The 114,639-nt window shown below is 63.0% G+C and carries 96 protein-coding genes; 41 read left to right on the top strand and 55 right to left on the bottom strand.

Annotation, left to right across the window (positions count from 1 at the left end; genetic code table 11):
• Window positions 1-92 precede the first annotated feature (92 nt).
• Genes C7I85_RS19330 through C7I85_RS19320 form a run of 3 tightly spaced genes read left to right on the top strand, consistent with a single transcriptional unit; the run spans window position 93 to window position 2,856 of the window.
• Entirely contained in the window at window positions 93-1,388 is a 1,296-nt protein-coding gene (locus C7I85_RS19330; protein ID WP_106725649.1) for a class I SAM-dependent methyltransferase, read from the top strand.
• A 2-nt stretch (window positions 1,389-1,390) separates the two neighbouring features.
• Window positions 1,391-2,206, top strand: coding sequence for a sugar phosphate nucleotidyltransferase (locus tag C7I85_RS19325; protein WP_106725648.1), 816 nt, complete (start codon window positions 1,391-1,393; stop codon window positions 2,204-2,206).
• A complete protein-coding gene (locus C7I85_RS19320) occupies window positions 2,203-2,856 on the top strand; it encodes a PIG-L deacetylase family protein (RefSeq protein WP_106725647.1) in 654 nt (217 codons plus the stop codon). The genes C7I85_RS19325 and C7I85_RS19320 overlap by 4 nt, the downstream gene beginning before the upstream one ends.
• A 32-nt stretch (window positions 2,857-2,888) precedes the next feature.
• Here the strand turns inward: C7I85_RS19320 and C7I85_RS19315 are convergent, their stop codons facing one another.
• Genes C7I85_RS19315 through C7I85_RS19305 form a run of 3 tightly spaced genes read right to left on the bottom strand, consistent with a single transcriptional unit; the run spans window position 2,889 to window position 7,018 of the window.
• Window positions 2,889-4,178 (bottom strand): polysaccharide pyruvyl transferase family protein, encoded by a 1,290-nt coding sequence (locus C7I85_RS19315; RefSeq protein ID WP_245445011.1) that lies wholly within the window; start codon window positions 4,176-4,178, stop codon window positions 2,889-2,891.
• A complete protein-coding gene (locus tag C7I85_RS19310; RefSeq protein WP_106725739.1) occupies window positions 4,175-5,566 on the bottom strand; it encodes a DUF4038 domain-containing protein in 1,392 nt (463 codons plus the stop codon). Before C7I85_RS19310 ends, C7I85_RS19315 begins: the two co-directional genes overlap by 4 nt.
• Before the next feature lie 15 nt (window positions 5,567-5,581).
• Entirely contained in the window at window positions 5,582-7,018 is a 1,437-nt protein-coding gene (locus tag C7I85_RS19305) for a DUF4214 domain-containing protein (protein WP_106725738.1), read from the bottom strand.
• A gap of 214 nt (window positions 7,019-7,232) precedes the next feature.
• On the opposite strand from C7I85_RS19305, the gene C7I85_RS19300 reads away from it, so the two are divergent.
• Window positions 7,233-8,705, top strand: coding sequence for an oligosaccharide flippase family protein (locus tag C7I85_RS19300; RefSeq protein WP_106725645.1), 1,473 nt, complete (start codon window positions 7,233-7,235; stop codon window positions 8,703-8,705).
• 13 nt (window positions 8,706-8,718) lie between these two features.
• Here C7I85_RS19300 and C7I85_RS19295 read toward each other — a convergent pair whose 3' ends face one another.
• Genes C7I85_RS19295 through C7I85_RS19285 form a run of 3 tightly spaced genes read right to left on the bottom strand, consistent with a single transcriptional unit; the run spans window position 8,719 to window position 12,024 of the window.
• Window positions 8,719-9,804 carry a glycosyltransferase gene (locus C7I85_RS19295; RefSeq protein ID WP_106725644.1) on the bottom strand — a complete coding sequence of 362 codons (1,086 nt, stop codon included), beginning with the start codon at window positions 9,802-9,804 and terminating at the stop codon, window positions 8,719-8,721.
• Between the two features lie 21 nt (window positions 9,805-9,825).
• Window positions 9,826-10,803 (bottom strand): glycosyltransferase family 2 protein, encoded by a 978-nt coding sequence (locus C7I85_RS19290; RefSeq protein ID WP_106725643.1) that lies wholly within the window; start codon window positions 10,801-10,803, stop codon window positions 9,826-9,828.
• 42 nt (window positions 10,804-10,845) lie between these two features.
• A complete protein-coding gene (locus tag C7I85_RS19285) occupies window positions 10,846-12,024 on the bottom strand; it encodes a glycosyltransferase family 4 protein (RefSeq protein WP_106725642.1) in 1,179 nt (392 codons plus the stop codon).
• Window positions 12,025-12,314: 290 nt separating this feature from the next.
• Between C7I85_RS19285 and C7I85_RS19280 the strand changes: the two genes are divergently transcribed.
• On the top strand, window positions 12,315-13,460 hold the full coding sequence (locus C7I85_RS19280) for a glycosyltransferase family 4 protein (RefSeq protein WP_106725641.1): 1,146 nt from the start codon (window positions 12,315-12,317) through the stop codon (window positions 13,458-13,460).
• Here C7I85_RS19280 and C7I85_RS19275 read toward each other — a convergent pair.
• Window positions 13,442-14,671, bottom strand: a complete 1,230-nt coding sequence (locus C7I85_RS19275) for a glycosyltransferase (protein ID WP_106725640.1) — start codon at window positions 14,669-14,671, stop codon at window positions 13,442-13,444. The two genes, C7I85_RS19280 and C7I85_RS19275, sit on opposite strands and share 19 nt — an antisense overlap.
• A gap of 262 nt (window positions 14,672-14,933) precedes the next feature.
• Between C7I85_RS19275 and C7I85_RS19270 the strand changes: the two genes are divergently transcribed.
• From C7I85_RS19270 to C7I85_RS19260, 3 genes are all read left to right on the top strand, one after another.
• A complete protein-coding gene (locus tag C7I85_RS19270) occupies window positions 14,934-15,806 on the top strand; it encodes a glycosyltransferase family 2 protein (protein ID WP_106725639.1) in 873 nt (290 codons plus the stop codon).
• Between the two features lie 9 nt (window positions 15,807-15,815).
• The gene (locus C7I85_RS19265) at window positions 15,816-17,204 is read left to right on the top strand and encodes a polysaccharide biosynthesis/export family protein (RefSeq protein ID WP_245445010.1); all 1,389 of its coding nucleotides are present in this window, start codon (window positions 15,816-15,818) and stop codon (window positions 17,202-17,204) included.
• A 253-nt stretch (window positions 17,205-17,457) separates the two neighbouring features.
• Window positions 17,458-17,688: a hypothetical protein gene (locus tag C7I85_RS19260; protein WP_146148899.1), complete on the top strand. Its 231-nt coding sequence runs from the start codon at window positions 17,458-17,460 to the stop codon at window positions 17,686-17,688.
• Between the two features lie 5 nt (window positions 17,689-17,693).
• Here C7I85_RS19260 and C7I85_RS19255 read toward each other — a convergent pair whose 3' ends face one another.
• From C7I85_RS19255 to C7I85_RS19240, 4 genes are all read right to left on the bottom strand, one after another.
• The gene (locus C7I85_RS19255) at window positions 17,694-18,521 is read right to left on the bottom strand and encodes a sugar transferase (RefSeq protein WP_245445009.1); all 828 of its coding nucleotides are present in this window, start codon (window positions 18,519-18,521) and stop codon (window positions 17,694-17,696) included.
• A 260-nt stretch (window positions 18,522-18,781) separates the two neighbouring features.
• Entirely contained in the window at window positions 18,782-20,563 is a 1,782-nt protein-coding gene (locus C7I85_RS19250; RefSeq protein WP_106725736.1) for a polysaccharide biosynthesis tyrosine autokinase, read from the bottom strand.
• Window positions 20,564-20,856: 293 nt separating this feature from the next.
• Window positions 20,857-22,296 (bottom strand): hypothetical protein, encoded by a 1,440-nt coding sequence (locus tag C7I85_RS19245; protein ID WP_106725636.1) that lies wholly within the window; start codon window positions 22,294-22,296, stop codon window positions 20,857-20,859.
• Between the two features lie 342 nt (window positions 22,297-22,638).
• The gene (locus C7I85_RS19240) at window positions 22,639-23,427 is read right to left on the bottom strand and encodes a LuxR C-terminal-related transcriptional regulator (RefSeq protein ID WP_428832880.1); all 789 of its coding nucleotides are present in this window, start codon (window positions 23,425-23,427) and stop codon (window positions 22,639-22,641) included.
• Between the two features lie 1,024 nt (window positions 23,428-24,451).
• Between C7I85_RS19240 and C7I85_RS19235 the strand changes: the two genes are divergently transcribed.
• A complete protein-coding gene (locus tag C7I85_RS19235; protein ID WP_210203061.1) occupies window positions 24,452-25,138 on the top strand; it encodes a Crp/Fnr family transcriptional regulator in 687 nt (228 codons plus the stop codon).
• Between the two features lie 62 nt (window positions 25,139-25,200).
• On the opposite strand, the gene C7I85_RS19230 is transcribed toward C7I85_RS19235, so the two are convergent.
• Genes C7I85_RS19230 through C7I85_RS19205 form a run of 6 tightly spaced genes read right to left on the bottom strand, consistent with a single transcriptional unit; the run spans window position 25,201 to window position 32,338 of the window.
• Entirely contained in the window at window positions 25,201-26,823 is a 1,623-nt protein-coding gene (locus tag C7I85_RS19230) for an AMP-binding protein (protein ID WP_106725635.1), read from the bottom strand.
• Window positions 26,824-26,827: 4 nt separating this feature from the next.
• On the bottom strand, window positions 26,828-27,985 hold the full coding sequence (locus tag C7I85_RS19225; protein WP_106725634.1) for an acyl-CoA dehydrogenase family protein: 1,158 nt from the start codon (window positions 27,983-27,985) through the stop codon (window positions 26,828-26,830).
• Window position 27,986: 1 nt separating this feature from the next.
• Window positions 27,987-28,799, bottom strand: a complete 813-nt coding sequence (locus tag C7I85_RS19220; RefSeq protein WP_106725633.1) for an enoyl-CoA hydratase family protein — start codon at window positions 28,797-28,799, stop codon at window positions 27,987-27,989.
• Complete coding sequence (locus C7I85_RS19215; RefSeq protein WP_106725632.1) at window positions 28,792-29,280, bottom strand: MarR family winged helix-turn-helix transcriptional regulator; 489 nt, start codon at window positions 29,278-29,280, stop codon at window positions 28,792-28,794. The genes C7I85_RS19220 and C7I85_RS19215 overlap by 8 nt, the downstream gene beginning before the upstream one ends.
• Window positions 29,277-30,041 carry an SDR family NAD(P)-dependent oxidoreductase gene (locus C7I85_RS19210; RefSeq protein WP_106725631.1) on the bottom strand — a complete coding sequence of 255 codons (765 nt, stop codon included), beginning with the start codon at window positions 30,039-30,041 and terminating at the stop codon, window positions 29,277-29,279. The genes C7I85_RS19215 and C7I85_RS19210 overlap by 4 nt, the downstream gene beginning before the upstream one ends.
• On the bottom strand, window positions 30,038-32,338 hold the full coding sequence (locus tag C7I85_RS19205; protein WP_106725630.1) for a bifunctional salicylyl-CoA 5-hydroxylase/oxidoreductase: 2,301 nt from the start codon (window positions 32,336-32,338) through the stop codon (window positions 30,038-30,040). Before C7I85_RS19205 ends, C7I85_RS19210 begins: the two co-directional genes overlap by 4 nt.
• A gap of 205 nt (window positions 32,339-32,543) precedes the next feature.
• Between C7I85_RS19205 and C7I85_RS19200 the strand changes: the two genes are divergently transcribed.
• Entirely contained in the window at window positions 32,544-33,374 is an 831-nt protein-coding gene (locus C7I85_RS19200) for an alpha/beta hydrolase (RefSeq protein WP_106725629.1), read from the top strand.
• A 132-nt stretch (window positions 33,375-33,506) separates the two neighbouring features.
• Window positions 33,507-33,743, top strand: coding sequence for an Lrp/AsnC ligand binding domain-containing protein (locus C7I85_RS19195; RefSeq protein ID WP_106725628.1), 237 nt, complete (start codon window positions 33,507-33,509; stop codon window positions 33,741-33,743).
• Between the two features lie 57 nt (window positions 33,744-33,800).
• On the opposite strand, the gene C7I85_RS19190 is transcribed toward C7I85_RS19195, so the two are convergent.
• The 4 genes from C7I85_RS19190 to C7I85_RS19175 form a co-directional block, all read right to left on the bottom strand.
• A complete protein-coding gene (locus C7I85_RS19190; RefSeq protein ID WP_106725627.1) occupies window positions 33,801-34,565 on the bottom strand; it encodes a heme ABC transporter permease in 765 nt (254 codons plus the stop codon).
• A gap of 72 nt (window positions 34,566-34,637) precedes the next feature.
• Window positions 34,638-36,413 carry a glucan ABC transporter ATP-binding protein/ permease gene (locus C7I85_RS19185; protein WP_106725733.1) on the bottom strand — a complete coding sequence of 592 codons (1,776 nt, stop codon included), beginning with the start codon at window positions 36,411-36,413 and terminating at the stop codon, window positions 34,638-34,640.
• A gap of 245 nt (window positions 36,414-36,658) precedes the next feature.
• Window positions 36,659-45,214, bottom strand: a complete 8,556-nt coding sequence (locus C7I85_RS19180) for a GH36-type glycosyl hydrolase domain-containing protein (protein WP_106725626.1) — start codon at window positions 45,212-45,214, stop codon at window positions 36,659-36,661.
• 408 nt (window positions 45,215-45,622) lie between these two features.
• Window positions 45,623-45,967, bottom strand: coding sequence for a RidA family protein (locus C7I85_RS19175; protein WP_106725625.1), 345 nt, complete (start codon window positions 45,965-45,967; stop codon window positions 45,623-45,625).
• A 214-nt stretch (window positions 45,968-46,181) separates the two neighbouring features.
• Between C7I85_RS19175 and aztA the strand changes: the two genes are divergently transcribed.
• The 6 genes from aztA to C7I85_RS19145 all read left to right on the top strand — a co-directional run bounded on the left by aztA (window position 46,182) and on the right by C7I85_RS19145 (window position 53,145).
• Window positions 46,182-47,039: a zinc ABC transporter ATP-binding protein AztA gene (gene aztA / locus C7I85_RS19170; protein WP_106725732.1), complete on the top strand. Its 858-nt coding sequence runs from the start codon at window positions 46,182-46,184 to the stop codon at window positions 47,037-47,039.
• 9 nt (window positions 47,040-47,048) lie between these two features.
• Window positions 47,049-47,915, top strand: a complete 867-nt coding sequence (gene aztB / locus C7I85_RS19165; RefSeq protein ID WP_106725624.1) for a zinc ABC transporter permease AztB — start codon at window positions 47,049-47,051, stop codon at window positions 47,913-47,915.
• A gap of 22 nt (window positions 47,916-47,937) precedes the next feature.
• Window positions 47,938-48,876, top strand: a complete 939-nt coding sequence (gene aztC / locus C7I85_RS19160; RefSeq protein ID WP_106725623.1) for a zinc ABC transporter substrate-binding protein AztC — start codon at window positions 47,938-47,940, stop codon at window positions 48,874-48,876.
• Window positions 48,877-49,168: 292 nt separating this feature from the next.
• Entirely contained in the window at window positions 49,169-50,371 is a 1,203-nt protein-coding gene (gene zigA / locus C7I85_RS19155; protein WP_106725731.1) for a zinc metallochaperone GTPase ZigA, read from the top strand.
• A gap of 158 nt (window positions 50,372-50,529) precedes the next feature.
• Window positions 50,530-52,602, top strand: coding sequence for a 3-hydroxyacyl-CoA dehydrogenase NAD-binding domain-containing protein (locus C7I85_RS19150; protein ID WP_106725622.1), 2,073 nt, complete (start codon window positions 50,530-50,532; stop codon window positions 52,600-52,602).
• Between the two features lie 201 nt (window positions 52,603-52,803).
• Complete coding sequence (locus tag C7I85_RS19145) at window positions 52,804-53,145, top strand: TIGR01244 family sulfur transferase (protein ID WP_106725621.1); 342 nt, start codon at window positions 52,804-52,806, stop codon at window positions 53,143-53,145.
• A 28-nt stretch (window positions 53,146-53,173) separates the two neighbouring features.
• Here the strand turns inward: C7I85_RS19145 and C7I85_RS19140 are convergent, their stop codons facing one another.
• Complete coding sequence (locus tag C7I85_RS19140) at window positions 53,174-53,641, bottom strand: Lrp/AsnC family transcriptional regulator (RefSeq protein WP_106725620.1); 468 nt, start codon at window positions 53,639-53,641, stop codon at window positions 53,174-53,176.
• A gap of 135 nt (window positions 53,642-53,776) precedes the next feature.
• Here C7I85_RS19140 and hppD point away from each other — a divergent pair, with 135 nt between their 5' ends.
• Window positions 53,777-54,889, top strand: coding sequence for a 4-hydroxyphenylpyruvate dioxygenase (hppD, locus tag C7I85_RS19135; protein WP_106725619.1), 1,113 nt, complete (start codon window positions 53,777-53,779; stop codon window positions 54,887-54,889).
• 50 nt (window positions 54,890-54,939) lie between these two features.
• Here hppD and C7I85_RS19130 read toward each other — a convergent pair whose 3' ends face one another.
• Genes C7I85_RS19130 through hmgA form a run of 3 tightly spaced genes read right to left on the bottom strand, consistent with a single transcriptional unit; the run spans window position 54,940 to window position 57,904 of the window.
• The gene (locus tag C7I85_RS19130; RefSeq protein WP_106725618.1) at window positions 54,940-55,476 is read right to left on the bottom strand and encodes a DinB family protein; all 537 of its coding nucleotides are present in this window, start codon (window positions 55,474-55,476) and stop codon (window positions 54,940-54,942) included.
• 45 nt (window positions 55,477-55,521) lie between these two features.
• A complete protein-coding gene (locus C7I85_RS19125; protein ID WP_106725617.1) occupies window positions 55,522-56,538 on the bottom strand; it encodes a fumarylacetoacetate hydrolase family protein in 1,017 nt (338 codons plus the stop codon).
• A 52-nt stretch (window positions 56,539-56,590) separates the two neighbouring features.
• On the bottom strand, window positions 56,591-57,904 hold the full coding sequence (hmgA, locus tag C7I85_RS19120) for a homogentisate 1,2-dioxygenase (protein ID WP_106725616.1): 1,314 nt from the start codon (window positions 57,902-57,904) through the stop codon (window positions 56,591-56,593).
• Between the two features lie 162 nt (window positions 57,905-58,066).
• Between hmgA and C7I85_RS19115 the strand changes: the two genes are divergently transcribed.
• Complete coding sequence (locus C7I85_RS19115; RefSeq protein WP_106725615.1) at window positions 58,067-58,525, top strand: MarR family winged helix-turn-helix transcriptional regulator; 459 nt, start codon at window positions 58,067-58,069, stop codon at window positions 58,523-58,525.
• A 24-nt stretch (window positions 58,526-58,549) separates the two neighbouring features.
• On the opposite strand, the gene tdh is transcribed toward C7I85_RS19115, so the two are convergent.
• On the bottom strand, window positions 58,550-59,584 hold the full coding sequence (tdh, locus tag C7I85_RS19110; protein WP_106725614.1) for an L-threonine 3-dehydrogenase: 1,035 nt from the start codon (window positions 59,582-59,584) through the stop codon (window positions 58,550-58,552).
• A 72-nt stretch (window positions 59,585-59,656) separates the two neighbouring features.
• Window positions 59,657-60,844: a glycine C-acetyltransferase gene (locus C7I85_RS19105; RefSeq protein WP_106725730.1), complete on the bottom strand. Its 1,188-nt coding sequence runs from the start codon at window positions 60,842-60,844 to the stop codon at window positions 59,657-59,659.
• 173 nt (window positions 60,845-61,017) lie between these two features.
• Between C7I85_RS19105 and C7I85_RS19100 the strand changes: the two genes are divergently transcribed.
• A complete protein-coding gene (locus tag C7I85_RS19100; RefSeq protein ID WP_106725613.1) occupies window positions 61,018-62,001 on the top strand; it encodes an isopenicillin N synthase family dioxygenase in 984 nt (327 codons plus the stop codon).
• 138 nt (window positions 62,002-62,139) lie between these two features.
• Window positions 62,140-63,246 (top strand): mandelate racemase/muconate lactonizing enzyme family protein, encoded by a 1,107-nt coding sequence (locus tag C7I85_RS19095; RefSeq protein WP_106725612.1) that lies wholly within the window; start codon window positions 62,140-62,142, stop codon window positions 63,244-63,246.
• A gap of 67 nt (window positions 63,247-63,313) precedes the next feature.
• Here the strand turns inward: C7I85_RS19095 and C7I85_RS19090 are convergent, their stop codons facing one another.
• Complete coding sequence (locus C7I85_RS19090; protein WP_106725611.1) at window positions 63,314-64,525, bottom strand: acyl-CoA dehydrogenase; 1,212 nt, start codon at window positions 64,523-64,525, stop codon at window positions 63,314-63,316.
• Window positions 64,526-64,808: 283 nt separating this feature from the next.
• On the opposite strand from C7I85_RS19090, the gene C7I85_RS19085 reads away from it, so the two are divergent.
• Window positions 64,809-66,857: a putative bifunctional diguanylate cyclase/phosphodiesterase gene (locus tag C7I85_RS19085; RefSeq protein WP_245445007.1), complete on the top strand. Its 2,049-nt coding sequence runs from the start codon at window positions 64,809-64,811 to the stop codon at window positions 66,855-66,857.
• Here the strand turns inward: C7I85_RS19085 and C7I85_RS19080 are convergent.
• Window positions 66,852-67,715, bottom strand: coding sequence for a DMT family transporter (locus C7I85_RS19080; protein WP_106725609.1), 864 nt, complete (start codon window positions 67,713-67,715; stop codon window positions 66,852-66,854). The genes C7I85_RS19085 and C7I85_RS19080 overlap by 6 nt on opposite strands.
• Window positions 67,716-67,818: 103 nt before the next feature.
• Here C7I85_RS19080 and C7I85_RS19075 point away from each other — a divergent pair, with 103 nt between their 5' ends.
• The gene (locus tag C7I85_RS19075; RefSeq protein WP_106725608.1) at window positions 67,819-69,219 is read left to right on the top strand and encodes a PLP-dependent aminotransferase family protein; all 1,401 of its coding nucleotides are present in this window, start codon (window positions 67,819-67,821) and stop codon (window positions 69,217-69,219) included.
• Window positions 69,220-69,222: 3 nt separating this feature from the next.
• Here C7I85_RS19075 and C7I85_RS19070 read toward each other — a convergent pair whose 3' ends face one another.
• Both C7I85_RS19070 and C7I85_RS19065 read right to left on the bottom strand, forming a co-directional pair.
• Window positions 69,223-69,708 carry a GNAT family N-acetyltransferase gene (locus C7I85_RS19070; protein ID WP_106725607.1) on the bottom strand — a complete coding sequence of 162 codons (486 nt, stop codon included), beginning with the start codon at window positions 69,706-69,708 and terminating at the stop codon, window positions 69,223-69,225.
• Window positions 69,708-70,142, bottom strand: a complete 435-nt coding sequence (locus C7I85_RS19065; protein WP_106725606.1) for a MarR family winged helix-turn-helix transcriptional regulator — start codon at window positions 70,140-70,142, stop codon at window positions 69,708-69,710. The genes C7I85_RS19070 and C7I85_RS19065 overlap by 1 nt, the downstream gene beginning before the upstream one ends.
• Before the next feature lie 84 nt (window positions 70,143-70,226).
• On the opposite strand from C7I85_RS19065, the gene C7I85_RS19060 reads away from it, so the two are divergent.
• From C7I85_RS19060 to C7I85_RS19045, 4 genes are all read left to right on the top strand, one after another.
• Window positions 70,227-70,634 carry a hypothetical protein gene (locus C7I85_RS19060; RefSeq protein WP_106725605.1) on the top strand — a complete coding sequence of 136 codons (408 nt, stop codon included), beginning with the start codon at window positions 70,227-70,229 and terminating at the stop codon, window positions 70,632-70,634.
• Window positions 70,635-70,708: 74 nt separating this feature from the next.
• Complete coding sequence (gene mutL / locus C7I85_RS19055; protein ID WP_106725604.1) at window positions 70,709-72,565, top strand: DNA mismatch repair endonuclease MutL; 1,857 nt, start codon at window positions 70,709-70,711, stop codon at window positions 72,563-72,565.
• A 52-nt stretch (window positions 72,566-72,617) separates the two neighbouring features.
• Window positions 72,618-73,730, top strand: a complete 1,113-nt coding sequence (locus tag C7I85_RS19050) for a glycosyltransferase family 4 protein (RefSeq protein ID WP_106725603.1) — start codon at window positions 72,618-72,620, stop codon at window positions 73,728-73,730.
• A gap of 55 nt (window positions 73,731-73,785) precedes the next feature.
• Window positions 73,786-74,028: a DUF2093 domain-containing protein gene (locus C7I85_RS19045; RefSeq protein WP_106725602.1), complete on the top strand. Its 243-nt coding sequence runs from the start codon at window positions 73,786-73,788 to the stop codon at window positions 74,026-74,028.
• A gap of 15 nt (window positions 74,029-74,043) precedes the next feature.
• Here C7I85_RS19045 and lpxK read toward each other — a convergent pair whose 3' ends face one another.
• The 6 genes from lpxK to C7I85_RS19015 all read right to left on the bottom strand — a co-directional run bounded on the left by lpxK (window position 74,044) and on the right by C7I85_RS19015 (window position 79,645).
• On the bottom strand, window positions 74,044-75,063 hold the full coding sequence (lpxK, locus tag C7I85_RS19040) for a tetraacyldisaccharide 4'-kinase (protein WP_106725601.1): 1,020 nt from the start codon (window positions 75,061-75,063) through the stop codon (window positions 74,044-74,046).
• Between the two features lie 2 nt (window positions 75,064-75,065).
• Window positions 75,066-76,376 (bottom strand): lipid IV(A) 3-deoxy-D-manno-octulosonic acid transferase, encoded by a 1,311-nt coding sequence (waaA, locus tag C7I85_RS19035; protein ID WP_106725600.1) that lies wholly within the window; start codon window positions 76,374-76,376, stop codon window positions 75,066-75,068.
• Entirely contained in the window at window positions 76,373-77,164 is a 792-nt protein-coding gene (locus C7I85_RS19030; protein WP_106725599.1) for a lysophospholipid acyltransferase family protein, read from the bottom strand. Before C7I85_RS19030 ends, waaA begins: the two co-directional genes overlap by 4 nt.
• Window positions 77,164-77,418, bottom strand: coding sequence for a DUF4170 domain-containing protein (locus C7I85_RS19025; protein WP_106725598.1), 255 nt, complete (start codon window positions 77,416-77,418; stop codon window positions 77,164-77,166). The genes C7I85_RS19030 and C7I85_RS19025 overlap by 1 nt, the downstream gene beginning before the upstream one ends.
• 78 nt (window positions 77,419-77,496) lie before the next feature.
• Entirely contained in the window at window positions 77,497-78,279 is a 783-nt protein-coding gene (locus C7I85_RS19020) for a 3'(2'),5'-bisphosphate nucleotidase CysQ (RefSeq protein ID WP_106725597.1), read from the bottom strand.
• 10 nt (window positions 78,280-78,289) lie between these two features.
• Window positions 78,290-79,645 carry a TldD/PmbA family protein gene (locus C7I85_RS19015; RefSeq protein ID WP_106725596.1) on the bottom strand — a complete coding sequence of 452 codons (1,356 nt, stop codon included), beginning with the start codon at window positions 79,643-79,645 and terminating at the stop codon, window positions 78,290-78,292.
• A 196-nt stretch (window positions 79,646-79,841) separates the two neighbouring features.
• On the opposite strand from C7I85_RS19015, the gene C7I85_RS19010 reads away from it, so the two are divergent.
• The 3 genes from C7I85_RS19010 to C7I85_RS19000 all read left to right on the top strand — a co-directional run bounded on the left by C7I85_RS19010 (window position 79,842) and on the right by C7I85_RS19000 (window position 82,224).
• A complete protein-coding gene (locus C7I85_RS19010) occupies window positions 79,842-80,258 on the top strand; it encodes a VOC family protein (RefSeq protein WP_106725595.1) in 417 nt (138 codons plus the stop codon).
• 34 nt (window positions 80,259-80,292) lie between these two features.
• The gene (locus C7I85_RS19005) at window positions 80,293-81,723 is read left to right on the top strand and encodes an MATE family efflux transporter (RefSeq protein ID WP_245445006.1); all 1,431 of its coding nucleotides are present in this window, start codon (window positions 80,293-80,295) and stop codon (window positions 81,721-81,723) included.
• A 108-nt stretch (window positions 81,724-81,831) separates the two neighbouring features.
• The gene (locus C7I85_RS19000; protein ID WP_106725594.1) at window positions 81,832-82,224 is read left to right on the top strand and encodes a GFA family protein; all 393 of its coding nucleotides are present in this window, start codon (window positions 81,832-81,834) and stop codon (window positions 82,222-82,224) included.
• Between the two features lie 20 nt (window positions 82,225-82,244).
• On the opposite strand, the gene C7I85_RS18995 is transcribed toward C7I85_RS19000, so the two are convergent.
• From C7I85_RS18995 to C7I85_RS18975, 5 genes are all read right to left on the bottom strand, one after another.
• The gene (locus tag C7I85_RS18995; RefSeq protein ID WP_106725593.1) at window positions 82,245-83,090 is read right to left on the bottom strand and encodes a patatin-like phospholipase family protein; all 846 of its coding nucleotides are present in this window, start codon (window positions 83,088-83,090) and stop codon (window positions 82,245-82,247) included.
• Window positions 83,087-84,445: a M16 family metallopeptidase gene (locus C7I85_RS18990; protein ID WP_106725592.1), complete on the bottom strand. Its 1,359-nt coding sequence runs from the start codon at window positions 84,443-84,445 to the stop codon at window positions 83,087-83,089. The genes C7I85_RS18995 and C7I85_RS18990 overlap by 4 nt, the downstream gene beginning before the upstream one ends.
• A 14-nt stretch (window positions 84,446-84,459) precedes the next feature.
• On the bottom strand, window positions 84,460-85,947 hold the full coding sequence (locus tag C7I85_RS18985) for a M16 family metallopeptidase (protein WP_106725591.1): 1,488 nt from the start codon (window positions 85,945-85,947) through the stop codon (window positions 84,460-84,462).
• Window positions 85,948-86,171: 224 nt separating this feature from the next.
• Complete coding sequence (rsmD, locus tag C7I85_RS18980) at window positions 86,172-86,726, bottom strand: 16S rRNA (guanine(966)-N(2))-methyltransferase RsmD (RefSeq protein WP_106725590.1); 555 nt, start codon at window positions 86,724-86,726, stop codon at window positions 86,172-86,174.
• Entirely contained in the window at window positions 86,707-88,908 is a 2,202-nt protein-coding gene (locus tag C7I85_RS18975) for a pseudouridine synthase (RefSeq protein WP_106725589.1), read from the bottom strand. Before C7I85_RS18975 ends, rsmD begins: the two co-directional genes overlap by 20 nt.
• A 66-nt stretch (window positions 88,909-88,974) precedes the next feature.
• Here C7I85_RS18975 and C7I85_RS18970 point away from each other — a divergent pair, with 66 nt between their 5' ends.
• Window positions 88,975-89,427 carry a nucleoside deaminase gene (locus tag C7I85_RS18970; protein ID WP_106725588.1) on the top strand — a complete coding sequence of 151 codons (453 nt, stop codon included), beginning with the start codon at window positions 88,975-88,977 and terminating at the stop codon, window positions 89,425-89,427.
• Window positions 89,428-89,460: 33 nt separating this feature from the next.
• Here the strand turns inward: C7I85_RS18970 and C7I85_RS18965 are convergent, their stop codons facing one another.
• From C7I85_RS18965 to C7I85_RS18955, 3 genes are all read right to left on the bottom strand, one after another.
• Entirely contained in the window at window positions 89,461-90,129 is a 669-nt protein-coding gene (locus C7I85_RS18965; RefSeq protein WP_106725587.1) for a hypothetical protein, read from the bottom strand.
• Between the two features lie 184 nt (window positions 90,130-90,313).
• The gene (ileS, locus tag C7I85_RS18960; RefSeq protein WP_106725728.1) at window positions 90,314-93,235 is read right to left on the bottom strand and encodes an isoleucine--tRNA ligase; all 2,922 of its coding nucleotides are present in this window, start codon (window positions 93,233-93,235) and stop codon (window positions 90,314-90,316) included.
• 234 nt (window positions 93,236-93,469) lie between these two features.
• Window positions 93,470-94,255: a MipA/OmpV family protein gene (locus C7I85_RS18955; RefSeq protein WP_245445005.1), complete on the bottom strand. Its 786-nt coding sequence runs from the start codon at window positions 94,253-94,255 to the stop codon at window positions 93,470-93,472.
• A 227-nt stretch (window positions 94,256-94,482) separates the two neighbouring features.
• Here C7I85_RS18955 and C7I85_RS18950 point away from each other — a divergent pair, with 227 nt between their 5' ends.
• The gene (locus C7I85_RS18950) at window positions 94,483-95,076 is read left to right on the top strand and encodes an HdeD family acid-resistance protein (RefSeq protein WP_106725585.1); all 594 of its coding nucleotides are present in this window, start codon (window positions 94,483-94,485) and stop codon (window positions 95,074-95,076) included.
• Here the strand turns inward: C7I85_RS18950 and C7I85_RS18945 are convergent.
• Together C7I85_RS18945 and C7I85_RS18940 are read right to left on the bottom strand one after the other, a co-directional pair.
• Window positions 95,053-96,036, bottom strand: a complete 984-nt coding sequence (locus C7I85_RS18945; protein ID WP_106725584.1) for a bifunctional riboflavin kinase/FAD synthetase — start codon at window positions 96,034-96,036, stop codon at window positions 95,053-95,055. The genes C7I85_RS18950 and C7I85_RS18945 overlap by 24 nt on opposite strands.
• Window positions 96,037-96,044: 8 nt before the next feature.
• Window positions 96,045-96,905: a TIGR01459 family HAD-type hydrolase gene (locus C7I85_RS18940; protein WP_106725583.1), complete on the bottom strand. Its 861-nt coding sequence runs from the start codon at window positions 96,903-96,905 to the stop codon at window positions 96,045-96,047.
• 318 nt (window positions 96,906-97,223) lie between these two features.
• On the opposite strand from C7I85_RS18940, the gene C7I85_RS18930 reads away from it, so the two are divergent.
• Window positions 97,224-97,856, top strand: coding sequence for a LysE family translocator (locus C7I85_RS18930; RefSeq protein ID WP_106725727.1), 633 nt, complete (start codon window positions 97,224-97,226; stop codon window positions 97,854-97,856).
• 106 nt (window positions 97,857-97,962) lie between these two features.
• Here C7I85_RS18930 and C7I85_RS18925 read toward each other — a convergent pair whose 3' ends face one another.
• From C7I85_RS18925 to C7I85_RS18905, 5 genes are all read right to left on the bottom strand, one after another.
• Window positions 97,963-99,498 carry a DHA2 family efflux MFS transporter permease subunit gene (locus tag C7I85_RS18925; RefSeq protein ID WP_106725581.1) on the bottom strand — a complete coding sequence of 512 codons (1,536 nt, stop codon included), beginning with the start codon at window positions 99,496-99,498 and terminating at the stop codon, window positions 97,963-97,965.
• A 61-nt stretch (window positions 99,499-99,559) separates the two neighbouring features.
• Window positions 99,560-100,726 (bottom strand): HlyD family secretion protein, encoded by a 1,167-nt coding sequence (locus tag C7I85_RS18920; RefSeq protein ID WP_106725580.1) that lies wholly within the window; start codon window positions 100,724-100,726, stop codon window positions 99,560-99,562.
• Window positions 100,723-101,199, bottom strand: coding sequence for a MarR family winged helix-turn-helix transcriptional regulator (locus C7I85_RS18915; protein WP_181257231.1), 477 nt, complete (start codon window positions 101,197-101,199; stop codon window positions 100,723-100,725). The genes C7I85_RS18920 and C7I85_RS18915 overlap by 4 nt, the downstream gene beginning before the upstream one ends.
• A gap of 236 nt (window positions 101,200-101,435) precedes the next feature.
• Window positions 101,436-102,029, bottom strand: a complete 594-nt coding sequence (locus C7I85_RS18910; protein ID WP_106725578.1) for a YdeI/OmpD-associated family protein — start codon at window positions 102,027-102,029, stop codon at window positions 101,436-101,438.
• Between the two features lie 75 nt (window positions 102,030-102,104).
• The gene (locus C7I85_RS18905; RefSeq protein ID WP_106725577.1) at window positions 102,105-102,413 is read right to left on the bottom strand and encodes a hypothetical protein; all 309 of its coding nucleotides are present in this window, start codon (window positions 102,411-102,413) and stop codon (window positions 102,105-102,107) included.
• Window positions 102,414-102,711: 298 nt separating this feature from the next.
• Between C7I85_RS18905 and groES the strand changes: the two genes are divergently transcribed.
• The 3 genes from groES (at window position 102,712) to C7I85_RS18890 (ending at window position 105,465) form a co-directional block, all read left to right on the top strand.
• The gene (gene groES / locus C7I85_RS18900; protein WP_106725576.1) at window positions 102,712-103,008 is read left to right on the top strand and encodes a co-chaperone GroES; all 297 of its coding nucleotides are present in this window, start codon (window positions 102,712-102,714) and stop codon (window positions 103,006-103,008) included.
• A gap of 61 nt (window positions 103,009-103,069) precedes the next feature.
• On the top strand, window positions 103,070-104,713 hold the full coding sequence (gene groL, locus C7I85_RS18895; RefSeq protein WP_106725575.1) for a chaperonin GroEL: 1,644 nt from the start codon (window positions 103,070-103,072) through the stop codon (window positions 104,711-104,713).
• 158 nt (window positions 104,714-104,871) lie between these two features.
• Window positions 104,872-105,465: a hypothetical protein gene (locus tag C7I85_RS18890; protein WP_245445004.1), complete on the top strand. Its 594-nt coding sequence runs from the start codon at window positions 104,872-104,874 to the stop codon at window positions 105,463-105,465.
• 11 nt (window positions 105,466-105,476) lie between these two features.
• Here the strand turns inward: C7I85_RS18890 and C7I85_RS18885 are convergent, their stop codons facing one another.
• A complete protein-coding gene (locus tag C7I85_RS18885; protein WP_106725573.1) occupies window positions 105,477-106,070 on the bottom strand; it encodes a TetR/AcrR family transcriptional regulator in 594 nt (197 codons plus the stop codon).
• Window positions 106,071-106,175: 105 nt separating this feature from the next.
• Here C7I85_RS18885 and C7I85_RS18880 point away from each other — a divergent pair, with 105 nt between their 5' ends.
• From C7I85_RS18880 to C7I85_RS18870, 3 genes are all read left to right on the top strand, one after another.
• Window positions 106,176-106,943 (top strand): NIPSNAP family protein, encoded by a 768-nt coding sequence (locus C7I85_RS18880; protein ID WP_106725572.1) that lies wholly within the window; start codon window positions 106,176-106,178, stop codon window positions 106,941-106,943.
• Between the two features lie 117 nt (window positions 106,944-107,060).
• On the top strand, window positions 107,061-108,458 hold the full coding sequence (gene fumC, locus C7I85_RS18875; protein WP_106725571.1) for a class II fumarate hydratase: 1,398 nt from the start codon (window positions 107,061-107,063) through the stop codon (window positions 108,456-108,458).
• A 200-nt stretch (window positions 108,459-108,658) separates the two neighbouring features.
• Window positions 108,659-109,042 (top strand): DoxX family protein, encoded by a 384-nt coding sequence (locus tag C7I85_RS18870; RefSeq protein WP_106725570.1) that lies wholly within the window; start codon window positions 108,659-108,661, stop codon window positions 109,040-109,042.
• Between the two features lie 73 nt (window positions 109,043-109,115).
• Here C7I85_RS18870 and ppx read toward each other — a convergent pair whose 3' ends face one another.
• Window positions 109,116-110,654: an exopolyphosphatase gene (gene ppx / locus C7I85_RS18865; protein WP_106725569.1), complete on the bottom strand. Its 1,539-nt coding sequence runs from the start codon at window positions 110,652-110,654 to the stop codon at window positions 109,116-109,118.
• Window positions 110,654-112,861: an RNA degradosome polyphosphate kinase gene (locus tag C7I85_RS18860; protein ID WP_106725568.1), complete on the bottom strand. Its 2,208-nt coding sequence runs from the start codon at window positions 112,859-112,861 to the stop codon at window positions 110,654-110,656. Before C7I85_RS18860 ends, ppx begins: the two co-directional genes overlap by 1 nt.
• A 155-nt stretch (window positions 112,862-113,016) precedes the next feature.
• Here C7I85_RS18860 and C7I85_RS18855 point away from each other — a divergent pair, with 155 nt between their 5' ends.
• Together C7I85_RS18855 and C7I85_RS18850 are read left to right on the top strand one after the other, a co-directional pair.
• Window positions 113,017-113,262: a zinc-finger domain-containing protein gene (locus C7I85_RS18855; RefSeq protein WP_106725567.1), complete on the top strand. Its 246-nt coding sequence runs from the start codon at window positions 113,017-113,019 to the stop codon at window positions 113,260-113,262.
• A 16-nt stretch (window positions 113,263-113,278) separates the two neighbouring features.
• On the top strand, window positions 113,279-114,493 hold the full coding sequence (locus C7I85_RS18850) for an FAD-dependent monooxygenase (protein WP_106725566.1): 1,215 nt from the start codon (window positions 113,279-113,281) through the stop codon (window positions 114,491-114,493).
• Window positions 114,494-114,639: the final 146 nt, after the last annotated feature.

Genomic DNA, 114,639 nt, shown 5'->3' with positions numbered 1-114,639 from the left:
AACGGGCAGGACAACATTGCTCGCGACGTAGTCCGCGTGCCGGCAAGGCGATGCGGGCGTCGTGTCGGAGCGCCGTTGGGGGTTGAAGAGAGATGAATTTCCAGACGAAGGAAATTGCGAAAGGCTCTACGGCTGCGGAAGGGCTTCCGGTAGCAACGTGCCGGCTTTGCGGCTCACGTCTTCGCCACACATTCGTGGACCTCGGCATGTCGCCTCCTTGCGAGAGCTTCTTGCGGGCGGAAGAAGTCGACCAGATGGAGGCATACTTTCCGCTGAAGGTTCTGGTCTGCGACAGATGCTTCCTCGTGCAGTTGAAGGAATATGTGAGCCCTGAGGCGATATTTACCGAATACGCCTATTTCTCCTCGTTCTCGACCAGCTGGGTCGCCCACGCCAAGCGATACTGTGAATCCATTACCGATCGGCTCGGGCTTGGCGCGAAAAGTCTCGCCGTCGAGCTTGCCAGCAATGACGGCTATCTGCTGCAGCACTTCCTGCCCATGGGCGTTCCGGTGCTCGGCATCGAGCCGGCCGCCAACGTGGCGCGCGCAGCGATCGAAAAAGGCGTTCCTACGCGCGTCGATTTCTTTGGGACGCAGCTTGCATGGACACTGCTCGCGGAAGGTATTGGCGCTGATCTGATCATCGGAAACAATGTGCTGGCGCAGGTGCCGGACCTCAACGACTTCGTCGCCGGCATGAAGATCCTGCTCAAGCGGGGCGGCACGGTCACGCTCGAGTTTCCTCATGTCGAGAGACTGATCGCCGAAAATCAGTTCGACACGATCTATCACGAGCATTTTTCCTACTTCTCGGCGGTGACGATAGACATCATGGCCCGCCGCCATGGCCTCAAGTTCATCGACGTCGAGGAACTGCCCACCCATGGCGGCTCCTTGCGCGTCTATCTTGCGCATGAAGATGACGAACGGCCGGTTTCGTTCAATGTCATCGACCTCCTCGCCCGCGAGCGGGCCCATGGACTGGCCGACATTGCAACCTACACTTCGTTCGGCGACAAGGCGCAGGCGGCCAAGCGCGACCTGCTGGCCTTCCTGATTGCGGCCAAGCGCGAGGGCAAGCGCATCTGCGGCTACGGCGCGCCGGGCAAGGGCAACACGCTGCTCAACTACTGTGCCATCGGCACCGATTTCCTCGATTTCACCGTCGATCGAAATCCCTACAAGCACGGCCGGTTCACGCCTGGAATGCACATCCCGATACTTCCGGTTCCGGCGATCGACGAGGCCAAGCCCGACTACATCCTGATCCTGCCTTGGAACCTCAAGGACGAGATCATCCGGCAGATGTCCCACGTGGCGGCCTGGGGCGCGAAGTTCGTCGTGCCCATCCCCTTCGCCATGATTATCGATCCTGCGGAGCTTTGAAGATGAAAGTCGTCCTGTTCTGTGGTGGGCGCGGCACCCGTATCCGCGATTATTCCGAAAGCGTCCCGAAGCCGATGATCCCGCTCGGCCAACAGCCCATCCTGCGCCATGTCATGCAGTGGTACAGCGACTACGGCCACGACGACTTCGTGCTCTGCCTTGGCTACAAGGCCAATGTCATCAAGGATTTCTTCCTCAATTCGCGCCCGCAGACCTTCGCCGACTGCGTGGTTTCCGACGGAGGCAGGGACGTCCGGCTTCTCGATGCAGCGGTGAAGGACTGGCGGGTGACGCTTCTCGACACCGGCATCTGGCGCAATATCGGCGAACGCCTGTGGGCGGCCCGTCACCAGGTCATGGGCGAAAAAATGTTCCTGGCCAACTATTCCGACGGCCTGACGGATGTCGACCTCACCGACATGATCGCCAAGTTCGAGGGTAGCGGCATGTATGGCTGTTTCCTGGCCGTGCGCGCGCCCCTCACCTATCATCTCGCGGACATCGGCGAGGATGGCCGCGTGCGCGCGTTCCGGACCACGGATACGTCGGAGATATGGATCAACGGCGGCTACTTCATCTTCCGGCCGGAGATATTCGACTACATGCGGGAAGGCGAGGAACTGGTGCTCGAGCCGTTCAGCCGCCTGATCGCCGACAACAAGCTGATGGCCTACAAGCATGACGGCTTCTGGCGGTCCATGGATACGCTGCGCGACTGGCAGTCGCTCGAGGACATGGTCGAGCATGGCGACATGCCCTGGAACGCTGCGATGCGGGCCGAGCGCGCACGACGCAACGTCGTCACGGCCGCTTCATGAGAAGCCTTGGCCTCGCGCGCAGCGGCGAACAGCTGTCGGTCCTGTGCCTTGGCGCGCACTCTGATGATATCGAGATCGGCGCCGGCGGCACCATCATCAACCTCATCGCAAACGGCGTACGCCTCGATGTTCACTGGTGTGTCCTGAGCGCCGCCGGACAGCGCGCCACTGAGGCGCAGGCATCGGCCGAAGCATTTTTGCGCGGCGCCGAGTATTATCAGATAGACCTCGGCGATTTCGAGGACAGCTACTTTCCCGACCAGAGCCGGGCGATCAAGAAGTGGCTGATCGAAATCAGGAGCCGAGTTCGGCCCGACCTTGTGTTGACCCATGCGCGCAACGACGCGCATCAGGATCACCGCGAGATCAACCAACTGACCTGGAACCTGTTTCGCGACCATCTGGTGCTGGAATATGAGATCCCCAAATGGGATGGCGACCTCGGCCGGCCCAATGTGTACGTGCCGCTGACGGCAAAGGTCATGGACCGCAAGATCTCCCTGCTGCACGAGCACTTCGGCACGCAGCGCTCGAAGGACTGGTTCGATCGCGCAACCTTCGAGGGGCTGGCGCGCCTGCGCGGCATGGAGTGCCGGGCGCCGGAGTTTTACGCGGAAGCCTTCTTCATGCGAAAGGCGCGTCTGATCTGATTGGCGGGGTTCGACCCCCGTGGAGGGCCCGCCTAGAGATACTGCGAGAGAAGGAATTCTTCCTGACGGCTGAGCTGCCGATCGTAATCGGCAACTCGCTGTCGGACATTCTGCGCGAGGGTATCGCGGTTCTCGACTAGCGCGTTGAAGTGCTCGACCAGCGTCTGCACGCTAAAGTGTTCGACGTGCTGGCAGTAGTCGCCCAGGCCCATCTCTGCCATGAGCACGTCGTTCTTCCTCGCATAGCCGAGCGAAATCGTCGGCTTGCCCATCTTCAGCGCGCAGACGATGTTGTGGAAGCGGGTCGCAACGACGATGTCCGTTTGCGACATCTGTTCCATCAGGTCATTGAGCGAGTAAGACGGCTCGGCAATGATGTTTTCGGCGGCCTGCGGCCGGGCAGCTCGGACACCAGCGAGCAGCGCATCCAACGCTGTGCTGTCACCCAACTCGCCAGTGAGCAGACGAACGCCATAGCCGCCATCAAGCAGATAGATCACGAACTCCGACAGCTTATCGATGTAACGGCTGAATATCTGCTCGGCGCCTTCGGCGTAGCCATACCACCCCCGGTAGCTCATCACGCCAACGCCAACAGTCAGGCGGCCGGGGTTGGGAGTGGAGGCAGGAGACGAAACAGCCGGCACCGGCAGTTTGAAAACAATGTCAGGGTAGACTTGGTCGTTGGTCGTGTCGAAGCCGACGCTCTCCATGAAATTCCTGGACATCTCGTCTCTGTAGGACCGGTAGTGCGCAAGGCCGGCCGCTCCTAGCATCAGCCAGCGATTGAGACGATGCCTGATAGGCCCTGCCCCGATGCAGACGAAAGCTATCTTCGTGCCGACAAGACGGGCGGCGAGGCACCAAGTTAGGATTTTAAGTGGCATGGCCTGCGGCCGCTCGCCGAAATCGTCGAGAATGCCGGTTCCCGGGATGATCATCAGGTCGGCCTTGCGGATGTGGCGCCACGCGCAACCGAAGTCGCCCAGCTTGCTCAGGATTCGCCGGAGCTTGCTCCGGCTTGGAGGACCAAGCGGGCGGATCGGAACGGCGTCGATATTCAGCGATCTGGAAACGACCTCGGGCTGGTCGCACACGCAGAACAGCCGGGCATCCGGGCGCGTGCGTCTCAAGAACCCGAGCATGGTCTCCAGCGACCCGTCATTGCCGAGGTTTCCTGCACCAAAAAGCCCGAACAGCGCAATGCGACCGGGGGCTGTTCTTGCCTGTCGCGCGGCAACTTCAGAGCGAGGGCTTGAAGCGGGGTCCGACAGAACCTCGTCACGCGCCAACGTTGGCGCAAGATTGTTGTTCGTGCTCACTGGCTTTGCTCCTCCTCCGCGGTCAGTTCGAGGATCCAGTCGGAGCCGCCCTCGGTTCGTCTCGGTGGCCTGAAAGTCTGCGGTCCAGCAACAAAGGGCGAGCCCTCCGCTGCAGACATCTTTCCGTTTGTCGGGTCGCGCCAGCGTGCCGCGATATGTTGGCCGGCGAGTTGGCCAAGATCGAGCGTCACGTCCTCGCTGGTCGGCAGATAGACAACGGCGAACGAACCATCCTTGGCGCGCGCGGCGGAGACATGCGCCTCCTCTCCGCCTTGCCCGGCAATCAGCAGTTTACCGTCGACATCAGGTTCGAGAAGCCACCACTTCACCGACGATATGAAGGCTCCCAGCTGCGACATGCTCTGGCTGCCCGGGCCATCCAGCGCTTCCTTCCAGGTCACGGGCGTCTGGTAAAGACCGGGGCCGTCGAAATGCCAGATCGGATTGTTGCCGAATACATGACCGGAGGCTCCGGACAACACCGCCTGATAGGCCTGCATGCGCACGCGTTGTTGGTAGGTATCGTGCTCGTTCTCGTAAGCACTCTCGATCAGGAAGAATGGCAGGTTGCCGCCGCGCAGATACTGATCCGTCGCGGCCTTCCACACCGGATCGTAGGTGTAGACGTTATTGACCTTCAGCCAGGGCTCGCCACGCCAATAATCCAGCGCGGCAGTTTCGGGCGCATTGTGAGCGGTATGCAGCGCGCCGGGATCGGTTTCGCTGATGCCCTGGGCAACGGCGCGTACCAGATCCTTCTCCGGCGGATTGTAGTCTCCCCCCTCGACCCACAATATGTTGTCGAGGCCGGCATATCGCTTTCCCACGAAACGGCCATAGGCCAGCAGCTTCTGTTTCCCGCTCCGCACCATCTCCTGGTACCAGCCCTCGTTACCTCCGTCGTGGCCGGTATAGGACGGTGCCAAAAGCACGAGGAATCCAAGCTCGCAGGCACGGCGCAGTACCCAGTCGGCATGGGCGAAATAGGCTTCGTTTGGCGTCGCGAAATCACCGTCGATCTTGAAAGGCTTGTCGCGATAAATGTTGGCGGGAGCCCTATCGGCAAAGCGATGCTCGAGCAGATTGACGAGTAAAGTATTGAAGCCAAGCGACTTGCGGTTTTGGAGATAGATCTCCGCATCTTCCCTGGTGAGCTGCGTAACCAGCGACCAGCCCGCGTCGCCATTGATGAAGAACGGGCGGCCGGCCGCATCGAGCAGGTAGCGCTTGTCCGGCTGGACCTGAAGCGGAAAAGCGGCCTGGCTGTGATCCGAAGCCGTCCCGCAAGCGCCTGCTGAGAATGCTCCGATCAATAGAATGCAGGCCGTGAGCAATATGCCCCTGGCGCGCGAAAGGCGGCGGAGGATTTGCGCCAACCCGGCAAACATCATGCCCATCCTCGATCAGCCGGGCGGAACGGAGTCCGCGGCTTGCATGTCCAAGATCGCCGCATATTTTCCTGCGAATTCCGAGGAGCTGACGATGCCGCCCGCCACATTGGCACGCGTCATCGACCCGTCTCGCAGTTGACGTGCGTAGCTGTCCAGGCCCTGGCCATCCGCCGGGCGGTCGAGCAGCCAGCGGAACAGGAAATCGACATAGTCGCGATCGGTCATCGCGAAATCGGATGAAGCCAGGCTGAACTCCTTGGAGCGAAGCATCGTGATGAGCAGCCCGTCGAATGTATGCTCTCCGCGCTCGATCTCGCTTGCGCGCCGCGCGATCTCTTCCCTCGAGCCCTGACGCCCGAGTACCAGGCAGTAGGCAAAACCAGCCTGCCGGTTGGCAAGCGACTCTTCGGTGCTCGTCGCACTGAGATCACAGTCTCGATGAGGGAAAGCTGGTAGCAGCTTGCCGCGTATCAGATTCCTCACGGCAAAATAGGCGGGCTTTGGTTCCCCCGGCGCCCAGCCCTTGGCCTTGCTGCCGGTCAAGCGAACGAGCCCCATATAGGCCTCGAAATCCGGGACCCAATATGTCTCGTCCATGAGCTCGTAGATATGGGCTGCCTCTACATTGTACTTGGCCTGAAACTCGCGCAGTTGCTTCATGGCCTCGGTCAGACCCTCGACCTGCCCCTCTTCTCCGTGCTGGCTTCCATAGGGGTTGTTGAATTCGGTGACCCAGATCGGGTGGCCGTAGCGGGCGATTTCCTTGAAAGCCCATTCGGGGTTCTGGCCATACATGTGCCAGACGGAGATGTCCCACTCGATGCCGTCCTGCTGCATCCGCTCGAATGCCCCGGTGTGGCCCCAGCCGGCAGTGCCCATTGCCCTGCGCGCTGCCGGATCGGCTTGCTTCATGCCTACCGACAGCCCCTTGAGTACGGCGCTGGCCTTTTTCCACCGCGGGCCGAAGTAATCCAGCGGACTATCGCCGCCTGCAGGTCCCCATTCGCATGAATATTGTGTGCCATCATCTCGCGTCTCGCAGGGCTGGATGATCGCGTAGTTCTCCAGCTCGTTGCCGAGTTCCCAGACGCCGATTTGTCCCTTGAAACGGCTCCCCAGCATGAAGGCCAGCTTTCGAGCCTTCTCGTACAGCGCGTCGACGTCTTCCTTGTCCAGATCCAGGCCGGGCGTGATGACGGGAAGAATCTCGACGCCGCGCTTCTTTCCTTCCCGCACCAGGGCCGCCAGAACGTCGATGGAGCTCGGGCCGGAGATGTTGACCCTATAGGACTTCATTCCAAGGTCCTTCACATAGTCGAGCTGGCGCTCGATGCTGACCCCGGGATAGGCGTTGAACGGATGGCCATTCACCCCCCACAACAGCTCGGCTGAGGCGGTGGTGGACAGTGCCAGAAGGGCACCTATTGCCAGTGTCAATTGCCTGAACATCAAGAAACGCATTCCTCTTTTTGCCAGGACAGAAAGTCTAGCCGCCGGTGCTTGGGCCGCAATGCACCCTTATTGGGGACGGTGGGGGACGATTACACCTTATGGCGGTAGCCACCCACCTTATAGCCGGCATGACGCGCAGCAGCTTTCCGAAAACAATCCACGACCGGCCAGAACGCATTTTTCGACCTGGCTGCGCATGGGATCATGGTGGATGTCGGGCATCAGACGCGTACTCTTGCTCAGCACGAGCGATCGCTACGTCGCGCTTATCTGCAATTTCCTCACGGTCGCGGTGGTTTCGCGCATCCTGACGCCTGCGGAAATCGGCATCTCGGTGGTAGGGATGGCGATCGTCGGCTTTGCATCGTCGGCTCGCGAATTCGCCAGCACCTCTTACCTCATCCAGCATCGTGAACTTGATCGGGAAGACATACAGAGTGCCTTCACGGTCATGCTTGCCTTTTCCCTCATAATCGCCGGCGCGCTTGCAGTCTTTGCCCACCCCTTGGCCTCAGCTTTCGGCCCTGCCGGCTTGGCGCCTTACCTGCGCATCATCTCGATCTGCATGCTGATCGAAGTATTCCCGACGCTGATCGTCACGCTGCTGCGTCGTGAAATGGCCTTTGGCAAGGTGGCGATCATCAACATAGGTGGAGCGATTGTGACGTCAGTCGTCACGGTCATCCTTGCCCGACATGGCTTCAGCTATATGAGTTTTGCCGGCGCCGGTCTGGCCAATGCCTGCTTCACGGCCCTTCTGGCGATCGCGATATATTCGCGCATTTCCATCTTCATGCCGACGCTCCGGCATTGGAGACGCATGGTCGAGTTTGGCAGCTATAACGGAGTGACCGCCTTTCTGTTCAAGATTTACGAAATGGCGCCCTACCTGCTGCTCGGAAACATTCTGTCGCCGCACGCGGCGGCGCTGTTCAGCCGCAGCATGATGATTTGCCAGATTCCCGATCGGCTCGTGCTGAACGGCGCAATGCCGGCTATCCTGCCGATCTTCTCGGCATCGGTTCGGGACGGACAGGATCTCAAGAAGCCTTACCTGAACGCACTGGAGATGATCACGGCCCTGCAATGGCCGGCATTGCTGGCCATTGCCCTCCTTGCGGATCCGGTGGTTGGGCTGGTGCTTGGAAGCCAGTGGCAGGGCTCGGTTCCGTTGGTACGGATCATCGCCATCGCGTCGCTATTCACCTTCTCTGCCGAAATCAGCTACCCGGTGATGGTTTCCTTGGGCGCGATAAGAGACGTGTGCATCAGGGCACTCATCGCTTATCCGGCCTCCTTGCTGATCCTGCTGGTCGCCATCGCTGTCGGCGGCTTGCACGCGGCGGCCTGGAGCATGCTGGTGGTCGCTCCGCTCCAGGCTTGCCTGTCACTGACATTCTTGCGCCGCCGTCTCGGCCTGCAGTGGCAGGAGCTTTTTGCGGCAGTGCAACGAAGTGCCCTGGTTGCGGTAGCGAGCGCCGCCTGTCCGGCTTTGGTGCTGGTCTTGTCAGACCTAGGCTCCGCGCCTGCCATCCTGCAGATCATCGTTTCGGGCATCTTCGCAGCTGCCGGCTGGCTGTTCGCCCTGCGGGCAACACGCCATCCGCTTCTGCAAGAGCTTGGCCAGGCTTTCTCGGCCATTCGCCGGACGATTAGGCCGGCCCCAGCGCAGCCCGCCGAATAGCGTCGCGGCTGTTTCAGGCGACTTGTTCGGATAGGAGAAGATTCCGCCACTGCCCGAGAAATTTTTCCTTCGTCGCGCCGGCGGCCATCTGGCGAAGCGCCAAGCTCATCTGCATCTTCTCGGCTTCGCCTCGCGTCAGAGCACGATGCATCGCATCGGCAATCGACCGGTGGTCGTGCGGGGACACCTCCATGCAGACGCCACCAACCGCTTCGACCAGCGCACTGTCTGCCGAAACGATCGGCAGCAATCCCATATAGGCTGCCTCTAGGGCAGGCATGCCAAAGCCTTCCAGGAGGCTGGGCAGGATGAACGCCTCCGCATGCTCGTAGAGCCAGCGCAGTTGCGCGTCTGGCACGTAGTTCAGCATGAACACGCCCGGCTCGTTTGCCGCCAAGGTCGAGATCTCCTCATGGCCGGCACCCCTTGCGCCGCAGAGCACATAGGCAACGCCCTGCTCCCAGAAATGGCCGTCGCGAAATGCCTTCAAGGCAGCGACTTGGTTCTTGCGGGTTTCGAGCGCCCCCACAGTGAGGAAAAACCGTCGCCCCTTGAGCGCGGCCACGGCCTCGTCAGAACCGTTGAACAATTCCGTCCGCATATAGAGCGGTATCGTGATCTGATGCCGGAAGTTCGCACCAAAAATCGAGCCGAAACGCGCTCGCGACCAGTCGCTCACAAAGACCATGCCCGGTTTCGCGCGCGCGATCTTGCCGTAGGCGAGACGATAGTTCTCGACCGTCCGCGGGTCGTAAAGCTCGCTATGCGTCAAAGGTCCCACGTCGTGACACAGCACGATGTCCCTGTCCGTCAGCCGGGACCGCAGGACATAGAGGGGATCGAGAAAGACACGAAAGCCGCCGACGTCCGCATTGCTGTCGATCAGGCACCGCTCGCTGTTCCCCAGCAGGCCGATTTCCAGCATCATCAGCCGCGCCATGAGCTTGCGGAACAAGCCCTCGGGAGCATGCCTCCCCAACCGCCAGTATCTGACATCGGCATGAGCCGGAACGAACTCGCGGCAGATGTCCCTGGCGAGATAGTAGGCGCCGGTCCGGTTCACGATCGATAGGGAGTTGTCGAGAAGCAATACGCTCAACCTATGACTTTGCGCTGCACACTACGAAGCACCGTTGCGTCGGCCGAACGCCTCCAGCATCACCGCCTTGACGCGTTTTGTGGTGCCGTTTGTTCGAACCAGATAGGCGAGCGGGGGTAGCAGCATCGTCGCCGGTCGCAGCGAATATCCATATCTGAACAGCTTGAGCGCAATTCTTGATTTGCCTCGCGCCAAGTGAGAAACGGCGGACCAGAACGCCGCCTCGGCAATGCGCTGGAGCCCTACCCGATGGATCTTGTCCGCATCCGGAAACCCTTTTCGACCACTGGCGAAGAATGAGTCCAGCGCCGCCTGGCGTTCCTGGAGAAGGCGCAGTCTATCGTTCCATGCCGGTTCCGAGATGCTCCCGCTCTGGATCCGACGAACTGCAAGCGGCGCGGACAGCTCGATAACGTGCCCGATCTGCGCCAGCCGAAGCGCCAGCTCGAAATCGTCGCAGAGAGCCAACCTCGGGTTATAGTACCCCGCCCGCATCTGGACCGACCTACGAACGAGGATCGCGTGAGCCGCAACGGGATCGAGTGATGAGCAACATCGCCTGATGAAGCCCAGTCCGTCGCTCATATGCCAAGAGCTTTCCGCGATCGCGCTGCCAGCTTCTTCAAGCGGACGGATTTCCGCATAGGCACCGATGGCGAAACTTGCTTCGGGGGTCTGTTCCATTGCCTTGATGGCCGGCTCGAGCGCGCCTTCGGCCAGCAAATCATCGGCGCAGAGGATCATGAGATAGTCGGCTGAGGCCCGGTCGATACCTTCATTGAAGGAGGCATGCGGACCGAGGTTCTTTTCATGGCAGATGACCTCGATGCGGCTATCACGTTCGGCGAGACGTTTGGCGACCGCGACGCTGTCATCGGTCGATGCATTGTCGATGATGATGATCCTGAGACCGTCGACCGCCTGCGACAGCACGCCGCCGACGCACTGCTCAAGGAAGTGTGCGTAGTTGTAGCACGGGATGATGACATCAACGCTCACGTCCAGAAACTCCTGTAACCCGATGCCCCTCGTCTCGCCGTTTCATCCCGCTGCCTCGGCATCCACCTCTGCCGTCAGTTGCAGATAGGTCTCGGCGATGCCGCGCCAGCCGTACCGGCTGGCTTGTTTCAGGCCGGCTTCGACGAACATTTGCCGCACCTTCGAATTGAAACGCAGGGAACCGACGGCATCGGCCCAGGCGTCAAGATCGTCCGGGTCGGCATAAAGCGCGGCTTGACCGCACACTTCCGGCAGGCAAGGCGACGTCGAAGCAACGACTGGGCAGCCGCTGGCCATCGCCTCGACTGCCGGAAGGCCAAATCCCTCAATACGGGAGGGGAAGAGGAAGCACAGCGCACCCTCCAGCGCCTTCTTGAAGTCGTCATCGCTGACCCGGCCGAGAAGCCGGAGATTGTGCGGCACAGGCGAGACGATCGACGAAACCGTAGTTTCGTCCACGTCTCCGGCCATCCACAAATCCAGCCCCATAGAATGCAGGAGCGGCGCGAGCCGAACCAGAAGTTCAATGTTCTTGTATTTCTGCGGGCGCCCAAGGCAGAGGACATAGGGGCGCTCGGGCCACAGCTTTGACCGACCCGCCTTCCATTTCGCCGCATGATCGCTGCCGTTGTAGGTCACGGTGATCTTGTCGGCCGTGGCGATCCCGTACGACACGAGATGCTGACGCGACAGTTGCGAAACAGTCGCAATGCGCGCGGCGCGACGTCCCAATAGCGGCAGGATCAGCCGGTGCGCCCAGCGGAAAAGCCGGCCATAGCTGTCCGGCATCAGCCTGGTGTGCAGGTCATGGATGCAGACGATGTGCCGACTTACGGCGACAGGAGCGAGATTGCAGAAGCTGAGCAGTCCACCGGGAACGTGTCTCGGCAATTGCGCCTGAACCCAGAATTGCGGCAGGCGCGGCTTCGAATATTCGGGAACCACGCGCACGGCTATGGCGCGTAGCGGCAGCTGCGCCGGCCTGGGCGTCACCATATCGAGGCTGAGGTCGCGAGCCAGCGGGTGTCCCTCGGCGATCAGGGTGTCAAGCGCAAGCGTCACCTCACGCGCGTAGCGCGCCACACCTGTCGGGTTCAGGGCAACGAAATCTCCGTTGATCGTCCAGCGTCGCTTTCGGACGCTGTGGCCAGTTGCGTCGGTTCTCCCGTTACCCGTTGTGGCGCTAGGTGCCCGCGAAAAAGGGATGACGTTGTCCGCCATGCCCGGAACATCCTGCGGTCTGGGAGCCTCGGCTTTGCCCATCGGTCGCGGCACCTCTTGGATCGGCGGCGCGATGCCGCCCTCAGAAGATCCCAGCCTAGCACCGCGAAGCCCGAACCGACTTTCCGACGATGGAGGTATGCGCCTAAGCCTTGGCACCCCATAGGGAGAAGGCGCGATGACAAACTATCGATGCGCCCCAACAGTGATGTCCCATTGGACGAAATGACGACTGAAAATGCCCGGTCCAGAGTGTCGACCGTGTCATCCGCTCGACCCGTGAGAGTTCCATGCGACAATACTGGGCCATCAATGGCCGCTTCCTTGCGCAGAATCTGACGGGCGTTCAGCGCTACGCCCGGCAGATAGTGACCGAGTTGGACCGGCTACTCGCAAACCATTCGGAGATCGGCCGCAGCCTCAACCTGGAACTTCTGGTGCCACCCGACGCGGTGCTCGATCTGCCCTTGTCGGTCATTTCTATGCGCACCGTGGGGCCGTTGAGGGGACATTTGTGGGAGCAACTCGTGCTGCCGGCCAATCTCCATGGCAGGGGGCTGCTCAGCCTGTGCAATACTGGCCCTGTACTGGCGAACAGGCAGATCGTCTGCATCCACGACACCAACACGCGCAACTACCCAAAAAGCTATTCGCCGGCATTCCGCGCGCTTTATCGCGGCCTGATTCCCGCCATTGCCCACAGGGCCGAGCTCGTCGCGACGGTTTCCCATTATTCGGCGGGCGAGCTCGTCAGGCATAATATTTGCCAACGCGACAATATCCTCATTGCACCCAACGGGCATGAGCACGCGCTAGAATGGCGGCCAAAGCACTCCGATGCGACACGGCTGGCGGCCGGCCCCACCACGATCGTGCTTTTGGGCAGCGCCGCGCCTCACAAGAACGCCCGACTGATCATCGATATGGCTGGCATGCTCCGCGCCGAAGGCTTCAAGATTGCCATCGTAGGCGTCTCCGATCCACGCGTCTTCAAGCAAGCCGCCTTTGAGAGCGCAGCCAATGTGTTCTGGCTCGGCCGACTTTCAGATGCCGAACTTGCCGCTCTGCTGCGGGATTCGATGTGCCTTGCCTTCCCGTCGTTCACCGAGGGTTTCGGACTGCCGCCATTGGAGGCCATGGCGCTGGGATGCCCGGTGGTGGTGTCCGATCGCGCCAGCCTGCCCGAGATCTGCGGCGACGCCGCGCTCTATGCCTCGCCGGACAATGCAGCCGAATGGCTCGACCGCTTCATGGCCCTAAAGTCGTCTCCGACGATGCGGCGCGACATGGTTGAACGCGGGCTCGCACGGTCTTCCCACTATCGTTGGAAACGCTCGGCGGAAGTTTATCTGCACGCGATGTGGAAGGCCGCAGGCCTGCCGGTGGCAGAACTGAGCCGGCACCTCAGCGGTTCCGATCACGCCGTTTCGGCATAAGGCGACCGCACACTGCCCAGCGCATCCCCGAACTCGCGGTCGAAACGCTCCTCCGAGAAACGCAGGCTGTTGTGCCAGCAGGACTCGGGCGTTATCTCGCCGCTGTTTTCCTCAAAGCGGTCAATGGCGTCCCTGAGGCTTGCAACAGTCTGCCTGTCGAACAGCACGCCCGTAGGTTTCTCCGTAGCCCCAAGCCGCCTGACGATATCGGCAGCGCCGCCACGGCCGAATGCGATCAGCGGGGTGCCGCAGGCCTGGGCCTCCGCAAGCGCGATGCCGAAGTCCTCGCAGCCGGCAAAGACCATGGCCTTGGCTTGGGCGATCGTCCGCACATAATCCTTGCGCGCAAGAAAGCCGGCAAAAGTGACATTCGGCCCAGCCAGCGCGCGCAGCCTGGCCGACTGTTGCCCCTCCCCGACCACAACCAGCCGCCGGGAGGGCATTTCGTTGAAGGCCTGGATGACGAGATCTGTTCGCTTGTAGGGCGCCAGGAAAGACGCCGATACATAATAGTCGTCCTTATCCTCGACATAGTCGAGCTCGCCGAGCGATACCGGCGGAAACACTACTCTCGAGTCACGGCCATAGATGCGCTTGATGCGTGTTCGCACATAGCTGGAATTGGCCAGCATCAAATCGGGCCCATGCGCGGTTCTGGTGTCCCATTCCCGCAGGCGATGGAGCATATAGCGGAAAAGCGTGCCTTTGAGCCCAAAGCCCAGTTTTCCCTGTTCTAGATAGGAGAATTGCTCGTCCCAGGCGTAGCGGGCGGGGCTGTGCACATAGCACAGATGCGGCTGATCGGGTCGGGTGATGACGCCTCGTGAAAACGCCGCCGAAGAGCTGATAACCGCATCATAGCCGGTGACGTCGAATTGCTCGATCAGGAACGGGCAAAGGAAAAACAGGGCACGGTAGTACCTCCTGACCATGGGTAGCCTGTTGGCTGCAGAGGCATGGAATTCCACGTCGTAAAAATATTGGTGCTTCACGGCCTCGGGCAGGAAGTCGAACAGCGTGAACACCTCCGCGTTCGGGAGCTGGCTGCAGATTCGCGCCAGGACACGCTCGCCGCCCCTGAAGTCCGGACACCAGTCGTGAACCACGGCGATCCGGCTGTTGCGGTCGATACCGGCCACGCTTGCGGGAGAAGACGGCGTTGAGAGATAGCGGTCCGCAGTTTCCAGTTGGGCCGGACTGGTGTGTCGCATAGGCGTTTCTCGAATTCCTCGTCCATGCCAATGTCGATTTGCGGCTGATCCCCTACAAGCTGACCAAACGGGTGCCTGCCCGACCCGCCTCAAGGCGTCGAGCACACGATCGAACCCACGACATACTTCCTTGGAAGTATTGGCGGAAACATCCGACCCTTTTGTACAGGCTGTGATCCTCCGGCCCCGCGACTAGGCTTAGCAGAACCGGTCTGTCCGATGCGGCGGCGCAACGGCATTGGACCGTTGCATGGGATTGCGCATGAGACTTGTGGTGGCGATACCGACGCTTGGCCGTAGCGAGCAACTCACCCGTTTGCTTGCCCATCTCGAGCGTCAGTCGCGGCTGCCGGACCAGGTCGTCATCGCCGCCCCCGACGCAAGCCATGTCGGCTCTGTCCAAAGCGCCCGGTTTCCAGTGCGCGTGATATTCGGGAAAAAGGGGCTGACCGCCCAACGCAACAACGTGCTCGAACATGTGGCCGGGCAGTTCGACATCGTCACCTTCTTCGACGACGACTTCGTGCCTGCGGACGACTATCTCGAGCGTGTCGAAGCCTCGTTCGCGACCCATGACGACTGGGTGGTGGTCATGGGTCACGTGATCCTGGACGGGGCCCGCAATGCCGGCGTCACCTGGGAGGATGCGATGGGCGCTCTCGACAGGGCCAAGGCCGATCGGGGTGCCGTGACCCGCATTGCCAACCATGTCGGCGCCTATGGCTGCAACATGTCGATCAGAGAGGCCAGCATCGGCACGCTCCGCTTCGACGAACGCCTGGTGCTCTATGGCTGGCAGGAGGACATCGACTTCACCAGCCAGCTCAGGAAGGTAGGCCGCGTGGTCGGGGTTTCCTCGATCGTCGGCATTCATCTCGGCATCAAGTCAGGACGCCTCAGCGGCGTCCGCTTCGGCTATTCGCAGGTCGTCAACCCCGTCTACCTGATCAGGAAGGGATCGGTTCCGGCGAGTTTCGCGCTTCCCCTGATGCTACGGAACATCGCTGCCAACATCGTCCGCAGCATGCGGCCCGAGCCCTACATAGACCGCCGCGGCAGACTGCGGGGCAACCTTCTTGCCATGTCCCATCTGGTGATTGGGCGCATTCAGCCCGAGTACATTCTGGAAATCTAGGAGCTTCGCGTGAGCACTCAGCAACCCTCCAACATGTCTGCGTCGGATTCGGCAAAAGCCCGACGATTCCGCAATACACTTGCCGCTCTGACCCTGTCGCTGGTTGCCAGCGCGCCAGCGCTGCACGGGGCCATGGCCGCGGAATACCTGCTGGGTCCGCAGGACAAGGTGCGGCTGAAAATATACGAATGGCGGGCATCGAAGGACACCATCTTCGAATGGACCGCCCTGAACGACCAGTTCACGGTCGGCGCCGACGGCACCCTGTCGCTGCCTTTCGTCGGCGAGATCGATGCGGCCGGCTCGACGCCCGGCGCGCTCGGCACGGCGATCGGCAACATGCTCATGACGCATATGGGGCTCGGCCGGCCGCCGAATGTCGCGGTCGAAGTGGTGCAGTTCAGGCCGTTCTACGTTTTCGGCGACGTCAAGAACGCCGGCGAGTTTCCCTACCGTCCTGGCCTGACCGTCCTTCAGGCTCTCAGCATAGCCGGTGGCCTCAGGACCAGGGAAGACGGCACAGGCAGATTGGCGCGCGAGGTCATCTCCGGCAGGGGCGACCTCAGCCTGCTGACGCTCGCCGGCATCAACCTCATGGCGCGCAAGGCGCGGCTCGAAGCCGAGTTGAACAGTGCCGACGAGATCGCCTTTCCCGAGCAGCTGACAAAGCGCACTCAGGACAGCGCTGCGACCATGGCGATGGAACAGGAGCGCCTGATCTTCAAGGCACGCCAGGACGGAATGAAGACGCAGATACAGGCCCTTGGCGATCTGAAGGACTTTCTGGCCAAGGAACTCCAGGCTCTGGAAGAGCAACTCACCCTCTATGACAAGCAGATAGAGCTGGTCGAGAAGGAACTGACCGGCGTGTCCTCACTCGTCAGCAAGGGCCTCACGGCTGCGCCCCGCGAAATGTCGCTGGAGCGGACGCTGGCCCAGATCCGCAGCGACCGGCTGGCCGCGGAAACAGCGGTCTTTCGTGCCCGCCAGGAGATCAGCCGCGCCGATATCTCCGCACTGGAGGTGAAGAACAAGTATGCGACGGAGGTTTCGGAGACCTTGCGCGAAACGCAGGCGCAGATGAATGAGATCTCGCGCAAGGCCCAGACCGCCGTGCAGATGCTGCACGATTCCGAGGTGACGACACCGCGCCTGCTCGCGCAATCGCGCGGCGACGAGGCTCAGCCGATCTATACGGTCGTTCGCCCGATGCAGGACGGAACGGCATCGGAAATCGCGGCCACCGAGACCACGGCTTTGCAGCCGAGCGACACGCTCAAGATCAAGATCCCGCTTTCGACGATCGAAGAGGACTCTCTCGCCATATTGAGCGACAGCAGCTCAGAACTGCCGGCGAGGAGAGCCGAAGCAACAACCACGTCAACGCAGACACAGTGATCGGGGCGGCCGCACCGCAATCTCCGTAGCGATCTTGGCGGCCGAGTTTCCTGGCCAGTTTCTGGGCAGATCTTGGCCAGTTCATAGAGCATGCTCTTCTCGCACGACGCGTCCGAACTCAACGCGACCAGAAAATCTCTCACAGTCGATTGAGTAACGCTTGCAAAAGCAGTCCAGCCAGATTTCACTCCAACCAAGGGCTGTTTCGATGCAGAACGGCGCGACAAGACAAATCACTGGGGAGATGACACGCGTGCTATGGAGCCTTGTTACGGTTGCCGCAGTTGGCTTCCTGCTGGGGCTCAAATTCCGCGTCCCGGCACTTCTTGCCGCTTCTGTCGCGACGGCCGTTGCAGCCGGGTTCCTGCTTGAAGGACCGATGCTGCCGAGGATCCTGTTTCCGCTGTTGGTGCTGCAGTGTACCTATCTGGCCGGGCTGATCGCCGGCGATCGGTGGCGTCGGCGCGGTAGCCTCCGCAGATAACTCGATCACGAGGCTTCGTCGAACCGCATCACGGCAAAGATCGTGCGGACCAGGATGACGGCGTCTGCCCACAGCGACCAGTTGTTCACATATTTGCTGTCGAGCGCAACGCGGCTGGGATAGTCGGTTCGGCTTCGGCCGGTCACCTGCCAGAGCCCCGTAAGGCCGGGCCTCGCGGAGAGATAGTCGGCGGCATTCGGACCATAGCGGGGAAGCTCTTCGGCCACGATGGGACGCGGGCCCACACAGCTCATCTCGCCCTTCAGAACATTGAACAGTTGCGGCAGCTCGTCGATGCTCGATTTACGCAGCAACATGCCAAAGGGAGTGATGCGCGGGTCACTCTTGAGCTTCCTGTGCTCCTTCCATTCCTTGGCAGCCTCGGGGTTCGATGCAAGGTGCTGGGTCAGCACTGCGTCCGAATTGGCGACCATCGTTCGGAACTTGTAGCACCTGAAAGAAGCGCCGCCGAAGCCGATGCGACTGTGAGAGAATATTGCCGCACCCCCGTCACTCAGCTTCAAGATCAGCGCGACGATAACCATGATCGGCGAGGCGATTGCCAGGGCGCAGAGGGCGATTGCGATGTCAGCCGCCCTCTTCAGCTTTCCCCCGATGGGCGCAGGCGGTGATCCGGCAGTCGTCCGCGCGACTGCATCCGGGTTCGGGGCGAGCCCAGCCTCGGAAGCGGGCAGCTGACTAGACATCTCACCGCCGGTGCCCGCGGCGTCCGTGACCTGCCGCTGCGAGCCGAGCCCCCTTCCCAACCGCTGGCTGCGATCGTGAAGGAAGGAGCGGCGGCGAGATGATTTGCCAACAACGTTTACTGACATGGGCGTCACATCCACTCGCTAACTGGCTCTAGCTTCCAGCGTCGGCCGCGCGGGCGCAACAGCCGCAAAGGTTGTATTGAAATCTGCCACTACCTACCCTCTGAGCCAAAGGTATTAGCCACTCACCCAGCATGCGACACGGAGGATGTAGCCGACGCGTGGCGTCGTCGAGGTTCCGGGAGGATGGATTTCGCTTTGATCGCCAGCTGACCTGAAAGGCGCTCGGAGGCGTCGCGATCAGCAGATTGCGGATGGGTGCTTCAGCGAGCAGTCTGGCGTCGCCTGGAGCCGTTCTTGGCCCGCGCGGAACGCACATTGGTCATAACCGCGCCGATTACCAGCGTCTTGCTGGCATGCATCGTCCGGACCAGTTCGCCGAACAGATCGGAAGGCGTCGCTCCCCACTCCGAGACCAGCAGAACGCCGTCAAGACAGGTGGCGATGGCAAGCCTGTCGGCGCCGACGGTCAATGGCGGCAGATCGACGATGATCATGTCGTAGCCCTGCAATTCGGGCAGAACGGCGCGCAGGTTCCGCGGCGTGAGCAGGTTTTTCGCGTCGACGACCGAGCTGGACAGAATGTGAACCCTTCCATTGCTGCTCTGTGCAATGTTGTCAAAGATCGACCAGCCTGCCGCCTGATCCGGATCGACAGCGCCAAGCAGCCCCTGGCTCAAGACCGAATGGAATATATCGGTATCGATGACGAGGACACGGTCGCCGCACATGGAGTGCAGCATTGCAAGATTGCTCGCGAAGGAGCTCTTCCCATCGGAGGGCAAGGACGACGCGACCCCGATGCATTTCAGGGGGCGCCCGGGATCGTGCAGATCGATGGCGGTTTTGACCCGCCTGAGACCGACGCTGTATTTCGACGCCGGCAGCGTGGTGATCGCGTCGAGCTTGGCACCTCTGGCCGGAATCGGCGGCAACTCGCCTATGCACTCCAGGCCAAAATCCTCGCGTAGTTGCTGGGGGGAACGGATGCTTCGATCCAGCGTAAGGCGCAAAAAGGCAACTCCCAGTCCCAACATCAAGCCGCCCAAGCCCGCAAATGCATAGACAAGCTTGCGCCGCGGGTCGCTGGCCACGAGCGGCCGTGTTGCCTTGGTGATCACGCGCGCATCCGCCACCGGATACGACTGCTGGCTGACCGAGTTGGTATAGGCCTGCAGAAAGCTCTCATACATCTTGCGGTAGGTATTCGCGGTCACCTCGAGCTCCTCCAGTGTAGGAGCATTCGTGCTGGCCTCGCCGCCTGAGCCATTGGAACTCTCATCGCCGACGCCATAGTCGTGTTTGGCCCGGAACTCCTGTTCGATTTTTGTGGCGGCGTTCATCTGCGTCCGCAATTCGTTCAATCGCTGCTCGAGCCAGTTGCCTCCCTCGCGAGCGGAGGTGAACTTCATTTCCAACTGTTCGCGCACGAAAGCATCGGCCGTCGCATTGGCGACATTTGCCGCAGTCTCGGGATCGAGCGCACGGAAGGAGATGGCAATCGCATAGGACACGCCGACTCGGCGCACATCAAGCCCCGCAGTATAGGCCCCCATCGTCATCCGATCGCGCTGGAAATCCGACAGACTCTTCAAGTCATCCGCATGTGGGAAGCGGCTCAGCCCCCATCGCTCGGCAAGCTTTTTCACGCGCTCCAGGAGGCCAAGATTCTGCGACCTGTTGAAGACCGGGTCATCCTTCAGCTTCAACTGGTTGATCACCATCGTTGCGATCTTCTCGGACTGCATGACGGCGATCTGGCTCTCGATCTGAGCCGTGTCGAGCGTGAGGTTCAGTTCGGCCTGCTGCTGAAGCAATTGCGGCATCTTCGGTTCGATGAGCAACTGCGTCTGGGCCGTGTAGACCGGATCGGTTGTGGCTATATAGAACCACCCAAGAAACAGGGCGCACAGGATGAAACCCAGAATTGTGCGGAGATATTGCCTAAGGAACAAAGCAATATCAGCGAGGCCAACGAAATCGCCCTCGGGTTTCGCGCCTCGGTCGAATGCGCTTTGCCAAGAGGTGGGCAGACGACGGTCCATCGACAGATCCAAATTCGAATACCGGAGGCGGCCGCAGTCCCTCCCGTGGGGCCCGTGTCAGCCGGCGGCGGTCGCAGCCGCACTTTCAAGCGCGAATGCGCAGTGCAACCTCATCGGCAAGGCACCCATGTAAGCTTAGTCCGGGGAAGCGCGAGGTAAACGCAGCCAAATGAGGTAGGATGTTTATCCAGGCGCTTGGTCAGCCGAGGTAAGACCATGGCCCCTTGCAGCCCAAGATCTGTCCCTCGGCCTGATCGAAGCTGGCCGGGGCCGGACATCCTTTCGATAGAGAACTATGTCCTTTGGGCCGTGGCGGGCATCGGCGGCGCTGGAAGGTAATCACCTTCGATCGCCCTTGCGCTCCGGCGCGCGCGGGCCCTGGTCGCCGATATGACCGCAAGGGCGATGAAGAAGATCATACCCGGGTCGGCGGTTCCGCTGGCCAGAGACCCGCCAACAATTCCAGCCAGCGCACAGGCCTGAACGCTCGACACGACTGCATCCGTCTCGGGGTCAACCCAAGCCCTCACCCCGTGCAAGCCGCGGAGCACGACGAAGAGCAACGCTGCCACCATCGCTGTTCCAAGGAACCCCAGTTGTGACAAGACGGCGATGGGCCAACTGGACGCGCGCGAACTGCCGAAGCCTATGCCGAGCCCTTGCGTATCAGTTAAGGCCTGCAGGCTCTTCATGTTCCAATAGGTGCGCTCCTGCCCCGAACTCGAGGCGGCCTTGTCGAAGACCACCGAATCCAAAAGGCGCGCAAAAGGTTCAAAGAAGCGATGGTTGTAGAGCGTGACCGCCAGAACCACCAACAACACAACCACAAGGGCAGCGACGATCTGCAAGTCGCTTTTCTTCACCCGGTTGCTCAACACGGCAATCAGCAGCGAAATGGCAACCGGAACTACAAGTATCGTCAAGCCGCCATAAGCGGTGCTGGAGGTGGAGAGGAGGATCAGCGCGAGCAAGACAAGGGTAAGCCACTTGGCCGGCGCCCAATCCGTCCTTCGCCAATAGGTGTATGCGAAACCCAGGCAGCCCAGGGATGCGCCAGCGAAGGCCGACGCTTCCGAATAGGCTCCGGCAATTCGAAAGAAACCCGATTGGCCGACATTGGTGAGCATCGCGTAGCTGGCGGTGCGGATCGGCTGCAACACATCGCCGGCTCCGGCGATCTTGCCCAACAGATCGAGCATCCCCATCGACGCGTGCAGCACGCATAAAAAGAGGAACCCGCGTCTTATCTGGTCCATGCGGTCCGAATGCAGAAGCAGGACACAAAGCGCGATTGTGACCAGGCCGCCAAGGACAAAATAGGCCGTCTGCGATATGTTGGCCGAAACCGGTTCCAAGGCCGATTCAACGACACCCTGCCTCAACTGCGATTGAACGAAAACAGTTGTTTGGCCGGCAAATAGACGTGGCAGAAGCCAGCACCCGACCACCGCATAGACCATCAGGCAGCAAAGCACCCAAAGCGGCCTCACCTGGCCAAAGACCGTGCCGATTTCGCGCCAGATCAGTCTTCTCGCTGCGACCGAGACGATCAGCAGGATAGCGAAATAGGTGTAGATCAGCGGCGAGGAACCGCCCAGTGAGGAGATCGCCACCACCGCCGTCGCGCCGAACGCCAAGGAAGCAATCAGGCTGACGATCAGCGCACCGCGGGCCAGGAAGCCGGCGGTCAGGACTGCAAAACATACGATCAGTCCGATAATGGAAAACTGCATCTGCCAACCTGGGCGCGCCCTGCGTCAGAACTCGATCGCTTGCTCATCTGCTCATGGCAGCGAGTGCTTTCCAAGCAGCTCAAAAGCGGTACCCGCTACCCCTCCCGACGGGATTGCCGCGGCAAAATCGCTTCAGCGCAGGGTGGAGTCGAGCAGGCGCGCGTCATGGAAGGGAATTTGGTCCGCCCGGTTCACGGTGGCTGGGACAGAGCTGCGCCCCCTCGCCCGCGAATTGACACGGGCCCGAAACCGCGCATGGTTTTCGGGCCCGCGCCTTGCACAATACTGTGGTTCCTTGCCAGTTCTGGCAGGCAAGGTGATCATCAAGACGGCGGATCAGGCCTATCTGAGCCAGCTGCCCGACTTACCGACGACGGGTGAAGGAAAGTCCCCCGGGAAGAGGTCATTGATCTTGTAGGCGACCTCTGTTCGGTTCGTCGCCTTGAGCTTCTTCATGATATTGCGGATGTGCACCTTCACGGTACTCTCCCGCAAATTGAGCTCATAGGCGATGATCTTGTTGGCTTTCCCGCGCCGCAGGGCCTCCACCACCTCCGCCTGGCGCAGCGTGAACATGCCGCCCATGGGTGGCGTGCTTTCGCCGCCGGATGCCAGCGTCTGCCTTACGGCCAGCACGCTGCTGGCGGGGACGAAGGTGCCCCCGGCCATTGCCAGGCTGATCGCCTCGACACACACGTCGATGCCGACAGATGACGGGATATAGCCCCGCGCACCGTATTCCAGCGCCTTTAGGATCTGGGACAACTCATCGGTGTCGGCCAGAACGATCACCGGTGTCGTTGCGAACTCTGACGCCAGCTTGGCGATCTCGCGCGCCACATCCGGCTCGGAGATCCTGCGCCCGCCAACATTGAGCAGGATTGCCGCCAAAGGCGGATACTCCGCCTCCTTTCGCCTCCACTCTTCGATGGACCCGAACGCCAGTACTTCCATCTCCTCCTTATGGAGGGCGATGCTGCGCGCGAAGCACTCTCGATCGAGAGCGCGATTGTCGATGATTACAAGCGAGCGAGCAGACTGTTCCACACCATCGGGAGCATCAGTGTCATTGGAAGCCGTCGCTATTTTCGACGCGGTCAATCCATCCACAACGGTAGGCGACAAGTTTATCGACTTATAGCTTCCGTTGACGGACAAATGACCGCCATTTGTAGCTGCTGAACTTATCATGTTTTCACCCCACTCGTGCATCTGTGGATGTGTCATTCAAATACGACACCGGAGATGCACTTCCCACGCTTGACTCAATACTAAACAAAACGAGCGAAAAACTTAGTTCTGGATGATCCAAATCGTTTCGGACTTGTCCGAACGTATAACGTCATTCAACTCCGAGGGTATGCCTCATCCATATGCCGAATATACACATATTGGTGGCGACGATACTGATCCATGTTAATGGTTTGTTTACTATCTTTCTGAGAGTAAATATCGATATCTAGATCGCTCAAATTGAACTCACTCGAAAAACCACAGGCGAATTACTTGTAACAGAAATTTTATCTATACTATTTTTCGTGTATCTTTTTCTAAACCAGAGCCAATGCGGCCAAATTAAACTCAGAACCATTCAAGGATATATTTTCTACCCGATCCAGAAATCGGGACGGGCGCCATCCTAAATAAAAAGCACTACATCCGGACACAACTTCAGCGCGCCTGCTGGCCCAAGCTTTTCATCCCTGGCCCAAGAGGCAGCCGCTAGGCGACGCGGGTTCGGCCTTGATGAAAGTGCGCCCGAAGACGACACAGAACCTACACCGTTGCTCGAATTCCCCTAACCGGGGAGAAGCGACCGCTGACAATGCCCGCTGACAAAGGCGGACATTACACACCACGATCTATTCTTTATCACTAATATTTAATTTGCCTCAATTTTACCAACAATTGTATAGATCATATATATGATTTATATAAGTCTTAGTGGCATTGATAATAGTTGGATATATTTCCCGGCATATACAAATCTTGATAGGCAAGCAGACAGATATGCTGGGGTAACTCCAAAGTTAAGCGCGCAGACACTTCTGCTGACTCGGTCCTAATCGAACGATCTGACAGACAGGATGATGCCAAACCAATGAAGCTGATGCCTTCGCAGGTAGATGCACTGTCCCGGAAACTTTCAGCATTCATGCAGCTGAAACCGGAGGATGCCGCCGCATTGGAAAAGCTTCAGGGTCCGCGCACCCTGGTCAGCGCCGGCAAGGAAATCGTCTACGAAGGCCAGCACCGCCACGCTGCCTATGTTCTCCGCGAAGGCTGGGCCTATTCGTACAAGCGGCTGCACGATGGGGCGCGGCAGATCATCGACGTCCAGATCCCCGGCGATTTTCTTGGCGTGCGCAGCCTGCTGCTCCGAACCTCCGATCAGAGCTTCGTCGCGCTGACGGATATAGAAGTTAGCCGGATCAATACCGAGCGGCTCTGGGAAATCTTCCACGGCACACCGCGCCTGGCGCTGGCTTTGCTATGGGCAGCCTCGCGCGACGGCGCCATGGTGGTGGAGCACCTTGTCAGCATCGGCCGACGCGATGCCCTGACCCGAACGGCACACTTTCTGCTCGAGCTTGGCGTGCGCATGAAGCTCATCGGCCGCGGAACCGCCGACAGCTACAGTTGCCCCCTTTCGCAGAGTATCCTGGCCGACGCGCTCGGCCTGACCGCCATTCACCTGAACCGGGTCCTGCGGCAACTGCGCGAAGCGAACCTTTTGGTTTTTCGCGAAGGCGTGGTCACCTTCCTCGACCGGGAGGCACTGGCCGAGATCACAGGCTTCGACTTCACCTATCTCGACCAGAATATGCCGGCGTCGAAATAATTGGGGCGATCGTCCGCGAAGCAGTCGATCGCCCTTCAGGCAACTATCCCTGCGGACAGCAGCTATTGCGCCGCGTTTTTCAGGACGAAGCGCTGGATCTTGCCCGTTGCCGTCTTCGGCAACGCCTCGATGAACTTGATCGAGCGCGGGTACTTGTAGGGCGCGATCACCTGCTTGACATAGTCCTGCAGTGCCTTGGTCGTAGCGGCGTCTGCCGGCACGTCCTTGGCCAGCACGACATGTGCCTGCACGATCTGGCCGCGCTCCTCATCGGGCGCGCCGATGACAGCGCATTCCGAAACAAAGGCGTGGCTCAAGAGCGCCGCTTCCACCTCCGGCCCGGCAATGTTGTAGCCGGCCGAGATGATCATGTCGTCGGAGCGGGCGGCAAAATGGAAATAGCCGTCCTCATCCTGGTAGAAAGCGTCGCCCGTCAGGTTCCAGCCGTCGCGGACATAGGCCTTCTGCCGCTTGTCGGCGAGATAGCGGCAGCCGGTCGGACCGCGCACCGCCAGCCGGCCCACCTCACCGCGCGGCTTCTCTTTCATATCCTCGTCGACGATCCTGGCCTCATAGCCGCCCACCGGCTTGCCGGTAGAGCCCGGTGCGGAATCGCCCAGACGGTTGGTGATGAAGATGTGCAGCATCTCGGTGGCGCCGATACCGTCCAGCATCGGCTTGCCGGTCTTTTCCATCCAGGCATTGTAGACCGGCGCGGGCAGTGTCTCGCCGGCCGAGACGGCAACACGCAGCGAGCTGAGATCGGCCCCATTGTCCATCGCCGCCAGCATGACGCGATAGGCAGTCGGCGCCGTGAAGCTGATGGTCGCCTTATAGGTTTCGATGATCTCGATCATCTTCGGCGGGGTCGCCTGCTCAAGCAGCGTCGCTGCCGCGCCGAATCGCAGCGGGAAGATGGCGAGGCCGCCGAGGCCGAAGGTGAATGCGAGCGGCGGTGAGCCAACGAAAATGTCCTCCGGCGTGACCGAAAGCACTTCCTTGCCATAGGCATCGGCGATGATGAGCAGGTCGCGATGGAAATGCATCGTCGCCTTGGGCTCACCCGTGGTGCCGGAGGTGAAGCCTAGCAGCGCGACATCGTCGCGGCTGGTGGGCACCGCGTTGAACTTCACCGGCTTGTCGAGCGCGATGCGGTCGAGCTCGGCATCGTGGTTGGCGGTGCCGTCGAAGCCGATCACCTTCTTGAGGAATTTCGAGGTCTTGGCGCAGGCAACGAGCTCGTCGAGGATGCGCGTGTCGCAGAGCGCGAACTCGATTTCAGCCTTGTCGACGATCTTGCCCAACTCACCGGCGCGCAGCATCGGCATGGTATTGACCACCACGGCACCCGCCTTGGTGGCCGCCAGCCAGCAGGCGACCATGGCCGGATTGTTGGCCGAGCGGATCAGCACCCGGTTGCCGGGCTTGACGCCATAGTTCTCGACCAGCGCATGCGCGATGCGGTTCGACCAGTCGGTCAGTTCCTTGTAGGTACGGCGGCGGCCATTGCCGATCAGCGCGATGTTGTCGCCAAAGCCCTTGGCGACCATAGCGTCGGTGAATTCGACGCCGACGTTGAGGGTTTCGGGATAATCGAAGCCGTCGAGCAGCAGGTCGGGCCACTCCTCCATCGGCGGCAGGTTGTCACGTGTAAAGGTGTCGGTATGCGCCGATGGTCCCAGCATTTTGTTATCCTCCCGCCAGTGTCTGCCTGGCTATTATGACTTTCTGTACGTCGGACGCGCCCTCGTAGATACGCAGCGCCCGGATCTCCCGATAGAGGCTTTCGACGACGCTCCCCTTGCGCACGCCGTCGCCGCCATGGATTTGGACCGCCTTGTCGATCACGCTCTGGGCGCGGTCGGTGGCATAGAGCTTTGCCATGGCAGCTTCGCGGCTGACGCGCGGTGCGCCGGAGTCCTTCAGCCAGGCGGCGCGATAAACCAGAAGCGCCGATGCATCGATGTCGAGCGCCATGTCGGCAATGTGTCCCTGCACCATCTGCAGGTCCGACAGCGGCGCGCCAAACAGCTCTCGCGACGTCGAGCGGGCAACGGCCTCGTCCAGTGCGCGGCGGGCAAAGCCGAGCGCGGCGGCGGCGACCGTCGAGCGGAACACGTCGAGCACCGACATGGCGATCTTGAAACCTTCGCCCGGCTTGCCGAGCATGGCCGACTTCGGCACACGGCAGTTCTGGAACGACAGCCTTGCCAGCGGATGCGGGGCGATCACCTCCAGCCGCTCGGCGATCGACAGGCCGGGCGTTTCGGCCGGCACGATGAAGGCCGAAATGCCCTTGGCGCCGGGCGCTTCGCCTGTGCGGGCAAAGACGGTGTACATGTCGGCAATGCCGCCGTTGGAAATCCAGGTCTTCTCGCCGTCGAGCACGTAGAAGTCGCCATCCTCGCGTGCAGCAAGGTCGAGATTGGCGACGTCCGAGCCGGATTTCGGCTCGCTCAGCGCGAAGGCCGAAAGGGCGGCGCCCGCCCGCGTGCGGCTCAGCCACTCGCGCTTCTGGTCCACCCGGCCAAACAGCGAGATTGCGCCGGTGCCGAGGCCCTGCATGGCAAAGGAAAAGTCGGCAAGGCCGTCATGGCGCGCCAGTGTCTCGCGGATGATGCAGAGGCTGCGAACGTCGAGCCTGCTGACCGCCACGTCTGGATCGACGGCCGAATGGGTCAGCCAGCCGCCCTCGCCCAACTTGGCCACGAGCTCGCGGCATGCGGCGTCCACGTCGCTGTGGTCGATATCGGCCAGATTGGCGGCGGCCCAGCGGTCGAGCGCATCGGCGAGCATACGGTGGCGCTCCTCGAAGAAGGGCCAGTTCAGGAAGCTGCGGTCTGCCATGTCAGTCGCCCTTGAAAGCCGGCTTTTCGCGCGCGACGAAGGCGTCGTAGGCGCGCTTGAAATCCTGCGTCTGCATGCAGATGGCCTGCGCCTGCGCTTCGGCCTCGATGGCCTGGTCGATGGACATCGACCATTCCTGATTGAGCATGGTCTTGGTCATCATGTGACCGAAGTTCGGGCCGTCGGCGAGACGGCGGGCCAGTGCGATCGCCTCGGCATCCAGCGACGCGGCATCGACCAAGCGGTTGTAGAAGCCCCAGCGTTCGCCTTCATCCGCGCTCATCGTGCGGCCGGTGTAGAGTAGCTCGGAGGCCCTGCCCTGGCCGATGATGCGGGGCAGGATCGCGCAAGCGCCCATGTCACAGCCGGCAAGGCCGACGCGGGTGAACAGGAACGCGGTCTTGGCCTCGGGCGTGGCGATGCGGATGTCGGAGGCCATGGCGACGATGGCGCCGGCGCCGACGCAGACGCCGTCGACCGCCGCGATCACCGGCTTGCCGCAGTTGATCATGGCTTTCACCAGATCGCCTGTCATGCGGGTGAAGCGCAGCAGGCCCTTCATGTCCAGGTCGAGCAGCGGGCCGATGATGTCGTGCACATCGCCGCCCGAGCAGAAATTGCCACCATTGGAGCCGAACACCACGGCCTTGATGTCATCGGCATAGACGAGCGCGCGGAAAACGTCGCGCAGCTCGGCATAGCTGTCGAAGGTCAGCGGGTTCTTGCGCTCGGGCCGGTCGAGCGTGACGACGGCGATGCCGTCCTCCACACGCCAGCGGAAATGCTTTGCGACGTAACCCGCCATATCAGTCATGATCACTTACCTCAGCAGTGTGTTTGTGCGAGCGGCCGACGACATCGAGAATGCCGATCACCTGCTCGCATTCTTCGGGCGTGAGATCGGCCAGGACCTCATTGACCCAGCGGGCATGCGCTTCCGCCATTTTCGAGAATTCGTCGTGCCCCTTTTTTGTAAGACGCACTAGGGTGGCGCGCTTGTCGCCCTCCACCGGCACCCGCAGCACCATGCCGTCGGTCACCAGCCGCTCGATGATGCCGGTGACATTGCCGTTGGACACGCGCAGCGCTGCCGAAAGCTCGCTCATCTTGAGCCCGTCCTGGAAGCGGTAGAGCGCCGCCATCACGTCGAAGCGCGGCAACGTGGTGTCGAATTCGGCGCGAAGGTTTTCGCGCACGACGGATTCAACGATCTTGGTGACCTTCAGCAGCCGCAGCCAGACCCGCACACGCTGGCGGTCGGAATGCGGAAGCTGGTCAGGCTGTGCAACGCTCATACTTCTCCCCCCGAAACAGACAGTGCCTGTCCGGTCATCGAAGCCGAATGCGGCCCGCAGAGATACATCACCGCCTGCGCCACCTCCTCCGGCAGCACGAAGCGGCCCTGAGGATTGGTCTTGGTCAGTGCGGCCTCGGCGTCCTGCCGGCTCTTGCCGGTCTTCTGCATGATGTTTTCGATAGAGCGCTCGAGCATGGGCGTCAGCGTGAATCCGGGACAGACGGCGTTCACCGTAATGCTTGTCCCAGCCAGTTCAAGCGCCAGCGAGCGCGTCAACCCGATCACGCCATGCTTGGCGGCCGCGTAAGCCGAGACATAGGCATAGCCCTTGAGGCCCGCGGTGGAAGCCACCGCCACCAGCCGGCCCTCGCCGCGCTTCATCATGCCGCTTGCCAGCGCCTGCTGGAAGGTGAGGAAGACGCTGGTGAGGTTGACGTCCATCATCCGCTGCCAGAGGTCGAGCCCGGTGCGATGATAGGGAGCGCTTTCGGCAGCGCCCGCATTGGCGATGACGATATCCAGATCGCCGACTTCAGCGGCGATCTTCTCGAACAGCGTTTTCAGCGAGGCTTCGTCGGTCACATCGGCGGTCATGCCGATGATATTTTTCGCGCCTTGCGCCACTTCCTGCAGGGCTTCCATGCGCCTGCCGGAAACGACGACCGTCGCGCCGGCATCGGCCAGCGCGCGGGCGATTGCAGCGCCCATGCCCGAGCCGCCGCCGGTAACCAGTGCGCGCTTTCCGGCAATGTCGCTCATACCGCGCGATCCTGTGCGGCCATTTCGGCGGCACGTTCGGCGAGGCGGCGCAGCTGGTCGCCGCCGGGCCGATATGGGTCAGGCCATGCCTCGGCGGTGTCACCCAGCGTCGCAGCTGCTCGCAGCGTCCAGTAGGGATCGGTCAGGTGCGGACGCGCGAGGCAGACGAGGTCGGCGCGGCCGGCGAGCAGGATCGAGTTGACGTGGTCCGGCTCGTAGATGTTGCCGACGGCCATGGTCGCCATGCCGGTCTCGTTGCGGATGCGGTCGGAGAACGGCGTTTGGAACATGCGGCCATAGACAGGGCGCGCGGCCTTGGTGGTCTGGCCGGCCGAGACGTCGCAGATATCGACGCCGGCTTCCTGGAAGATGCGCGCGATCTCGACTGCTTCCTGCGGCGTCACGCCTTCCGGACCCACCCAGTCATTGGCCGAGATACGAACCGAGATCGGCTTGCCTTCCGGCCAGACTGCGCGGATGGCATGGAAGATCTCCAGCGGATAGCGCATGCGGTTTTCCAGCGAGCCGCCATATTCGTCGGTGCGGTTGTTGGTGACCGGGGTGATGAAGGACGACAGCAGATAGCCGTGCGCGGCGTGGATTTCGAGCATGTCGAAGCCGCAGCGGTCCGCCATCTGTGCGGCGGACACGAACTGGTCGCGCACCAGATCCATGTCGGCGCGGGTCATCGCCTTCGGCGTCTGGTTCTCTGCCGACCACGGCAGGTCGGAAACCGAAAGCAGCGGCCAGTTGCCGTCCTTCAGCGGCTTATCGGTGCCTTCCCAGCCCACGCAGGTCGAAGCCTTGCGGCCGGCATGCCCGATTTGCGCGCAGATCTTGGCTTCCGTTTCTGTATGGACAAAGTCGACGATGCGCTTCCAGGCCACTTCATGCTCGGGCGTATAGAAACCGGGGCAGCCAGGTGTGATGCGGCCTTCGGCACTCACGCAGGTCATCTCGATATAGAGAAGCCCCGCCCCGCCCTTGGCGCGCTCGCCATAGTGGACGAGGTGCCAGTCGGTCGGCGTGCCGTCGACGGCCTTGTACTGCGCCATCGGCGAAACGACGATGCGGTTCTTCAGTTCCATGCCGCGCAGCCTGAACGGCGCGAACATCGGCGCACGGTGCGTTCCCTGCGGCGCGCCTGCATTTTCCTGGAACCAGCCTTCGGCGCCCTCCAGCCAAGCCTTGTCGCGCAGGCGCAGGTTTTCGTGGCTGATGCGCTGCGAACGGGTCAGCAGCGAATAGTTGAACTGCACCGGGTCGAGATGGAAATAGCGCTCGACCTCCTCGAACCACTCCAGCGAGTTGCGCGCGGCCGATTGCAGGCGCAGCACCTGCACGCGGCGCTCGTCCTCGTAGCGGGCGAAGGCGGTATCGAGCGACTTTTCGGTGTGGACATATTCGGCAAGCGCGACAGCGCTCTCAAGCGCCAGCTTGGTGCCCGAACCGATCGAGAAATGCGCAGTCGCCGCCGCGTCGCCCAGAAGTGCTACGTTCTTGTAGGACCAGCGCTTGCACAGCACGCGCGGAAAATTCAGCCAGGCCGAGCCGCGAATGTGGTTGGCATTGGTCATCAGCGCGTGGCCGCCGAGATGCTTGGCGAAGATGCGCTGGCAGACCTCGATGCTCTCCTGCTGGCTCATCTCACCGAAGCCGAATTTTTCCCAGGTCTCGGTGCTGCACTCGACGATGAAGGTCGCCGTGTCATTGTCGAACTGGTAGGCGTGCGCCCAGACCCAGCCGTGCTCGGTCTCTTCGAAGATGAAGGTGAAGGCGTCGTCGAATTTCTGATGCGTGCCGAGCCAGACGAACTTGCAGGCGCGCACGTCGATATCCGGTTCGAACTTGTCGGCGAATTCGGTACGTGCCCGCGAATTCAGGCCGTCTGAGGCGACGACCAGATCGTACTGTTCGGCATAGTCGGCAACGCTCTCGACGTTGGTCTCGAAGCGAATTTCGATGCCAAGCTCTTTCGCACGCGCTTGCAGCAAGAGGAGAAGCTGCTTGCGGCCGATGCCGCAGAAGCCGTGACCGCTCGACACCGTCTTGGTGTCCTTGAAGTGGACGGCGATATCGTCCCAATAGGCGAAATGCGAGCGAATGGCCGCGGCGCTTACCGGGTCGTTGGCCGCAAGATTGGTCAGCGTTTCGTCGGAGAGCACGACACCCCAGCCGAACGTGTCGTCCGGCTTGTTGCGCTCGATCACGACGATCTCCGCCGACGGGTCGCGCAGCTTCATGCTGATTGCGAAGTACAGGCCGGCCGGCCCTCCTCCAAGACAGGCGATCTTCATCGGCGCAACTCCTTCTGATGGGAAAAAGATGGCACCGACCCGCGATAATTTCAAGCATGAAATTTCAAGCTTGAAATTAATTCCCCTGTCGTCAAATCTGCCGGGGCTTATGCATGTGCTGCGGCCGCGCTGGCCCTTGCGCAGTGACGCGGCGATGACCGATAAGGCGCAAAGCCATCGGCGATACCGAAACGGGAGGGGAACCATGTCGGGCAACAAGATCACGAACTGGGACGATGCCTATTCGAATTCGGCATATATTCCAGGCGGAGACGACTACCCGGCAAAGTGGCAGGCAGCCGCTGCAGCCTTTCGCGACGAGATGCGTGCGGCTGGACGTCTGCGTGAGGACATCGCCTACGGCTCGCATCCGCGCAACCGCTACGACCTTTTCCTGCCTAAGACCGAAGCCAAGGGTCTCGCGGTGTTCGTGCATGGCGGCTACTGGATGGCCTTCGACAAGTCGGCATGGTCACACCTGGCCGCCGGCCCGCTTGCGCATGGCTATGCCGTTGCAATGCCCTCCTATGTGCTGACGCCGGAAGCACGCATCTCCGACATCACCCGCCAGATCGGCGCGGCCATCAATGCCGCTGCCCGTGAAGTCGAAGGCCCGCTGCACATTGCAGGGCACTCGGCGGGCGGCCACCTGGTCAGCCGCATGAACACGGCAACCTCGCCGCTCGATCGCGACGTTGCCGCGCGCCTTCGCAAGACCGTGTCGATCTCCGGCCTGCATGACCTGCGCCCCCTGCTCAACACCAGCATGAACGAGACGCTGCGGTTGGACCTGGCAGAAGCGCGCGCCGAAAGCGCCGCACTGCTCGAACCGCTCGACGGCATGGACATCACCTGCTGGGTGGGCGCCAATGAGCGGCCCGAATTCCTGCGCCAGAATGGCCTGCTCGCAAACCTCTGGAGCAGCTTCAAGGTCGAGGTTTCGAGCGTGGAGGAAGCCGACCGGCACCATTTCGACGTGATCGAAGGTCTTGCCGACCCCGATCACAGGCTGGTGCGGACTTTGCTCGGCGTGTAAGACAGCGGGAACACGGCGCCGCTGCGATTGGCCGGCATGGATCTCGCTGCGGCCGACCGGATTATCGAGTCTAGACGAGATGTTGGATCGAAAGCCTCAAGCGGCGGTCGAATCTCGTGTCAGGAGAGCACAATGAAAACCGTATTCGTCCAACTGCAATGCGTGCCCGGCCAGACCTATGCCGTCGCCGACCAGCTCTATGAGCGGGAGGTTGCATCCGAACTCTATTCGACCAGCGGCGACTACGACCTCCTGATGAAGATCTACATCGACGACGACGTCGACATAGGCAAGTTCATCAACGAGAACGTGGCCAATGTGCCGGGCATCGTGCGCTCGCTGACCACGCTGACCTTCAAGGCGTTCTGAGAATCGCGAGAAAATCGTTGCGGCCTAGATTCAAGGCCGCAATCCAATTCCCTGTTTTCAATCGGCTTTGCGGTCGGCACGGCGTGCCGCGACATAGCGCATGGCCATCACGCGGCGGCGCATGATCTCGGTGCGCATCGCCATAAGATGCAGCGCGAAGAACAGGAAGGTGAAGCCGGCGGCCATCACCAACAGCGGCCACAGCATGCTCGGGTCGATGGTCGGCCCACCCATGCGGAACACCGAGGCCGGCTGGTGCAGCGTGTTCCACCAATTGACCGAGAATTTTATGATCGGGATGTTGATGAAGCCGACCAGCGTGATGACGGCTGCAGCACGGGCCGAGCGTGCCGGGTCATCGAGCGCGCGCGTCAGCGCGATGATGCCGAGATACATCAGGAACAGCACGAAGACCGACGTCAACCGCGCGTCCCACACCCACCAGGTGCCCCACATCGGCTTGCCCCAGATGGAACCGGTGACCAGCGCCAGCGCGGTAAAGGTGGCGCCGATGGGCGCCGCAGCCTTCAGCGAAACATCGGCCAGCGGATGACGCCAGACCAGCGTGCCGAGCGAAGATAGCGCCATCAGCGAATAGCACATCATGGAAATCCAGGCGAAAGGCACGTGGATGTACATGATGCGGACGGTGCTGCCCTGCTGGTAATCCTCGGGCGCTGCGAAGGACATATAGAGACCGGCGGCGAGCAGAAGCAGCGAAATCCCGGCCAGCCACGGCAGCAGCCGGTCGGCCAGCGCAATGAAGCGTGTGGGGTTAGCCAGATCGATCCAGCGGCCGGGCCGCGCGCTTGTTTCACTCATAGCGGGCTATCTACCCTGAGCGGCGCGCCACTGCAACGTGGGAGGTCGCCGCAGGCGGCCTCCCGTTCGTCGTCAGGCAGCTTCAGGCTGCGCCGACACGTGGCTGAGGCTGCGCACATCCTCGTCGGTCAGCAGGCCGCCGGCGCGCAGCAGCGAGGCGAAGCGGCCATTGGTTGCCGACAGTTCGGCAAAGCCGCCCATCTCGACGATGCGGCCGTGATCCATGAAGATAACCAGGTCGGCGTCGCGGACGGTGGTCAGGCGATGGGCGATGATGAAGGTGGTGCGATCCCGGCGAACCGCGTCGATCGCGTCCTTCACCCGCGTTTCGGTCTCGACGTCGAGCGCGCTCGTCGCTTCGTCGAGCACAAGGATCGGAGCGTCCTTCAAGATGGCGCGGGCGATGGCGATGCGCTGGCGCTCGCCGCCAGAGAGCTGTCCGCCGCGCTCGCCGACCTTGGTGTCGTAGCCTTCGCTCTTGTTGAGGATGAAGTCCTGGGCGGCTGCCGCCTGGGCAGCGGCGTGCACCTCGGCATAGCTGGCATTCTCGCGGCCGATGCGGATGTTGTCCTCGATCGAGCGATTGAACAGACCGGCATCCTGGAACACGGTGGCGATCGACTGGCGCAGCGACTTCTTGGTGACGGTGCGCGTATCGACGCCGTCGATGAGTATGCGGCCACCCTGCGGCGTGTAGACGCCCTGAAGCAGGTTGATGATCGTGGTCTTGCCCGCACCTGTCGGGCCGACGATGGCCACGGTCTGGCCGGCGGGAATCTCGAAGGAGGCTTCGTGCACGCCCTGGCCGGAATTCGAGAACTCGAAGCCGACATTCTCGAAGCGGACATGGCCGGTGACGTTCTCCAACTCGCGCAGGCCCGCCGGCTCCTGGCGGACGGCGACCGAGTCCTCGAGCTTGTAGAAGGCCTCGAGCTTGGCACGCGAATCGAAGATCTGGTTGGCGAAGTTCGAAATCTGGTCGAGTCGGCTGATCAGCAATGAGGCGAAGCCGGTGAAGGCGACGACATCACCGATGCGCAGTTCGCCGCGCGACACCAGCAAGGCGCCGATCATCAGCACGATCATCATGGAGACGGTCGACGACAGGCGATGCAGCGCACTGGCAAGCGCCCACCAGTCGAGCACCGGATACTGGGCGCTGATCAGGTCGCGCACATGGCTGCGCAGCTTCTGCGTCTCATAACCGATGCGGTTGTAGCTCTGCAGCACCGAGACGTTGTTGACCGAATCGGTGACGTGGGAAAACACCTCCTGGTAGTGGCATTCCACCTTGGCCTGACCGTCCTTGGTCTTGTGCATGACGATGCGGCTGACGACGAGGTAGAACACGCCCAGCGCCAGAAGCACCAGCGACATGCGCCCATCGAGCGAGATCGCGGTCGGGACCAGCAGCACCAGGGCAACGGCCGTGGTCAGGTGCTGCCGCATGAATTCCAGCCAGAGCGTGAACAGGGCCTCGACCGCGCGCAGCAGGGTGTGCAGCGCGTTGGAGGTGCCGCGCTCCTGATGCCACGACAGCGGCATGGTGATGACCTGCTCGAAGGATTCGCACAGCACCGCCGCGCGGCGGGCATGCGCCAAGCGGTCGGCGCCGCGGGCGACGAGGACAAAAGCGACGATGTTGAAGGCGCCGAGTCCGGCCCACAGGGCCAGCGTCGGCAGAAGTTCAGTTTTCTCGGAGATGGAGTCGATGACGCGACCGAACAAAACCGGTTCTGCGATGGCAACCATCGCCAAAACGATGTTAGCCGAACAGATCAAGAAGACGCGTTTCTTTTCGGCGGCTAGATACCGTAGCGCTCGAAAGTACACCTGCAGCAATGACACGAAACTCACCTCGTGAGAACTTAGGCCGTGCAGCACGTCATAGCCGAAATAAGCATTGCCTGCCGCACCGCAAGACAATGCTCACATACAGACTTGGTTCCGGTTTTTCGAAACAACATCGAGAAACGCCCCGTAATCTGCCGTGATCGCGTAACGGGTTGAGATATAAAGAAAAATGGCACCCTTACGGCAAAATAATGGCGGCCGGAGCGCCCGGCCGCCAGTCTTGAAAATATTCTTGGAAGCTACCCCGGAATCCGGACCGTCACCTCGACCTCGCCCTTGGTTTTGAGCTCGAAACAGGGGCTCGTCGAACGCTTGCCATCGACCTCCAGGCTGACCTTCTTCGCCCCCTTCTCGCGCACGACATCGATGCGGTAGATCGCGCCGTCGAGCTTGAGCGTGGCCTTGTAGCCCGGCCAGGACGCCGGCAGGACAGGGTCAACGAACAGCTGCTGTCCCTCACGGCGGATGCCGAGAATGGCCTCCACGCCTGCGCGATACAGCCAGCCGGCCGAGCCCGTGTACCAGGTCCAGCCGCCACGGCCGGCCTTGTCGCCCTCGGAATAGATATCCGCGACAACGACATAGGGCTCGACGCGATAGTGCTCGGCCGCCTCTTCGTCGAGCGAATGATTGACCGGGTTGAGCATGCTGAAGCAACGGTAGGCGTCATCGGCCCGCCGCATTTCCGCCAGGGCAATGACAAACCAGGTGGAGGCATGGGTGTACTGTCCGCCATTTTCACGAACGCCTGGCGGGTAACTTTTTATGTAGCCGGGATCTTCAGTTGTGTTCGCGAAAGGCGGTGTGAACAGCTTGATGATCCGCAGATCCTGGTCGACCAGCATGTCGATCGCCGAATCCATCGCCGTCTTCGAACGCGCCGGATCTCCGTCGCCGGACAGCACGCTCCACGACTGCGCGATCGAGTCGATGTTGCACTCGTCGGAATCACGCGAGCCGAGCAACGCCCCGTCGTCATAGGAGCCGCGGCGATACCATGAGCCGTCCCAGGCCGCGTTCTCGAGCGCCTGCTTGAGCTTGCGGGCATGCTTGTCCCACTTGTCGGCGCGCTTGACCTCGCCGCGCGTGCGAGCCAGCTGCCCGAAGTCGCCAAGCGTCTTCAGGAGGAACCAGCCGAGCCAGACGCTCTCGCCGCGCCCGTTTTCGCCGACCCGGTTCATGCCGTCGTTCCAGTCGCCGCCAAGCATCAGCGGCAGGCCGGTGGCGCCGGTGCGGGCAATGGCGAGGTCCAGCGCGCGCACGCAGTGCTCGTACAATGTGACGGATTTCTTCGATATTTCAGGTACGTAGAAGGCGTCGTGCTCGCCCTCCTTGAGCTCCTCGCCGTCGATGAAGGGGATCATCTCATCAAGGATCGAGGTATCGCCGGTCACCTTCACGTAATACGCCGTACCGAAGGCCAGCCAGACGACATCGTCCGAGATGGTGGTGCGCACGCCGGCCCCGGTGCGCGGCAGCCACCAGTGCTGGACGTCGCCCTCGGGGAACTGCCGATGCGCGGCATTGACGATCTGATCACGCGCCAGCTTCGGATCGTGCATCAGCAGCGCAAGCGTGTCCTGCAACTGGTCGCGGAAGCCGAATGCGCCGCTCGCCTGGTAGAAGGCCGAGCGTGCCCGGATGCGGCAGGCAAGGGCCTGATATGGCAGCCAGTTGTTGACCAAAGCGTCGAACGACGCGTCCGGCGTCTCCACCTGCAGCGTGTCGAGGAAGCCCCGCCAGTTGCGCTCGTTTTCGGTGAGGCGCTCGTCAAAGTCGCGCTTGCGGTGGCTAACCACGAGCTCGCTTGCCTCCTCCTGCGATCCGGCGTCGCCGAGCAGGAAGAGCATGGTCGCTTCGCCGCCCGCCGGCACCTCGATGTCGCGCGCGATCGCCGCGCAGGGATCCAGGCCGGCTTCGATCTTGCCCGACAGGTCAAAGCCGCGCAGTACCACATGCGGATATTCGGCCGTCCCGCCCCTACCGATGAACTCGTTGCGATCGGCGGTCACCGATTGCGCGTCACCGTCGCTCGCCAGGAAGGCAACACGGTCACCATAGTCGAGGCTGTAGGCGTTTCTGGCCAGCAGCGCTCCGGTCAGGAGGTCCCGCGACGGCACGATGGTTGGAGCGGATTTGGAGCGGTTGTTGCCCAACACCCATTCGGCATAGGCGTAGATGCGCAGCCGCGCCGGCATGGAGCCCGAATTGCGGATACGCAGCCGCGAGAGCTTCACCGAATCGACGGGGTCGACCAGCTGTGTGATCTCCGTCGACAGCTTGCCCTTAGTTGCCGTGAAGGTGCTGACACCCTGGCCGTGGCGGGCCTCGTAGGTGATCGCAGGATCGCGCAGCACCGCCGCAAACGGCGAGAACGCCTGTCCCTCGGCATGATCGTAGATGTAGATCGCCTCGCCCGGCCGGTTCGTGACCGGATCGTTGGTCCACGGCGTCAGCTGGAAGTCGCGGCTGTTGCGGCTCCAGGTGAACGACGCGCCCTCGGCCGAGGTGTGGAAGCCGAAGCCCGAATTGGCGACGACGTTGATCCAGGGATGTGGCGTCGTGCGATAGCCGGTCAGGCGCACGACATAGTCGCGGCCGTTGCGGTCGAAACCGCCGAAGCCGTTCCAATTGTCGAGACCATCGCCGCTTGCCGGGCGGATGGATGCAGCGCTTGCAGTCGGATAGGCCGGAGTGCTTGCGCCCACCGCGTCCAACATTTCGCCCGCACTCAGCGTCTCCGACGCGATCAGTGCATCGCGTGCCTGCAGGGCGCTGGCTTCGGCGCGTTCGATCTGGTCGAAGATGGTGCCGTTGCGCGTGTGCAGCGCAACCCGTGCCGCGGCCAGAAGAGTCTTGTAGGACGTCTCGTCCATCAGGTCGCGACGAACGGCGAAGATGTGCTGGCGCGGTCCTAGTTCCTTGCCGCGCAGGCGGCTGTTTTCCGCCAACGACTCGATCGCCTGCTGAAGGTCCTGTACGTAGGACGAAGCCTGCTCGTTGACGATGACGAGGTCGGTCAGCAGCCCCCTCGCCCGCATATATTCCTGGAAGCGCAGCGCCTGGGCGACGATCTCCAGATCGGCAACGTCGCTGATCCTGACGGCGAAGATCGGAAAGTCGCCCGAGATCGCCATCGGCCACAGGGCCGACTGTTTCCCGAGACCGGTAGCGACCGTCTCGGCCGGCACGCGCAGATACTGATCCGGATAGAGCAGATAGCGCGCCAGCTTCTGGACGTTGGCCGCATCCGCAAGGCTGAGCCCGAAGTGACGGGTCTGCACCTGCGAACGGGTCCAGGCCAGCATCGCCTGGCGCGGGTAGCTTTCGGGATGGTCGAGCCGCGACATGGCCTCCTGGACCTCTTCGCGGTTGGCACCCACGACCGTCCAGAAGGTGAGCGTCACCTTCTTGTTGGCCGGCACGCGCACGCGGCAGCGCAGCGCAACGATCGGATCGAGCACGAAGCCCGCATTGCCGCCCAGCCGCGCGCCCGGATCGAAGGCGGCGGGATTGGCGATGGTGCGCCCGCGGCCAAGGAAGGCGCGACGGTCGGTTTCGGCTTCCGTGTCACGCGAAATTCCCGAGGCATCGGTCATGAAATGGGCCATGACGACGTCCGGCTCGCTCGCGGAGCGCTTGCGCCGTGTGGCGAAAATCGCGCTGTTGCTGCTGGCAATCTCCGTCTCGACGAACATCTTCGAGAACGCCGGATGGGCGGCATCGGCCATTTCCGGAGCCAGAACCAGTTCGGCGTAGGACGTTATCTCGATATGCCGGTCGGCGATGCCGTCATTGGCAATCGTGATGCGCCGCGCCTCGCCATTTCCTTCCGAAACCACGATGCACTCGACCTCTGAACGCAGCGTGCCGACGGTCTTGACGAAGCTTGCCTTGTCGTCGCCGAACAGCGTCTGGGCGTGTTCGGAGACCGCGCGCTTGGGTTCTGTGGTGGCGGACCACCAGTCGCCGGTCTCGCTATCGCGCAGGAACAGGTAGCTGCCGTAGCGATCCTCGGTGGGGTCGGACTGCCATCTGGTGACGGAGAGATCGTTCCAGCGGCTGTAGCCGGAGCCGGCGGCCGTGACCATCACCGAGTAACGGCCGTTCGACAGCAAGTTGGTCGCACGCAGCGCGCGCGCCGGCTGCACGATCAGGCGGGTGTCGGGGCTCTCTTCAACCACCTCCAGCTTACCTCGCTCGTCGGCCTCGGTGCGGACCGTGGCGACCGGGATGTCGCGGGGCGCCTTCTCCTGCAACAGAAGCTCGGCAGCCTCGATAACCGGATCGCTGTGGAAGCGGTCGCGCATGCGGCCTTCGAATATAGCATTAGCGACGGCCGCAATCGACATGCCTTGATGGTGGGCCATGTAATTGTAGACGACCGCATGGTTCGCGCCGTCCGGCACGCGCTGGGGCGTGAAATCCACGGCGTCATGGAAGCCATAGCGCCCGAGCGCGCCGATCCGGCGCAGGCGCGCCAGGTTCTGCACCGCCTCATGCGGCATGAACTGGGCGGCGAGCACGGTCGCATAGGGCGCGATGACGGTGTTCTGTGCCAGGCCGCGCTTCAGGCCCAACCCCGGCACGCCGAAATTGGTGTACTGGTAGGTCATCTCGCGGTCACGAGCATTGTAGGCCGCTTCCGAGATGCCCCACGGAATACCCTTCGAACGGCCATACTGGATCTGCCGGCGAATGATCAGCTGGCTGGTCTGGTTGAGCAGGCCGCCCTGCGGCTCCTTCATCACCAGCGGCGGCATCAGATACTCGAACATCGAGCCCGACCAGGACATCAGCGCGCCCTTGAAGCCGATCTCGACGATCGGACGGCCAAGGCGGAACCAATGCTCGGTAGAGATGTCACCCTTGGCGACCGCAAACAGGCTGGTCAGGCGGGCCTCAGAAGCCAGAAGGTCGTAGCAGCTCTCATCGAGCTGGTGTTCCTCGACGCGATAGCCGATGGAGAGCAGCTTGCGCTCGCGCCGCAGCAGGAACGAGAAATCCATCTCGAAGGCGAAGCGACGCGTCCTTTCCTGAAGGTTCTTCAGCTTCGCACGAAGCGCCTCGATCGACTTCTCGTCGCTGTGGGCGTCGTGGACATGCGCCTCGCAGGCCGCCTCGAGCTTGGCGGCCCATTCGGTCAGTACCTCGCTGCGCGAAGTTCCGACCTCGGTGTGGATCGCGCTCGCCAACTTGCGGATTTCGCCCGACAGCACCGCCAGATTGATGGTGCGGATCGACGCCATCTCGGGCTGTTCCTTGATGGTCTCGACAGCGCGGCTCATGCCGTCGATGCGGTCGCGCAGGCGCTGGCGCAGCGGCCTAAGCTGACGCCGGTCGTCGGGCAGATCATCGAGGCTCTCGCTGAGGATCTCCACCGCGTCGAGCAGGCCGTCGAAATCGCCCTGCAAGTGCACCGACGGCGCTTCGGCCCATTCGGCGCAAGCCGCCGCGACCGCGATCAGATGGCCGGCAAGGTTGCCGCTGTCGACCGCCGACACATAGAGCGGCGAAAGCGGGCGCAGATTGGTGGTCTCGTACCAGTTGTAGAGATGGCCGCGATAGCGCTGCATCCGCTCGATCGTGCCCATCGTCTGATCGATCCGATCGGCAGCCTCGGCCAGGCTGATCCAGCCGAAGTCGCGCGCGGAAACAATGGACAGAAGATAGACGCCGATATTGGTCGGCGAGGTGCGGTGGGCGAGCACCGGCTGCGGCGTCTCCTGGAAATTGTCCGGCGGCAGGTAATTCTCGGCCGGGGTGACGAACTTTTCGAAGAAGGCCCAAGTCCGCCGCGCGACGGTGCGAAGCCGCTGGACGTCATGGTGCGAAATGCGGAGCCGGTCCTCGGTTTCCGCAGAGCGGCTGATCAGCCAGGCAAAGGCGGGCGAGCCGGCCCAGAAAATCGCGAAGAAGAAGGCAACGAAGGCGCCGGTCGAGTCGGCCGCCACAGGAATGGCAAGGCCGGCGATGGCGATGATCACTGCCCCGCGCATCATGCGATAATAAGAGTAGAGGTCGTTGCCGCCGGTCTTGTGCGCCTGCGAGGCGGTGCGCCATTCGAGCAGGTTCTGCCGGCTCACGAACAGGCGATAGAGCGTGCGCACGATGGCGTCGCCCATCATCCAGGCCAGATGCGCCATCAGCACGATGCGCAGCGCCACCATCGCCGTACCGAAGGCTATGTCGCGGAACAAGGCGCTGAAATGGCCGCGCGGCGTGGCGTCGCGCGTCTTGGGCAGGATCGAGTCGACGATGTCGAAAGTGGGCGCCATGAACAGGACGAGGATCAGCAGCGCCTGCCACTGCGCGGCCTGCGTAAAGGGCAGCAGCGTCCAGCCGGCAATCGCGGCCATCACCCAGAAGATCGGCGTCAGCGAGCGGCGGAGATTATCGATCATCTTCCAGCGCGACAGTGCCGGCACGCCGGACTTCGGATCGAAGATGAAGCCCAGAAGCTGCCAGTCGCCGCGCGCCCAGCGATGATGGCGCGAAGCGTCGACCGAGTAGCGGGTCGGATAGTCTTCGACCACCTCGACATCGGTGACCAGCGCGGAGCCCGCCAGCGCACCTTCGAGAAGGTCGTGGCTGAGAACGGCGTTTTCGGGGAGACGCCCCTTCAGCGCCGCTTCCATGGCGTCGACGTGATAAAGGCCCTTACCGGTGAAGGTGCCTTCGCCATAGACGTCCTGGTAGAGATCCGACACGGCAAAGACATACGGGTCCAGCCCGCGATTGGACGAGAAGACGCGCTGGAAGAACGAGGCGTCGTCACCCGTGGTCAGCGAGGCCGTGACGCGCGGCTGCAGGATAGCGTAGCCGGCGGTTACCCGGTGATGCGCGGCATCGAACTCGGGACGGTTGAGCGGGTGGCACATCTTGCCGACCAGGCGCTTGACCGCATCGCGGGTCATCCTGGTATCGGCGTCGAGCGTCATCACATGGACGACGTTTTCCGGCAGCGGTGCATCCGGCGGCAGGAAGGTCGTGTCGGCATCGCCGCGCAGCAGCAGGTTCAGCTCATGCAGCTTGCCGCGCTTGCGCTCCCAGCCCATCCAGCACTTCTGCGATGGATTGTAGAGCCGGCGGCGGTGCAGGAGATGGAACAGCGGCGCGCCTTCGACCGGGTAGCGCCTGTTGAGCTTGGCGATTTCCTCGCGCGCATGGTTGAGGATTTCCATGTCGCCCGGGGTCTGCTCGGCCGAGCTGTCGGGCCAGTCCGACAGCAGAGCGTAGTAGATCTCGCCATGCATGTTGGCGAGGTGGTGCACCTCGAGCTGGCGGATGTTCTCCTCGACATCGTCGCGCGAGCCGATCAGGGACGGCACAACGACGAGCGTGCGTGCCTCGGCCGGCACGCCATCCTTGTAGTCATAGCCCACCAGCCGCGTCGGCTTGAGGAACAGCATGACGATGGTGTTGAAGAAGGCCATGGCGCCTTCGCTCGCAGGCACCGAAAACAGCACCAGCATCAGCGCGATCGCCGGACCCGTGAGGCCGATGCCAGCAAGGGCGTAACCGGTCAGCGCCAGCAGCAGCACCGTCAGCGCGAAGACCGGAACGGCAATGCCGAGCCAGCCGGTGCGCTTGAAGGCGCGTTTGAAAGCCAGCCTGAAGGCCGGGCGATAGCCGATGGTGCGCTCGAATTCGGGCCGCTTGGGACCGATGAGGTAGAAGCCGATGTCGTTGTATCGACCGCCCTGCCCGGCTTCCTCTTCCATCATCTCGATCGCCCGTTCGGCGACCTCGTATTCAGAACGCTTGGAGCGGCGGGCCAGATTTTCGATGGCCGTGCGGTACTGGTCGCGCGACTGGAAATCGAGCTCGGCGAAGTTGGTCCGCTGGCGCAGCAGCTCGTCGACGGGGCTGACGGACTCGAACCACAGGGTCCAGTCGACGTCGTTGAGCAGGCGCAGGCCGCGAATGATGTTGCCGGTGGTGACGTTACCGCTCGACAGCGTCTGATGTTCCGTACGGATGATCTCTTCGGAGTCCGAGCCAGACTTCTCGAGCTGGTTTTCCAACCACTGCAGCGCCTGGCCGGCATTTTGCGAACCGTCCCTCAGACGATAGAGCAACTGCGTCGCGAAGGTCGTGTCGCGCGCATGGTCCGCATAGTGTGTCAGGATCGTGCGGCGCGCCTCGCCGTCGCCGGCCGCCAGCACCCGGTCGGCCACATCGTTGGCGATCCGGCGCATTTCATGGGTGCGGTTCACGCGCAGGGCAAGCCGGCGCAGATTTTCGATCAGCACGAAGCGGAGCAGCGACGGCAGCGCCCACAATTCGCCGATGCGCAGCGGCTCGACGCTCTGATAGCCGTCGATCAGGGCCTTGAACATGTCGGCGGAGACGGTGCTGTCGGAATGGGCGACATAAACCCAGGCCAGCGCCAGCGTGCGCGGCACAACCACGCCGTTGGCCAACTGGATGGTGGGCAACTCGTTATAGAAGCGGCGCGGCAGGTCGCGCTTGACCTGATAGATCGTCTCTTCGACCAGGTAATTGTTGTCGAGCAACCACTGGGCGGCCGGCGTGATCGGCTCGCCGCGGGCCTGCGCGGTGTTGGTGGAGCGGTAGACTTCGAGGATCTTCTCGGCGTTCTCGCGAATGCGCGCCTGGAAATCGAAGGCCTCGAGCCCATAGAGCTGATCGACCTCCCTGCCCGCGAGGGCGGCACCTAATGCAGTCAGGCGATCTTCAGGCAAGAAGTTCGAGCGGATGGGCTGCTCGACGGACAGAGGGACACTGGCGGCTGTCTTTTCCAGCGAGGCGGGGTCAGTCTGCACATTCATGAATATCAAATCCGCTCAACAGCAATCGGGCCGTGCCATAGGCACAGCCATTGTACGGCCAGAACAGTTCGGATGGCGATTGGTTGCATGAAACGCCAGCCGGCCTGCTTTTTCCCCTGTGCTAGGAGAAAGGTGGAAATGTGTCGGACATTTCCCTGTCAAAAATTCTTTTGAATCAATGCGAAAACAAAAGGTACCGAATTCAGGCTTTTTCGTGTTTGACAGCCCATGTTCGAACACATTCACCGTAAGTGAACAGTATAAAATCCCGAAACCTGCATACGCCTTTCGGACAGGCCGCCTTTGCACCCGAGTTCAAGGAAAAGTCGGTTCATCCGTCGCCCGGATAAAGCCATGCCGCCGGCGATGCGGCGGCATGGCAAGTCGTCAAAGACGCGGCTGCGGCGCTTAGAGCGCGGCCGTGATGATGATCTCGACCTTGTAGTCCGGCGTGGCCAGCTTGGCTTCGCCAGTGGCGCGAGCCGGCGTGTGGCCCTGCGCGACCCAACCGTCCCAAACGGCGTTCATTTCGCCGAAGGTGTTCATGTCGGCGAGCCAGATGATCGCCTGGAGGATCTTGGTCTTGTCCGAGCCGGACTTGGCGAGCAGTTCGTCGATCGAGGCAAGCACGGCCTTGGTCTGCTCGGTGACGCTGGCGCCCGGGGCGCCGACCTGGCCGGCCAGATAGATCGTGTTGTTGTGGATGACGATGTCGCTCATGCGGGGGCCGACATCGATGCGGCGAATGGTCATGGCTCGCTTCCTTCCTGTTGGTCTTTGCCGAGCCTTCTTTAGATTTACGCACACAACCGGGCAAGGGCGGCCCCGCGCGAATCCCCCACATCTCCCCATCCAATATGGGTAACGGACAGGCCTGCCTCAAAATCGCCACCCTTCTCCATACGGTTGACTAATGTAATAACATCACATATCCAGTTCGGAGATCTCCAGCAGCATGAATGCCGTGATGACCGAAGCCTGCCTGACATTTCGCGACCTGACGCTTGGCTACAACAGCCACCCGGCGGTCCATCACCTCAACGGCTCGGTGAAAACCGGCTCGCTGACGGCGGTGGTCGGCGCCAACGGTTCGGGCAAGTCCACCCTGATGAAGGGTATCGTCGGGGTGCTGAAGCCGATGGCCGGCAGCTGCCTGAACACCAGGAATGCCCGCGTCGCCTACCTGCCGCAGCAATCCGAACTCGACCGCTCCTTCCCGGCCCGCGTCATCGATCTGGTCTCGCTGGGACTTTGGCCCCGTCGCGGGCTGCTCGGACGCACCACCAAGGAAGATCGCGAAGAGATGGCCAAGGCGCTCATGGCGGTCGGCCTCGAAGGTTTTGAAGGCCGCCCGATCGATACGCTTTCGGGCGGACAGTTGCAGCGGGCGCTGTTTGCCCGCGTGCTGGTGCAGGATGCAGAACTGATCCTGCTCGACGAGCCGTTCAATGCGGTCGACGCCAAGACAATCGGCGACCTGATACAGCTCATCAAGCGCTGGCACGGAGAGAGGCGCACGGTGATGGTGGTGGCGCACGACCTTGAACTCGTGCGCGAGCACTTTCCCGAAACGCTGCTCATGGCACGCCGCCCCGTCGCCTGGGGCGAAACGAAGGAAACCTTGCGGGCGGAGAACCTTCTTCGCGCGCGCCGCTTCGACGAGGCCTGGCACGAGGATGCGCCCTGGTGCGAGCCCGACCATGGGCACGAGCACCTGAATGGCCATTCGCACGCCCAACCGCACGACCATGCTGGCCATCACCATCACGAACATGGCGAAGTTCACGAACGCCCGGACCATGAGTCCGGCCCCCGGGCAGCGTGAGTTCGCGCCATGTATGATTTCCTGATCGCCCCCTTCGTCGAATACGGTTTCATGCAGCGCGCGCTTGCGGGCTCGCTGATGCTGTCGCTGGGCGCCTGCCCGGTGGGCGTTTTCCTGATGCTGCGCCGCATGAGCCTGACGGGGGACGCGATGGCACACGCCATCCTGCCCGGCGCCGCCGTCGGCTTCCTGTTCTTCGGCCTGCAGATCGTGCCGATGACCATCGGCGGATTGATCGCCGGCGTCATCGTTGCCATGGGCGCCGGCGCCGTCTCGCGCTTCACCGTACAGAAGGAAGACGCCTCCATGGCCGCCTTCTACCTGATCTCGCTGGCGCTCGGCGTGCTGATGGTTTCAATGCGCGGATCAAGCGTCGATCTTATGCATGTTCTGTTCGGCACCGTGCTCGCCCTCAACAACGACGCCCTGGCGCTGATTGCGGCCATCTCGATCATCACGCTTGTGACGCTCGGCATCTTCTGGCGCGCGATCGTCGCCGAATGCCTCGATCCGTTGTTCCTGCGTTCGGTGAGCCGGCTCGGCACGCCGGTGCATTTCATCTTCCTGGGGCTGGTCGTGCTCAATCTCGTCGGCGGCTTCCAGGCGCTCGGCACGCTGTTGTCCGTCGGCCTGATGATGCTGCCGGCCGCTGCCGCCCGCTTCTGGACGGCACGCGTCGAGCCGATGTGCGCGCTTGCCATCCTCATCGGCTTCGGCTCCTGCATCGCCGGGCTGCTGATGTCCTATCATGCCTCCCTGCCCTCCGGGCCGGCCATCATCCTCTCTGCGGGTGTGGTCTATTTCGTCTCGACCGTGTTCGGCACGCGTGGCGTGTTCAACACGCGCCTGCGCCGCCACCGCCACAGAACCGCCTGATCCAACTACAGGAGACCTCCCAATGCTCAAGTCCCTTCGGCTCGCCGCCCTTGTGAGCGTTATAACATTAACTCCCTTCGGCTTGGCATCGGCGTTCGCCGGGCCGCTGAAGGTGGTGGCCAGCTTCTCCATCATCGAGGATTTTGCAAAGAATGTCGGCGGGGACCGCATCGAGGTGACCACGCTCGTTGGCCCGGACGGCGACGCCCACGTCTATGAGCCCAAGCCGGCCGACGCGATGGCGATGGCCAAGGCCGATGTGGTGCTGGTCAACGGCCTGCATTTCGAAGGCTTTCTGCAGCGCCTGGTCGAGGCTAGCGCCACCAAGGCCTCGATCGTCGAGCTCACCAAGGGTGTCGAGCCGATCAAGATGAAGGAAGAGTTCGAGGAAGGCGAAGCCGATGGTGCCCACGCGGACCATCACCACGGCGACATCGACCCGCACGCCTTCCAGTCCATCGCCAATGCCAAGATTTATGTGAAGAACATCGCAGACGCCTTCTGCGCCGCGGATGCCGAGGGCTGCGACACCTACAAGACCAATGCCGATGCCTATACGCAGAAGCTGACGGAAACCGAAGAGGACGTGAAGGCCACCATCGCCTCCATCCCCGAAGACAAGCGCATCATCATCACCTCGCACGACGCCTTTGGCTATTTCGAGCATGAATACGGCCTCACCTTCCTCGCGCCGGAAGGCATTTCGACCGAAGCCGAAGCTTCGGCGGCCGATGTCGCCGCGCTGATCAAGCAGGTGAAGGAAGACAAGGCCTCCGCGGTGTTCGTCGAGAACATCACCAATGCCCGGCTGATAGAGCAGATCGCATCCGAGACCGGGCTGAAGGTCGGCGGCACACTCTATTCGGATGCGCTCTCGCCCGCCGACGGCCCCGCCTCGACCTATATCGACATGATGCACCACAACGTCGCGACGATCAAAGGCGCGATCGTCGGCAGCTGAGTGGAGGAAATGAATCCGGAAGCCTTGCTAACCTACTGACGTAAAGAGGCTTTCCGGTCACCAAAAGCATTAGGTATGATGCCCCCTGAAGGCGGGATGCGCTCCCGCCTTTTTCGGAACCGCATATGTAATGTTATTACATTATTCAGCTTCAAGAAAACCCGCGACATCGCCATCGAAGGCAAGCCCTTCAACATCGTCGCTGTCGGCGGCTCTGGCGAAGCGCACTGAACGCGAACGGCCCGGCGAACGTGCCGGGCCAGCCTTCCCTTTCAAGGAACATCCCATGCCCCTGCAAAAACGCCTTCCCGTCACGGTGCTTTCCGGTTTTCTGGGCGCCGGCAAGACGACGCTCCTCAATCACGTGCTCAACAATCGCGAAGGCCGCCGCGTGGCCGTCATCGTCAACGATATGAGCGAGGTGAATATCGACGCCGCGCTGGTTCGTGACGGCGGCGCAAACCTGTCACGAACGGACGAGCAGCTGGTGGAGATGACCAATGGCTGCATCTGCTGCACGTTGCGCGACGACCTGCTGCAGGAGGTTCGCCGCCTCGCCGAGGAAGGCCGGTTCGACTATCTGCTGATCGAATCCACCGGCATTTCCGAGCCGTTGCCGGTCGCCGCCACCTTCGAGTTCCGCGATGAGAAGGGCGAGAGCCTCTCCGATGTCGCGCACCTCGACACGATGGTGACGGTCGTCGATGCCGCCAATCTACTGCGAAACTACTCTTCCAGCGACTTCCTGCGCGACCGCGGCGAGACGGCGGGAGACGGAGACGAGCGGGCGCTGGTCGATCTTCTGGTGGAGCAGATCGAATTCGCCGACGTCGTGGTTCTCAACAAGATCGACGCAGCCCGCCCCGGCGAGCGCAACACGGCCCAGCGCATCGTGCGCGCCCTGAACCCTGACGCCGAGATCGTCGAGGCGGAGTTCGGCCGGGTTCCGCTCGACAGGGTGCTCGATACCGGCCGCTTCGACTTCGAGCGCGCGCAGGAACATCCGCTCTGGTACAAGGAGCTGTACGGCTTCGGCAGCCACGTGCCCGAGACGGAGGAATACGGTATCCGCTCCTTTGTCTATCGCGAGCGCAGGCCTTTCGATCCGGCAAAACTCCAGGCCTTCATCAACCGGTCATGGCCGGGCGTGGTGCGCGCCAAGGGCTTCTTCTGGCTGGCGACGCGGCCGCATCATGTCGGCGAGATCAGCCAGGCGGGGGCGCTGGTGCGCACGGAAAAGCGCGGGCTGTGGTGGGCCTCAGTACCGAAAGAGCGGTGGCCCGACCATCCCGAATGGCATGCCGCGATGAAGCCCTATCTCGATCCCGTCTGGGGCGACAGGCGGCAGGAAATCGTCTTCATCGGCGCGCATCCCATGAACGAGGTGCGTATCCGCGCGGAGCTGGACGCCTGCCTGGTTGAAGAAACGGATTTCGTGCCTCAGCGCTGGCAGGATCTGCCCGACCCGTTCCCGAGCTGGGCGCAACCCGCCTGAACCACTTGTCCCAAGCCAAGGCTCCCAAGGCGGTTGACCCGGCCTCCCCTCTTCACATACTCAGGCGCATGTCCTGAAGGGAGGCCGGGCATCTTTGCGCCTGCCCTCTCCCGACGCAGCCAGTATCGGCGCCGAGGCGCCAACAGGGAGTTTTTCGCATGACCGAGGCCGTGACCATCGCACGCGACGGCGAGATCGCCATCGTGACCATCGACAATCCGCCCGTGAACGCGATGAGTTTTCACGTACGCGAGCCCTTGATGGCCGCCCTAAATGCGTTGCGCGACGATGCCTCTGTTGCTGGCATCGTGCTGGCGTGCGCGGGCCGCACTTTTGTTGCCGGCGCCGACATCACCGAATTCGGCAAGCCGATGCAGCAGCCGGAGCTGCGCGACCTGATTGCCGCGCTCGAAACGCTCGGCAAGCCGGCGGTAGCCGCCATCCACGGCACTGCGCTCGGCGGCGGCCTGGAACTAGCGCTGGGCTGCCATTTCCGCGTGGCCGAGGCCAGCGCGAAGCTCGGCCTGCCTGAGGTCAAGCTCGGCATCCTGCCCGGCGGCGGCGGCACGGTGCGCCTGCCGCGCCTCGTCGGGCCGATCAAGGCGCTCGACATGATCGTCTCCGGCACGCCGATCAGCGCCAAGGATGCGCTCGCCAGTGGTCTAGTGGACGCGATTGACGAAGGCGATCTCGTCGCCAAGGCCGTTGCCTTCGCGCGCGAGCAGGCGAAGTCCGGCACGCCGCCGGTTGCCGTGCGCGACCGCAACAACCTGATCGAAAATGCCGATCTCGCCGCTTTCGACGCGCGCGCGGCAGAACTGGCCAAGAAGGCGCGCGGGCTCGAAGCCCCGGTCGCCTGCGCCGAATCCGTGCGCAATGCGCTCACTTTGCCCTTCGACGAGGCGCAGGCCAAGGAGCGCGAAATCTTCGCCAAGCTGGTTGCCGGCGACCAGTCGAAGGCCCAGCGCCATCTGTTTTTCGCAGAACGCGAAGCGGCCAAGGTGCCGGGCGTGGGCAAGGACGTGAAGCCGCGCGAGATTGCCCGCGTCGGCATCATCGGCGCCGGCACCATGGGCGGCGGCATCGCCATGGCCTTCGTCAATGGCGGCATCCCGGTCACCATCCTGGAGATGAGCCGCGAGGCGCTCGACCGCGGCCTCGGCATGATCGACAAGAACTATGCGATTTCGGTCTCGCGCGGTTCGCTGACTGAGGAAGCCAAGGCCAAGCGCATGGCCGCCTTCACCCCCACCACGGACTATGCCGACCTCGCCGATTGCGACCTCATCATCGAGGCCGTGTTCGAAGAAATGTCGGTGAAGAAGGAAGTGTTCGGCAAGATCGAAGCGGTGGCGAAGCCCGGCGCGATCCTCGCCACCAACACCTCCTATCTCGACGTCAACGAAATCGCCGCCTCGACCAGCCGGCCGCAGGATTTCCTGGGCCTGCACTTCTTCTCGCCTGCCAATGTCATGAAGCTGCTGGAAATCGTCCGCGGCGCCAAGACCGCGCCGGACGTGCTGGCGACCGCACTGGCAGTGGGCAAGAAGATCGGCAAGGTGCCGGTCGTCGTCGGCGTTTGCCACGGCTTTGTCGGCAACCGCATGCTGGGCGCCCGCGGCGCGGAAACCGAGCCCCTGCTGCTCGAAGGCGCGACGCCCGACCAGGTCGACAAGGTGTTCACCGACTTCGGCTGGCCGATGGGCCCGTTCCAGATGTGGGACCTTGCCGGCCTCGACATCGGCTGGCGCAATCGCAAGGCCCAGGGCAAGAAGGCGATCATCGCCGATACGCTCTGCGAACAGGGCCGGTTCGGCCAGAAGACCGGTCGCGGCATGTATCTCTATGAAAGCGGCTCGCGCACACCGACCCCCGATCCGGAGGTCGCTGCCCTGATCGAGGAAAAGGCCAAGGAACTCGGCATCGAGCGCCGCGAGATCTCGTCCCAGGAGATCGTCGAGCGCACCTTCTATCCGCTCATCAACGAAGGCGCGAAGATCCTCGAGGAAGGCATCGCCGCGCGCGCTTCCGACATCGATATCGTCTGGGTCAACGGCTACGGCTTCCCGATCGGCAAGGGCGGTCCGATGTTCTGGGCTAGCCTCGAAGGTTTTGGCAAAATCGTCGAGCGGCTGGACTATTGGTATGCCCGCACCGGCAAGGAGATCTTCAAGCCGGCCGAACTGCTGCGCAAGGCCGCCGAAACCGGCAAGCTGGCAGACGCGGCCTGAAAAGACGGAAATCCCATCGCGAGGCAAAGTCATGCCTCGCGAAACCCGGCGGCTAGCACTATCTTTGCCGCTAACGACCAGAGCGAGAAGTCTTCCCGTTGAGTCGTCATCCCGCTCTGGGATTTTGTTTTTGAAGCATGATCTTTTCCGAAAAGTCTGCAACTTTTCGGGATCATGCTCTGAGCGCTTGTGAGGAGCACCATGGAATATCGCCAGATCTCCGACGACTATTCGGTCTCGGGACAGATCACCGTCGAAGACATCGCCACCATCAAGGCGGCTGGCTTCAAGAGCGTCATCTGCAACCGCCCGGACGATGAGCAGCCCGGCCAGCCTTCGGCCTCGGAAATTCGCGCCGCCGCGGAAGCGGCCGGCCTCGGTTTCCGCCACGTGCCGATGCTCAGCGGCCAGCCTGTCACGATTGAAGACGCGCAGGCCATGGCCAATGCGCTGGATGAGCTCGACGGCCCGGTCTTTGCCTATTGCCGCTCCGGCGCGCGCTCGACCAACCTGTTCATGGCCGCCCAGCAGGTCAAAGGCTAAAGCCCTTCAGCCTTCCCGGCCCTGCTGCTCAAAGCGGCAGGGCCGATGTTTCCTTAAGCGTCTGCAGTACGATCGCGGTCTTCACATGCTGCACGGCTTCGTGCGGCAGGAGCACGCCGTTGACGAAGTCGGCCAGCGATTTCAGGTCCGGCGTCACCACCTTCAAAATATAGTCCATCTCGCCGGTCAGCGCGTGCGCCTCCTGCACCTCGGGCAGCTTGGCGACCAGATCGGCAAAGCGCTGCGCATTGTCGCGATTATGCGTCGCCAGCGTCACCGAGATGACGTTGACCAGCGGAAAGCCCAGACGGTCGCGGTCGAGCACCGCGCGATAGCCCTTGATAAAACCGTCGTCCTCCAGCCTCTGGCGCCGCCGCGAACATTGCGACGGCGAGAGATTCACGCGCTCCGACAGGTCGTTGTTGGTAAGCCTGCCGTCAGCCTGCAGCAATGACAGTATCTTGCGGTCAAATTGATCGAGGCGCGCACCATCCATGGCATTTAATCTCTACATGCACGAGTCATGCGCATTTTGAGCACTTCGAGGTTTCGAATGCAAGCACAATGCATGCCGCCGGGAGTATCATATGCACTAATAGGAAATCGCGGCTTCCAGCCGCAGGAGGAGACTATGGGACCCTTCCCTCACGACGCGCCGCCCGCCACCATCAGCGCGGCCAATCCCGCCGGCACAGACGGCTTCGAGTTCGTTGAATTCGCCCACACCGAGCCGGAAAAGCTCTCCGAACTGTTTTCGCGCATGGGTTATGTGCCGGTTGCCAAGCACCGGACCAAAAACATCACGATCTGGCGCCAGGGCGATATCAACTATGTGCTGAACGCCGAACCCGGCTCACACGGCATGAAGTTCGTGGAACAGCACGGCCCTTGCGCGTCTTCCATGGCCTGGCGCGTGGTCGATGCCAAGCACGCCTTCGACCATGCCGTGGCCAAAGGCGCCACGCCCTATGACGGCGCCGACAAGACGCTGGACGTTCCGGCCATCGTCGGCATCGGCGGCTCGCTGATCTATTTCGTCGACAAGTATGGCGACAAGGGCTCGGCCTATGACGCCGAGTTCGAATGGCTCGGCGAGCGCGACCCCAAGCCGGAAGGCGTCGGCTTCTATTACCTCGACCACCTCACCCACAATGTCTATCGCGGCAACATGGACAAGTGGTGGGACTTTTACCGCGACCTGTTCGGCTTCACCCAGATCCACTATTTCGACATCGACGGCCGCATCACCGGGCTGGTCAGCCGCGCTATCACCTCGCCCTGCGGCAAGATCCGCATCCCGCTGAATGAGTCGAAGGACGACACCAGCCAGATCGCCGAATATCTGCGCAAGTACAATGGCGAAGGCATCCAGCACATCGCCGTCGGCACGGACGCGATCTACGACGCCACCGACAGACTGGCCGGCAACGGCTTAAAATTCATGCCCGGCCCGCCGGACACCTATTACGAGATGTCGCACAAGCGCGTGCACGGCCACGACGAACCGATCGAGCGCATGAAGAAGCACGGCATCCTGATCGACGGCGAAGGCGTGGTGAATGGCGGGATGACCAAGATCCTGCTGCAGATCTTCTCAAAAACCGTGATCGGCCCGATTTTCTTCGAGTTCATCCAGCGCAAGGGCGACGAAGGGTTCGGCGAAGGCAACTTCCGCGCGCTCTTCGAATCCATCGAGGAAGACCAGATCCGCCGCGGCGTGATCAAGATCCAGGCGGCGGAGTAAGCTGCCTCAGGCAGCCGGATCGGCAACCGTCGATCCGGCCTTTCCGGTCGTCAGAGGCCCAGCCGCTCAACCTCGTCCTTCCTGAAGCGCAGGTCGTAGTCGAGGAAAAACTCGTCGAGCGGCGGCGGCTTGACCGTAGTGCCTGCTAGCATCGCGTGCACCTGGCCACGATGGTGAATCTGGTGCAGGAAGAGATGTGCCAGAAGGTCACCGATCCTTTCGGGGACGATGCCCGCCTCGCCACGATCTGTCGGGACGCGGCGCTCCAGGTCGGCAAGCTCAAGTCCATCACAGAAGTCGACTAGCTTGCCGTCCATCTCGGCTTGCGCGGCGGCAAGCTTTGCCGGGTCGTCATAAGGAACAAAGCGTTCGAACAGCGCGCGCCCCTCGCCGCCTTCGACGAGTATGTCGAAATAGAACAGGTCCACTTCGAGGATGTGATTCAGCGTTTCGCTGATCGAGGGGAAGAAGCTCACGCGCTCAGCTTCGAACTCGCCGGGCTGGAGCGCCAGAATGGCGCGATAGAGCCGGTCGTTAGACCAGCGATTGTTGCGCGCCATCTGGCGGTTGTGAGTTAGCAAGTCCATCTGCCGTTCCTCCGAGTGCCGGAGAACTATCAGAATTTGGCCCCCTCAGCTCCCATGTTTTTCGACGGTCTGCTCGATCGCGCCGAAGATGGAGTGATGACCGGTCTTGTCCTTCATCTCGATGCGCACCGTGTCGCCGAAATGCAGGAACGGCGTCTTCGGCGCGCCGCTTTCGATGGTCTCGATGGTGCGCAACTCCGCGATGCAGGAATAACCTACCCCGCCCTCGCCCACCGGCTTGCCCGGGCCGCCGTCGAGCTTGTTGGACACCGTGCCGGAGCCGATGATGGTGCCGGCCACCAGCGGGCGCGTCTTGGCGGCATGGGCGATCAGCTGCGGGAAATCGAAGGTCATGTCGATGCCGGCATTGGCGCGGCCGAAGGGCTTGCCGTTGAGATCGACCAAAAGCGGCAGGCTGACCTTGCCGCCGTCCCAGGCATCGCCAAGCTCGTCCGGCGTCACCGCCACCGGCGAGAAGGCGGACGAGGGCTTTGACTGGAAGAAGCCAAACCCCTTTGCCAGTTCAGCCGGGATCAGGCCGCGCAGCGAGACATCGTTGACCAGCATGACAAGGCGAATGGCGGCGCGCGCTTCGTCAACGCTCGCGTCCATCGGCACGTCGTCGACGATGACCGCGACCTCCGCTTCCATGTCGGCGCCATAGTTCTCGTCGGCGAGCGGAATCGAGTCGCGCGGCCCGAGGAACGAATCCGAACCGCCCTGGTACATCAGCGGATCGGTCCAGAAGCTTTCCGGCATGGTGGCGCCGCGCGCCTTGCGCACCAGTTCCACATGGTTGACGTAGGCCGAGCCATCCGCCCACTGATAGGCGCGCGGCAGCGGCGAATGCGCGTCATGCTCGTGAAAGCGCTGGGAGGGCACGGCGCCATGCTCCAGCGACTCGGCCAGAGCCGCCAGATGCGGCAAGATGCGCCGCCAGTCGTCGAGAGCGGCCTGCAGCGTCGGCACGAGGAACGACGCATCGGTAAAGCGCGTCAAATCTCGCGACACCACAACGAGCTTTCCGTCGCGCGTGCCGTTCTTGAGCGTGGCCAGTTTCATAGGCGTCCTTCCCCTCTGTGTGTTTCTTGTTGGAGCTTAGACTGCGCCGCGCTCAACTCCAATCACCTTCCGGCGTGCCGTTGAAACGCTTCTTCAAGCCCTTCCAGCAGTCGATGTAGTTGTCCTGCAGCGTGTCCAGCTCGGCGGCGTAGCGGGTCAGCATCTGGGGAAAGCGCGTCTCGAACATGAAGGCCAGGGTGTGATCGAGCTTCACCGGCTGAAGCTCGACATGCGATGCCTTGTCGAAGCCCGAGGCATCCGGCCCGTGCGCCAGCATCATATTGTGCAGGCTGACGCCGCCCGGCACGAACCCCTCTTCCTTCGCATCATACTGGCCCTGGACCAGCCCCATGAACTCGCTCATGATGTTGCGGTGGTACCAGGGCGGACGGAACGTGTCTTCGGCCACCAGCCAGCGCGGCGGGAAGATGACGAAGTCGACATTGGCCGTGCCTTCCTCGCCGGAGGGTGCGGTCAGCACGGTGAAGATCGACGGATCGGGATGGTCGAACAGGATCGCGCCGACCGGCGAAAATGTCGAAAGATCATATTTGTAGGGCGCGTAGTTGCCGTGCCAGGCCACCACGTCGAGCGGCGAATGGTCGAGTTCGGTGGCATAGAACTTGCCGCACCATTTCACGATCAGCCGGCACGGCGCCTCCTTCTCCTCGAACCAGGCGACCGGCGTCTTGAAGTCGCGCGGATTTGCCAGGCAGTTCGCGCCGATCGGCCCGCGATGCGGCAGCGTGAACTTGGCGCCGTAATTCTCGCAGATATAGCCGCGCACCGGGCCGTCGATCATCTCGACCTTGAAGACCAGGCCGCGCGGCAGGATGCAGATCTCGCCCGGCTTGACCTCGATGATGCCCATTTCGGTGACGAAGCGCACGCCGCCAACCTGCGGCACCACCAGCAACTCGCCATCGGCGTTGAAGAAGTGGTCGTCGGTCATGTCGTCATTGGCGACATAGAGGTGTGCGGCCATGCCGCTCTGACCGAGCGCGTCGCCGCCCGTGGTCATGGTGCGGACGCCAGCCAGGAAGTCGGTGGAATCCTTCGGAACGGAAATGGGGTTCCAGCGGTACTGGCCGAGCGCCAGTTCGTGGTTACCGACATTGGGCGCGGTCTTCCAGAGCGGATAGTCCACCGGCCTGAACCGGCCCGTATGCTTCACGCTCGGCCGGATGCGGTAGAGCCAAGAGCGCTCGTTAGCACCGCGCGGAGCTGTGAATGGGGAGCCGGAAAGCTGCTCGGCATAGAGGCCGTAGGCCGGCCGCTGCGGCGAGTTGCGCCCCTGGGGCAGCGCGCCGGGGAGGCTTTCTGTCTCAAAATCGTTGCCGAAGCCGGGCATATAGGAAAGGGCCATGGCATCCTCCCATGATTGACACCTGTTCGTTACATTCGTAACCGTTGAAAATGTAACTATCAATGGCATCGCTTTCGCCACCGGACGGCCACAGGCGGCGCCTATTTGGGGACATCCTGGCGGATGAAGGCAAACGCCGATCTTGAGATTCGAGATAGCGCAATGGCGAGCGACGACACCCTCCCCCTCGAAGAGTTCCTGCCCTATCGGCTGAACAGGCTTGCGGAATCCGTCAGCCGGGAGTTCGCCAAGACCTATCGGGACCGCCATGGCCTGACGCGGCCGGAATGGCGAACCTTCGCCACGCTCGGGCAATATGGCTCGATGACCGCCACGGCCATCGGCGTGCATTCGGCGATGCACAAAACCAAGGTATCGCGCGCGGTTTCCGCGCTAGAGGAGCGCAAGTGGCTGACGCGCAAGCCCGATCCCGCCGACCGGCGCACCGAGCACCTCTCGCTGACCAAGGCAGGCCTTGCAGCCTATCGCGAGATGGTGCCGCTGGCGAAGTCGTTCGAGAAGGAATTGCTCGGCAAGCTCGGCGCGAAGGAACGCGAGGCATTGCTGAACGGATTGCAGTCGCTGCAATCCGTCCTAACCGTCGAACTGTCAGAGGATTAGTTCGGACCTACGGTGAAGCCTAGCTCACCAGTCCATCACCACCTTGCCGGAACTACCGCTGCGCATCGCATCGAATCCCTGCTGGAAGTCGTCGATGCCTATGCGGTGGGTGATCAGGCCGGACACATCCAGCGGCCCCTGCACAAGGGCGATCATCTTGTACCAGGTCTCGAACATCTCGCGACCGTAGATGCCCTTGAGGTGCAGCATCTTGAAAATGACCTTGTTCCAGTCGATCTCGAAGCCGGTCGGCGCGATACCCAAAATGGCGATCTTGCCGCCATTGTTCATCGTGTCGATCATGTCGCGGAAGGCGACCGCCGAGCCCGACATTTCGAGGCCGACGTCGAACCCTTCAGTCATCCCCTCCTCGCGCATGACGTCGCGCAGCGTTTCCTTGGATGCATCGACGACGTGATGCACGCCGAGCTTGCGGGCCAGTTCCAGCCGCGCCGGGTTGATGTCGGTGATGACGACTTTTCGCGCGCCCACGCACTGCGCCACCAGCGCGCCCATGATGCCGATGGGGCCGGCGCCGGTCACCAGCACGTCTTCGCCGACCAGGTCGAAGGAGAGCGCGGTGTGCACGGCATTGCCGAGCGGGTCGAAGATCGCCGCGATCTCGTCGGGAACGTCGTCGGGGATCGGCACCACATTTTGCTGCGGCAGCACAACATATTCGGCGAAGGAGCCCGGCCGGTTGACGCCGACGCCCAGCGTGTTGCGGCACAGATGCCCGCGCCCGGCACGGCAGTTGCGGCAATGGCCGCAGACGATGTGGCCTTCGCCGGACACGCGCTGGCCAACCTTATAGTCCTTCACGCCGGCACCGAAATCGGCCACCTCGCCGACGAATTCATGGCCGGTCACCAAGGGCACCGGCACAGTCTTCTGCGCCCATTGGTCCCAGTTGTAGATATGCACGTCGGTGCCGCAGATTGCCGACTTGCGCACCTTGATCAGTACGTCGTTCGGGCCGATCTCCGGCACCGGCACTTCTTCCATCCAGATGCCCGGTTCTGCCTTGGCCTTCACCAGCGCGCGCATCATGTTCGACATGATCTTGTTCCTTGAAACCGTTGATCCGGAATCTCTCTTCCGAAGACCTTCAATGTAGTATCGGACTAGCGGTCATTTAATGACGCCGAGCTCCCGCCCGACCGAGCCAAAAGCCGCAACCGCCCGGTCGATGTCCTCGGCCGAATGCGCGGCCGACATCTGCGTGCGGATGCGCGCATGCCCTTTCGGCACGACCGGGAACGAGAAGCCGATGACATAAATGCCGTGGTCGAGCAGCTTTTGCGCCATCTCCTGGGCAAGGGTCGCGTCGCCCAGCATCACCGGGATGATCGGATGGTCTGCCCCGGCGAGCGTGAAGCCGAGCTTAGACATGCCGGCCCGGAACTGCGCGGCATTGGCATAGAGCTTTTCGCGCAGCCCCTGTCCGCCCTCGATCAGTTCCAGCACCTTCAGCGAAGCGCCCGCAATCGACGGCGCCAGCGTGTTGGAGAACAGATAGGGCCGCGAGCGCTGGCGCAGCCAGTCCACCATCTGCCGCTTGCCCGAGGTGTAGCCGCCGGATGCCCCGCCCAGCGCCTTGCCGAGCGTGCCGGTGAGGATGTCCACCCTACCCTCGACGCCGCAATATTCGGGCGTGCCGCGCCCATGCTTGCCAACGAAGCCCACGGCGTGGCTGTCATCCACCATCACCATCGCGTCGTATTTCTCGGCGAGGTCACAGATGCCCGGCAGGTTCGCGATGATGCCGTCCATCGAAAAGACGCCGTCGGTGGCGATCAGGCGGAAGCGGCAATCCTGCGCTTCCTTCAGCCGTGCCTCGAGATCGGCCATGTCGTTGTTGGCGTAGCGGAAGCGCTTTGCCTTGGAGAGCCGCACCCCGTCGATGATCGAGGCATGGTTCAGCGCATCCGAGATGATGGCGTCTTCCTCGGAAAGCAGCGTCTCGAACAGGCCCGCATTGGCGTCGAAGCAAGATGAATAGAGGATCGTGTCCTCCATTCCGAGGAAGGAAGAAAGCTTGCCTTCCAGTTCCTTGTGTTCTTCCTGCGTACCGCAGATGAAGCGCACCGAGGCCATGCCGTAGCCGTAGCGGTCGAGCGCGGCCTTGGCGGCGTCGCGCAACGCCATGTTGTCAGCCAGGCCGAGGTAATTGTTGGCGCAGAAATTCAGCAGTTCTTGGCCGCCAACCTCGATTTTCGCCGACTGGGGCGAGTTGATGACACGCTCGGATTTGTAGAGCCCGGCGGATTTCAGCCCGGAAATCTCCGCTTCGAGATGGGAAAGGAATGTTGCGCTCATCGCCGTCTTGTCCCGTTTGAAGTTGGCCGACTGTGGCCGCATGCCTTCCGAAAAGCTACAGGAAATACGACCCGGCGGCGTCGATCATCCGTGGGTATTCGTCGCGGACGACTGGATCGCGTGGCAAGGCGTCGATAGGATCGCCGCGATTTCAATACCACGCGGAGCATGCAATGGTTGGTGGACAGTTTCCAGTATTCGACCTCGGGAATTTCGAGAAGGCGAACGCGGCCGAACGTGACCGGCTGGGCGCCGAGGTCGACGCGATCTGCCGGTCCACCGGCTTTCTTGCCATCACCAATCACGGCGTGTCGCAGGCGGTGATCGACGCGGTGTGGGGCAAGGCGCACGACTTCTTCGACCTGCCCCCCGAGCAGAAGCAGAAATCCAAGGCGCCCTATAAGGGCTATCCTTACGGCTATCTCGGGCCCGAGCTCGAGGCGCTGGCCAAGTCGCGCGATGTCGACAGCCCGCCGGACCTCAAGGAAAGCTTCAACGGCGGCCCGCAGCGCACGCCCAACGGCATGACCGACAAGGACGCGTTGGCCTTCTGTTACGCACCGACGATCTGGCCCGAGGCGCCGGAAGGTTTTGTCGACGCCTGGAAGGCCTACTACACCTCGCTCGAGGATCTGGCGGCGCGCATCATGCGGCTGTTTGCGGTCGCGCTGAAGCTGCCGGAGGATTATTTCGAGCGCTTCATCGACGCCCCGATCAGCGCGCTCCGCGCACTCAACTATCCCGAACAGACCGTGCCGCCGAAGCCCGGCCAGCTGCGCGCCGGCGCTCACACCGACTATGGCAGCCTGACCATTCTGCTGCCGCAGGAAGGCTCGAAGGGCCTGGAGCTCATTACGCCAGACGGCAACTGGACGCCGGTGCCGCCGGTGCCCGGCGCCTTCGTCATCAATATCGGCGACCTGATGGCGCTGTGGACGAACGATCGCTGGGTGTCGACTATGCACCGCGTGGTCAACCCCTCGCCGGAAGATGGCGGCATGGACCGTCGTCAGTCGCTGGCCTTCTTCCACCAGCCCAACTGGGATGCCGAGATCGTCTGCCTCGAGCAGTGCCTGGCACCTGGCGAAGAGCCAAAATACCAGCCAGTGCTTTCGGGCCCCTATCTGATGAGCAAGTTCCAGTCGACGACGAAATAAACGACCAGAAGCCGGGCGCGCAGCTGTCATAAAAGCGACGCGCCCGGCTGCCGCTTCCTTTGGCGTAGACGATTGCAAGGCAGGTTACCGTGGGCGGCCGCTCGAAAGTGGCCGAAACCTCGCATCGGAGCCCGCCGAATGACAATTGCCAGCATAAGCCTCTATCGCCAGTGGCAGCCGTTTCGCGACGGCACCTATCGCTGTTCAGGTGGGCGCAGCGCCGAGGGTTTTGACTCCACCATCGTGGAGATCACGACACGCGATGGTGTGCGCGGCTATGGCGAGATGGCGCCTCTCGGCAGCTTCTACGATCCGGCTTTTGCCGAAGGCGCCCGAGCCGCGATGCGCGAGCTTGCTCCACAACTTCTGGGCTGCGACGCCTCCGGCATCGAGGCGCTCAATCGGCGCATGGACCTGCTGTTGAAGGGACATCCTTATGCCAAATGCGCCATCGACATGGCGCTTTGGGATCTCGCGGGCCATCGCAATGGACTTTCCCTTGCCAGTATGACCGGCGGCGCGGAAGGCAAAAGCCTTGCGCTCTACCGGTCGATCGCCCAACAGGCGCCGGACGCGATGGCCGCGCGCGCAAAAAAATACATCGCCGAAGGCTATCGCCGGCTGCAAGTGAAAGTCGGGCTTGACGTCAACGAGGATATCGCTCGCCTTGAAGCAGTGCGCGCGGCCGTGCCGGCCGACACAGTTCTGTTCTGCGATGCCAATGCAAGCTGGGGCACGGCCGAGACGCGCCGTTTCCTGACGGCGACGCGCAATCTCGACTACACGCTCGAGCAGCCCTGCGCGAGCTATGAGGAAAACCTTGCCATTCGCCGCGCCTGCGACCGGCCGCTGGTGCTCGACGAGACGATCGACAGCGCAGATGTGCTGTTGCGGGCGATTGCGGACGGGCTGGCCGACGGGATCACCATCAAGCTTGCACGCGTCGGAGGGCTGACCAGGGCCAAGTTTTTGCGGGACATTGCCATCGCGAAAAATCTGAAGATCACCATCGAGGACACCGGTGGCGCCGAGATCGACACGGCGGCCTACTCCGGCCTAATGCTCTCCACTCCGGAAGGGCTGAGGCAACACACGGTCGACTTCCACAACTGGGTGACAGTTTCGAACGCCGATGCGGAATTTGCGATTGCCGATGGCGAGATGACGCCGCCGTCCGGTCCGGGCCTGGGTGTTAAGGTGAAGGCCGAGGCTCTCGGCGAGCCGCTGTTCAACTGCAAGCTCTAATCGGCCCGACCAAAGAAAAGCCGCCGGCGCGACACTGCGCACCGGCGGCCCATTTAGAAGCTAATGCTCAGAAGAACGCCTGGATGCCGGTCTGGGCGCGGCCGAGGATCAGCGCGTGCACGTCGTGCGTGCCCTCATAGGTGTTGACCGTCTCCAGGTTCTGCGCGTGGCGCATGACGTGGTAGCCGATCTGGATGCCGTTGCCGCCATGCATGTCGCGCGCCTGGCGGGCGATGTCGAGCGCCTTGCCGCAGTTGTTGCGCTTGACGAGAGAGATCATCTCCGGCGCCATCTTGTGCTCGTCCATCAGCCGGCCGACGCGCAACGAGCCCTGCAGGCCGAGCGCGATCTCGGTCTGCATGTCGGCGAGCTTCTTCTGGTAGAGCTGCGTCGCGGCAAGCGGCTTGCCGAACTGCTTGCGGTCGAGGCCGTACTGGCGGGCGCGGTGCCAGCAATCCTCGGCCGCGCCCAGCACGCCCCAGGAGATGCCGTAGCGGGCGCGGTTCAAGCAGCCAAACGGGCCCTTCAGGCCCGACACGTTGGGCAGCAGCGCGTCCTCGCCGACCTCGACGCCGTCCATGACGATCTCGCCGGTGATCGAGGCGCGCAGGCTGAGCTTGCCGGCGATCTTCGGCGCCGACAGCCCCTTCATGCCCTTGTCGAGGACAAAGCCGCGGATGACGTCCTTGCCGTCCTCGGCCTTGAGCTTGGCCCAGACGACGAAGACGTCGGCGATCGGCGCGTTCGAGATCCACATCTTGGCGCCGGAGATCTTGTAGCCGTTGGCGGTCTTTTCGGCGCGCGTCTTCATGCCGGCCGGGTCGGAGCCGGCATCCGGCTCGGTCAGGCCAAAGCAGCCGATCCACTCGCCCGAGGCCAGCTTGGGCAAGTATTTTTTCCGCTGTTCCTCCGAGCCATAGGCGTAGATCGGGTACATGACCAGCGACGACTGCACGCTCATCATCGAGCGGTAGCCGGAATCGACGCGCTCGACCTCGCGCGCGATCAGGCCGTAGGTGACGTAGTTGGCGCCAAGCCCGCCATACTCTTCCGGCACGGTGACGCCGAGCAGGCCCGCCTCGCCCATCTCGCGGAAAATCGCCGGATCGGTCTTCTCGTCGAGATAGGCCTCCTCGATGCGCGGCGCCAGCTTGTCGGCGGCAAACGCGGCGGCCGCGTCGCGGATCAGGCGCTCGTCCTCGGTCAGCTGACCGTCGAGCAGGAAGGGATCATCCCAGACGAAGCTGGCGACGGCGCTCGCCTTGTTTTCGATGTTCATGACGTTTTCCAGATTTGTTTGAAGCTTGAAATATCACTCTAGCGCGGATCGTGGCTCAGGGCAAAAGGCTTTTAGCACTTGAAATCGGCCAAGCCAGAATTTCCGACGAAAACTAACGCAAAACCCCGATTTTTCGGTCGAAACCCGGCTTTTGAGCTCTTCCAGGGCAGTTCGTTGGGCACACGTTAACTGTTTGGTCGGCATTCTTCATCGTGGGAAAACCATGTCCAAGGGGGACGGACAAAACATGTCACAAGAGGCCGATTCCGGTTCGGATAAACTCTTGCTGCTCATCAAAAGCGCCTATTGGGCCGCTTTTGCCATCATCGTTGTGATGGCGCTCTCCTCGTTCCTGCTGCTGCAGCAGATCAACACCGCCCAGCAGCGCGACCAGAACCTGCTCGATGTCATCACCAAGCAGAAGATGCTGTCGCAGAAGCTGGTGTCGCTCGCCAGGACCGTCATTTCGGTGCCGCGCGACCAGCAACCTCCCCTCGTCGCCGAACTGCGCCGCGTGAATACCAGGTTCGAACACAACTACGATGAGCTGCTGAAACAGGTAGGAAACGATTCCAACCTTCTGCAGCGTTTCGATCCGACGACGCTGGAAAACGTGCTTTACGGCGATCCATTCCATCTTGACTATTTCTCGACCGGGTTGGCCGCCGGCGGCTGGCGCTTCATTGCCGCCTTCGAGTCGCAACTGGGCATCGGCAACTCCATCCACGGCTACAAGGGAGGCAGCGACCGGATTCGCATCGACGAGTCTCTGGCGAACGCCGCACTGGCGGGCTATTCGGCGCTCGGCGAAAGGCTGAGCGCCCAGGCAAACCGCCGGGTGACGGAGCTTCTCGACCGGCATCGCCTGCTGTTCTACGCCATCATCGGCGCGGTGCTGCTGGTTGCGCTGTTCATCTTCCGCCCGATGTCGAAGATGATCCTGCGCCGCACGCATGAACTGGTCGAAGCCCGCAACTCGATGGCCTTCATCGCGGCGCATGACGGGCTTACGGGTCTGCACAACCGCGCTTTCCTGATGGACCACTTCGAAAGCCTGATCGCCAACGCCAGGCGCCGAAACGAGCATTTGGCCGTCGTCCAGCTCGATCTCGATCGCTTCAAGCAGATCAACGACACGCTCGGCCACGCCGCCGGCGACCGCGTACTGATCAGTTCGGCCCAGCGCATGCGCAACGCCTGCCGCGCCTCGGACCTTTGCGTGAGGCTTGGCGGCGACGAATTCGTCATCGTGCTCAGCGGCGCCGGTAGCATCGACGATGTCGACGCCGTGGTAAGGCGTATTCTCGAGCGCCTCAGCCAGCCGATCGTCCACCACGGGGCAACCATCGTTCCGGGTGCCAGTGCCGGCATCGCCATCTATCCGCACGATGCGGACAACGCCGAAGACCTGCTGGTGCATGCCGACCTCGCCCTCTATTCGGCGAAGAAGGCGGGCAATTCGGGCTTTGCCTTCTTCTGCGAGGATTTGCGCAACGAACTCGAACACCGCAAGCAGCTCGAAAACGACATCAAGGTCGCCATCGCCAACGAGGCCTTCAGCGTCTATTTCCAGCCGCAGATATCACTGAGCAGCGGCCGCACAGTGGGCGTGGAGGCGCTTGTGCGCTGGCGGCATCCGGAGCGCGGCATGGTCTCGCCGGGCGAGTTCATCCCCGTTGCCGAAAAGTGCGGCCTGATGGCAGCCATAGGGCGCATCGTCATCAGCAAGGCGATCAGGGAAGCCGCGGCGTGGCACCGTGCCGGCATCGAGTTCGGCCGGCTTGCCGTGAATGCCTCCGGCACGGAACTGCGGGAGGCTGATTTCGAACAGTTCCTGTTCCATACGCTCGAACGGGAAGGATTGCCGATCGAGAAAATCTCGCTCGAGATCGTGGAGTCGGTCATTCTCGACGACGAAAAGAGCGGCATTGCAGCTAAGCTGCGCAACATCCGCGCAGCTGGCATTCATCTCGAGCTCGACGATTTCGGCACAGGCTATGCCTCGCTCACCCATGTCAGCCCAAACGATATCGACCGCGTGAAGATCGATCGCCGCTTCGTGCAGAACATCGACGCTGGCGGCCACAACGCACAGATCGTGCGTGCCATCACCGACCTCGCGAACAGGTTGGGTATCGCAGTCGTGGCCGAGGGCGCCGAAACGCAAAACGAGCTGGACACGCTGCTCGCCATCGGCTGCGACCAGGTTCAGGGCTATTCCGTCGCCTTCCCCATGCCCGACCATGAGGCGCGCGACTGGCTCGTCACCTACAGCGCCAAGCGCGCCGGGCAGGACCGTCCCCTAGCTGAAAGCGAAGCGGTCGACCTATGAGGCGAAGCGCTTGGCGCCTGCCACGCACAGCACCACGGCGGCGGTGACGGCGAGCATCGACCAGCCGACTGTTTCGTGCAGCAAGGTCGCCGCCAGCAGCAGGCCGAAGAAGGGCTGCAGCAGCTGCAGCTGCCCTACCCCCGCAATGCCTCCGAGCGCCAGCCCACGATACCAGAAGACGAAGCCGATCAGCATGCTGAACAGCGAGACATAGGCGAGCCCGATCCACGCATCGCGGCCGATGCCGGCGAACGAGGCAGGCATGGTGTAGAGCATCAGCGCTCCCATCGCCGGCAGCGAGACGACGAGCGCCCAGGAAATCACCTGCCAGCCGCCGAGCTTGCGCGACAGTTTTGCTCCTTCGGCGTAACCCAGGCCACAGACCACGACCGCCGCCAGCATCAGCAGGTCGCCGACCGGCGAAGCGGCAATGCCCTGGGTCAGTGCATAGCCGGCCACGAGCGCGCTGCCCAGGCCGGAAAACAGCCAGAAAACCGGTTTCGGCCGCTCGCCGCCGCGCAGCACGCCGAAGATCGCGGTCGCCAGCGGCAGAAGACCGATGAAGACGATGGAATGCGCCGAGGTGACATATTGAAGCGCCAGCGCCGTCAGCAGCGGAAAGCCGACGACCACGCCGAGCGCCACCACGATGAGCGACACCAGATCGTCGCGCGACGGCCGCTTTTCGCGGAAAGCCACCAGAAGGCCGAGCGCCAGCAGCGCGGCGATCGTTGCGCGCGCGACGGTCAGGAAAACCGGATCGAAATCTGCTACCGCCACACGGGTGGCCGGCAGCGAGCCGCTGAAGATCAGCACGCCCAGAAACCCGTTGATCCAACCGCTCGCCGACTTGTCCATGCCACGCTCCTGTTTGGACGCGGTATCGATCTTCTCGTCTGGCGCGGCCAGAGACAGTGCGGTACAGTTTTGGCGAACTGTATCGCTCACGGAACCAGTACGGATGACGCTGCAGCAACGCATCGAGGACGACGCCGGGACTCTGGTCGAGCAAGTTATGCAGGCGGTCCGCCAGCGCATAGCCGCCCGCACGCTGGCGCCGGGAGCGAAACTGCCATCCATCCGTGGCTTTGCGGATGCGATGCAGGTCTCGAAATCGACGGTGGTGGAAGCCTACGACCGGCTTGCCGCCGAAGGGCTGATCCGCTCGCGGCGCGGTTCGGGCTTCTATGTTGCTGGCCATCTGCCGCCGCTTTCGCTGGCCGAGATCGGGCCGCGCCTCGACCGCGAGGTTGATCCGCTGTGGGTGTCGCGGCAGTCGCTCGAAGCGGGCGACGCCATGCTCAAGCCCGGCTGCGGCTGGCTGCCGCGTGAGTGGATGCCCGACGAGGCGATCCGCCGGGCGCTGCGCACGTTGGCGCGTTCGGAGATGGTCGACCTCACCGACTACGGCCCGCCGCTCGGGCTGAGCCCCATGCGCCAACTGCTGTCGCGCCGCATGGCCGAGCACGGCATCGAGGCCGAGCCGCGCCAGATCATGCTCACGGAATCGGGGTCCCAGGCAATCGACCTGCTCTGCCGCTTCCTGCTCGAGCCGGGCGACACAGTCCTGGTCGACGATCCCTGCTACTTCAACTTCCACGCGATGCTGCGGGCACATCGCGCCAGGGTGATCGGCGTGCCCTGCACGCCGACGGGGCCTGACCTCGAAGCCTTCGCCCAGGCGCTCACAGAGCATCGGCCGCGCCTCTACATCACCAATTCCGGCCTGCACAATCCGACCGGCGCGACTCTGTCGCCAGTGACGGCACACCGTCTGCTGAAGCTTGCCGAACAGCATGGCCTGACCATCATCGAGGACGATATCTTCGCCGATCTCGAGCCCGAGCCGGCACCGCGCCTTGCCGCCTTCGACGGGCTCGAGCGCGTGATCCACATCGGCAGCTTCTCCAAGACGCTGTCGGCGGCGGTGCGCTGTGGCTTCATCGCCGCGCGGCCGGACTGGGTCGAAGGGCTGATCGACCTCAAGCTCGCCACCTCCTTCGGCGGCGGGCATTTTTCGGCCGAACTGGTGCATGCCCTCTTGAAGGACGGCAGCTACCGCAAGCATGTCGAAGCCTTGCGCGAGCGGCTGGCCCGCGCCATGAGCGAGGTTGGCCCGCGCCTTAAGAAGCTCGGCCTCGAGCCATGGATCGAGCCCCGCGCCGGCATGTTCCTGTGGTGCAGCCTGCCCGACGGCATGGATGCCGCCACAATCGCGCGCCGCGCATTGGCCGAAAACGTCGTGCTGGCCCCCGGCAACGCCTTCAGCCTGTCGCAATCGGCTAAGGGCTTCCTGCGCTTCAACGTGGCGCAATCGCTCGACACACGCGTCTTTTCCGTGCTGGAACGAGCTATGGCCTGAAGCTTAGAGGGTCAGCCGATATTCCCGCTCCAGCCTGCCGGAATGCGGGTGGATCTTACCCTCGCCATGCACCCGCCAGCCCGCGCCCTCATAGAGCCGCAGCGCGGCCGGATTGTCGGCGTAGACGGAAAGTCTTGCCCGCACAAAGCCGCGCAGCTGCATCTCCCGTGCGGCGCCCTCCAGCAGGAAACCACCCGCCCCATGTCCCCAAAAAGCCGGCGCGACGCCGAGATAATGGATTTCCGCTTCACGGTCTTCCACCTCGCCCCAAGGCGCGATGGCGGCGAATGCGGCAGCCGTCTCGCCTGCGAGCACGATCAGCAGAAAAGCATGTGGCGAGCCTTCTAAGACACGCTGAATGATCGGGCGCGCGAGTTCGAGCGGCGCCACATCCGCGTCGCCATCGCGTTTGGCCGTTGCCTCGGCCCAGATTTGAGCCGCCGCATCGACATGCGTGCCGGTGCCGTCGATCAGCCGATAGTCCGGCATCACTCTTCCTCCCCTACATTGCCGCGAAGGCGGGCCAGCGCCCGGTCGAGCATCTCAATCTCCTGTTCGTCAAAACCGTCGCGCAGGCGCTTGTCGAAGGCGATGGCGGCGTCCCGCAATCGCAGGAACTTTTCCTCGCCGGCAGGCGTCAGCTCCACCTGATGCGTTCGCCGGTTGGCCGGATCGCGGCGGCGCACCAGAAGTCCGGCCTGTTCCAGCCCATTCAAATGATGGGTCAGCGTCGCGCCCTGGATGCCGATCGCGGCCGCCAATTCGCGTTGGCTGGCGCTCTTGCGCATCTTGACGGTCAGCAGCGTCAGCCACACTGGCAGGCTGCCGCCGGCACGACCGAGCTCATCGTCGAAGGCGCGGCCGACGAGGCGCGCGGTGCGGTTGAGCGAGAGGCCTATGGGCGGGTGGAAAGGTGGCGTCATGGACGGACAATAGCACAAAATAGATTGACATCGAATAATTAGATTTCTAACGCTCTAGGCCAGGAAGCTGCAAGGGAGAATAGCATGCAGTATGTCTACATCGTCACCGTCGCCCTTCACGTCATCACCGGCGTCTACTGGGCCGGCAGCACGATCACGCTGGCGCGCGCTCCGGAAATCCAGGCCGAAAAGTTCTTCGCCTCGCAGATGGGCGCCGCTGTCGTGGCGATGCTCACCGGCCTGCTCTTGTGGCACTTTTTCCATGGCCCGAATTTCGGCCCAATGGAGCAGGTGCTCGCAATCGGCGCACTTGCGGCTGTCGCCGCGGCGGGCGTGCAGGGCGCTTTCGTCGGATCGGCGCGCCGCAAACTTGCCGGCGCAAGCCAAAGCGAGCAGGCATCGGTGCGCGCACGAATGGCGAAGGGCGAACGCATCGCCGCGGGGCTGCTTGTGGTCACCATCATCTGCATGGCGATCGCGCGACTGGTCTGACGTTAGGCAGGGTCGCGGATCGCAAATTGTCGAATGGCTTTTCCGCCGGCCTCGAATCCGGGTAATATGGCGCCATGCCGATCCGTCAGTTACCCGAAACGATGATCAACCAGATCGCTGCCGGCGAGGTCATCGAGCGTCCGGCAAGCGTGGTCAAGGAACTGGTCGAGAATGCACTCGACGCAGGCGCTGGCCGCGTGGAGGTCGCCACAGCCGGTGGCGGCCTGAACCTCATCCGCGTCAGCGACGACGGCTCGGGCATTCCGCAGCCCGAACTGGAACTGGCCATCTCGCGTCACTGCACATCGAAGCTGACCGACGACATCCACGACATCCGCTCGCTGGGGTTCCGTGGCGAGGCGCTGCCTTCGATCGGCTCGGTCTCGCGGCTCACCATCCGCTCGCGCACGGCAAACGCGGATTCAGCGGCCGAAATCTCCATCGACGGCGGCAGCGTCTCCTCGGTGCGGCCGGCGGCGGCCAACCGCGGCACCTCGGTGGAGGTGCGCGACCTGTTCTTCGCCACGCCGGCGCGGCTGAAATTCATGAAGGGCGAGCGCGCGGAGGCGACAGCCATCGGCGACGTCGTCAAACGCATAGCCATCGCCTTCCCAGCGGTTCGCTTCACGCTGTCCGGCCCGGATCGCACGACCATGGAATTGCCGGCCACCGACGATACGCCGGAAGGCCGGCTGGCCCGCGTCGCCCAGGTGATGGGTAAGGAATTCCCGCAAAACTCCATTGCGATTGACGCCGTGCGCGAGGGCGTGCAGCTCAGCGGCCACGTCTCGATCCCGTCCTATTCGCGCGCCAACGCGCTGCAGCAATATGCCTATGTCAACGGCCGACCAGTGCGCGACAAGCTGATCGCCTCGGCCATTCGCGGCGCCTATGCCGACGTCTTGCCGCGCGACCGGCATGCGGTGACCGTCCTGTTCCTGACGCTCGATCCGGCGACGGTGGACGTCAACGTGCATCCGGCAAAGGCCGATGTGCGCTTCCGCGATCCCGGGCTGGTGCGCGGGCTGATCGTCGGCGCCATCCGCGAGGCGCTCGCCAAGGCCGGGCTGCGCTCGGCCACATCCGGCGCTTCGGCCATGATGGGCGCCTTCCGCCCGGGTGCGGCCAGCTATGGCCATCCCGGCCCGGCCAATGGGCACCGGAGCTTCAATCCCGGCTTCCGGGCCGCGAGCAGCGCCGGCTTCGACGCCGCGCGCTCGCCACACCGCCCGCTGGAGCCGACGGGAGCGGGTTTTGCGGAAGCCGTTCAGGCAAGCTTCGACACCGGCCCCTCGATTGCCAGCGTCGATGCCCGGGCCGGTCAGGTGGAAATCTCCGAGGCGCTGCTGCAAATGCAACTCGGCGCCGCACGCGCGCAGGTGCACGAGAACTACATCGTCGCCCAGACGGCGGATTCGCTCGTCATCGTCGACCAGCACGCCGCCCATGAGCGGCTGGTCTATGAGGCGCTGAAGAATGCGATCCATTCGCGCCCCCTGCCCGCGCAGATGCTGCTTTTGCCCGAGATCGTCGACCTGCCCGAAGACGACGCCACCCGCCTTGCCATGCATGCCGAGACGCTGCGCCAGTTCGGCCTCGGCATCGAGCGCTTCGGCCCCGGCGCGATCGCCGTGCGCGAGACGCCTGCGATGCTCGGCGAAACAGACGTGACGCAGCTCGTGCGCGACCTTGCCGACGAAATCGCCGACAACGACACGACCGAGACGCTGAAGGCACGGCTCGACAAGATCGCCGCCACCATGGCCTGCCATGGCTCGGTGCGCTCAGGCCGGCGGCTCCTGCCGGAGGAGATGAACGCGCTCTTGCGGCAGATGGAGGCCACGCCCGGCTCGGGCACCTGCAACCATGGCCGCCCGACCTATATCGAGCTCAAGCTCGCCGACATCGAGCGCCTGTTCGGCCGGCGCTAGGGCGGTTCACCACCGTCACGCGGCTGTCATTGAAACGTGATGAAAGCCGCGCATGCAGAGCGAAACGGCCGGAGAGTCGGCCAACCACCCTTCCGGACCTGGTGAGACGGCATGTGAGCCGGCTTCTCAGCGAATCCTGATCGTCACCGACGCCTGGCACCCGCAGATCAATGGCGTGGTGCGCACTCTGGAGCGGCTGTCGGAAGAACTGGAGGCCAAGGGCTGCGTGGTCGAGATGCTCACGCCGCAGGGTTTTCGCAGCATTCCACTGCCCTCCTATGCCGACATCCGGCTGGCGCTGGTCACGCCGTGGCACATCGCAAGGCGCATTCGCCGGGCGCGGCCCGACCACATCCACATCGCGACCGAAGGTCCGCTGGGCATGCTTGCGCGGCGCTTCTGCCTGCGGAACGGCCTTGCCTTCACCACCAGCTACCATACCCGTTTCCCGGAATATCTCAGCGCCCGCGCTCCGGTTCCCGAGCGCTGGAGCTATGCCTGGCTGCGACGCTTCCACAATGCCGGCGGCGGCACGCTGGTGGCGACACCCTCGCTGGCAGCCGAACTTGCCGAACGCGGCTTCCTGCATGTGAAGCCATGGACGCGCGGCGTCGACACGAAGCACTACCGGCCGGACCGGCAGCAGGTGCTCGACCTGCCGCGCCCGATCTTCCTGTCGGTCGGCCGCGTTGCGGTGGAAAAGAACCTGCCCGCCTTTCTCGATCTCGATCTGCCCGGCAGCAAGCTTGTGGTCGGCGACGGCCCCGATCTGGAAAGGCTGCGAGCTGCCTATCCGGATGTCACCTTCGTCGGCGCCAAGACCGGCGAGGAACTCGCCGACATCTATGCCAGCGCCGACGTCTTCGTCTTCGCGAGCCGCACTGACACGTTCGGCATCGTGCTTCTGGAAGCGCTGGCGAGCGGCCTGCCGGTGGCCGCCTATCCCGTCACCGGCCCCATCGACGTGCTCGGCGATGGAGAAGGCGGCGCGCTGTTGGAGGACCTGCAGAGGGCCGCGCTCGAAGCCGTCGGCATTTCCCGCGAGGCGGCGCGTGCCAAAGCGCTGCGTTACAGCTGGGCAGCCTGCGCCGATATCTTCCTCGAACATGCGCGCGCGGCCCATTGCGGCAATAAGCCGGGCGTAGTCGATAAGCCTTTCACTTGACCTTGAAGGCGATTTGTGGCGGAACAATCCTGCAACACAGGCATTGAGCACGACCATGATGAACCGTTTCGAGGGTCCCGGCGCCCGGGAAGCCCGCATCCGCTATCTCGACGGCGACTTCCAGGTCACCAGCCCGGGAGCATTCGTGCGCTGCGTCGTCACTGGTGAGTCGATTCCTCTCGATGAGCTGAAATACTGGAGCGTCGCGCGCCAGGAGCCCTATCTAAACGCCAGCGTCTCGCTGCAGCGCGAACTCGAAGCCAACCCCGAATTGCGGGTGCGGCGCGCCTCGAAATAAGCGACCGCCAGGTCACTAGCTCGCGCGTCGGCGTCGCCAGATTTCCAGCGTCTCCTGGATGATCAGTCGCGGCGCGTGGTTCAGCTCGAACGCCGCATCGATCTCCAGAACCTCCAGTCGATCGAGGAAAGCCTGCGGAGCGCCATTGCGCAGGCGCACGGCATCCTTAGCGGTCGTCACCAGTTCCAGTCCGCCGGCTTTCGCTGCGGCCAAGAGCTCGTTGAGCTCGTCTTCCTCATAGACGTGATGGTCGCCGAAGGACCGCGTCATCTCTACGACGCCGCCGGCACGCCGCAGCGTGTCGTAGAATTTCTCCGGATGGCCGATACCGGCAAAGGCCAGGAAGCGTCGTCCGGCAAAAGTCAGCTCGTTCCGGGGCCGTGCCACGGCCTCGTAGACGGCCTTGCCGGCGCGCGAGGCCTTGCGCACGATGGCATCGGCGGCCGTGCCGTCGCCGATCTTCAGTACCGCATCGGCAAAACGCAGCTGTGAGACCAGCGGCGCGCGGAGCGGCCCGCCGGGAATGACGTGGCCGTTGCCGATGCCGTAGCGCGCATCCACCACCAGCAGCGCATAGTCGATATGGATATGCGCGCTCTGGAAGCCGTCATCCATGATCAGGAAATCGCAGCCCTGCTCCACCAGCAGCTTGGCGCCGGCGGCGCGGCTCGGCGTGACCGCCACGGGCGCGTGCTCGGCAAGCAGCAGCGGCTCGTCGCCGACATATTTGGCGCTGTCGTGATGGGTATCGACGATGTGCGGCTGGCCGAAGCTGCCGCCATGGCCGCGCGACAGGAAACCGGGCGAAAGCCCCATGCGCTTGGCCTCATCGGCAAGCGCGATGGCAACGGGCGTCTTGCCCGAGCCGCCCACCGTGAAATTGCCGACGCACAGAACCGGCAGGTCGAACCGTTCGCGCTTGGCCGTCACCATGAGGCGGCCGGCCACCAGCCCGTAGAGAGCGGAAAACGGCGACAGCATATAGGCGCGCCAATCCGGCTTTTTCCACCAGAATGGAGGCGCCTCGCTTGCCATGCCTACTGCACCCCTTTGAGGCGCGACTTGACGATCAGGGGCTGGATGAACGGGTCGAGCGCCTTGAGCGTTATGGCCAGGGCGCCGCGCATGTCTTCCACGGCCACCATGCCAGCGGCGATCATCTTGCGACGGACCACCTCGTTGAGGAGCAAGAAGTTCACCGCGCCGGCCAGCATGTCGCCGTCGCGCACCAGCTTGGCGCCGCCGCGATCGATCAGCCTCTGGTAGCTGTCGCGGAAATTCTGCACGTTGCGCCCGGCCAGCACCGCCGTCTGCAACATGGCGGGCTCCAGCGGGTTTTGTCCGCCCTCCCCGACCAGCGAGCGGCCGACGAAGGCGATCTCGGTCAGGCGAAGATAGAGGCCCATCTCGCCGATCGTGTCGCCGAGCAGGATGTCGGTGTCGGCCGTGATCCGGTCGCCGGTGCTGCGCCGGGCAACATTGAGGCCCTGCGCCCCAAACTCTTCGACCAAGGCGGTAGCGCGCTCGGGGTGGCGCGGCACGATGATCGTCAGCAGGCCGGGGTGACGCCCGCGCACCCGCATATGCACTTCCGCCGCGATCGTCTCCTCGCCCTCATGGGTCGAAACGGCCGCCCAGGTCGGGCGCCACCCTATCTGCCGCTGCAGCATGTAAAGCTCGCGCTCATCGGCGGGCGGCGGTGGCGTGTCGACCTTGAGGTTGCCGGACACGGTCACCGGCCGGGCGCCGAGGGCGGCGAAGCGTTCGCCGTCGAGCTCAGACTGCGCCACGACATGCGCGAGGTTCTCGAAAAGCGCCTCGGCCAGGAACGCGCGCTTCTTCCATGACTGGAACGAGCGATCCGACAGGCGGCCATTGACCAGCACCTGCGGCACGCGGCGCTTGCCGAGTTCCATGATCGTCATCGGCCAGATCTCGGATTCGGCGATGATGGCGAGGTCCGGCTGCCAGTGATCGAGGAAACGGCTGACCGCGGGCTTGAGATCTAGCGGCACATACTGGTGGATGATGCGTTGACCGAAGCGCTCCTCGGCCACTTTGGCCGAAGTCACGGTGCCGGTCGTCAGCACGATGTTGATGCCGTAGTCGAGGATGCATTCGATCAGCGGCCCAACCGCGAGCGTCTCGCCGACGCTTGCGGCGTGGAGCCAGATCAACGGCCCTTCCGGGCGCGCAAAGCCGGCGCGGCCATAGCGTTCGCGGCGGCGCGCAGGGTCTTCCTTGCCCTTGTGGGAACGCCAGGCGACGTAGGTACCGATCACCGGATAGGCAAGCGTCCCCGCAAAACTATAGGTCGAAAGAACTGCCCGCGCCCAACGTTCGCTCATGCGCGACCACCATCGGCGACACGGTAGGCCTTCTCGGTTGCGCGGTTCAGCGAGGCCGTGAGCTCCTGGCGCTTGTACTCCATGAGGTCGTTGTCGGCGTCGGCCGGCACGAATACCGGCTCGCCCAGCATGGCGGCGCAGCGGCCGAAAGGCAGGCTGATGGTGGTCTTGTCCCAGGTGCGCTCCAGCACCTTTCGCCGGCTGGTGGTCACTGCCAGCGGCACCACGGGCCGGCCGGACAGACGCGCCAGGGTGATGATGCCGAGCCCGGCTTCACGCGGCGTGCCGTGCGGAATGTCGGCGATCATCGCAACGTTCTTGCCGTCGTCGAGCGCCCTCTTCAGCGTGATGAGGGCACGCGCGCCACCCTTTTCCATGTGCCGCGTATCCTCACGCCCGCCCGAGCCGCGCACGGCCTCGAAGCCGAGCTTTTCGAGCGCCAGCGCGTTCAGCTCCGCATCGGCGCTGCGCGACACCATGGCGAGCATCTTCTCGCCCCTCGGCAGAAGGCAGGGCGCAAGCAGGTGCTGACCATGCCACAGCGCAATGATGGCAGGCGACAGCTCCTGATAGGCCACCGTAAGGTCGGACGAGTCCTTGGACAGAATATTGGTGAAACGCACGAAGCGCAGCGCATAAGCCAGGAAGCTCGCAATCGTGCCCTTGGCGAAGCGAGACTGCGCCAAAGGCCGGCGAATCTTGCGCCAAAAATTCTTCATGACGCCGCTGCTACGCCCCTTCCGGGCCACCGCGCGGGCGACCGGCGGCGCCACTGTCTTATTGTCCATCAGTTCTGACCGGACGCCTTATTGGTCTCCGGATCGAGCAACCGGTGCAGATGGACCACGAAATATCGCATATGCGCGTTGTCGACGCTTTCCTGAGCCTTCGACTTCCAGGCGGCTTCGGCCGACTTGTAGTCAGGGAAGATGCCGACGATGTCGAGCGCATCGAGGTCGCGGAATTCGGTCGAGCCGAGCGACTTCAGCTCGCCGCCGAACACCAGGTGCAACAGCTGTTTTTTTCCGTCTTCCTCGGTCATGGGAATTCCTGAATCGTGTTGGCAAAGTTGCCACTACCTAGAGCAAAAACGCTCGTTTTGAAACCTTTTCCGCAGCTTTCAGCGTTCCGCGGCGGCAATCACCCCGGTGATGGCGGCAAGGAGGTCACCGCTGCCTGCCACAAGCGCTCCATGTGCCGTGACGGCACCGCCATAGGAAGGAGGCGTGCCGTTTGCGTCGACAATGAGGCCGCCGGCTTCCCGCAGGATCAGATCGGCGGCGGCGATGTCCCAGTCATGGGCATTGGGCTTGACGAAAGTCGCATCCAGCCTGCCCTCGGCGATCAGCGCCAGGCGATAGGCCAGCGAGGGAATGTGCGGCACGCGCCGGATGCGCTCGCGCCATTCCTCCGGCAGAGCGTCGAAGAAAGGCTTCGGCCCGCCCATGTCGAGTTCCACTCCGGGCCTGCGAACGCCAATTGCGATGCCGTTCTTGCGAGCGCCCTGGCCGGGCGTCGCCTCGAAGACCTCGCCCCGCGCGGGGCAATCGAGGACTCCGGCTATGGAGCGGCCGTCTTCCACCACCGCAAGGCTCACGCACCAGCTGTCGGAGCCGTCGAGGAAGCCGCGCGTGCCGTCGATGGGGTCGACCACGAAGGTGCGGCGCGCCGAGAGCCGGGCCGCGCTGTCGGCGGTTTCCTCCGACAGCCAGCCATAGCAGGGCCGCGCCGCCGTCAGCGTCTCGCGCAAAAATGTGTCGACCGCATAGTCGGCCTCGCTGACCGGCGACTGGCCGCTCTTCATCCAGACTTCAGGGTTCTGCCTGAAATAGCGCATGGCGATAGCGCCCGCCTTGCGCGCGGCGTCAAGCAACAGCGCCAGATCCTCTGCGTGGTCCGCCATGCCGGATGTCTCAGCTGCCGGCAAGCGTCATCCCTTCGATAAGCAAGGTAGGGGCGGCCGTGCCAAAATTGCGGTCGAGGTCGTTGGCAGGCGTCATGTTGAGGAACATGTCCTTGAGGTTGGAGGCGATCGTCACCTCCGACACCGGATAGGCAAGCTCGCCATTCTCGATCCAGAAACCCGAAGCGCCGCGGCTGTATTCGCCGGTCACCATATTGACGCCCTGGCCGAAGACTTCCGTGACATAGAAGCCGGTCTTGAGCGAGCGGATCAGGTCTTCCGGCGCGAGATCGCCCGGTTCGATCGAAAGGTTGGTCGAGCTCGGCGTCACCGAGGAGCCGCTGCGAACGCCGCGGCCGTTGGTTTTCAAGCCGAGTTCCTTGGCCGCCGAAACCGACAGGAACCAGTGGTTCAGCATGCCCTTGTCGACCATGATGAGCTTCTCGCCCTCGATGCCTTCGCCGTCGAAGGGGCGCGATGCAGGCCCGCGCACGCGCAGCGGTTCGTCGATGACGGTGATGCCGGCGGCCGCCACCTGCCTGCCCATCATGTCGCGCAGGAAGCTGGTCTTGCGCGCGACCGAAGCGCCGTTGATGGCGCCGGCCAGATGACCTGCGATGCCGCGCGCGACGCGTGGATCGAACACCACATTGACCGGCCCGGTCTTGGCCTTGCGCGGATTGAGCCGGCGCACGGCCCGCTCGCCGGCATTGCGGCCAATGGATTCAGGCGAATCCAGATCGGCGAAATGCAGGCGCGAGGAAAAGTCGTAGTCGCGCTCCATGCCGGTGCCCTCGCCGGCAATCACGCTGGTCGAGATCGAAAAACGCGTTCCGGCATACTGGCCGACAAAGCCGTGCGAGGTGGCGAGCACCAGCCCGCCCATGCCCGCGCTGGCACCACTGCCGCCGGAATTGGTAACGCCGGCGACCGCGAGCGCAACCTCTTCGGCTGCCAGCGCATCCGCCTTCAGCCGCTCGGCCGAGACGACCGTATCGTCCATCAGGTCGAGGTCGCGGATGGTTTTTGCCAAAAGCGCAGCATCCGCCAGCCCCTGATAGGGGTCCTCCGGCGAAACCTTCGCCATGGCGACAGCACGTTCGGCAAGAGCTGCCGGGTCGGACGCGGCCGTCGCCGAAACGCTGGCGACCCGCTGGCCGACGAAGACACGCAGCGACACGTCCTCGCTTTCGGAAGACTCGGTGCCTTCCACCTTGCCGAGCCGCACCGAAACGCTGGTCGAACGGCCGCGCACGGCCACGGCGTCGGCGGCGTCGGCGCCTGCCTTCTTCGCCGCCTCGACGAGCGCGGCAACGCGGTCGGTCAGCTTGGCGGCATCTCTTGCGGCTTCGGAAGTGTCATTCATGCGGATTTTCCCAGGAATGGTTGCGTGGTTCGCTCCGTTCGGCACGGCCGCCACCTGAACCATCTATTGTTCCGACCCCGCTTGTGCAATGGGTTAGGCGGAAAGACTCATCATAGCATCGTGGCGCAAAATCGTGGCCACAATCGCGCCAGGATGCGCGATCATCAGTCCAGCCACCCCAAGGAGAGCCGACGACATGACACCTTTTCATCTCGCCTTTCCCGTTCGCGACCTGGAAAAGACCCGTGCTTTCTACCGCGACGTGCTCGGCTGCGCGATCGGGCGCTCGTCCGAAACCTGGGTGGATTTCGACCTATTCGGCCACCAGATGTCGGCGCATCTGAGGCCCGACGCCGCCGCGGCCGCCAATGACGGCCAGGTGGGCGGCAAGCTGGTGCCGATCCCGCATTTCGGCGTCGTGCTTCTGATGGACGACTGGCAGGCCCTGGCCGACCGGCTTGAAGCACGCGACGACGTCGACTGGCTGGAGCGGCCGATGATCCGCTTTGTCGGCGAGCCCGGCGAACAGGCGACCCTGTTCATCCGCGACCCATCCGGCAACGCGCTCGAATTCAAGGGGTTCAGGTCGCTCGAACAGGTGTTCGCGCACTAAATCCTCCTAGCCTTACATTTCTGAAAGACAGTCCATGAGCCAGAAACATCCCGGCCATATGGCGAAATTCGTCACCGGCTCGACCATGCGGCATGTTCTGGTGATGACGGCGACCGGCTCAATCGGCCTCATCTCGATCTTCATCGTCGATGGGCTCAACCTGTTCTACATCTCACTGCTCGGCATCGAGGAGCTGACTGCAGCGGTCGGCTTCGCCTCGACGCTGCTGTTCTTCACGCTGTCCATCGCCATCGGCTTCACCATCGCCTGCGGCGCCCTGGTTTCGCGGGCGCTCGGCAGGGGCAGCCGCGAGGAGGCAGCCCAGATGGGCGGCGCCGCGATGGTCTTCATGGGCGTCAGCACCTTGCTGATCAGCCTGGCGGTGTGGCCGTTCCTGCGTGACCTCAACGTGATGCTCGGCGCCACCGGCAAGACGCTGGAACTGTCCACCCGCTTTCTGCAGATCGTCCTGTTCTCGACACCGATAATGGCGCTCGGCATGTGCACCACGGGCATATTGCGTGGAACGGGCGACGCCAAGCGGGCCATGTATGTGACCCTCGCCAGCGGCCTGGCTGCGGCCGTCTTCGATCCGCTGTTCATCTTCGGCTTTGGTCTCGGGCTCGAAGGCGCGGCGATCTCCACCGTGCTGTCGCGGTTCGTCATGCTGGCCATAGGCATCTACGGCGCGAATGTCGTCCACCGCCTGATCCACATGCCGGACCGGCAGCGGCTTAAACAGGCGGTCCGCCCCTTCTTCGCAATCGGCCTGCCGGCAGTGCTGACGCAGGTCGCAACGCCGGTCGGCAACGCCTATGTCACGGCTGAAATCGCCGCCTTCGGCGACCAGGCGGTGGCCGGCTGGGCCATCATCGGCCGCATCGTGCCGGTTGCCTTTGGTGTCATCTTCGCGCTGTCGGGTGCGGTCGGCCCGATCCTCGGGCAGAATTTCGGCGCGCGCAAATATGAGCGTCTGCTGACGATCATGCGCGACAGCCTTGTCCTCACCGTGGTCTATGTGCTTGCGGTATGGGCGTTGTTGGCGATCTTCGCCCACCCGATCGCCGACATTTTCCGCGCACAAGGTCTGTCGCGCGAACTTATCGTGTTCTTCTGCGTATTTGCGGCCGGCAGCTTCCTGTTCAATGGCGCGATCTTCGTGTCGAGTGCGGCCTTCAACAATCTCGGCTACCCGACCTATTCCACGGTCTTCAACTGGGGTCGTTCGACGCTGGGCGTCATTCCATTCGTCTGGGCCGGCGCCCATTTCTACGGCGCCAAGGGCGTCCTCGCCGGCTGGGGTTTGGGTGCGGTGGTATTCGGCGTGGTGTCGGTGCTGGTCTGCTTCCGCGTCGTGCGCGTGCTGGCGAGCGAAGCAGCCGAGGCCGATGCCGAGCCAGTGCCCGCACCGCCGCCTTCGGCCCAGTCGCCCTTCTCGACAGGAAAGGCGGCAACGCTGCCCTAGTTTTTTCTTCTACTGAAGAGCGACATTTCCCGCCTGTAGCGGGAAATTGCATCGACAGTGCTGTTCGTTGTAGCGATTCCGACCGCTTGAGTATGGAGGAGGCGCAACATGGACCAGTTCACCGGCGGCTGCCTGTGCGGCAACGTGCGACTTGTGGCTTCGGGACGCCCATACCGGGTCGGCCTCTGTCACTGTCTCGACTGCCGCAAGCATCATGGGGCGCTTTTTCACGCTTCCGCGATATTCCCTCAGGATGCAGTGAAGATCACTGGCGAGACACGCGACTACGCCGGGCGGTTCTTCTGTCCCCGCTGCGGCTCGCCCGTTTTCTCAAGTACCGCAGACGAAATCGAAGTGAACCTGGGATCCCTGGATGCTCCTGACCAACTGAGGCCAAGCTACGAACTCTGGACCATCCGTCGTGAGTCCTGGTTGCCGCCGTTTCCGCTAACCAGGCGATACGAGCGCGATCGTGACGCCGCGGGCCGCTATGAGGGGTAGGTGACGCGCGAGCGCCTGGCTCACGCGCAAACTTGCTCTTCGCGTGCCTTCAATGCGGCGTCGACCGAACGCTTCAACTGATCCTTGATGGCGACGGTCTCGCCCATTACCGCATCGACCTTCAGAAAATCGAGCATCCGGAAACGGGAAACCGGCGGACGCAGCAGGATGTCGGGCCGGGTGTGCTGCAGCTTGCAGGCGGTGATGGACTGCATCATCAGCTGGGTGGCACCGAACATCAGGTCGATGGAGTTGGGCTTCTTGCGCCTGCCATTGGTCGGCGCGCCGACCACATCGATGGCAATCACGATATCGGCGTCTCCGTCGACCAGGTCGAACGGCACGGGATTGTAGATGCCGCCGTCGATGAGCAGCCGGCCATCGCGCTTGACGGGGCTGAACACGGCTGGGATGGCCGCCGAGGCGGCCAGCGCCGAGTTCAGGTCGCCCTCGCGGAGGACGGCCAGCTTGTGGCCGTAAAAATCGGTCGCGGCCACGCGCAGCGGAATCTTCAGTTCCTCGAACGTGGCCGGTATTTGCGGCGGCAGGAAAGCCCTCAATATGCGCTCGATGCTGAACTGGCTGACCCGGAAGCCGACCTCGATCATCTCCGAGAACGTCCCGGGCCGCGCCTGCCAGACGCGGGCAGCGACTTCGGATCGCCGCCCGAGAATGGAGCGCGCATAGTCGTGGATATCCTTGCCGGTCATGCCGGAAGCCATCCCCGCCCCCATGATCGCGCCGATGGACGAGCCAGCAATCGACACAGGCCGAATGCCGAGCTCGTCCAGAGCCTCGATGACATGAATGTGCGCCAGGCCGCGGGCGCCTCCGCCGCCAAAGGCGACGGCGAAGGTCGGGCTCAACCGTTTGTCCTCACGCTGGCCGCGGTGGCCGTCGGCGCACCGACGATGAGAACCGACGGCTTGACGCTCAGGAGCTTGCGCGCAGCAGCCTTGACGTCGTCCACGGTCACCGCGTTGATCAGATCGGCGCGGCGCTGCATGTAGTCGATGCCCAGGTTCTGGACCTGCAGATCCACGAGCGTGCTTGCGATCGCGGTCGACGAGTCGAGGTTGTTGATCGCATAGGAGCCGACCAGATACTTCTTCGCTGCAGCCAGTTCTGCCTCGTCAGGACCGTTCTTGGCCATCTTGTCGACCACGTCGTGGATGACGTCAAGCGTCTCGCCAGCCTTGTCGACGCGCGTCGAGGTGCTGATCACCAGCCCGCTGGAATGGGCCTGGTTCATCAGCGACGACGAGATGCCGTAGGTCAGACCACGCTTTTCACGCACCTCGTCGAACAGGCGCGAACTGAAGGTGCCGCCGCCGAGGATATGGTTCATCAGCACTGCGCCGAAGAAGTGCGGGTCCTCACGCGAAACACCGGGATAGGCGAAGGTGATGCTCGTCTGCGGCAACGGATAGTCGACGCGAAGCTCCTGGCCGAGCTTGGCCTGCACGTCCGGAACCTGCTTCAGCGTCGGCTTCTCCGGCAGGCTGCCGAACAGCTTGTCGAGATCGGCCTTCAGGGTCGCGGGGTCGATCGCACCGACGACCGCCACCTTCAGCTTCTCACGGGCGAAGATCGCCTTGTGCAGGGCACGCAGATCGTCGCCCTTGATCGTTGCAAGCGACTCCTCGGTGCCCTCGCTGTGCCGGGCATAGGGGTGATTGCCATAGAGCGCATCCACCCACTTCACCTGGGCAGCCGCTTCCGGATCGTGCGCGGCGGCAAGGATGCCCGAAACCATCTGAGCGCGAATGCGCTCAAGCGGCTCCTGGTCGAAACGCGGCTCGTTGATCGCCATGCGCAGCAGCTCGAACGCATCTGCCTTCTGGTCCGCAAGCGTGCGCATCGAACCGGAGAGCGAGTCGCGGCCGGCGCTGAACTGCATCTCGGCGCCCACATCGTCGAGGCGCGACTGGAAAGCCTCGCTGTCGAGCTTTCCGGCGCCCTCGTCGAACAGGCCGGTCATCAGGTTGGTGAGACCGTCCTTGCCGTCCGGGTCCTGGGTGGTGCCGCCCTCGAACGAGAAGCGGATGGAGATGATAGGCGCCGAGTAGTCCTCGACCAGCCATGCGGTGACGCCGCTCGACGACTTCACCTCTTGGATCTTCATTTCGGCTCGCGCCGGGAGCGCGAACAGCAGCAGCGAGGTCGCCACAGCCGTGACGGTCGCCGCCGTCCGGGCGCGCAAGTTGAAATTCATTGTCATTGGACTTTTCCGATTCAGTTGACGGGGCCGCCGGTCGCCGGCACGTGGGCCGGAGACTCGCTACCGGGCTCTGCTCTGGCCGGCACTGGGCCCTCGGAAGGCGCTTCGGCCGTATCCGGTTCGCCGCTGCCCTTCTTCGGCAGCAGATAGCCGACGACCGCGAGGTCGGGGTTCAGATACTTGGCTGCGACTGCCTGCACCTGGGCGGCAGTGACGGCGCGGATCCGATCGGGCCACGTCTGCATATCCTTCACCGTGCTGCCCGTAGCCAGCGCGGCGCCGTAGAGGTTGGCCATGGCGGAGGGCTTATCGCGAGCGAATTCCATGCTGCGCATATAGCGGTTCTTGGCCTTCTGCAGTTCCTCGTCGCTCACCCCGTCCTTCACGATGCGGTCGATCTGGGCATCGATGCCGGTTTCCAGGCCTTCCAGCCCTTCGGCGTCGCGCGGCGAGCCGTAGACCATGAAGCCGGTGTCATCGAGCGAAGCACCGTCGTAGGAGGCGCCGGCATCGTTCGCAGTCCCATCTTTCACGATGAGCTGCTGGTAAAGCCGGCTGCGCTGACCACCGCCAAGGATCTCGGACAGAAGGTCGAGTGCCTCTGCCTCGCCGTTCTTGGAGGTGTGGTACGAGGGAACCACCCAGGACTTGGAATAGCCGGGCACGGTCACGCGCTCATCCGACATGGTGACGGTGCGCATACTGGGCTTCTTCGGCTCGGTGGGGCGAACGCGCGGCGGCAGATCCGGCCCGCGTGCAACCTTGCCGTAGGTCTTTTCGGCCATTTCGCGAACCTTTTCAGGCTCGACGTCGCCGGACACTACCAGGACCGCGTTGTTGGGCGCGTAGTAGCGATTGTAGAACTCGATCGCCTCCGGGCGGTTCAGCTGCTCCATCTCGTGCATCCAGCCGATGACCGGGATGCGGTAGGGATGGTTTTCGTAGAGGGTGGCCTGGATTTGCTCGCCAAGCAGCGCTTCGGGGCTCCCCTCGATCCGCGAACGCCGCTCTTCGAGAATGACCTCGCGCTCCGGCCCGATCACATCGTCGGTGAGGATCAGGTTGCGCATGCGATCGGACTCGTAGTCCATCATCGTCGGGAGCGCATCGGGCGACACCGTCTGGTAGAAGGCGGTGTAGTCATAGGATGTGAAGGCGTTTTCGCTGCCGCCGATCTCGGCGATCTTGGCGCCGAATTCGCCTGCCTTGTGATTGGTGGTGCCCTTGAACATCAGGTGTTCAAAAAAGTGCGCGATGCCGGACTTGCCGGGCGGTTCGTCGGCGCTACCTATTTTGTACCAGACCATGTGCGTCACAATGGGAGCGCGATGGTCGGGAATGACGACGACTTCCATGCCGTTGCCGAGCGTGAAATCGGCGACGCCCTGTTTGTTTTGCGCGGTGTCCGCCAGTGCGGGCACTGCTGCTGTGCTTAGCAGCAATGCGAGCGAGGCGGACCAGGCGCGACGACGCCGCGCGGCCCGCTCTATGTCAAAAGTCATCAATGGCTCCTTGGCTTCTGGTTGTTTTTGGGGTCCCCGAGTCTGCTTGCCCCAATATATAGATATCGGCACAGCATTCCCAAAAGTTGACACAGCGTCATCTGGCAAATGAAAAGAGGCCAAAACTGGACCAAGGCCCAGAAAAGTGGACCTGCGGACGCAAAAAAGCTGCGCCAAACGACGCAGCGAACCTGTCCAGAACCTAATCAGAGTTGTTGCGAAGCCTAGTTTCGCTCAATCAATCGAATGATTGTATCGCCGTAACTGCGCTCGTCGACGACGGCGAAATCGGGCCCGGGTTCGAAGGAGACGGAAGCTGTTTCCTCCACCACGCAGAGCGCGTTCGGCTCCAGCCAGCCGCCACTCAGGGCCGAGCGGAGCGCGGCTTCGCCAAGCCCCTTGCCATAGGGCGGGTCGGCGAAAACCAGGCCGAAGGGCTGGACCGTTCCGGCCGGGCCAAGGCCGGCCGCGTCGCGCCGGAAGATCTTGGTGCGGCCGGTGAGGCCGAAGGCCTCGACATTGGTGCGGATCAATCCGCGCCCTTCTGTCGATTCCTCCACGAACATGCAGAAGGCTGCACCGCGCGATATGGCTTCGAGCCCTAGCGCGCCGGTGCCGGCAAAGAGGTCGAGCACCCGCGCACCTTCCAGCCGGTCGGCGTAGCGGTGCGCAAGCACATTGAACAGCGCCTCGCGGGTGCGATCGGTGGTCGGCCGGATGGAATTGCTGCGCGGCGTGGCCAGCGGCCGGCCGCGAAACTCACCGCCGACGATCCGCATCGCCCTTGCCCCTCCGCGGACCCGACGGACGGTCGCCGCCTCGCGATCCCCTGCCCTCGTCGCCCTCACGGCGCGGCTTGCCGAAACCCGACTTGCCGCCGCCTGCCTTATCGAAGAAAGGCTTGCCGTGATGCTTGGCCGACTTACGGGCCTCTACTTCCGCCTTTTCGGCAGCAGCCCTGCCCTTGCCGATCGGACGAGCGCCCGGCGCCATCCACACATTGGCCTTGCGCACGCCCGGCGTTTCAAACGGCCGGCTTGCACGATCATCACCCGGCTTTTCGCCGCGCGGGAATTTTGCTCCGCGTTCCGGCCGGTCACCGCGGTCGGACTTGAAGCTGCGCTCGTGCTTGTCGCCGCGATCGGCCTTGAAGCCGCGATCCGGTTTCGTCTGCAGGCGGTCGCGCATGTCTTCGCGATGACGATCGTCGTCGCGCTTGCGGTTGCGCTTGATCAGCCCACCCTCGCCGATGTCGAGAGGACGCGGCGCGCGTGGCCCCCTGGCAGGTGCGCCAGCCTCGGACGGCTTTTCGAATTCACGACGGACCGGCTTGTTGGAGAAGGGCTTGATGATGTCGGCGTCGAAATTGGCGCCGGATTCCTCGATCAGTCGCTCGCCGAGCTGATCGCGCAGCATGCGTCCGCTCAGCTCCTGAACGTGACCTTCCGGCAGTTCGCCGAGCTGGAACGGTCCATAGGAGATGCGGATCAGGCGCGTCACATCGAGGCCGAGCGCGCCGAGGATGTTCTTCACCTCGCGGTTCTTGCCCTCGCGCAGGCCGATGGTCAGCCAAGCATTGGCGCCCTGCTCGCGGTCCAGCGAAGCCTCGACGGCGCCGTAGAACACGCCATCGACGGCGATGCCGTCCTTCAGCCCGGCCAGCTGCTTCTCGTCGACCTTGCCATGAACGCGCACGCGGTAGCGGCGCAGCCAGCCCGTGGCCGGCAGTTCAAGCACACGTGCCAGGCCGCCGTCATTGGTCAGCAGCAGCAGGCCCTCGGTGTTGATGTCGAGACGACCGATGGTCACCAGCCGGGGCAGATCAGTCGGCAGGACGTCGAAGATGGTCTTGCGGCCTTCCGGATCCCGGTTCGTCGTCACCAGGCCGCCCGGCTTATGGAACAGGAACAGGCGCGTCCGCTCGACCGGCGGAATGACCTCGCCGTCGAGTTCGATGTGGTCCTGCGGCATCACGTTGAAGGCCGGCGAGGTCAGCACCTGGCCGTTGACGCGCACGCGCCCGGCTGCGATCAGTTCCTCGGCGTCACGGCGCGAGGCGATGCCCACGCGCGCCAGCCGCTTGGCGATGCGTTCGCCCGGCGCTTCCTCTTCGGTGTGCGCGCGAACAAATGGCTTGCGCTCCGCGCCTGCTGGCCGCGGCCCCCTGGGCCTGTCGCCTGTGGGACGCGGGCGACCTTCGAAGCCGCCTTCACGCGGGGAGCGCGGACGGTCGAACTGGCGTGCGGGCCGTTCGCCACGGAACTCTTCATTGCGATTCTCGCGCGAAAATTCCTCGCCGCGTGCTTCCGCACGTTCGGCCCGGCCCGGACGCGGACCACGCTTCTCGAAGGGTCTTTCTCCTTCAGCTCGCGGCCTGCGGAAACCGCCTTCGCCGTCCTCGCGGGGACGGTCGTCGCGGCGGAATTCGCGCTTGGGGCGGTCGCTGCCATGGGCATCGTCGCGCCGCTTGGCAAAGGGCCGTTCGCCATCGCGATCGCGCTTCACGAAGGGTTTTGCCCCTTCGGCGCGCGGCTTGCGGAAACCGCCTTCACCGTCCTCGCGCGGCCGGTCGTCACGGCGGAATTCGCGCTTGGGGCGATCGCTGCCGACGGCATCGTCGCGCCGCTTGGCAAAGGGCCGTTCGCCATCGCGATCGCGCTTCACGAAGGGTTTTGCCCCTTCGGCGCGCGGCTTGCGGAAACCGCCTTCGCCGTCCTCGCGCGGCCGGTCGTCACGGCGGAATTCGCGCTTGGGGCGTTCGCTGCCGATGGCATCGTCGCGCCGCTTGGCAAAGGGCCGTTCGCCATCGCGATCGCGCTTCACGAAGGGTTTTGCTCCCTCGGCGCGCGGCTTGCTTGAAAATCCCGGTTTTCCGCCTTTGTGCGGCGCGCCATCGCGTCCGCGCGGCCCACCCGGTTTCGATCCGCCCTTGCGCGGAAATTTCTTTCGATCGTCATCCATGTGGCATTTGCCTTTCCGGGGCGGTAGATAACAGGAACACTTCACACTTGCGAGGAGAATAACGGCTTGAAACGACCGGATTTCATGGCGCTGGCGCTTGCCGAGGCCGAAGCGGCTGCAGCACGCGGCGAAGTGCCGGTCGGCGCAGTCCTGGCCAGCGAGAATACCGTCGTCGCAAGCGCCGGAAACCGCACGCGCGAACTCAACGACCCTACCGCCCATGCCGAAATGCTGGCCATCCGCGAAGCCTCGCAGAAGCTATCGGCGGAGCGGCTGACCGATCTCGATCTCTACGTCACGCTCGAACCCTGCACAATGTGCGCCGGCGCAATTTCATTCGCGCGCATCCGTCGTCTCTATTACGGGGCAGCGGATGAAAAAGGCGGAGCGGTGGTCAACGGCGTCAGGTTTTTCGCCTCGCCCACCTGCCATCATACGCCGGATATCTATCCAGGCATCGCGGAAAGCGACGCCGCCAAGCTGCTCAAGGAGTTTTTTCAGGCGCGCCGCGAGCCCTGACGCTCGCAGCAACGGAAACCCGACCGGCCCTCTTTACCAGGGCCAGATGCTGCGCCAGCTGCTTTTGCCTGCAGCGGCTTTCAGACGGCGTTCCTTCTTATACTCGTCCTCGCCGACGTCACCGACCGGGGCGTTCGCGGAAGGCTGACGATAGTCCAGCGGCGGCTCGCTCAGATATTTGCGCGTCGACGCGTTGCCCTGCTTGCTCTCGGCCAGGCGCTTGTTGAAGGCCTCGCGCTGTGCCTTTTCGTTGCCGGGCTTGAGAATGCCCGATTCAAAGGCACGCTGCGAGCCGTTGGCCGACTGGGGGTCAGCCGAGGACGGCGCCTCCGTATCGCCCTGAATGCCCGGCGTCCAACCCGGCTTGTCGCGGTTGGCGGTCGCCTCGGCGCGCAGGCGGGCGCGGCGTTGCTCGGGCGATTCCGGCCAGACGGTGTTGTCGGCCGTGACGATGCTCTGCTGCGGCGCCGGCAGGTTCGGCTTCTCACCCGCCTTGGGCTTCACCAAATCCGGGCGCGGCTTGTAGTCGATGCTCTCGTGCCGCTTCGGCGCCACTGAAAGAATGCCGCTGACGTCGCCGACGAGCTGCTCGGTCGAGGTCTTGTCCGTGCCATAGGTGGGCGAGCTCACGCATCCCGACACCGAGAGGCCGGAAGCTACGAGAGCCAGCAGAGCGACCCGCGCGCGCGTCTTTTCAGTCATGCCAGAAAATTTCACTGCAAACCGCCTCTCGCTCTCGCCGAATGACACCGGACTAACGTCCGGTAATCCCCGCTCCGTCATCTGACGGGAATCCGGCGACAATTTGTCAGCCGGGTTCCGGGCTTTTAACCCAAGCGCCCCCGAAGGGCAACGACCGCGCAGCCGTGCCCCCAAGGGTGTTGCATCAAAGCCGCCCCAGGGCCTCCAGCTCGTGGAGCGCCGCCGCGTCGCGGGCAGACACATCGGCGAACTCGGCATCGGAGCCGACATCGTCGGTGTAGCGCCAGGAACGCGCGCATTTGCGCAGGCCCCTCTCCTCGGCCTTCTCGACCACTACGGCAACGCCCGGCACCTCACGCAGCGAGAAAGCGTCCGCCGGCGGGGCATCGTGCGAGACGACCAGATCGCTGGTGATGCTGATCTCGGCCATGTCGACATCGGCGATTGCCGCTTCGAGCGACGCATCGGCGATGTAGACGACCGGCACGGCTTCGAGCGACGAGCCGATGACCTTCTTGGCCCGCTCGAGTTCGAGTGCACCGGTGACTACGCTTCGCACCTGGCGGATCTTGCGCCACTTCTCGGCCAGCGCCTCGTTCTTCCAGTCGGCCGGCACGTCGCGGAACTGCTCCAGATGCACCGATTCGGCGGACGGGTAGCGTTCCAGCCAGGCTTCTTCGGTGGTGAAGGGCAGCATCGGCGCCAGCCACGTCACCAGATGGTCGAACAGATGGCGAACCACCTGCACGGCCGCCTTGCGGCGGATGCTCGAGGGTGCGTCGCAGTAAAGCGCGTCCTTGCGGATGTCGAAGTAGAAGGCCGACAGCTCCACCACCATGAAGTCGAGCAGCGCGCGCGTGATGCGCTTGAACTCGAAGGCGTCGTAGCCGGTGCGCACGATTTCATCGAGCTCGGCCAGCCGGTGCAGCATCAGCCGCTCCAGCTCCGGCATCTCGGCCACCGGCACCACGTCGCCTTCGTCATGGGCGAGCGTGCCGAGCATCCAGCGGATGGTGTTCCTGAGCTTGCGGTAGGCGTCGATATTGGTCTGCAGCACGTTCTTGCCGAGGCGCTGGTCTTCCCAATAGTCGGTCGTCACTACCCACAGGCGCAGGATGTCGGCGCCCGACTGCTTGATGACGTCCTGCGGCACCACAGTGTTACCGAGCGACTTCGACATCTTGCGGCCCTCTTCGTCCATGGTGAAGCCATGGGTGACGACGGCGTTGTAGGGCGCGCGGCCGCGCGTGCCGCAGCTTTCCAGCAGCGAGGAATGGAACCAGCCGCGATGCTGGTCGGAGCCTTCCAGATAGACGTCGGCCGGCCATTTCAGGTCCGGGCGGTCCTCCAGCGTGAAGGTGTGCGTCGAGCCCGAATCGAACCAGACGTCAAGGATGTCCATCACCTGCGTCCAGTCCTCGTTCGCACGAGAGCCGAGGAAGCGCTCGCGCGCGCCTTCGGCGAACCAGGCGTCCGCACCTTCCTTCTCGAAGGCGTCGAGGATGCGGGCATTGACCTCTTCATCGACAAGCACATTGCCGTCGGCATCGGCGAAGATGGCGATCGGCACGCCCCAGGCGCGCTGGCGCGACAGCACCCAGTCCGGCCGCTCCTCGATCATCGAGCGCAGGCGCGTCTGGCCGGCTGCCGGCACGAAGCGGGTGTCGTCGATAGCCTTCAGCGCGCGGCTGCGCAGCGTGGTGGCGTCGCCCAGCTCCTTGTCCATATAGACGAACCACTGCGGCGTGTTGCGGAAGATGACCGGCTTCTTCGAGCGCCAGCTATGCGGGTAGCTGTGCTTCAGCCGGCCGCGCGCAAACAGCATGTTGCGCTTGATGAGCTCGTCGATCACCGCCTTGTTGGCGTCGCCCTTCTTGCCATGGTCGTCGATAACGCGTGCCGCTCCACCCTCGCGGTCCGGACCGAAGCCCGGCGCGTCCTTGGTGAAGTAGCCGGCATCATCGACTGTGAAGGGGATGCGTGTGTCGATACCATACTTTTCCAGATCCTTGACGGCATCCATCCAGGCATCGAAGTCCTCGCGGCCATGGCCGGGCGCGGTGTGCACGAAGCCGGTACCGGCATCGTCGGTGACGTGCTCACCTGGGAGCATCGGCACCGGGAATTCGTAGCCGCCGCCCAAGCTCTCGAGCGGGTGGGAAAGCGTCAGGCTTCCAAGCTCTTCGGCCGAAACGCTACGAAGCAGATTCAACTTCACCTTGGCCTTGGCCGAGGCCTCTTCCGCCAGCGCGTCGGCGAAGATCAGCTTTTCGCCCGGCTGCGGCCCAAAGTCGTTTTCGGCTGCCGTGACTTCGTAGAGTCCATAGCTGACGCGCGCCGAATAGGCGACGGCACGGTTGCCGGGGATGGTCCAGGGCGTGGTCGTCCAGATGACGACATGCGTGCCTTCCAGCGCAGGCACGCCCTTCTCGACCGGGAACTTCACCCAGATCGTGTCGGACTCGTAGTCCTGGTACTCGACCTCGGCCTCGGCCAGCGCCGTGCGCTCGACCACCGACCACATCACCGGCTTGGAGCCGCGATAAAGCTGGCCGGACTTGGCGAACTTCAAAAGCTCACCGGCGATCCGCGCCTCGGCGTGGAAGGCCATGGTCGTGTACGGGTTCTTGAAATCGCCGACGACGCCGAGCCGCAGGAACTCCTCGGTCTGCACGCCGATCCAGTGCGCGGCAAAGTCGCGGCATTCCTGGCGGAACTCGTTGACCGGTACCTCGTCCTTGTTCTTGCCGGCGGCGCGATACTTTTCCTCGATCTTCCACTCGATCGGCAGGCCGTGGCAGTCCCAGCCCGGCACATAGTTCGAGTCGCGGCCGCGCATCTGGAACGAGCGGGTGATGACATCCTTCAGCACCTTGTTCAGCGCGTGGCCGATATGGATGTTGCCGTTGGCATAGGGCGGGCCGTCATGCAGCACGAACTTTTCGCGGCCGGCCGCACTTTCGCGCAGGCGCTTGTAAAGGTCCATCTTCTGCCAGCGGGCGACCGTCACCGGTTCCTTCTCGGGCAAGCCGGCGCGCATCGGAAATTCGGTCTGCGGCAGATAAAGGGTTTTGGAGTAATCGAGCTTTTCGGACGTGTCAGTCATTGTCTTGCCATCGGATTGCCCGGCGAAGCCGCAGCGGGCGTTCAACTGTCTTATCGGGGAAGCGCCAGGGGCGCGCAGGCAAACATCCCGGACTTTCGGGCAGCGTCAGGCCACCCGGAAGGCCGGGCCCGTAATTCGTATAGCGATCGCGAAGACGGGCGCGAGACATCTCATGGCCGCGCTTTTAATGGAGCCCGGCCTGAGAATAAAGCACATAATGGCGAGTTGCCTTCGCTACATGGTGAAATCGAAGCGATAGGTGGCCGAAACGCCAAGCATCAGCTGGTTTGCCGAACCGCGCTGACGCACCAGGCTCGAATCCCTGGCCGATCCCATCAGCCGCCGATATTCGCCGAACGCGCTGGTGGTGATCGCATCGGTGGTTCGCCATTTTATCTCGCCGCCGACGCCGACTGCACTCAGGCTGGTATCGGACTTGTACGGCCGCAGGCCCGAGCGGGCCGATTCCGCGGGCGTCACGCCATAATAGGCATCGAGATACTTGGCCGAACCGACCTGAAGCCTCGGGCCGCCTGAAATGCGCACGGTCGGGGTCACATCCTGGAAGGCATCGACAAACACGTCGGTCACCACGCCGCTATGTGAGCGGAAGCCTCGCCGCACCTCGCCACGGATGCGCAGCCAGTCGGTGGGGTAGACTTCGGCGAAGACGCCGGCCTCGGCACCCCACTTGACCGAGTCGAGCCCCTTCAGCTCCGCGTCGCCGCTGCTGCGGCCCCACACGATCTTGCCCACCGGGCCGGCGCGCAACGTGCCGACGTCGAGCAGCGAGAAAGACATGTTGTCGTTGCGCGAGGTGAAGCGCACCTGCGACCCCGCCCTACCCAGCGAGATCAGCGGAGAAGCGCTGAAAATGTGGCCTTTCGCGCCTTCGAACTTGGGGGCACGGAATCCTGCTGCGCCCACCTGCAGATACCAGTCGCCGCTGAACCAGCTGTCGGCGGCAGCGGAGCCGCTCGAAAAACCAAGGACGACAGCCACCGACAGGGCTGCCGACATTCTATTCCAAAACACCATTACTCCCCGCGCGTACTCGAAACACAACCGCTCGTGCTCGGAGCAGTGGGGCATATTTGGTAAAATTTGACTTAAATCCGAAGAAACACCGTCGATCTTTGTCAAACAGGCCAACCATTTAGGTGTCTGGACGGGTTGGACGGGCGCGCTACCTTATCAGCAGGCGTTTTGCCGGGACTTCTTCATCATCACCATTGGAGGTGGCGACCATGACCTTGAATTCCGACATGCCCGACGACTTCAAGAAAGCACTTTCCGAAACACGAACCAAATGGGGCTGGTTCGTAGTTCTAGGAATATTGTTCCTCATCTTCGGCGGCATCGCATTCGGCAATCTGTTCCTCGCCACCATCGCCTCGGTCTATGTCATCGGCATCCTGATGCTGATCGGCGGCATCGTCGAGATCATCCACTCCTTCGGCGTTAAGACCTGGGGCAGCTTCTTCTGGTGGTTCCTGAGCGGCCTGCTCTATGCCATCGCCGGTTTCCTGGCCTTCTGGAATCCGCTCCTGGCTTCGGTGGCGCTGACCTTCCTGCTCGCAGTCAGCCTGATTGCCGCAGGCATCTTGCGCCTGTGGGTTGCCTTCTCGGATCGCTCGGTATCGGGTTGGGGCTGGGTGGTTGCGGCCGGCATCATTTCGATCCTGGTCGGCCTGATCATCGCCTTCCGCTGGCCGACCAACAGCCTGTGGGTGCTCGGCGTGTTCCTGGCGGTCGACTTGGTCTTCCAGGGCTGGGCCTACATCGCCTTCGGCATCGCGTTGAAAAACGCGCCTGCGCTAGAAAGCAAGAGCACCGTCTAGCTCCGACAGGGGCCTGACACCGGCAAGCAAGGCTCGCGCCTCCTGTTCGTCGCGCTTCATCTGCACGACGAGAGGATCGAGTCCGTCGAACTTCACTTCGCCGCGCAGATAGCCGAACAACGACACCTGGCAGGTTTCGCCATAAAGGTCGCCGGCAAAGTCGAACAGGAAGGTCTCGAGCAGCGGCGCCCCGTCGGTGTCCACCGTCGGGCGACGGCCGAAGCTCGCCACGCCGTCATGCAGCGTGCCGTCGGCGCGGCGAAAGCGTACCGCATAGATGCCATGCTTAAGGCCGCAGCTTTCCGGCAGCGCCATGTTGGCGGTAGGAAAGCCGAGCGTGCGGCCAAGCTGCTTGCCACGTGTCACCTCCGCCTCGACCGTGTAGCGATAGCCGAGCAGACCGGCGGCCTGCGCCACCTCCCCTTCGCAGAGAAGCTCGCGGATACGGCTCGAGGAGACGATCTCGGCCCCCTCGTCGCGGAAGGCATCGACCAGCGTCACGCCAAAGCCATGACGCTCGCCCGCTTCCATCAGGAAGGCCGGGCCGCCTTGGCGGTTCTTGCCGAAATGGAAATCAAAACCGGTCACCGCGTGGCTGATGCCGAGATTGGTGTCGAGGATCCCGGTGACGAAACTCTCCGCGTCGAGCGAGGCGAATTCGCGGTTAAACGGCTGCTCGACCACGGCGGCGAAGCCGAGATCCGCCAAAATCCGCGCCTTCATCGGCGCCGGCGTCAGCTGAAACAGCGGCACGTCCGGGCGGAACACGGTGCGCGGATGCGGGTCGAACGTCAGCACCAGCGCCGGCACACCTCGCCGCGCCGCTTCGTCCAGCGCCCGGCCCAGCACCGCCTGATGACCGCGATGCACGCCGTCGAAATTGCCGATCGCGACGACGCCGCCGCGCAGCGATTCAGGAAGTTTTCGCGTACCGGGAATGCGCTGGAAGGACTTGTTCATGCGTTTTTCTACCGAAGCCGCGGGATGACCGCTAGCGGGCGATGGCCATGCTTTTCGAGAAACTCGGACAGGCGCCTGGGGTCCGGCGCGAGCGGGTCGCCATAGTCGGCGGCATGGATGCCGCCGGAGACGTAGAGCACGTCGAGGCCATTGTCGGCCGCGCCCTTGATGTCGGTCAGCATGCCGTCGCCGATGCCGAGCGCTTCGGATGCCGACACCTCGCGGCCGAGCAGTTCGGAAGCGGCCTTGAGTGCGGCGACATAGATCGGCCGATGCGGCTTGCCGGCAATCAGCGTGCGGCCGCCCAATAGGCCGTACTCCCGCGCCAGCGCGCCGGCGCACCAGATCAGTCTTTCGCCGCGCTCGACCATGATGTCGGGATTGGCGCAGATGAAGGGCAGGTTGCGCGAGCGCAGCCGCTGCAGCAACTCGGCATAGTCTTCCGGCGTCTCGACCTCGTCGTCGACCAGCCCGGTGCAGACGACCGCGTCGGCTTCGAACTCCTCGACCAGCTCGCAGTCGATGCCGTCATAAATCGGCAAATCGCGCTCGGCGCCGATGTGGAAGATTTTTCGCGGCGCGGTGCGGATCAGGTCACGCGTCACATCGCCGGAGGTGACGACCCGGTCCCAGGCATCATCCGGCACGCCGATTGCGGCCAGTTGCGCTTCCACGCCCTCGCGCGGACGCGGCGAATTGGTGATCAGCACCACCGCCAAGCCTTTTTCACGCGCACGGCGCAGGGCCTCGCCGGCCTCGGGAAAGGCGTCGACGCCATTGTGGACCACGCCCCAAACGTCGCACAGGATCGCGGCATAGCGGTCCGTAACGGCGTCCAGCGATCCGATTATTTCGGGCGACCCCGTCATGGCATTTCCTCACTGTGTCCGCAGTCTTGGGATTGGCGTGGGCAAGTGCCCAGGCGGCACCGGAATTAACCGAAGCGCTTGTTCGTGTCACCACCTTTCGGTCAGGCCAATCCCGATCTGGCGGCAAGCGCCCGGCGGCATCAGCAAAGCGGCAACCTCCACCCAAAGCGCTGGCGCAACAGTTTGGTCCGGCAGCGCCTTGAAAAACGCGAGTTCGGCAAGGATAGTGCACGCCACCCGCCCGAAGCGCCGCACCGGACGGCACGGCAGTCCGCACTGCGGCAGCATGCAATGCGCAACAGCCAGCCGGGTGCACCCATGCCTTCGCTTTCCACGCTAGCAACTTTCGCCCTCATCGCGCTTGGCATGGTGCTCACGCCCGGGCCGAACATGATCTACCTGATCTCGCGCTCGCTTTCGCAGGGACCAGTGGCCGGGCTGATCTCGCTGGGGGGCGTGGCCCTTGGCTTCGTGTTCTACATATTGTTCGCCGCTTTCGGGATCACCGCCCTGGTCCTGGCCGTACCTTATGCCTATGACGCGCTGCGCTTTGCGGGCGCGATGTATCTTCTTTACCTCGCATGGCAGGCGCTGAAGCCCGGCGGACACTCACCTTTCCAGGTCCGCCAGCTGCCGAAGGATCGCCCCAGAAAGCTCTTCATGATGGGGCTGATGACCAACCTACTCAATCCAAAGGTCGCGGTGCTCTATTTGTCGCTTCTGCCGCAGTTCATCGACCCGAAGATCGGCAGCGTCTTTACCCAGCTTCTGGTGCTTGGCGTCACGCAAGTGACCATCAGCCTGACCGTCAACGCCATAATCGCCGTCATGGCCGGATCGATTGCCACATTCCTGGCCGGCCGGCCGTTCTGGATGGTGGTGCAGCGCTGGCTGATGGGAACGGTTCTGGTCGGTCTTGCCCTGCGCATGGCGACCGAGGCCCAGCGCTAAAAAGAAGCGCACCCTCTCCGGTCAGGAAGAAGGTGCGCATGTCTCGCCACGTCTAGAGGTCAACGACGGGCGAGAAAGCGGGCCGCCGAAGCGGTCCGATCCGGTATCAGTCCATGTGCGCGGCGGGCGCCGCGGCGCCTCCCGCAGCAGCCATCTTGGGCCTGCGCAGCATCAGAGCCAGCGGAATCGCGCAGAGCGTCACGATCATCATCAGCTTGAAGTCGTCGATATAGGAAATCATCGCCGACTGCTGGTTCACCAACCCGTCGATCTGCGCCAGCGCGGCCGGATCGCCGGCGGCTGCCCCGGGAGACAGCTTGAGCAGGTTGGGATTGTACGGCGTGATATTGCCGATCAACTCGGAATGATTGATCGATACATTACGCGTCAGCAGCACCGACACCACCGAAATGCCGATCGACGAGCCGATGTTGCGCACCAGGCTGAACAGCGCCGTCGCATCCGTGCGGAAACGCGGGTCGAGTGTCGCGAAGGCAACCGTCGACAGCGGCACGAACACCAAACCCAGACCCAGGCCCTGGATCACGCCGGATTCGATGATCAGCCAGTCGTCCATCTGCGGCGTGAAGCCAGACATTGTGTGAAGCGACTGCGCCACCAGCAACAACCCCGTGACGACCAGCAGTCGCGGGTCGACCATGCGCACCAGCCGGCCGACGAGGATCATCGAAATCATCGTGCCAACGCCGCGCGGAGCCATCACGAGGCCCGTCGTGACTGTCGGGTAGCCAAAGATGTTCGACAGCATCGGCGGCAACAGCGCCATGCTGGCCAGCAGGATGACGCCGACGATGAAGATGAACACCAGGCCGGTCGCGAAATTGCGGTCGGTGAATATCTTGGCGTCGATGAAGGTGTCCTTGCCGGTCGCCAGATGGATGATGAACACCCAGAAACCGATGATCGAAAGACCGAGTTCGATCCAGATTTCGGCGGCCGAGAACCAGTCGACCTCAGCGCCACGGTCGAGCATCAGCTGAAGCGCGCCAACGCCGAGCGACAGCATGGCGAAGCCGAAGAAATCGAAGCCGCGCAACCGCTTGGCGACAGCCGGCAGATAGGCCGCACAGCCGAGGAAGGCGATGATGCCGACCGGCAGGTTGATGAAGAACACCCAACGCCAGTTGAAGCTGTCGGTCAGCCAGCCGCCGAGCGTGGGGCCGATGATCGGGCCAACCATGATGCCGGCACCCCACAGCGCCATGGCTTGGCCGTGGCGCTCCTTGGGGTTGATGTCGAGCAGGAAGGTCTGCGACAGCGGCACGATCGCCGCGCCGAAAACGCCCTGCAGCAGCCGGAAAAGCACCATCGTTTCCAGGCTCCACGCAATGCCGCAGAGCATGGACGAAACGGTGAAGCCGACAACCGACATGAGGAACAGTTGCTTGCGGCCAAAGTGATCGGAAAGCCAGCCCGTCAACGGCGTCATGATGGCGGCAGCCACGATGTAGGACGTCAGCACCCAGTTGATCGTGTCGGCCGAGGCGCCGAGATCGCCGGTCATCGACGGCAGCGCGACATTGGCGATCGTGGTGTCGAGCACCTGCATCACCGTCGCAAGCATGATCGACAACGTGATCAGCCCGCGATGCGGGACGTCGGCGTGAGTTGTCGGGCTCATTTGAAGGCAGACCTGTATGGACGACCGCCCGCATCCGCGGGCGTCCGTGTGAAAATGACTTTTACTTTACGTTGGCGCCCGCGACCGCGCTCGAAAACAGGCCCGGAAGACCGCGGCTGACGCCCGTGTCGACCGACACCGCGGCACTCATGCCGGTGCGCAGTGCCACGTCGAGACCGCTGGTATCGACCTTCAGCCGCACGGGGATGCGCTGCGTGACCTTCACCCAGTTACCGGTAGCGTTCTGCGCCGGCAGCAGCGAGAACTCAGCCCCGGTGCCCGCGCCGATGGCTTCGACAGTCGCGGTGAACGGACGGTCCGGGTAGGTGTCCAGCGTGATCTCAGCCTTCTGGCCCAGCTTCATGTTGGTGAGCTGGGTTTCCTTGAAATTCGCATCCACCCAGATGTCGCCGGTTTCCACCAGGCTGAACAGGGGCGAGCCGACGCCGACGAACTGGCCGATCTTGAAGGAAGATGCCTGGGCAACCATGCCGTCGGCCGGGGCGCGAACGGTGGTCTTGTCCAAGGCGTAGGCGGCATTGTCGCGGGTTGCGATCGCCGCCAGAACCGCAGGATGCCTGTCGGTCTCGATGTCGGCATTGCCGCCGAGGGCAGCGAGCGCGCTTGCCACCGCCTGCTGGGCCGCAGCGTGCTCATCCTGTCCCTTGGTCAGGTCGCGTCTTGCCTGATCGAGCGACGACTCGGAGTTGATGCCCCGCTTCACCAGTTCGGACGCGCGGTCAAATTGCTGCTGGTAATAGGTGACGTCGTTGGAGGTCACGCGCTCCTGCGCCAGCGCCTGACTATGAGCGGCACGAAGCTGCTCGACATTGAGGCGCGCAGCTGCAAGCGCCGCGTCGGCCTGCGCCAGCGCGATCCGGTATGGCTCGGGATCGACCACGAAAAGAACGTCCCCCGCCTTGACCATCTCGTTGTCGGCGACGTTCACGCTGATGACGCGACCTGCCTCCTGCGAGGCGATCGACACCTTGGCCTGTCGCAGATTGGCGTTTTCGGTTTCCTGGTAGCGGCCGCCGGTCACCCACACATAGCCGCCGCCGACCACCAGCACCAAAGGCACCGCCAGCATCAGCACCGTGCGGCCTACCTTGCGCTTGCGCACCGGCGCGGGGGCCGGCTGCACCTGCGGTGCAACAGAAACCGGAGGCGAAAGCTTGTCTGCCTCGACCTCCGTCACCTCGTCCTTGACTTTCGACACGGCATTCATGCTGCTGCACCTTTATCCATTGTCTGTTGCTGGCACGGCGCCTCGCCGTCCGACAGATTATCAACAATCGTCATGAGGCCGCGAAGGACCGTCTGCCGCTCCTCCGGCGACAGTCCTGTCAAGGCCTGTTCAAAAACCTCGCCAGCAAAGCCCCTGATCGCTTCAAAGGCCTGGCGGCTCTTGTCGGTCGGGAAGATCAGGCGCACGCGGCGATCGCTCGGGTCCTGCCGGCGTTCGATCCAGCCACCCTCTTCCATCCGGTCGACCAGCCGCGACACGCTGATCGGCTCGACTTCGAGCACTTCGGCCAGACGCGCCTGGGTGACGCCTTCGTCCTTCACTACCCTGACGAGCAGGCGCCATTGCGCCGACGACAGGCCGTGACCGCTGGCAAGCGTCTCGAAACGCTTGCGCATCAGACGCGCTGCATCGTGAATGAGGAAGCCCAGTCTTTCCGTACCGTCCAATTTCATGAGCGGCATATATTATAAGCGTGCTTATCACTCAAGCGACCGACAGGTCTCTCAACTTTTTGTGATACGGCAAAAGATCGGCGCCATCGCCAAGGAACTCGAAACAACCGGCGGGTCCGATGACGCCAGAAATTTCATAAAGCGAGCCAAGCGTAGCCGCCCAAAGAGCAGCTATGCTTCCCGCCAATCCCGTCTACTTCGCTATATTTTCAGAGACCGCTAATGGTCGCGACGACCTAGTCGTCCAGTCCTTTGCCCTCGAGAATTTTCTCCGCGCATTTTTCAACCCTCGCCACCCGGGTCTTGGATTGCTTGGGCGCAGAGAAATGAAGGATGTATGCTCTTTGCCGCCCCGGAGTCAGTGCACTGAAGGCAGCCTTCAAATCAGGCATTTCATCTATTTTGATCTGAAATTCTTCAGGGACCGCGAATTCGGCAGTCCTTTTAAGCTCGACTTTCAAGCCGGCCTTTTCCACCTCGATGGCTTCGCGGATATAAGCCTTCAAGACGGGTTCCATCTCGACTATTTCGTCAACGCTAGTGAACCGGGCCTGGCGTGCAGCCTGCACATTCTCTGTCTGCTGGATCAGAATGCCATTGGCATCCTGCATCAAGGCGCCCTTGAAAAACAGAAGCGCGCAGTATTCCTTGAACCCGTGGATCAGAACGATATTGGCTTTCTGGAATGCGTAGCACGGATTGCCCCATTTCAGCTCTTCCGTCAGGCCGCAATCGAGAATTATCGATCTCAATTTCTCAAATTCTTCGCGCCACTTTTGCGCTCTTCCCAAATAGGCATCAACCTTGGGATTCATTTCAGTCTCAGTCATAGTGCGTCCTGCAGCCCATTTGTATGTCGTGCATGAATATGCACCCTAGAGCGGCCAGAGTTAGATGGAAACGCCCTAGTCCTCGCCACTCCAACGCCCCGCGAGACTAATGCCTTCGCGCGCGGCGCGTGAACGGACGGCGCGTGCCGACCGGTTGAAGCGGCGCGCTATGGCCGGGGTGGGCATGTCTTCTTCCGCGAGCCTTTTCAGCTCGGCCACGTCCTTGCGCGACCAGTGGATGTACTTGCCCCATCGCCGCCCCTCGCCGGTCGCCTTCGACACGCGGCTCGGCCGGGACGCAAACCGGAGGGCCGCCGGGAGGGCGGATGAGTCGGAATCGGAAAACGGGCGCTCGCCCTCGAATTCTTCAGATATGGTTAACATCGCAATATCCCAGCTCCGCGCGCGAGCAATGCTCGCGCGGTCAGAGCCCAGGCCGGATGAACTGCCTTAATACAAGACCCACGTACATCTGAGCTGCATGCCTTATGCCGCAAACCTCGATACGCGGCAACCGCCGGATGGTGGATGAAGTCCCAAACACACGTTCCGCTCCTTGACTCGCTCGGGGCTCACGCTTATTTCACCGTGGCGTTAGCACTCCTCCCAAGCGAGTGCTAACTGAGGTCCGGTGACCCGGACGGAGGAATCTTTTTCAACATCCGCACCAAGGATAACCAAAATGGCAAAGTCGAAGTTCCGCCCGCTTCATGACCGCGTGGTCGTTCGCCGGGTCGAGTCCGAAGAGAAGACCGCCGGCGGCATCATCATCCCCGACACCGCCAAGGAAAAGCCGCAGGAAGGCGAGATCATCGCAGTCGGTTCCGGCGCACGCGACGAAGCCGGCAAGCTCGTCCCGCTGGATGTCAAGGTCGGCGATCGCGTCCTGTTCGGCAAGTGGTCGGGCACGGAAGTCAAGCTCGGTGGCGAAGACCTTCTGATCATGAAGGAATCCGACATCATGGGCATCATCGGCTAATTCGGCCTCCCTACCCATCCATTGAAATTCCGGGCCCCGTGCCCATTCCAGGAGCTTAGAAATGGCTGCTAAAGACGTAAAGTTCTCCCGTGATGCCCGCGAGCGCATGCTGCGCGGCGTCAACATCCTCGCCGACGCGGTGAAGGTGACGCTCGGCCCGAAGGGCCGCAATGTCGTCATCGACAAGTCCTTCGGCGCTCCGCGCATCACCAAGGACGGCGTCACCGTCGCCAAGGAAATCGAACTGGAAGACAAGTTCGAGAACATGGGCGCGCAGATGGTCCGCGAAGTCGCTTCGAAGACCAACGACATCGCCGGTGACGGCACCACCACCGCGACCGTTCTGGCCCAGGCCATCGTTCAGGAAGGCCACAAGGCGGTTGCCGCCGGCATGAACCCGATGGACCTGAAGCGCGGCATCGACCTGGCGGTCGGCGAAGTCGTCGCCCACCTCGTCAAGTCCTCGAAGAAGATCAAGACCTCGGAAGAAGTCGCCCAGGTCGGCACCATCTCGGCCAACGGCGAGAAGGAAATCGGCTCGATGATCGCCGAGGCGATGCAGAAGGTCGGCAACGAAGGCGTCATCACGGTTGAAGAAGCCAAGACCGCCGAGACCGAGCTGGAAGTCGTCGAAGGCATGCAGTTCGACCGCGGCTACCTGTCGCCGTACTTCGTCACCAACCCGGACAAGATGGTTGCCGAGCTGGAAGATGCCTACATTCTCCTCCACGAGAAGAAGCTCTCCAACCTCCAGGCCATGCTGCCGGTTCTCGAAGCCGTCGTGCAGACCTCCAAGCCGCTCGTCATCATCTCCGAGGACGTCGAAGGCGAGGCCCTGGCTACGCTCGTCGTCAACAAGCTGCGTGGCGGCCTGAAGATTGCTGCCGTCAAGGCTCCGGGCTTCGGCGATCGCCGCAAGGCCATGCTGGAAGACATCGCCATCCTGACCGGTGGCCAGGTCATCTCCGAAGACCTCGGCATCAAGCTCGAGAACGTCACGCTCAACATGCTTGGCCGTGCCAAGAAGGTGTCGATCTCCAAGGAGAACACCACCATCGTCGACGGCGCCGGCAAGAAGGCCGAGATCCAGGGCCGCGTTGCCCAGATCAAGCAGCAGATCGAAGAGACCACTTCGGACTACGACAAGGAGAAGCTGCAGGAACGTCTGGCCAAGCTGGCCGGCGGCGTTGCCGTGATCCGCGTCGGCGGTGCGACCGAGATCGAGGTCAAGGAACGTAAGGACCGCGTCGACGACGCCCTCAACGCGACCCGCGCGGCCGTTGAAGAAGGCATCGTTCCGGGCGGCGGCGTTGCGCTGCTGCGCTCCTCGCTCGCCATCAAGGTGGAAGGCGAGAACTCCGACCAGGCTGCCGGCATCAACATCGTCCGTCGCGCTCTGCAGGCTCCGGCCCGCCAGATCGCCGCGAACGCTGGCGCCGAAGCTTCGATCGTTGCCGGCAAGATCCTCGAGAACAAGACGGCTACCTTCGGCTACAACGCCCAGACCGGCGAGTACGGCGACATGATCGCCTTCGGTATCGTCGACCCGGTCAAGGTCGTTCGCACGGCTCTGCAGGACGCCGCTTCGGTTGCTGGCCTGCTGGTCACCACCGAGGCCATGATCGCCGAAGCTCCGAAGAAGGACTCCCCGATGCCGGCTATGCCGGGCGGCGGCATGGGTGGCATGGGCGGCATGGATTTCTAATCCAGCCACTCGGCTCCAAATACGGAAAGGGCGCCTTCGGGCGCCCTTTTTGTTTGATCGAATGCGCGACCCCAAAGGTCATTTGCGCGACATTGCAATCCCCCGCCTTCGGTGATTTCAATCGATGATTTCAAGATGGGACTTCGAGGGGGAAAATCTTGTCTAATGTTCTCGCAGCATTGCTTGCCGCCGCAGTCCTGACAGGCGCGGCGCAGGCATCCGAATGCCCCGGAGCCGCCACCGCCGACGATGGTTTCGTGCTCGAGCGTCCCGGCATCCGCAGCGTGTACAAGAACTCCGATGACGACATGGTCATGCAGGTTTCGAATTCCTTCGACTCCGGCCCGCCGCAGACGCAATTTTTCCTGGGCGGCCTGATCGAACTGTTCCGGACCAGCAAGACGGGCCAATTCGCGATACTGCCCTATTCCGACATGCGCGGGATCTTCCCACTGAAAGCCGGGGCACAGCGCAAGCTGGATTTTGTCGAGCTTCTGCCGGGAGAAGAGACGGCCGAGCCAGTGGTTCTGGAACTGAAGGTCACCGGCAAGGAGAAGTTCAGCTTGGGCCGTTGCAGCTACGACGTCCTCGCGGTCAAGCTGGTCAAGAAGAAGAGCGACGGCGAAGAACTCGACGCCTGGACCGCCCTCTACGCTCCCGACCTCCAGGCTGTGCTGGCCAAGCGCTACGACGAAGGTACGGCCCAGGAAACAACGGTCGGCTACGCTGCGATAAAACCGCTGTCGGAGTGATCCAGGCCCGCCTAAAGCATGGCCTCAGCGCACAGCCGCAAGACGGCTGTGTCCTGCGACGCCTTCGCCATCGACATGGCGCCTGAATAGGTTGCGACGGCCATGGCGGCATAGCGGTCCGGATCGGTGCGGTGGTCCTCACGCCCCTCGCCCTGGTCGGTCCGCACCTTTGAAGCGATGGCGGCTTGCCAGTCGGCAAAAATGCGGGCCAGCGCCGCGCGAAACTCAGGGTCGGCCAGCGACAATTCGTGTGCCAGGTTGTTCAGCGGGCACCCGCGCACAAAACCTTGGCGTTCCAGTTCGCCGGCAACTGCCGCAAACACCCCCGAAACACCTTCGCGCGCCGAAGCAGCGCTGACCACCGGCCCGATCCAGGTTTCCTCCACCGCCTGTGCAACACGCTCGTTGATGACGGCAAGGCCGATCGCCTTCTTGGTCGGGAAATGATGATGCAGCGCCCCGCCGGTCACGCCGGCGGCCTGCATGAGATCTCCAAGGCTGGTCGCATGATAACCGCGCACCTGAAAGGCGTGCTCGGCGGCGTCCAGCACCTTCTGGCGCAATCCTTCAGGATCGTTCGTGCGCCTGCGCCGCGCTCTTTCCATCGACGTCACGATACCCTCCAAATCCATGCTGACATTAGCAGATTGACAAAACCGGGCAACCGGTCTGTTATCCAAACAGGACAGTCACCCTGTTTTGGAGGAATGATGAGCGAGGGTAACAGGACGACGCATGTGGTGGGCGGTTCCCGTTTGTTTTCGCCGGTCGTCGAACTTCGGCAGTACACGCTGAAGTCCGGCCGCCGCGAGGATCTAATCCGCATATTCGACACGCATCTGGTCGAGCCGCAGGAAGAGACCGGCATGACGGTCATCGGCCAGTTCCGTGACCTCGACTGGCCCGACCGTTTCGTCTGGCTGCGCGGTTTCGAAGACATGGAGGCGCGCCACGCCGCCCTCAGCGCCTTCTATAGCGGCCTGGTCTGGACCGCATATCGCGATGCGGCCAATGAAACGATGATCGATTCCGACGACGTGCTGCTGCTTACGCCGGCTTGGCCCGACAGCGCCTTCGACCTTTCGGGCGCCGCGCGCGATTCCGCAGGCAGAAAGGCATCCTACTCGGTCGTCGCAGCCACCATCTTCCATCTCCTGCCCGGAACCGAAGTCGACTTCGCCGCCACTTTCGCCGAGGAGGCAAGGCAGCGGCTTGCCCGTCACGACGGCGAATTGCTCGCCGCCTTCGTCAGTGAACATGCCGAAAACACCTATCCCCGCCTGCCGGTACGCGCCGGCGAAAACGTGTTTGTGGTCTTCCAGGCCTTTACCGACGCCATGGCAATGGCCAACCACGATGCAGCGCTTGCCGCCGACCCGGTCTGGATGCACGGCGTCCTGCCGGTGCTGGAGCGCTACTTCGCGCGCCCGTCCGAACGGCTGCGGCTGGCGCCGACCGCCCGCTCGCTGCTGCCCTGAAACCTGTCGGTCTCTTTGAACCGATTTGCATCGGCGCCGTGGCCAATCTTCGCTTGAAGCTCATTGTGCAAAGCGGTAGGCCATTGCCGACATTGCACATTTTCCGGGAGATGGTCCGTGAGCGTCAAACCAACCAGAACCGAAACCGATACGTTCGGCCCCATCGAGGTTGAAACCGACCGCTACTGGGGCGCCCAGGCGCAGCGTTCGCTGGGCAACTTCAAGATCGGCTGGGAAAAGCAGCCGCTGGCAATCGTACGCGCGCTGGGCATCGTCAAGCGCGCGGCTGCCGAAGCCAATATGGAGCTCGGCCGGCTCGACCCGAAGGTCGGCGAGGCTGTCATCCAGGCCGCGCAGGAAGTCATCGACGGCAAGCTCAACGACCATTTTCCGCTGGTCGTGTGGCAGACCGGCTCGGGCACCCAGTCCAACATGAACGCCAACGAGGTGATCTCCAACCGGGCGATCGAACTGCTCGGTGGCACCATGGGCTCCAAGAAGCCGGTCCACCCGAACGACCACGTCAATATGAGCCAGTCGTCGAACGACACCTATCCGACGGCCATGCACATCGCCTGCGCGGAGCGTATCGTCCACGACCTCTTGCCGGCGCTGAAGCACCTGCATGCCGCGCTCGATACAAAGGCCAAGCAGTTCGCCCACATCGTCAAGATCGGCCGCACGCACACGCAGGACGCGACCCCGCTGACGCTGGGCCAGGAGTTCTCCGGCTATGCCGCGCAGGTCGCCTCCTCCATCAAGCGCATCGAGCTGACGCTGCCGGGCCTGTGCGAGCTGGCGCAGGGCGGCACCGCCGTCGGCACGGGCCTCAACGCGCCGATCGGTTTTGCCGAGAAGGTGGCCGATCGCATCGCCGCCATCACCGGCATTCCCTTCGTCACCGCCCCGAACAAGTTCGAGGCGCTGGCCGCACATGACTCGATGGTGTTTTCGCATGGCGCCATCAACGCCGCCGCCGCGGCGTTGTTCAAGATCGCCAACGACATCCGCTTCCTCGGCTCGGGTCCGCGCTCGGGCCTCGGTGAACTTGCGCTGCCGGAAAACGAGCCGGGCTCGTCGATCATGCCGGGCAAGGTCAACCCGACGCAGTCCGAAGCCCTGACGCAGGTCTGCGTGCAGGTGTTCGGCAACAACGCAGCGCTGACCTTCGCCGGCAGCCAGGGCCATTTCGAGCTCAACGTCTACAACCCGCTGATGGCCTACAACTTCCTGCAGTCGGTGCAGCTTATGACCGATGCGGCGATCTCGTTCACCGACAATTGCGTCGTCGGCATCGAGGCCCGCGAGGACAACATCAAGGCAGCCCTCGAGCGTTCGCTGATGCTGGTCACCGCGCTTGCGCCCACCATCGGCTACGACAACGCTGCCAAGATCGCCAAGACGGCGCACAAGAACGGCACCACCCTTCGTGAGGAGGCCGTTGGCGGCGGTTATGTCAGCGAAGCGGACTTCGACCGCCTGGTGCGCCCCGAGGACATGACGCACCCGGGCTGACCGGGCGGCCCCTCCCCGACGATAATCGATCGACACTCAAGAGCCATTCACCCTCCGAGGAAGGGTGAATGGCTCTTTGTGCACGCGGAGTGTCGATTGGGTGTGAATCGGTATACAATGCGTTCGGAAGTTTCGATCTCGTCTTGAAACCAGTTCCGCGTTACCTCCGCGTCATCGAACATCGTCTCAGGGGAAGAAACATGCCCAATAGCGCTCTCGTACTTCTCGGCCGCATTCTGCTGTCGATCATCTTTATCCTCGCCGGCTTCGGCAAGCTGACCGGCATTGCCGGAACGGCACAGTACTTCGCCGGCTACGGCCTGCCCATGCCGACCGTCACCGCCGTAGTCGTCGGTCTCGTCGAGTTCTTCGGCGGCCTCGCCGTTCTGATCGGCTTCCAGACCCGCATCGCCGCTATTCTTCTGGCCATCTTCAGCGTCGCCGCAGCGCTCGTGGCTCACACGAACTGGGCGGACATGATGCAACTCATCAACTTCCAGAAGAACCTGGCGATGGCCGGTGGCCTGCTGGTCCTGGCCGCTTTCGGCCCGGGCGCCTATTCGGTCGACGGCCGCCGCGCCTGACCGCACGCTCTGTCGCAGACAACAAAAAGGCCCGGTTCGTCCGGGCCTTTTTCGTTTGGGTTCGTAGCAAAGATTACTTGAAAGCGGTGAAGGGCGGCTCGCCTTCGACTTCCATTACCAGCTTGCGGCCGGCAAGCTTGCCCAGCTGCGCCAGCCGTCCTGCCGGGCGCTCGCCAATCAGATTGCCGCACTCGGTCGGGATGACCAGCGCCAGCGTGTCGTTGTCGCGGCTTTCCCAGCGCAGCTTCGGAATGACGCCCGGCATCGCGGCCGACAAGAGATAGACGACACGGAACATCGCGCCCAGGAGCCGGGAGCGCTCCAAATAGCGCGGCGTCGCCAGCGTCCGTAGTTCGGCAGCGCCGCTGTCGTTTGAGATGCCCTCGTGCCGATAGAGATTGGCCAGCGCCAGATAGAGGCGGCCGGGATGGTCGACGCCGATGAACGAAGCGTGCGCGATGATGTTGAGCGACTGGGTGCCCCGATATTCCGGATGCGCGCGCCAGCCGATGTCAGCCAGCAGGCAGGCCGCGTGGCGGTAGCGCGCTTCGTCCTCGGTCTCGTCGATGCCGAAGGTGGCAAAGGTCTGCCCGGTCCAGCGCACCAACTCATGCGCGTGGGTGACCGAGCGGGCGCGCAGCACCGCCAGTTCCTCGGCCGCCGAGATGAGCGGGTCGAGCTTCTGCTCGCGCGGCGACAGCAGCGAATAGAGAAAGCCTTCGCGCACGCCGAGCGCCGACACCACGATCTTGGAAGGCTTCATCGCGGCGATGATTTCGAGCATGACCGCCGCACCATAGGGCAGCAGCGAGCGGCGAACCTTGGACACGCCCTCGATGCCCTTGATCTTGTCGATCTCGCCCTTGGCGACCTGCCGCAGGAACGGCAGGGAGCTCTCGATGCCCATCTCGTAGTGGTGCATGACGCTGAGCGGGTAGTTCGTCGTGTTCATGTGCAGGCGCGCGAGGTTTCGCCACGTGCCGCCTACAGCGTAAAACACCCTGCCCTGCCCGCCTTTCAGCAGCTTGGCCCGCGCCAGCTCGTCGCGCGCGATCTTGGCCGCCGCGACGGGCGAATTCTTGGCCATGTCCTGCAGGCGCAAACCGCCGAGCGGCAGCGTGATGCCGTCACCAATCGTCTCGCCCGCCACGTCGATCAGCTCCAGGCTGCCGCCGCCAAGGTCGCCCGCGATGCCGTCGGCCGGATGGAAGCCGGATATGACGCCCAGCGCCGAGTAATATGCTTCCTCGCGTCCGCTCAGCACGCGGATTTCGGTGCCGAGGATCTTTTCGGCACGATGGATGAAATCGATGCCGTTCTCGGCTTCGCGCGCTGCCGCGGTGGCGATGACGTAAAGGTCTCCCGCGCCGGCCTGGTCCGACAGGGCGCGGAAACGGCGGAACTCCTCGATGGCGCGCGTGACCGCCTCCGGGTCGAGCTTGCCCGTCGAGACGATGCCGCGGCCAAGTCCCGCCAGCATCTTCTCGTTGAACAGCACCGTCGGCGAACGTGCTATGCCCTCATAGACGACGAGGCGAATCGAGTTCGAGCCGATGTCTATGACGGAGATTGGCCGGCGATCCTGAAGCCGGCCCTGGGATCGTGCGATCATCAGACCTCAGATGTAACGGATTTTCTGCGGCGCTTGAACTGTTCGATACGCTTGGGCGCATGCGACTTGAGCGCGTCTCCCCGTCCGGACAAGCTAGGATTGGTCATAAAGTATTCCTGCGCGTTGAACGGTTCTTCGCCCTCGTCCGGCACCACGCGCCGGGAGGTTCCGTCTGCCAATACTTCGAAACTTTGCTGGTTGTCCACAATGTTTCCGAGCATGATCTGGCCAAGCACCTGCTCATGCACGGTCGGATTGGTGATCGGCACCATGACTTCGACCCGTCGGTCGAGGTTGCGCGGCATCAGGTCGGCCGAGCCGATATAGACGATCGCGTCGTCCGAAGGCAGGCCGTGGCCGTTGCCGAAGCAGTAGATGCGGCTGTGCTCGAGGAAGCGGCCGACGATCGACTTGACGCGAATGTTCTCCGACAGGCCGGGCACCTGCGGCCTGAGGCAGCAGATGCCGCGCACGACCAGATCGATCTCAACCCCAGCGTGACTCGCCTCATAGAGAGAATCGATGATGATCGGATCGACCAGCGCGTTCATCTTCATCCAGATCTGCGCCGGTCGCCCGTTTCGGGCGTGCTCGATCTCTTCGGAAATGTGCTTGAGGATGCGGCTGCGGAGCGTGAAGGGCGACATCGCCAGCAACATCTCATCGGTCGGCTCGGCATAGCCGGTGATGAAGTTGAAGATCTGCGCCACGTCGCGAGCAATGTACGGATCGGTCGTGAAGAAGGACAGATCGGTATAGATGCGCGCGGTCTGCGGATGGTAATTGCCGGTGCCCAAGTGCACGTAATTGCGTAGCTTTCCGTCCTCGCGGCGCACCACCAGCGACATCTTGGCGTGCGTCTTCAGCTCGATGAAGCCGAACACCACCTGCACGCCGGCGCGCTCGAGGTCGCGCGCCCAGCGGATGTTGGCCTCCTCGTCGAAACGCGCCTTGAGCTCGACGAGTGCTGTCACCGACTTGCCCATCTCGGCGGCATCGACCAGCGCGCGCACGATGGGGCTATCGTTCGAGGTGCGGTAGAGCGTCTGCTTGATCGCCACCACCTCCGGATCCGCCGCCGCCTGGCGCAGGAACTGCACCACCACGTCGAAGGATTCGTAGGGGTGATGGACAATAAAGTCCTTCTCGCGAATGGCAGCGAAGCAGTCGCCGCCATGGTCGCGCACGCGCTCGGGGAAGCGCGGATTGAAGGGCGGAAACTTCAGGTCGTCCCGCGGCAGCGAAACGATCTCGGAAATCTGGCTGAGCGCCAGTGGCCCCGTCAGCACGCTGATGCGCGAGGGAGAAACGCCCAGCTCGGTCGCGACGAACTCGCGCAGCTCGTCCGGTATCTGGCTGTCGAACTCGATGCGGATCACCTGCCCGCGCCTGCGGCGCTTCAGCGCGGTCTCGAACAGCCGGACGAGATCTTCCGCCTCTTCCTCGACCTCGATATCGCTATCGCGGATGATGCGGAACGTGCCGGATCCCTTGACCTCATAGCCGGGGAACAGCGTTCCTATGAAGATGTTCACCACTTCTTCGAGCGGGATGAAGCGCACCATGGTTTTGCGGTCGGGCAGCCGGACATAGCGCTTGAGCGCCACCGGCAGGCGCAGCAGCGCGGTCATCTCCTCGCTGTCCTTGAGGTGGCGCAACTGCAGGGCCATGGAGAAGCCCAGATTCGGGATGAACGGGAACGGATGGGCCGGGTCGATCGACAACGGAGTCAGAACCGGGAAGATCTGCTCCATGAAATGGGATTCGAGCCAGGCCTTCTCATCCCTGTTCAGCGCATCGCCGGTAACGCTTTCGATACCTTCCTTTTTCAGGAGAACGGCAAGCTCAGACAGGCTTTTCTGCTGGTCTTCCTGTAGCCGCTCGACCTCGACGAGAATCTGCTCGAGCTGCTGCTCGGGCGTGCGCCCGTCAGGAGTGCGGATGGCGATGCCCTGGCGCACCTGCCCGGCGAGACCGGCCACGCGCACCATGAAGAACTCGTCGAGATTGGCCGCCGAGATCGACAGGAAGCGCACGCGCTCCAGAAGCGGGTGGCGCGGGTTCTGCGATTCCTCGAGGACGCGCCGGTTGAATTGCAGCCAGGAGAATTCACGGTTCACAAAGCGGTCGGGATTGCCGGCGGTGCCTTCGCCCTCGGCAGTGGTCACGGTGGTAAATTCGGTCTGGACCGGCCTTAACTCGTTCATGTCCCTCTCTGTCCTTTGCGACGCAGCGCCGCTTGTTCGGCTTAGCTTATCTCCTGACAGCCTTTTGCGACAGTTTGATTTCGCATGGCTTGCAAAGCGATTGGCGATGTTACAAACGCCTGCTATGAGCGGCATGCAAGCGACAGGAGATAGCCATGGCCGGCGGTTCCATTCCCCATTTCCAGAATGACGCGGGTTACGCGGTCATCGAGATCGGCGTTAAGGAATTCATGTGCGTGGGCGCCACCCCGCCCTTCGATCATCCGCACGTGTTCCTCGACATGGGCGCGGATTCCGAAAAGGTGTGCCCGTACTGCTCAACGCTTTTCCGTTTCAACGGTTCACTGAAGCCCACCGAAACGCGCCCGGAAAACTGCCTCTACGTGATCCAGGCGGCCTGATCCGACGATCGGCACGATGGACGCTTCGCGGTCCGGGCGGGTCATAATCGCCGGTGCCGGCATTGCCGGCCTGACCGCGGCACTGGCCTTTGCGCGACAGGGCTTTTCCGTCGACATCTACGAGCGCTCGGAAAAGCTCGAGGAAGTCGGCGCCGGCCTGCAGCTTTCGCCCAACGCCACCCGCATCCTCGATCGCCTCGGCGTTCTGGAATTTTTGTTGCCGAAAGCTGTACGGCCGCATGGCGTGATCCTGCGCGACGCGCGGACGCTTTTGGAACTGGCGCGCGTTCCCCTCGGCGACACCGCAATGCGGCGCTGGCATGCGCCCTATCTGGTTGCCCATCGCGCCGACCTGCAATCAGCACTTCTCGAAGCCGTCGGCCGCCAGTCGTCCATCAGGCTCACGACCGGCGCCGCACTGACCGGCATCGCGCATCAAGACCAGGGCGTCACCGTCACCTTCGACCGTTCGGGTACTGCCGAACGCGCTGCGGGCCTGCTGTTGATCGGCGCGGATGGCGTGTGGTCGGCCACACGCGGGCTCATCGGCGCGGGCCGCCAAAGCAGTTTCTCCGGCGAGATCGCCTGGCGCACCGTGATCGATGCGGAGAGCGCAATCGGTCGCGGTCTGGCGCGGATCGGCGCGCGCGAGAACGTGAGCGCCTTCCTGCATTCCGGCTTCCATCTCATCGCCTATCCGGTGCGCGGCGGCGCGGCCTTCAATCTTGTCGCCTTCACGCCCGGCCAGCGCATCGCCGAAGGCTGGTCCGACAAGACAAACACTGCCCCTCTGGAACGCGCCATGCGCCACACGGCGCCCCTTCTGTCAGGCCTGGCCCGCAACGCCGGCCCGTGGACGGCCTGGCCGATCCACACCGTGCGTCAGCCCTCTGTCTGGACCGCGCCTGGCGTTGCGCTGATCGGCGACGCAGCACATGCGATGACGCCGTTTGCCGCGCAGGGTGCTGCCATGGCCATCGAGGACGCCGATACGCTTGCCACCTTCCTCGGCGCCGGTACGGCCGACCTCGCCACGGCGCTCTCAGCCTGGGAAAGGGCTCGCCGCCCGCGCGTCGAAAAAGTCGCCCGGCGCGGCGCCTTCAACCATTTCGCCTGGCAGGCCTGGGGGCCGGTGGCGCTGGCCCGCAATCTCGTGCTGAAAACCATGCCGCCCGAAAAACTCGCCGCCGACCTCGACTGGCTCTACGGGTGGGAATCGGTCTCGAGCTGAGCAAGGTTCGAGCCGCAATAAAAAAAGATCGGATGATTGGGGCTCCCGTGGCGCTCCCGCTGCGGGGGTGACAGGATTTCAATCTGCGGGCAGGCTCCTCAAGCTTAACTGGTCAAGGAGCCATGCCCATGGATCTGTTCGTCGGT

Source organism: Pseudaminobacter soli (ex Li et al. 2025), assembly GCF_003012705.1.
In the GTDB taxonomy this organism is placed as follows: domain Bacteria; phylum Pseudomonadota; class Alphaproteobacteria; order Rhizobiales; family Rhizobiaceae; genus Pseudaminobacter; species Pseudaminobacter soli.
Note: the sequence above shows the minus strand (reverse complement) of the source record. Positions and strands in the feature narration are given on the sequence as shown.

Excerpts from the sequence above, each read along its gene's own strand:
- C7I85_RS19330 (WP_106725649.1), top strand. The coding sequence starts at position 93 with ATGAATTTCCAGACGAAGGAAATTGCGAAAGGCTCTACGGCTGCGGAA.
- C7I85_RS19325 (WP_106725648.1), top strand. The coding sequence starts at position 1,391 with ATGAAAGTCGTCCTGTTCTGTGGTGGGCGCGGCACCCGTATCCGCGAT.
- C7I85_RS19320 (WP_106725647.1), top strand. The coding sequence starts at position 2,203 with ATGAGAAGCCTTGGCCTCGCGCGCAGCGGCGAACAGCTGTCGGTCCTG.
- C7I85_RS19310 (WP_106725739.1), bottom strand. The coding sequence starts at position 5,566 with ATGTTTGCCGGGTTGGCGCAAATCCTCCGCCGCCTTTCGCGCGCCAGG.
- C7I85_RS19305 (WP_106725738.1), bottom strand. The coding sequence starts at position 7,018 with ATGTTCAGGCAATTGACACTGGCAATAGGTGCCCTTCTGGCACTGTCC.
- C7I85_RS19300 (WP_106725645.1), top strand. The coding sequence starts at position 7,233 with ATGTCGGGCATCAGACGCGTACTCTTGCTCAGCACGAGCGATCGCTAC.
- C7I85_RS19285 (WP_106725642.1), bottom strand. The coding sequence starts at position 12,024 with ATGGCGGACAACGTCATCCCTTTTTCGCGGGCACCTAGCGCCACAACG.
- C7I85_RS19280 (WP_106725641.1), top strand. The coding sequence starts at position 12,315 with ATGCGACAATACTGGGCCATCAATGGCCGCTTCCTTGCGCAGAATCTG.
- C7I85_RS19275 (WP_106725640.1), bottom strand. The coding sequence starts at position 14,671 with ATGCGACACACCAGTCCGGCCCAACTGGAAACTGCGGACCGCTATCTC.
- C7I85_RS19270 (WP_106725639.1), top strand. The coding sequence starts at position 14,934 with ATGAGACTTGTGGTGGCGATACCGACGCTTGGCCGTAGCGAGCAACTC.
- C7I85_RS19255 (WP_245445009.1), bottom strand. The coding sequence starts at position 18,521 with ATGTCAGTAAACGTTGTTGGCAAATCATCTCGCCGCCGCTCCTTCCTT.
- C7I85_RS19250 (WP_106725736.1), bottom strand. The coding sequence starts at position 20,563 with ATGGACCGTCGTCTGCCCACCTCTTGGCAAAGCGCATTCGACCGAGGC.
- C7I85_RS19245 (WP_106725636.1), bottom strand. The coding sequence starts at position 22,296 with ATGCAGTTTTCCATTATCGGACTGATCGTATGTTTTGCAGTCCTGACC.
- C7I85_RS19235 (WP_210203061.1), top strand. The coding sequence starts at position 24,452 with ATGCAGCTGAAACCGGAGGATGCCGCCGCATTGGAAAAGCTTCAGGGT.
- C7I85_RS19230 (WP_106725635.1), bottom strand. The coding sequence starts at position 26,823 with ATGCTGGGACCATCGGCGCATACCGACACCTTTACACGTGACAACCTG.
- C7I85_RS19225 (WP_106725634.1), bottom strand. The coding sequence starts at position 27,985 with ATGGCAGACCGCAGCTTCCTGAACTGGCCCTTCTTCGAGGAGCGCCAC.
- C7I85_RS19220 (WP_106725633.1), bottom strand. The coding sequence starts at position 28,799 with ATGACTGATATGGCGGGTTACGTCGCAAAGCATTTCCGCTGGCGTGTG.
- C7I85_RS19215 (WP_106725632.1), bottom strand. The coding sequence starts at position 29,280 with ATGAGCGTTGCACAGCCTGACCAGCTTCCGCATTCCGACCGCCAGCGT.
- C7I85_RS19210 (WP_106725631.1), bottom strand. The coding sequence starts at position 30,041 with ATGAGCGACATTGCCGGAAAGCGCGCACTGGTTACCGGCGGCGGCTCG.
- C7I85_RS19205 (WP_106725630.1), bottom strand. The coding sequence starts at position 32,338 with ATGAAGATCGCCTGTCTTGGAGGAGGGCCGGCCGGCCTGTACTTCGCA.
- C7I85_RS19200 (WP_106725629.1), top strand. The coding sequence starts at position 32,544 with ATGTCGGGCAACAAGATCACGAACTGGGACGATGCCTATTCGAATTCG.
- C7I85_RS19195 (WP_106725628.1), top strand. The coding sequence starts at position 33,507 with ATGAAAACCGTATTCGTCCAACTGCAATGCGTGCCCGGCCAGACCTAT.
- C7I85_RS19190 (WP_106725627.1), bottom strand. The coding sequence starts at position 34,565 with ATGAGTGAAACAAGCGCGCGGCCCGGCCGCTGGATCGATCTGGCTAAC.
- C7I85_RS19180 (WP_106725626.1), bottom strand. The coding sequence starts at position 45,214 with ATGAATGTGCAGACTGACCCCGCCTCGCTGGAAAAGACAGCCGCCAGT.
- C7I85_RS19175 (WP_106725625.1), bottom strand. The coding sequence starts at position 45,967 with ATGACCATTCGCCGCATCGATGTCGGCCCCCGCATGAGCGACATCGTC.
- aztA (WP_106725732.1), top strand. The coding sequence starts at position 46,182 with ATGACCGAAGCCTGCCTGACATTTCGCGACCTGACGCTTGGCTACAAC.
- aztB (WP_106725624.1), top strand. The coding sequence starts at position 47,049 with ATGTATGATTTCCTGATCGCCCCCTTCGTCGAATACGGTTTCATGCAG.
- aztC (WP_106725623.1), top strand. The coding sequence starts at position 47,938 with ATGCTCAAGTCCCTTCGGCTCGCCGCCCTTGTGAGCGTTATAACATTA.
- C7I85_RS19150 (WP_106725622.1), top strand. The coding sequence starts at position 50,530 with ATGACCGAGGCCGTGACCATCGCACGCGACGGCGAGATCGCCATCGTG.
- C7I85_RS19145 (WP_106725621.1), top strand. The coding sequence starts at position 52,804 with ATGGAATATCGCCAGATCTCCGACGACTATTCGGTCTCGGGACAGATC.
- C7I85_RS19140 (WP_106725620.1), bottom strand. The coding sequence starts at position 53,641 with ATGGATGGTGCGCGCCTCGATCAATTTGACCGCAAGATACTGTCATTG.
- hppD (WP_106725619.1), top strand. The coding sequence starts at position 53,777 with ATGGGACCCTTCCCTCACGACGCGCCGCCCGCCACCATCAGCGCGGCC.
- C7I85_RS19130 (WP_106725618.1), bottom strand. The coding sequence starts at position 55,476 with ATGGACTTGCTAACTCACAACCGCCAGATGGCGCGCAACAATCGCTGG.
- C7I85_RS19125 (WP_106725617.1), bottom strand. The coding sequence starts at position 56,538 with ATGAAACTGGCCACGCTCAAGAACGGCACGCGCGACGGAAAGCTCGTT.
- hmgA (WP_106725616.1), bottom strand. The coding sequence starts at position 57,904 with ATGGCCCTTTCCTATATGCCCGGCTTCGGCAACGATTTTGAGACAGAA.
- C7I85_RS19115 (WP_106725615.1), top strand. The coding sequence starts at position 58,067 with ATGGCGAGCGACGACACCCTCCCCCTCGAAGAGTTCCTGCCCTATCGG.
- tdh (WP_106725614.1), bottom strand. The coding sequence starts at position 59,584 with ATGTCGAACATGATGCGCGCGCTGGTGAAGGCCAAGGCAGAACCGGGC.
- C7I85_RS19105 (WP_106725730.1), bottom strand. The coding sequence starts at position 60,844 with ATGAGCGCAACATTCCTTTCCCATCTCGAAGCGGAGATTTCCGGGCTG.
- C7I85_RS19100 (WP_106725613.1), top strand. The coding sequence starts at position 61,018 with ATGGTTGGTGGACAGTTTCCAGTATTCGACCTCGGGAATTTCGAGAAG.
- C7I85_RS19095 (WP_106725612.1), top strand. The coding sequence starts at position 62,140 with ATGACAATTGCCAGCATAAGCCTCTATCGCCAGTGGCAGCCGTTTCGC.
- C7I85_RS19090 (WP_106725611.1), bottom strand. The coding sequence starts at position 64,525 with ATGAACATCGAAAACAAGGCGAGCGCCGTCGCCAGCTTCGTCTGGGAT.
- C7I85_RS19080 (WP_106725609.1), bottom strand. The coding sequence starts at position 67,715 with ATGGACAAGTCGGCGAGCGGTTGGATCAACGGGTTTCTGGGCGTGCTG.
- C7I85_RS19075 (WP_106725608.1), top strand. The coding sequence starts at position 67,819 with ATGACGCTGCAGCAACGCATCGAGGACGACGCCGGGACTCTGGTCGAG.
- C7I85_RS19070 (WP_106725607.1), bottom strand. The coding sequence starts at position 69,708 with ATGCCGGACTATCGGCTGATCGACGGCACCGGCACGCATGTCGATGCG.
- C7I85_RS19065 (WP_106725606.1), bottom strand. The coding sequence starts at position 70,142 with ATGACGCCACCTTTCCACCCGCCCATAGGCCTCTCGCTCAACCGCACC.
- C7I85_RS19060 (WP_106725605.1), top strand. The coding sequence starts at position 70,227 with ATGCAGTATGTCTACATCGTCACCGTCGCCCTTCACGTCATCACCGGC.
- mutL (WP_106725604.1), top strand. The coding sequence starts at position 70,709 with ATGCCGATCCGTCAGTTACCCGAAACGATGATCAACCAGATCGCTGCC.
- C7I85_RS19050 (WP_106725603.1), top strand. The coding sequence starts at position 72,618 with ATGCAGAGCGAAACGGCCGGAGAGTCGGCCAACCACCCTTCCGGACCT.
- C7I85_RS19045 (WP_106725602.1), top strand. The coding sequence starts at position 73,786 with ATGATGAACCGTTTCGAGGGTCCCGGCGCCCGGGAAGCCCGCATCCGC.
- lpxK (WP_106725601.1), bottom strand. The coding sequence starts at position 75,063 with ATGGCAAGCGAGGCGCCTCCATTCTGGTGGAAAAAGCCGGATTGGCGC.
- waaA (WP_106725600.1), bottom strand. The coding sequence starts at position 76,376 with ATGAGCGAACGTTGGGCGCGGGCAGTTCTTTCGACCTATAGTTTTGCG.
- C7I85_RS19030 (WP_106725599.1), bottom strand. The coding sequence starts at position 77,164 with ATGGACAATAAGACAGTGGCGCCGCCGGTCGCCCGCGCGGTGGCCCGG.
- C7I85_RS19025 (WP_106725598.1), bottom strand. The coding sequence starts at position 77,418 with ATGACCGAGGAAGACGGAAAAAAACAGCTGTTGCACCTGGTGTTCGGC.
- C7I85_RS19020 (WP_106725597.1), bottom strand. The coding sequence starts at position 78,279 with ATGGCGGACCACGCAGAGGATCTGGCGCTGTTGCTTGACGCCGCGCGC.
- C7I85_RS19015 (WP_106725596.1), bottom strand. The coding sequence starts at position 79,645 with ATGAATGACACTTCCGAAGCCGCAAGAGATGCCGCCAAGCTGACCGAC.
- C7I85_RS19010 (WP_106725595.1), top strand. The coding sequence starts at position 79,842 with ATGACACCTTTTCATCTCGCCTTTCCCGTTCGCGACCTGGAAAAGACC.
- C7I85_RS19005 (WP_245445006.1), top strand. The coding sequence starts at position 80,293 with ATGAGCCAGAAACATCCCGGCCATATGGCGAAATTCGTCACCGGCTCG.
- C7I85_RS19000 (WP_106725594.1), top strand. The coding sequence starts at position 81,832 with ATGGACCAGTTCACCGGCGGCTGCCTGTGCGGCAACGTGCGACTTGTG.
- C7I85_RS18990 (WP_106725592.1), bottom strand. The coding sequence starts at position 84,445 with ATGACAATGAATTTCAACTTGCGCGCCCGGACGGCGGCGACCGTCACG.
- C7I85_RS18985 (WP_106725591.1), bottom strand. The coding sequence starts at position 85,947 with ATGACTTTTGACATAGAGCGGGCCGCGCGGCGTCGTCGCGCCTGGTCC.
- rsmD (WP_106725590.1), bottom strand. The coding sequence starts at position 86,726 with ATGCGGATCGTCGGCGGTGAGTTTCGCGGCCGGCCGCTGGCCACGCCG.
- C7I85_RS18975 (WP_106725589.1), bottom strand. The coding sequence starts at position 88,908 with ATGGATGACGATCGAAAGAAATTTCCGCGCAAGGGCGGATCGAAACCG.
- C7I85_RS18965 (WP_106725587.1), bottom strand. The coding sequence starts at position 90,129 with ATGACTGAAAAGACGCGCGCGCGGGTCGCTCTGCTGGCTCTCGTAGCT.
- ileS (WP_106725728.1), bottom strand. The coding sequence starts at position 93,235 with ATGACTGACACGTCCGAAAAGCTCGATTACTCCAAAACCCTTTATCTG.
- C7I85_RS18955 (WP_245445005.1), bottom strand. The coding sequence starts at position 94,255 with ATGTCGGCAGCCCTGTCGGTGGCTGTCGTCCTTGGTTTTTCGAGCGGC.
- C7I85_RS18950 (WP_106725585.1), top strand. The coding sequence starts at position 94,483 with ATGACCTTGAATTCCGACATGCCCGACGACTTCAAGAAAGCACTTTCC.
- C7I85_RS18945 (WP_106725584.1), bottom strand. The coding sequence starts at position 96,036 with ATGAACAAGTCCTTCCAGCGCATTCCCGGTACGCGAAAACTTCCTGAA.
- C7I85_RS18940 (WP_106725583.1), bottom strand. The coding sequence starts at position 96,905 with ATGACGGGGTCGCCCGAAATAATCGGATCGCTGGACGCCGTTACGGAC.
- C7I85_RS18930 (WP_106725727.1), top strand. The coding sequence starts at position 97,224 with ATGCCTTCGCTTTCCACGCTAGCAACTTTCGCCCTCATCGCGCTTGGC.
- C7I85_RS18925 (WP_106725581.1), bottom strand. The coding sequence starts at position 99,498 with ATGAGCCCGACAACTCACGCCGACGTCCCGCATCGCGGGCTGATCACG.
- C7I85_RS18920 (WP_106725580.1), bottom strand. The coding sequence starts at position 100,726 with ATGAATGCCGTGTCGAAAGTCAAGGACGAGGTGACGGAGGTCGAGGCA.
- C7I85_RS18915 (WP_181257231.1), bottom strand. The coding sequence starts at position 101,199 with ATGAAATTGGACGGTACGGAAAGACTGGGCTTCCTCATTCACGATGCA.
- C7I85_RS18910 (WP_106725578.1), bottom strand. The coding sequence starts at position 102,029 with ATGACTGAGACTGAAATGAATCCCAAGGTTGATGCCTATTTGGGAAGA.
- C7I85_RS18905 (WP_106725577.1), bottom strand. The coding sequence starts at position 102,413 with ATGTTAACCATATCTGAAGAATTCGAGGGCGAGCGCCCGTTTTCCGAT.
- groES (WP_106725576.1), top strand. The coding sequence starts at position 102,712 with ATGGCAAAGTCGAAGTTCCGCCCGCTTCATGACCGCGTGGTCGTTCGC.
- groL (WP_106725575.1), top strand. The coding sequence starts at position 103,070 with ATGGCTGCTAAAGACGTAAAGTTCTCCCGTGATGCCCGCGAGCGCATG.
- C7I85_RS18885 (WP_106725573.1), bottom strand. The coding sequence starts at position 106,070 with ATGGAAAGAGCGCGGCGCAGGCGCACGAACGATCCTGAAGGATTGCGC.
- C7I85_RS18880 (WP_106725572.1), top strand. The coding sequence starts at position 106,176 with ATGAGCGAGGGTAACAGGACGACGCATGTGGTGGGCGGTTCCCGTTTG.
- C7I85_RS18870 (WP_106725570.1), top strand. The coding sequence starts at position 108,659 with ATGCCCAATAGCGCTCTCGTACTTCTCGGCCGCATTCTGCTGTCGATC.
- ppx (WP_106725569.1), bottom strand. The coding sequence starts at position 110,654 with ATGATCGCACGATCCCAGGGCCGGCTTCAGGATCGCCGGCCAATCTCC.
- C7I85_RS18860 (WP_106725568.1), bottom strand. The coding sequence starts at position 112,861 with ATGAACGAGTTAAGGCCGGTCCAGACCGAATTTACCACCGTGACCACT.
- C7I85_RS18855 (WP_106725567.1), top strand. The coding sequence starts at position 113,017 with ATGGCCGGCGGTTCCATTCCCCATTTCCAGAATGACGCGGGTTACGCG.
- C7I85_RS18850 (WP_106725566.1), top strand. The coding sequence starts at position 113,279 with ATGGACGCTTCGCGGTCCGGGCGGGTCATAATCGCCGGTGCCGGCATT.